This window comes from Pantoea sp. MBLJ3, from assembly GCF_000816655.1.
GTDB lineage: Bacteria > Pseudomonadota > Gammaproteobacteria > Enterobacterales > Enterobacteriaceae > Pantoea > Pantoea eucalypti.
Map to the genome: position 1 here is coordinate 1,318,324 of NZ_JSUT01000005.1, position 115,343 is coordinate 1,433,666.

At 55.4% G+C, this 115,343-nt stretch carries 108 protein-coding genes, 3 tRNA genes, 1 other RNA gene, 1 pseudogene and 1 other annotated feature (2 of these 114 only partly in view); of the genes and pseudogenes, 52 read left to right on the forward strand and 61 right to left on the reverse strand.

Annotated elements, in window-relative coordinates; genetic code table 11:
- A protein-coding gene (locus NP77_RS12495; protein WP_003850261.1) for a hypothetical protein crosses the window boundary here: on the reverse strand, positions 1-124 show its 5' portion. The gene continues 110 nt to the left of window position 1, outside the view; the window shows 124 of its 234 coding nt (coding positions 1-124); the start codon lies at positions 122-124; its stop codon lies off the left edge, out of view.
- Between the two features lie 288 nt (positions 125-412).
- On the opposite strand from NP77_RS12495, the gene NP77_RS12500 reads away from it, so the two are divergent.
- The 3 genes from NP77_RS12500 to NP77_RS12510 all read left to right on the forward strand — a co-directional run bounded on the left by NP77_RS12500 (position 413) and on the right by NP77_RS12510 (position 2,709).
- Positions 413-937 (forward strand): GNAT family N-acetyltransferase, encoded by a 525-nt coding sequence (locus NP77_RS12500; RefSeq protein WP_039660336.1) that lies wholly within the window; start codon positions 413-415, stop codon positions 935-937.
- Between the two features lie 98 nt (positions 938-1,035).
- The gene (locus tag NP77_RS12505) at positions 1,036-2,247 is read left to right on the forward strand and encodes a diguanylate phosphodiesterase (RefSeq protein WP_039660337.1); all 1,212 of its coding nucleotides are present in this window, start codon (positions 1,036-1,038) and stop codon (positions 2,245-2,247) included.
- 228 nt (positions 2,248-2,475) lie between these two features.
- On the forward strand, positions 2,476-2,709 hold the full coding sequence (locus NP77_RS12510; protein ID WP_003850264.1) for a DUF4060 family protein: 234 nt from the start codon (positions 2,476-2,478) through the stop codon (positions 2,707-2,709).
- Positions 2,710-2,756: 47 nt separating this feature from the next.
- Here NP77_RS12510 and anmK read toward each other — a convergent pair whose 3' ends face one another.
- The gene (gene anmK / locus NP77_RS12515) at positions 2,757-3,878 is read right to left on the reverse strand and encodes an anhydro-N-acetylmuramic acid kinase (RefSeq protein WP_003850265.1); all 1,122 of its coding nucleotides are present in this window, start codon (positions 3,876-3,878) and stop codon (positions 2,757-2,759) included.
- Positions 3,879-4,160: 282 nt separating this feature from the next.
- Here anmK and slyB point away from each other — a divergent pair, with 282 nt between their 5' ends.
- Positions 4,161-4,628 (forward strand): outer membrane lipoprotein SlyB, encoded by a 468-nt coding sequence (slyB, locus tag NP77_RS12520; protein ID WP_003850267.1) that lies wholly within the window; start codon positions 4,161-4,163, stop codon positions 4,626-4,628.
- Between the two features lie 40 nt (positions 4,629-4,668).
- Here the strand turns inward: slyB and slyA are convergent, their stop codons facing one another.
- Positions 4,669-5,106: a transcriptional regulator SlyA gene (slyA, locus tag NP77_RS12525; protein WP_003850268.1), complete on the reverse strand. Its 438-nt coding sequence runs from the start codon at positions 5,104-5,106 to the stop codon at positions 4,669-4,671.
- Between the two features lie 150 nt (positions 5,107-5,256).
- On the opposite strand from slyA, the gene NP77_RS12530 reads away from it, so the two are divergent.
- Genes NP77_RS12530 through NP77_RS12540 form a run of 3 tightly spaced genes read left to right on the forward strand, consistent with a single transcriptional unit; the run spans position 5,257 to position 8,353 of the window.
- Positions 5,257-5,493, forward strand: a complete 237-nt coding sequence (locus NP77_RS12530; protein ID WP_003850269.1) for a DUF1656 domain-containing protein — start codon at positions 5,257-5,259, stop codon at positions 5,491-5,493.
- Between the two features lie 5 nt (positions 5,494-5,498).
- Complete coding sequence (locus tag NP77_RS12535; protein ID WP_039660339.1) at positions 5,499-6,356, forward strand: HlyD family secretion protein; 858 nt, start codon at positions 5,499-5,501, stop codon at positions 6,354-6,356.
- Positions 6,353-8,353: an FUSC family protein gene (locus NP77_RS12540; RefSeq protein WP_039660341.1), complete on the forward strand. Its 2,001-nt coding sequence runs from the start codon at positions 6,353-6,355 to the stop codon at positions 8,351-8,353. Before NP77_RS12535 ends, NP77_RS12540 begins: the two co-directional genes overlap by 4 nt.
- On the opposite strand, the gene NP77_RS12545 is transcribed toward NP77_RS12540, so the two are convergent.
- The 4 genes from NP77_RS12545 to NP77_RS12560 all read right to left on the reverse strand — a co-directional run bounded on the left by NP77_RS12545 (position 8,354) and on the right by NP77_RS12560 (position 10,759).
- On the reverse strand, positions 8,354-8,821 hold the full coding sequence (locus NP77_RS12545) for a hypothetical protein (RefSeq protein WP_003850272.1): 468 nt from the start codon (positions 8,819-8,821) through the stop codon (positions 8,354-8,356). It abuts the gene before it with no gap.
- A 130-nt stretch (positions 8,822-8,951) separates the two neighbouring features.
- On the reverse strand, positions 8,952-9,470 hold the full coding sequence (sodC, locus tag NP77_RS12550) for a superoxide dismutase family protein (RefSeq protein ID WP_003850273.1): 519 nt from the start codon (positions 9,468-9,470) through the stop codon (positions 8,952-8,954).
- Positions 9,471-9,554: 84 nt separating this feature from the next.
- Positions 9,555-10,451: an aldo/keto reductase family oxidoreductase gene (locus tag NP77_RS12555; protein ID WP_003850274.1), complete on the reverse strand. Its 897-nt coding sequence runs from the start codon at positions 10,449-10,451 to the stop codon at positions 9,555-9,557.
- A 68-nt stretch (positions 10,452-10,519) separates the two neighbouring features.
- Positions 10,520-10,759, reverse strand: a complete 240-nt coding sequence (locus NP77_RS12560; RefSeq protein ID WP_003850275.1) for a DUF1289 domain-containing protein — start codon at positions 10,757-10,759, stop codon at positions 10,520-10,522.
- Positions 10,760-10,942: 183 nt separating this feature from the next.
- On the opposite strand from NP77_RS12560, the gene NP77_RS12565 reads away from it, so the two are divergent.
- The 4 genes from NP77_RS12565 to rnt all read left to right on the forward strand — a co-directional run bounded on the left by NP77_RS12565 (position 10,943) and on the right by rnt (position 14,000).
- Positions 10,943-11,539: a TetR/AcrR family transcriptional regulator gene (locus NP77_RS12565; protein WP_008926201.1), complete on the forward strand. Its 597-nt coding sequence runs from the start codon at positions 10,943-10,945 to the stop codon at positions 11,537-11,539.
- Positions 11,540-11,589: 50 nt separating this feature from the next.
- Entirely contained in the window at positions 11,590-12,687 is a 1,098-nt protein-coding gene (locus tag NP77_RS12570) for an alkene reductase (RefSeq protein WP_003850277.1), read from the forward strand.
- Between the two features lie 116 nt (positions 12,688-12,803).
- On the forward strand, positions 12,804-13,211 hold the full coding sequence (gene gloA / locus NP77_RS12575; protein WP_008926200.1) for a lactoylglutathione lyase: 408 nt from the start codon (positions 12,804-12,806) through the stop codon (positions 13,209-13,211).
- Positions 13,212-13,331: 120 nt separating this feature from the next.
- A complete protein-coding gene (rnt, locus tag NP77_RS12580; protein ID WP_003850282.1) occupies positions 13,332-14,000 on the forward strand; it encodes a ribonuclease T in 669 nt (222 codons plus the stop codon).
- A 43-nt stretch (positions 14,001-14,043) separates the two neighbouring features.
- Here rnt and NP77_RS12585 read toward each other — a convergent pair whose 3' ends face one another.
- On the reverse strand, positions 14,044-14,379 hold the full coding sequence (locus NP77_RS12585) for a Grx4 family monothiol glutaredoxin (protein WP_170933470.1): 336 nt from the start codon (positions 14,377-14,379) through the stop codon (positions 14,044-14,046).
- Positions 14,380-14,743: 364 nt separating this feature from the next.
- Between NP77_RS12585 and NP77_RS12590 the strand changes: the two genes are divergently transcribed.
- A complete protein-coding gene (locus NP77_RS12590) occupies positions 14,744-15,553 on the forward strand; it encodes a C40 family peptidase (RefSeq protein WP_039660497.1) in 810 nt (269 codons plus the stop codon).
- Positions 15,554-15,596: 43 nt separating this feature from the next.
- Here NP77_RS12590 and NP77_RS23450 read toward each other — a convergent pair whose 3' ends face one another.
- Positions 15,597-15,686 carry a YnhF family membrane protein gene (locus NP77_RS23450; RefSeq protein ID WP_010245592.1) on the reverse strand — a complete coding sequence of 30 codons (90 nt, stop codon included), beginning with the start codon at positions 15,684-15,686 and terminating at the stop codon, positions 15,597-15,599.
- Positions 15,687-15,967: 281 nt separating this feature from the next.
- Here NP77_RS23450 and purR point away from each other — a divergent pair, with 281 nt between their 5' ends.
- A complete protein-coding gene (gene purR, locus NP77_RS12595; protein ID WP_003850290.1) occupies positions 15,968-16,993 on the forward strand; it encodes an HTH-type transcriptional repressor PurR in 1,026 nt (341 codons plus the stop codon).
- Here the strand turns inward: purR and punR are convergent.
- Positions 16,990-17,895 carry a DNA-binding transcriptional activator PunR gene (gene punR / locus NP77_RS12600; RefSeq protein WP_039660343.1) on the reverse strand — a complete coding sequence of 302 codons (906 nt, stop codon included), beginning with the start codon at positions 17,893-17,895 and terminating at the stop codon, positions 16,990-16,992. The two genes, purR and punR, sit on opposite strands and share 4 nt — an antisense overlap.
- 107 nt (positions 17,896-18,002) lie before the next feature.
- Between punR and punC the strand changes: the two genes are divergently transcribed.
- Positions 18,003-19,205: a purine nucleoside transporter PunC gene (gene punC, locus NP77_RS12605; protein WP_039660344.1), complete on the forward strand. Its 1,203-nt coding sequence runs from the start codon at positions 18,003-18,005 to the stop codon at positions 19,203-19,205.
- Between the two features lie 309 nt (positions 19,206-19,514).
- Positions 19,515-20,663: a cyclopropane fatty acyl phospholipid synthase gene (gene cfa, locus NP77_RS12610; RefSeq protein WP_003850297.1), complete on the forward strand. Its 1,149-nt coding sequence runs from the start codon at positions 19,515-19,517 to the stop codon at positions 20,661-20,663.
- Between the two features lie 220 nt (positions 20,664-20,883).
- Here cfa and NP77_RS12615 read toward each other — a convergent pair whose 3' ends face one another.
- Positions 20,884-21,543 (reverse strand): riboflavin synthase, encoded by a 660-nt coding sequence (locus tag NP77_RS12615; RefSeq protein WP_039660346.1) that lies wholly within the window; start codon positions 21,541-21,543, stop codon positions 20,884-20,886.
- Between the two features lie 203 nt (positions 21,544-21,746).
- On the opposite strand from NP77_RS12615, the gene NP77_RS12620 reads away from it, so the two are divergent.
- From NP77_RS12620 to NP77_RS12645, 6 genes are all read left to right on the forward strand, one after another.
- The gene (locus tag NP77_RS12620; RefSeq protein WP_039660347.1) at positions 21,747-23,120 is read left to right on the forward strand and encodes an MATE family efflux transporter; all 1,374 of its coding nucleotides are present in this window, start codon (positions 21,747-21,749) and stop codon (positions 23,118-23,120) included.
- Positions 23,121-23,272: 152 nt separating this feature from the next.
- Positions 23,273-23,349 (forward strand) — tRNA-Val (locus NP77_RS12625).
- 3 nt (positions 23,350-23,352) lie between these two features.
- A tRNA-Val gene (locus NP77_RS12630) sits at positions 23,353-23,429 on the forward strand.
- 11 nt (positions 23,430-23,440) lie between these two features.
- Positions 23,441-23,517, forward strand: a tRNA-Val gene (locus NP77_RS12635).
- Positions 23,518-23,862: 345 nt separating this feature from the next.
- Positions 23,863-25,275, forward strand: coding sequence for a pyruvate kinase PykF (gene pykF / locus NP77_RS12640; RefSeq protein WP_039660349.1), 1,413 nt, complete (start codon positions 23,863-23,865; stop codon positions 25,273-25,275).
- Between the two features lie 303 nt (positions 25,276-25,578).
- The gene (locus NP77_RS12645) at positions 25,579-25,815 is read left to right on the forward strand and encodes a major outer membrane lipoprotein (protein WP_003853216.1); all 237 of its coding nucleotides are present in this window, start codon (positions 25,579-25,581) and stop codon (positions 25,813-25,815) included.
- Between the two features lie 79 nt (positions 25,816-25,894).
- On the opposite strand, the gene NP77_RS12650 is transcribed toward NP77_RS12645, so the two are convergent.
- From NP77_RS12650 to sufA, 7 genes are read right to left on the reverse strand one after another with little or no spacing between them, the layout of a single operon-like run.
- Positions 25,895-26,920, reverse strand: a complete 1,026-nt coding sequence (locus NP77_RS12650) for a L,D-transpeptidase family protein (RefSeq protein WP_039660350.1) — start codon at positions 26,918-26,920, stop codon at positions 25,895-25,897.
- 55 nt (positions 26,921-26,975) lie between these two features.
- On the reverse strand, positions 26,976-27,392 hold the full coding sequence (sufE, locus tag NP77_RS12655; protein WP_003853221.1) for a cysteine desulfuration protein SufE: 417 nt from the start codon (positions 27,390-27,392) through the stop codon (positions 26,976-26,978).
- A gap of 21 nt (positions 27,393-27,413) precedes the next feature.
- A complete protein-coding gene (sufS, locus tag NP77_RS12660; protein WP_039660498.1) occupies positions 27,414-28,637 on the reverse strand; it encodes a cysteine desulfurase SufS in 1,224 nt (407 codons plus the stop codon).
- Positions 28,637-29,917 carry a Fe-S cluster assembly protein SufD gene (gene sufD, locus NP77_RS12665; RefSeq protein WP_039660351.1) on the reverse strand — a complete coding sequence of 427 codons (1,281 nt, stop codon included), beginning with the start codon at positions 29,915-29,917 and terminating at the stop codon, positions 28,637-28,639. Before sufD ends, sufS begins: the two co-directional genes overlap by 1 nt.
- Entirely contained in the window at positions 29,892-30,638 is a 747-nt protein-coding gene (sufC, locus tag NP77_RS12670) for a Fe-S cluster assembly ATPase SufC (protein ID WP_003853225.1), read from the reverse strand. The genes sufD and sufC overlap by 26 nt, the downstream gene beginning before the upstream one ends.
- A 42-nt stretch (positions 30,639-30,680) precedes the next feature.
- Complete coding sequence (gene sufB, locus NP77_RS12675) at positions 30,681-32,174, reverse strand: Fe-S cluster assembly protein SufB (RefSeq protein ID WP_003853227.1); 1,494 nt, start codon at positions 32,172-32,174, stop codon at positions 30,681-30,683.
- 7 nt (positions 32,175-32,181) lie between these two features.
- Positions 32,182-32,556: a Fe-S cluster assembly scaffold SufA gene (sufA, locus tag NP77_RS12680; RefSeq protein ID WP_003853229.1), complete on the reverse strand. Its 375-nt coding sequence runs from the start codon at positions 32,554-32,556 to the stop codon at positions 32,182-32,184.
- Between the two features lie 388 nt (positions 32,557-32,944).
- On the opposite strand from sufA, the gene NP77_RS12685 reads away from it, so the two are divergent.
- The gene (locus NP77_RS12685) at positions 32,945-33,349 is read left to right on the forward strand and encodes a hypothetical protein (protein WP_033743294.1); all 405 of its coding nucleotides are present in this window, start codon (positions 32,945-32,947) and stop codon (positions 33,347-33,349) included.
- Positions 33,350-33,382: 33 nt separating this feature from the next.
- On the opposite strand, the gene NP77_RS12690 is transcribed toward NP77_RS12685, so the two are convergent.
- The gene (locus NP77_RS12690) at positions 33,383-36,436 is read right to left on the reverse strand and encodes an FAD-binding and (Fe-S)-binding domain-containing protein (protein WP_039660353.1); all 3,054 of its coding nucleotides are present in this window, start codon (positions 36,434-36,436) and stop codon (positions 33,383-33,385) included.
- A 205-nt stretch (positions 36,437-36,641) separates the two neighbouring features.
- On the opposite strand from NP77_RS12690, the gene ydiK reads away from it, so the two are divergent.
- Both ydiK and rprA read left to right on the forward strand, forming a co-directional pair.
- Positions 36,642-37,760, forward strand: coding sequence for an AI-2E family transporter YdiK (gene ydiK / locus NP77_RS12695; RefSeq protein ID WP_003853236.1), 1,119 nt, complete (start codon positions 36,642-36,644; stop codon positions 37,758-37,760).
- A gap of 292 nt (positions 37,761-38,052) precedes the next feature.
- Positions 38,053-38,160, forward strand: an RNA gene (gene rprA / locus NP77_RS22990) — antisense sRNA RprA.
- 68 nt (positions 38,161-38,228) lie between these two features.
- Here rprA and ppsA read toward each other — a convergent pair.
- Complete coding sequence (ppsA, locus tag NP77_RS12700; RefSeq protein ID WP_039660356.1) at positions 38,229-40,613, reverse strand: phosphoenolpyruvate synthase; 2,385 nt, start codon at positions 40,611-40,613, stop codon at positions 38,229-38,231.
- A gap of 436 nt (positions 40,614-41,049) precedes the next feature.
- Between ppsA and NP77_RS12705 the strand changes: the two genes are divergently transcribed.
- Together NP77_RS12705 and NP77_RS12710 are read left to right on the forward strand one after the other, a co-directional pair.
- Positions 41,050-41,877: a pyruvate, water dikinase regulatory protein gene (locus NP77_RS12705; protein WP_003853242.1), complete on the forward strand. Its 828-nt coding sequence runs from the start codon at positions 41,050-41,052 to the stop codon at positions 41,875-41,877.
- 152 nt (positions 41,878-42,029) lie between these two features.
- Positions 42,030-43,076, forward strand: a complete 1,047-nt coding sequence (locus NP77_RS12710) for a 3-deoxy-7-phosphoheptulonate synthase (RefSeq protein WP_039660358.1) — start codon at positions 42,030-42,032, stop codon at positions 43,074-43,076.
- A gap of 7 nt (positions 43,077-43,083) precedes the next feature.
- Here the strand turns inward: NP77_RS12710 and NP77_RS12715 are convergent, their stop codons facing one another.
- The 15 genes from NP77_RS12715 to NP77_RS12780 form a co-directional block, all read right to left on the reverse strand.
- A complete protein-coding gene (locus NP77_RS12715) occupies positions 43,084-44,535 on the reverse strand; it encodes a protein adenylyltransferase SelO (protein WP_039660360.1) in 1,452 nt (483 codons plus the stop codon).
- A 79-nt stretch (positions 44,536-44,614) separates the two neighbouring features.
- Positions 44,615-45,361, reverse strand: a complete 747-nt coding sequence (locus NP77_RS12720; RefSeq protein WP_003853250.1) for an EAL domain-containing protein — start codon at positions 45,359-45,361, stop codon at positions 44,615-44,617.
- A 294-nt stretch (positions 45,362-45,655) separates the two neighbouring features.
- Positions 45,656-46,114: a C40 family peptidase gene (locus NP77_RS12725; RefSeq protein ID WP_003853251.1), complete on the reverse strand. Its 459-nt coding sequence runs from the start codon at positions 46,112-46,114 to the stop codon at positions 45,656-45,658.
- A 68-nt stretch (positions 46,115-46,182) separates the two neighbouring features.
- A complete protein-coding gene (gene btuD / locus NP77_RS12730; RefSeq protein ID WP_039660363.1) occupies positions 46,183-46,932 on the reverse strand; it encodes a vitamin B12 ABC transporter ATP-binding protein BtuD in 750 nt (249 codons plus the stop codon).
- Entirely contained in the window at positions 46,933-47,478 is a 546-nt protein-coding gene (locus NP77_RS12735; protein ID WP_039660366.1) for a glutathione peroxidase, read from the reverse strand. It lies immediately after the preceding gene.
- Between the two features lie 49 nt (positions 47,479-47,527).
- Positions 47,528-48,511, reverse strand: a complete 984-nt coding sequence (btuC, locus tag NP77_RS12740) for a vitamin B12 ABC transporter permease BtuC (protein ID WP_039660368.1) — start codon at positions 48,509-48,511, stop codon at positions 47,528-47,530.
- Between the two features lie 178 nt (positions 48,512-48,689).
- On the reverse strand, positions 48,690-48,992 hold the full coding sequence (gene ihfA / locus NP77_RS12745) for an integration host factor subunit alpha (protein WP_003853259.1): 303 nt from the start codon (positions 48,990-48,992) through the stop codon (positions 48,690-48,692).
- A 4-nt stretch (positions 48,993-48,996) separates the two neighbouring features.
- On the reverse strand, positions 48,997-51,384 hold the full coding sequence (pheT, locus tag NP77_RS12750; protein WP_039660371.1) for a phenylalanine--tRNA ligase subunit beta: 2,388 nt from the start codon (positions 51,382-51,384) through the stop codon (positions 48,997-48,999).
- Between the two features lie 14 nt (positions 51,385-51,398).
- The gene (gene pheS / locus NP77_RS12755) at positions 51,399-52,382 is read right to left on the reverse strand and encodes a phenylalanine--tRNA ligase subunit alpha (RefSeq protein ID WP_039660373.1); all 984 of its coding nucleotides are present in this window, start codon (positions 52,380-52,382) and stop codon (positions 51,399-51,401) included.
- A gap of 71 nt (positions 52,383-52,453) precedes the next feature.
- Positions 52,454-52,579: a sequence feature (Phe leader region), on the reverse strand.
- Complete coding sequence (pheM, locus tag NP77_RS23455; protein WP_106120997.1) at positions 52,530-52,574, reverse strand: pheST operon leader peptide PheM; 45 nt, start codon at positions 52,572-52,574, stop codon at positions 52,530-52,532. (Overlaps the previous feature by 45 nt.)
- Positions 52,580-52,696: 117 nt before the next feature.
- The gene (gene rplT / locus NP77_RS12760; RefSeq protein ID WP_003853267.1) at positions 52,697-53,053 is read right to left on the reverse strand and encodes a 50S ribosomal protein L20; all 357 of its coding nucleotides are present in this window, start codon (positions 53,051-53,053) and stop codon (positions 52,697-52,699) included.
- Between the two features lie 44 nt (positions 53,054-53,097).
- Entirely contained in the window at positions 53,098-53,295 is a 198-nt protein-coding gene (gene rpmI, locus NP77_RS12765; RefSeq protein ID WP_004157374.1) for a 50S ribosomal protein L35, read from the reverse strand.
- Between the two features lie 99 nt (positions 53,296-53,394).
- Entirely contained in the window at positions 53,395-53,946 is a 552-nt protein-coding gene (gene infC / locus NP77_RS12770; protein WP_033732471.1) for a translation initiation factor IF-3, read from the reverse strand.
- A 3-nt stretch (positions 53,947-53,949) separates the two neighbouring features.
- Entirely contained in the window at positions 53,950-55,878 is a 1,929-nt protein-coding gene (gene thrS / locus NP77_RS12775) for a threonine--tRNA ligase (protein WP_039660375.1), read from the reverse strand.
- 247 nt (positions 55,879-56,125) lie between these two features.
- Entirely contained in the window at positions 56,126-56,887 is a 762-nt protein-coding gene (locus NP77_RS12780; protein ID WP_003848331.1) for a YdiY family protein, read from the reverse strand.
- A gap of 351 nt (positions 56,888-57,238) precedes the next feature.
- Between NP77_RS12780 and ghoS the strand changes: the two genes are divergently transcribed.
- Complete coding sequence (gene ghoS / locus NP77_RS12785; protein WP_003848334.1) at positions 57,239-57,559, forward strand: type V toxin-antitoxin system endoribonuclease antitoxin GhoS; 321 nt, start codon at positions 57,239-57,241, stop codon at positions 57,557-57,559.
- A gap of 78 nt (positions 57,560-57,637) precedes the next feature.
- Positions 57,638-58,531, forward strand: coding sequence for a fructosamine kinase family protein (locus NP77_RS12790; RefSeq protein WP_008926180.1), 894 nt, complete (start codon positions 57,638-57,640; stop codon positions 58,529-58,531).
- Between the two features lie 12 nt (positions 58,532-58,543).
- Here NP77_RS12790 and NP77_RS12795 read toward each other — a convergent pair whose 3' ends face one another.
- Positions 58,544-59,080, reverse strand: coding sequence for a YniB family protein (locus NP77_RS12795; protein WP_003848337.1), 537 nt, complete (start codon positions 59,078-59,080; stop codon positions 58,544-58,546).
- Between the two features lie 145 nt (positions 59,081-59,225).
- Between NP77_RS12795 and hxpB the strand changes: the two genes are divergently transcribed.
- From hxpB to NP77_RS12825, 6 genes are all read left to right on the forward strand, one after another.
- Positions 59,226-59,894: a hexitol phosphatase HxpB gene (hxpB, locus tag NP77_RS12800; RefSeq protein ID WP_003848339.1), complete on the forward strand. Its 669-nt coding sequence runs from the start codon at positions 59,226-59,228 to the stop codon at positions 59,892-59,894.
- A gap of 174 nt (positions 59,895-60,068) precedes the next feature.
- A complete protein-coding gene (gene kduI / locus NP77_RS12805) occupies positions 60,069-60,905 on the forward strand; it encodes a 5-dehydro-4-deoxy-D-glucuronate isomerase (protein WP_008926179.1) in 837 nt (278 codons plus the stop codon).
- A gap of 16 nt (positions 60,906-60,921) precedes the next feature.
- Complete coding sequence (gene kduD, locus NP77_RS12810) at positions 60,922-61,683, forward strand: 2-dehydro-3-deoxy-D-gluconate 5-dehydrogenase KduD (protein ID WP_003848343.1); 762 nt, start codon at positions 60,922-60,924, stop codon at positions 61,681-61,683.
- A 140-nt stretch (positions 61,684-61,823) separates the two neighbouring features.
- Complete coding sequence (locus NP77_RS12815; RefSeq protein WP_003848345.1) at positions 61,824-62,414, forward strand: metal-dependent hydrolase; 591 nt, start codon at positions 61,824-61,826, stop codon at positions 62,412-62,414.
- 151 nt (positions 62,415-62,565) lie between these two features.
- Positions 62,566-63,957 (forward strand): L-cystine transporter, encoded by a 1,392-nt coding sequence (locus tag NP77_RS12820; RefSeq protein ID WP_003848346.1) that lies wholly within the window; start codon positions 62,566-62,568, stop codon positions 63,955-63,957.
- A 188-nt stretch (positions 63,958-64,145) separates the two neighbouring features.
- Entirely contained in the window at positions 64,146-64,553 is a 408-nt protein-coding gene (locus NP77_RS12825) for a DUF6515 family protein (protein WP_039660377.1), read from the forward strand.
- A gap of 65 nt (positions 64,554-64,618) precedes the next feature.
- Here the strand turns inward: NP77_RS12825 and osmE are convergent, their stop codons facing one another.
- On the reverse strand, positions 64,619-64,954 hold the full coding sequence (gene osmE, locus NP77_RS12830; RefSeq protein WP_003848350.1) for an osmotically-inducible lipoprotein OsmE: 336 nt from the start codon (positions 64,952-64,954) through the stop codon (positions 64,619-64,621).
- A gap of 49 nt (positions 64,955-65,003) precedes the next feature.
- Here osmE and NP77_RS23460 point away from each other — a divergent pair, with 49 nt between their 5' ends.
- The 5 genes from NP77_RS23460 (at position 65,004) to cho (ending at position 69,276) form a co-directional block, all read left to right on the forward strand.
- The gene (locus tag NP77_RS23460) at positions 65,004-65,177 is read left to right on the forward strand and encodes a hypothetical protein (protein ID WP_008926177.1); all 174 of its coding nucleotides are present in this window, start codon (positions 65,004-65,006) and stop codon (positions 65,175-65,177) included.
- Positions 65,178-65,252: 75 nt separating this feature from the next.
- Complete coding sequence (locus tag NP77_RS12835) at positions 65,253-66,440, forward strand: multidrug effflux MFS transporter (RefSeq protein ID WP_003848351.1); 1,188 nt, start codon at positions 65,253-65,255, stop codon at positions 66,438-66,440.
- A 133-nt stretch (positions 66,441-66,573) separates the two neighbouring features.
- Positions 66,574-67,398, forward strand: a complete 825-nt coding sequence (nadE, locus tag NP77_RS12840; protein WP_008926176.1) for an ammonia-dependent NAD(+) synthetase — start codon at positions 66,574-66,576, stop codon at positions 67,396-67,398.
- Between the two features lie 60 nt (positions 67,399-67,458).
- Positions 67,459-68,349 (forward strand): aromatic amino acid DMT transporter YddG, encoded by an 891-nt coding sequence (yddG, locus tag NP77_RS12845; RefSeq protein ID WP_039660378.1) that lies wholly within the window; start codon positions 67,459-67,461, stop codon positions 68,347-68,349.
- 66 nt (positions 68,350-68,415) lie between these two features.
- Complete coding sequence (gene cho, locus NP77_RS12850) at positions 68,416-69,276, forward strand: excinuclease Cho (RefSeq protein ID WP_039660501.1); 861 nt, start codon at positions 68,416-68,418, stop codon at positions 69,274-69,276.
- A 74-nt stretch (positions 69,277-69,350) separates the two neighbouring features.
- On the opposite strand, the gene spy is transcribed toward cho, so the two are convergent.
- The 6 genes from spy to NP77_RS12880 all read right to left on the reverse strand — a co-directional run bounded on the left by spy (position 69,351) and on the right by NP77_RS12880 (position 76,239).
- Entirely contained in the window at positions 69,351-69,845 is a 495-nt protein-coding gene (gene spy, locus NP77_RS12855) for an ATP-independent periplasmic protein-refolding chaperone Spy (protein ID WP_003848356.1), read from the reverse strand.
- Positions 69,846-70,153: 308 nt separating this feature from the next.
- The gene (gene astE / locus NP77_RS12860) at positions 70,154-71,149 is read right to left on the reverse strand and encodes a succinylglutamate desuccinylase (protein ID WP_003848357.1); all 996 of its coding nucleotides are present in this window, start codon (positions 71,147-71,149) and stop codon (positions 70,154-70,156) included.
- 50 nt (positions 71,150-71,199) lie between these two features.
- The gene (gene astB / locus NP77_RS12865) at positions 71,200-72,528 is read right to left on the reverse strand and encodes an N-succinylarginine dihydrolase (RefSeq protein ID WP_003848358.1); all 1,329 of its coding nucleotides are present in this window, start codon (positions 72,526-72,528) and stop codon (positions 71,200-71,202) included.
- Positions 72,525-73,994 carry a succinylglutamate-semialdehyde dehydrogenase gene (astD, locus tag NP77_RS12870; RefSeq protein ID WP_039660379.1) on the reverse strand — a complete coding sequence of 490 codons (1,470 nt, stop codon included), beginning with the start codon at positions 73,992-73,994 and terminating at the stop codon, positions 72,525-72,527. Before astD ends, astB begins: the two co-directional genes overlap by 4 nt.
- Positions 73,991-75,022 carry an arginine N-succinyltransferase gene (astA, locus tag NP77_RS12875; protein WP_008926171.1) on the reverse strand — a complete coding sequence of 344 codons (1,032 nt, stop codon included), beginning with the start codon at positions 75,020-75,022 and terminating at the stop codon, positions 73,991-73,993. The genes astD and astA overlap by 4 nt, the downstream gene beginning before the upstream one ends.
- Positions 75,019-76,239, reverse strand: a complete 1,221-nt coding sequence (locus NP77_RS12880) for an aspartate aminotransferase family protein (protein ID WP_003848361.1) — start codon at positions 76,237-76,239, stop codon at positions 75,019-75,021. Before NP77_RS12880 ends, astA begins: the two co-directional genes overlap by 4 nt.
- Before the next feature lie 926 nt (positions 76,240-77,165).
- On the opposite strand from NP77_RS12880, the gene NP77_RS12885 reads away from it, so the two are divergent.
- On the forward strand, positions 77,166-78,239 hold the full coding sequence (locus tag NP77_RS12885) for a porin (protein ID WP_008926170.1): 1,074 nt from the start codon (positions 77,166-77,168) through the stop codon (positions 78,237-78,239).
- Positions 78,240-78,315: 76 nt separating this feature from the next.
- Here the strand turns inward: NP77_RS12885 and NP77_RS12890 are convergent, their stop codons facing one another.
- Complete coding sequence (locus NP77_RS12890) at positions 78,316-79,872, reverse strand: bifunctional diguanylate cyclase/phosphodiesterase (RefSeq protein WP_039660381.1); 1,557 nt, start codon at positions 79,870-79,872, stop codon at positions 78,316-78,318.
- An 890-nt stretch (positions 79,873-80,762) separates the two neighbouring features.
- On the opposite strand from NP77_RS12890, the gene NP77_RS12895 reads away from it, so the two are divergent.
- Both NP77_RS12895 and NP77_RS12900 read left to right on the forward strand, forming a co-directional pair.
- Positions 80,763-81,257, forward strand: coding sequence for a MarR family winged helix-turn-helix transcriptional regulator (locus tag NP77_RS12895; protein WP_033743259.1), 495 nt, complete (start codon positions 80,763-80,765; stop codon positions 81,255-81,257).
- A 91-nt stretch (positions 81,258-81,348) separates the two neighbouring features.
- A complete protein-coding gene (locus NP77_RS12900; protein ID WP_223296454.1) occupies positions 81,349-81,549 on the forward strand; it encodes a hypothetical protein in 201 nt (66 codons plus the stop codon).
- 69 nt (positions 81,550-81,618) lie between these two features.
- Here the strand turns inward: NP77_RS12900 and NP77_RS12905 are convergent, their stop codons facing one another.
- The 7 genes and pseudogenes from NP77_RS12905 to NP77_RS12935 all read right to left on the reverse strand — a co-directional run bounded on the left by NP77_RS12905 (position 81,619) and on the right by NP77_RS12935 (position 89,244).
- Positions 81,619-83,052: a YchO/YchP family invasin gene (locus NP77_RS12905; protein WP_181405298.1), complete on the reverse strand. Its 1,434-nt coding sequence runs from the start codon at positions 83,050-83,052 to the stop codon at positions 81,619-81,621.
- 174 nt (positions 83,053-83,226) lie between these two features.
- Positions 83,227-84,024 carry an SDR family oxidoreductase gene (locus NP77_RS12910; protein ID WP_003848368.1) on the reverse strand — a complete coding sequence of 266 codons (798 nt, stop codon included), beginning with the start codon at positions 84,022-84,024 and terminating at the stop codon, positions 83,227-83,229.
- 11 nt (positions 84,025-84,035) lie between these two features.
- Positions 84,036-85,103 (reverse strand): ABC transporter permease, encoded by a 1,068-nt coding sequence (locus NP77_RS12915; protein WP_039660383.1) that lies wholly within the window; start codon positions 85,101-85,103, stop codon positions 84,036-84,038.
- A 152-nt stretch (positions 85,104-85,255) separates the two neighbouring features.
- Positions 85,256-86,788 (reverse strand): annotated as a pseudogene (locus NP77_RS12920) (sugar ABC transporter ATP-binding protein).
- Positions 86,789-86,798: 10 nt separating this feature from the next.
- Entirely contained in the window at positions 86,799-87,410 is a 612-nt protein-coding gene (locus tag NP77_RS12925) for a DUF2291 family protein (protein WP_003848375.1), read from the reverse strand.
- A gap of 45 nt (positions 87,411-87,455) precedes the next feature.
- Positions 87,456-88,391: a D-ribose ABC transporter substrate-binding protein gene (locus tag NP77_RS12930; protein WP_003848377.1), complete on the reverse strand. Its 936-nt coding sequence runs from the start codon at positions 88,389-88,391 to the stop codon at positions 87,456-87,458.
- Between the two features lie 55 nt (positions 88,392-88,446).
- Positions 88,447-89,244 carry a GolD/DthD family dehydrogenase gene (locus tag NP77_RS12935; protein WP_039660385.1) on the reverse strand — a complete coding sequence of 266 codons (798 nt, stop codon included), beginning with the start codon at positions 89,242-89,244 and terminating at the stop codon, positions 88,447-88,449.
- Between the two features lie 352 nt (positions 89,245-89,596).
- On the opposite strand from NP77_RS12935, the gene NP77_RS12940 reads away from it, so the two are divergent.
- Positions 89,597-90,409, forward strand: coding sequence for a DeoR/GlpR family DNA-binding transcription regulator (locus NP77_RS12940; RefSeq protein ID WP_039660387.1), 813 nt, complete (start codon positions 89,597-89,599; stop codon positions 90,407-90,409).
- A 697-nt stretch (positions 90,410-91,106) separates the two neighbouring features.
- Here the strand turns inward: NP77_RS12940 and cobA are convergent.
- The 7 genes from cobA to NP77_RS12980 form a co-directional block, all read right to left on the reverse strand.
- A complete protein-coding gene (cobA, locus tag NP77_RS12950; RefSeq protein WP_008926166.1) occupies positions 91,107-91,946 on the reverse strand; it encodes a uroporphyrinogen-III C-methyltransferase in 840 nt (279 codons plus the stop codon).
- Positions 91,946-94,564, reverse strand: coding sequence for a nitrate reductase (locus tag NP77_RS12955; RefSeq protein WP_039660390.1), 2,619 nt, complete (start codon positions 94,562-94,564; stop codon positions 91,946-91,948). The genes cobA and NP77_RS12955 overlap by 1 nt, the downstream gene beginning before the upstream one ends.
- Positions 94,561-98,625, reverse strand: a complete 4,065-nt coding sequence (nirB, locus tag NP77_RS12960) for a nitrite reductase large subunit NirB (protein WP_008926164.1) — start codon at positions 98,623-98,625, stop codon at positions 94,561-94,563. Before nirB ends, NP77_RS12955 begins: the two co-directional genes overlap by 4 nt.
- 10 nt (positions 98,626-98,635) lie before the next feature.
- Positions 98,636-99,427: an ABC transporter ATP-binding protein gene (locus NP77_RS12965; protein ID WP_003853115.1), complete on the reverse strand. Its 792-nt coding sequence runs from the start codon at positions 99,425-99,427 to the stop codon at positions 98,636-98,638.
- A 10-nt stretch (positions 99,428-99,437) separates the two neighbouring features.
- Positions 99,438-100,310: a nitrate ABC transporter permease gene (ntrB, locus tag NP77_RS12970; protein ID WP_003853116.1), complete on the reverse strand. Its 873-nt coding sequence runs from the start codon at positions 100,308-100,310 to the stop codon at positions 99,438-99,440.
- A gap of 11 nt (positions 100,311-100,321) precedes the next feature.
- On the reverse strand, positions 100,322-101,572 hold the full coding sequence (locus NP77_RS12975) for a CmpA/NrtA family ABC transporter substrate-binding protein (RefSeq protein ID WP_039660392.1): 1,251 nt from the start codon (positions 101,570-101,572) through the stop codon (positions 100,322-100,324).
- A gap of 262 nt (positions 101,573-101,834) precedes the next feature.
- A complete protein-coding gene (locus NP77_RS12980; RefSeq protein WP_039660394.1) occupies positions 101,835-103,049 on the reverse strand; it encodes a nitrate regulatory protein in 1,215 nt (404 codons plus the stop codon).
- 487 nt (positions 103,050-103,536) lie between these two features.
- On the opposite strand from NP77_RS12980, the gene NP77_RS12985 reads away from it, so the two are divergent.
- The 8 genes from NP77_RS12985 to NP77_RS13020 all read left to right on the forward strand — a co-directional run bounded on the left by NP77_RS12985 (position 103,537) and on the right by NP77_RS13020 (position 112,546).
- Positions 103,537-104,028, forward strand: coding sequence for an SH3 domain-containing protein (locus tag NP77_RS12985; protein WP_181162208.1), 492 nt, complete (start codon positions 103,537-103,539; stop codon positions 104,026-104,028).
- Between the two features lie 85 nt (positions 104,029-104,113).
- Entirely contained in the window at positions 104,114-105,331 is a 1,218-nt protein-coding gene (gene icmH, locus NP77_RS12990) for a type IVB secretion system protein IcmH/DotU (protein ID WP_003853120.1), read from the forward strand.
- Positions 105,331-107,445, forward strand: a complete 2,115-nt coding sequence (tssM, locus tag NP77_RS12995; RefSeq protein WP_039660396.1) for a type VI secretion system membrane subunit TssM — start codon at positions 105,331-105,333, stop codon at positions 107,443-107,445. The genes icmH and tssM overlap by 1 nt, the downstream gene beginning before the upstream one ends.
- Positions 107,446-107,458: 13 nt before the next feature.
- Positions 107,459-108,157, forward strand: coding sequence for a type VI secretion system-associated protein TagF (gene tagF, locus NP77_RS13000; protein WP_003853123.1), 699 nt, complete (start codon positions 107,459-107,461; stop codon positions 108,155-108,157).
- A gap of 36 nt (positions 108,158-108,193) precedes the next feature.
- On the forward strand, positions 108,194-109,330 hold the full coding sequence (tagH, locus tag NP77_RS13005; RefSeq protein ID WP_003853124.1) for a type VI secretion system-associated FHA domain protein TagH: 1,137 nt from the start codon (positions 108,194-108,196) through the stop codon (positions 109,328-109,330).
- A complete protein-coding gene (locus NP77_RS13010; RefSeq protein ID WP_003853125.1) occupies positions 109,327-110,103 on the forward strand; it encodes a PP2C family serine/threonine-protein phosphatase in 777 nt (258 codons plus the stop codon). Before tagH ends, NP77_RS13010 begins: the two co-directional genes overlap by 4 nt.
- 14 nt (positions 110,104-110,117) lie before the next feature.
- Positions 110,118-111,071 carry a hypothetical protein gene (locus NP77_RS13015; protein WP_003853126.1) on the forward strand — a complete coding sequence of 318 codons (954 nt, stop codon included), beginning with the start codon at positions 110,118-110,120 and terminating at the stop codon, positions 111,069-111,071.
- A 44-nt stretch (positions 111,072-111,115) separates the two neighbouring features.
- Positions 111,116-112,546 (forward strand): serine/threonine-protein kinase, encoded by a 1,431-nt coding sequence (locus tag NP77_RS13020; protein ID WP_003853128.1) that lies wholly within the window; start codon positions 111,116-111,118, stop codon positions 112,544-112,546.
- Between the two features lie 85 nt (positions 112,547-112,631).
- On the opposite strand, the gene NP77_RS13025 is transcribed toward NP77_RS13020, so the two are convergent.
- Entirely contained in the window at positions 112,632-113,306 is a 675-nt protein-coding gene (locus NP77_RS13025; protein ID WP_003850848.1) for a gamma-glutamylcyclotransferase, read from the reverse strand.
- A 226-nt stretch (positions 113,307-113,532) separates the two neighbouring features.
- Positions 113,533-113,763, reverse strand: a complete 231-nt coding sequence (chaB, locus tag NP77_RS13030; RefSeq protein WP_003850845.1) for a putative cation transport regulator ChaB — start codon at positions 113,761-113,763, stop codon at positions 113,533-113,535.
- Between the two features lie 386 nt (positions 113,764-114,149).
- Between chaB and chaA the strand changes: the two genes are divergently transcribed.
- Positions 114,150-115,241, forward strand: a complete 1,092-nt coding sequence (chaA, locus tag NP77_RS13035; protein WP_003850842.1) for a sodium-potassium/proton antiporter ChaA — start codon at positions 114,150-114,152, stop codon at positions 115,239-115,241.
- A 61-nt stretch (positions 115,242-115,302) separates the two neighbouring features.
- Here chaA and kdsA read toward each other — a convergent pair whose 3' ends face one another.
- On the reverse strand, positions 115,303-115,343 hold the 3' portion of the coding sequence (gene kdsA, locus NP77_RS13040; RefSeq protein ID WP_003850840.1) for a 3-deoxy-8-phosphooctulonate synthase. Its footprint extends 814 nt past the window's final position; only the last 41 of its 855 coding nucleotides appear in the window; the start codon falls outside the window, past its right edge; the stop codon is at positions 115,303-115,305.

Sequence of the window (115,343 nt, forward strand, 5' to 3'; positions counted from 1 at the left end):
TAATCTGATTGTCGTGCAGAAATAGCGCCGTGAAATGGCCCAGCACCACGCCATTTAATTCAAAGCAGTGATTTCTGGCTGCATGCAGCCCCTGCTTACTATTCAGAAAATCCACAAATCGCATCACGCCACGCCTCCAGATAAATAATCGCCCCTGCCCTGATTGCAAAGATAATAACGTTAACTCTGGCCCGGATCATCTGACGAACACCGTTTTCAGAATAGGCTTAACCGCCATTGAGTCGTGGCACTAAATCCACCTGTTTTATTTAACTATACCTGCCAGGACTTTTCCTGGAGAACGGCGCTATAAAAAATCATTGAAAGGCGAAATATTTATATTGCGACCTCTTACCTCTCGCTATACCGTTGTTTTTTCACCAGGTGCAGATTTTTGGGGTAAAACCAGATAATGGAATTTTTTGAGGCTGATGAGCGCCACATCACAGCGATTCAGCAAATCTACGCCTGGCATGTCATTAACGGAACCGGCTCCTTTGAGACCGTGCCGCCCGACGCTGACGCGATTGGCGAGCGGATAGGTAAAGTTCAGCAGGCGGGCCTGCCGTGGTTCGTCGCTGTCAGTGAGGGTGACGTCCGTGGGTTTTGCTATCTGGCCCCCTATCGTCCACGGCACGCCTACAGGCATACGCTGGAAGACTCTATTTATATCGATCCCGGATTTCAAAAGCGTGGAGCCGGTTCACATCTGTTAGCACATGCCATCAGGTGGGCTGAGCAGGCAGGATATCGCCAGTTGATCGCTAACATTGGTGACAGCGAGAATCAGGGTTCGATTGCCCTGCATCGCGCCGCGGGCTTTGAAATGACCGGCATTCTGCGATCGGTGGGTTTTAAACAGGGCCGCTGGCTGGATACCGTTTTTATGCAGCGTACTCTGGGACTGGGCGATTCAGCGTTACCGAGTAAAGACTAAATATTGCGCTGGCGAGAAAGGCACACGGCCCCACGTTCTCCCGTAGAGAACCTTCTGGTAAAGTGTGTTAACAAAAATTAAAAATTCCGGAAAACTTTATGTTGTCGACAATCATTTATCGCAGCCACATTACAGAGAATGTGCCGCTGAAAACCCTGAATGATCTGGCGTTAAAAGCGAATAAAATCAATAAATCATCCAATGTCACCGGAATTTTGCTGTTCAATGGCACGCACTTTTTCCAACTGCTCGAAGGTCCAGAGGCGGCGGTTAAGGCGGTCTACAGCCGGATTTGCCAGGACCCGCGCCATCATAATCTGGTCGAACTGCTGCGTGACTACGCCCCAGCGCGTCGTTTTGGTCACGTCGGAATGGAGCTGTTCGATCTGCGGCTGCATGATAAAGAGACGGTGCTGGAAGCGGTGCTGGCAAAATGCACCACGAAATATCAACTGACCTACGCTGATCGTGCCCTGCAGTTCCTGCGAACTTTTGTCGAAGCGCGGGAAAAAGAGAACTATTTTGAAATTCCAGCCACCAGCGGCTGGACGTTTATCCGTAACGAATCAGAACAGCGCGAAGGCGACGCGGCACTGTTGGCTGAGAATGCCGTCAGCTTTGCTTTTCAGCCTATCGTCGATCCTTTTGCCTGCGAAATTGTCTCGCTGGAGGCCCTGCTGCGTGGCCCACAGGGTGAATCCCCGCTGGCCTATTTTTCCCGATTGTCTCGGGAGCAGCTCTATCAGGTTGATCTGACCTCTAAAAAGGTCGCGTTTGCCCAGGCAAAGCAGTTGGGGATCGAGGGGATGACCTTGTCGATCAATCTGCTGCCGATGACTCTGGTGGAAATGCCCGACGCGGTGCCGTTTTTGCTGGCTGAGATTGCTGCCCAGGGGCTGGTACCGGAGCAGATTATGGTGGAATTCACCGAGAATGAAATCATCTCGCAACCTGAGGCATTTGAAGCCGCTATCAGGCAGCTGAAAGCCGCCGGCATCAGCCTGGCGCTGGATGATTTTGGTGCCGGCTTTGCCGGGCTTTCGCTGCTGACCCGCATTCAGCCCGACAAGATTAAGATTGATCGTGCCATCATTTCGGATGTGCATAAAAGCGGGCCCAAGCAGGCGATCATTCATGCCATTCTGAAATGCTGCTCCTCGCTGGAGATCGGCGTTATCGCCGAGGGCATTGAAAAGCCAGAAGAGTGGATGTGGCTTGAAGCGGCAGGCGTGACTCAGTTCCAGGGTTTCCTGTTCTCACAACCGCAACTTAATGGCCTTGCAGCCGTCGCCTGGCCCGAGCTGGTTTAATTCCACTGCGATTTGGATGAATTTTCAATCCCCTGCCTTGCTGGATTTCCCGGCGGCTGCTAAATAATTAACAGCGCCGGGGGATCATCTTTCTGTCATCTTCCCGCGTCACAGTCAGACCTTACCCAGTCAGTGATTAAATGTTTAGCAGTCAGATGTTCAGTGTTTAGGCCAGCGCTACGCGCCATGCGTGCGACGTGACTCCAGGGACAGCATTTGAGGAACTGAATGAAGCAAATCATCCGCGGTGATAAAGAGCCCTCCCATATCCTGGCAGCGACCCGTGCGCTTGAAGCGCACTACTCACGCTACGGAGAAGGTAATAAGTACCATCCCATTATCTATTCTATCGCCTACCGCAGCCGGTTTTACCAGGTTGAGGTGATTACCCGACGCGAAACCATGGTTGCTACGGTCATTACCGGAGTCCGCAATCTGACGCACCTCTCCGGCGCCGCCTGACGGCCGCTTGTCATAGCGCGGGGGCAAAGTGCCCCCGCCATCCCCGCTTAACGGCGATAGAGAGAATTGGCCGGATAGATTGCGCCAATCACACTCTTTTCCCGTGCGCCCGTTACCGCAGGCAGATTGCCCGGCAGGCCGGAGAGTGTGCGAAACGCCAGCCACGCAAATGCCAGCGCTTCCATGTCATCGCCACTGATTCCCGCCGCATCAGTAGGGGTGACTTCCGTTCCAGGAAGATGCGCCGCCAGGCGCGCCATCAGCTGGGGATTACGACTCCCGCCGCCACACACCAGCAGACGGTCGCAGCCATCATTGAGTAACACCTGCTGCGTGATAGTGATGGCGCTCAGCTCAACCAGTGTGGCCTGCACATCCTGTGGGGCCAGCCCCGGGAAATAGCGCAGATGCTGTTCAAGCCAGCCAAGATTGAAGTGTTCGCGCCCGGTGCTTTTCGGCGGCGGCAACGCAAACCATGGCTCACGCAACAGCGCCTCCAGCAGTGGCTGAATCACGGTTCCGCTGCGCGCCCACTGTGCATCTTTGTCATACGGCTGCCCCTGATTGCGCCAGATCCAGGCATCCAGCAGCATATTCCCAGGGCCGGTATCAAAGCCGCGCACTGGCTGACCCGGGATGAGCAGCGAGAGATTGGCAATGCCACCAATATTCAGCACCATGCGGCGTTCAGTGGCATCCATCAGCAGCGCCTGATGAAAGGCAGGCACCAGCGGCGCACCCTGCCCACCCAGCGCCATGTCACGGCGGCGGAAGTCACCCACCACCGTCACGCCGGTCGCCGCGACAATCTGATTATTGTCACCTATCTGCAGCGTATTAGGTGCGTCACTCTGGGGCTCATGCCAGACGGTCTGACCATGACAGCCAATCGCCGTGATGTCACTGGCCTCCAGCGCTTCACGCTTCATCAATGTCACCACGGCTTCAGCAAAGAGCTGGCCGAGGCGGGTATCAAGCTGGCCAAGCTGCGACAGCGTCAGAGTTTGCCCCTGACACACTCCCAGAATCGCCTGACGCAGCGCGGCTGGCATCGGATGGCAGTAGCTTGCCTGCTGTGCCACCATATTTTCATCAATGGCAGCCAGCACCACATCCACCCCATCCAGGCTGGTGCCTGACATCACACCGATATAGCGTCCTGATTTCATAGCTATTCCTTACTTCCGGCAGGAAGTGCAATTCGTCTGCGGCTAGCCTGACAAATAATGATCGCTAATTCTATGATTAAATTGTTTTTATCCAATCGTGCTCACTGATAACGTTATGGGACTATTTTTAGACCACGATTGAATTATTGTTAATCCTGCATAGTCTATGCTTCGTTCAACCGTGTTTTATTCGGACAGGGATTAATTTGCCAGGTTTGTGTCTTATACTGTGTGCAGGATACAGCGGTAAACGTGGCGCCTTCTCGACTAAAGGAGTTTCAAATGATTAAGCGTGTAATTGTGGTCGCTCTGACCGGTGCTATGCTCGCAGGTTGTAGCAATACCAGTACGCTGTCGGGTGATACCTACAGTGCCAGTGAAGCAAAGCAAATCCAGAGCGTTTCGTACGGTACCTTAGTCTCCGTTCGTCCTGTGAAGATCCAGGGCGGCGATGAGAGCAACGTCATCGGTGCCATTGGTGGTGCGGTGTTAGGTGGCTTCCTGGGTAATACCATTGGTGGCGGCACCGGACGTAGCCTGGCGACAGCCGGTGGTGCCGTTCTGGGTGGCGTTGCGGGTCAGGGCGTTCAGGGCGCAGTGAATAAAACGGATGGCGTAGAGCTGGAAATCCGTAAGGATGATGGCAACACCATCATGGTGGTTCAGAAGCAGGCCGCCTCGCGCTATTCTGTTGGCCAGCGTGTTGCAATGGCATCCAACGGCAGCCAGGTGACGGTTTCACCTCGCTGATGTTGTGAAACAAAAAACCGACGCCTGTGCGTCGGTTTTTTTATTTCTCTTTGTTCTGAAGTTCGAGAATATTTTTCTCAAGCCGGGCGATCAGCGTCACCATCTGACGGATCTCTTCCTGGCTGATGCCGGAAAGAATGTCATCCCGCGTCTCATCAATTACCGTCTCAACCTGTTCGATAATCGGCTCAGCCTGCTGCGTCAGCTTAATTCGCTTGGCACGACGATCGTTAGCGCAGGTCGAACGGGTTATAAGTCCTTTCTCTTCCAGTTGATCCAGCGTGCGCACCAGCGAAGGTTGTTCAATCCCAATTGCTTTGGCTAACTGAATCTGCGACTGTTCTGGCGGCAGTTGATGAATATTGTGCAACGTCACCCAGTGTGTCTGAGTCAGCTCAAGCGGTTTCAGCCGCTGATCAATCAACGCGCGCCAGATGCGCACCAGGCGAGATAAATCCGTTCCGAGGGGCGTATCCATTTCATCTCCTTATAATTAGCTTGCTAGCTATCAAGCCAGATTTTACACTATTCTGCGAGTTTACAGGACAAATTACAAATCCCGGGCCAGGCCACGATAACGCGGCAGCGCATCCCGTCTGCTGTTTGGGTTAACGAAGGATGTTATCACGTGCTCACTCCTGCTTTTTCAGGTGAGAACCCGCTGACCGATCTGGTGGTTGGCGCCTCACTCTTTTTCCCGCCGATGTTCAAGGCGGTGATCCTCGGTTTCTTTTTCTGGCTGCTGATTCACCCGCTGGTGCGCGGCTGGATCTACTCCGGTGATATCTGGCATCCCACCCTGTTTGATCTCTCGCTGTTTGTGCTGTGCGTAACCGCCGCTCTCTGGCTCATCGGTCATGGATAATCGATATGAAATTTAACGCGGTAAAATATTTTTCAACGCTCATTGTCTTTGCACTGGCGTTACTGGCCGGCGGCTGGCTGTGGAACTACTACATGCAGTCGCCCTGGACCCGTGACGGGAAAGTGCGGGCAGAGCTGGTGGATATCACGCCTCAGGTCTCGGGCCGGGTTACGGAACTGAAGGTCAAAGACAATCAATTTGTGCACAAGGGCGAGCTGCTGGTCACGCTGGACACGGTGCCGTGGCAGATTGCGCTCGACAACGCCGCCGCTCAGCTCAGCAAAGCGCAAGCGGACCTGGCGAAAGCGCAGCACGAGTTTAACCGGCGCAGCAGCCTGCCGCGCAACATCATCTCTGCCGAGGATCTCGATGCGGCACGCTTAAGCGCCGGAGCTGCGGCTGCCAGCACTAAAGCCGCGCAGGCGGAGTGGGAACGGGCGCGCTGGAATCTGCAACAGACAACGCTGACCGCACCGGCGGATGGCTGGATCACTAATCTCACGCTTCGGCCCGGCAGCTATGCCACTGCGGGTTCGCCTCTGTTTGCCCTGGTCGACAGCCACTCTTACTACGTCATGGGCTATTTCGAAGAGACCAAGCTGCGCCATATTCATCCAGGCGCAACGGCACAGGTGGTGCTCTTCAGCAGTAGCATGCGGCTGCAGGGCAAGGTAGACAGCATTGGCCGCGCCATCTATGACCAGAGCATTGAGACTGACAGCGGCCTGGTGCCCGATATCAAGCCAAACGTGCCCTGGGTGCGGCTGGCGCAGCGGGTACCGGTACGCATTCGTCTCGATTCGCTTCCGGCCAATGCTGATCTGGTGGCCGGCACCAGCTGCACCATCACTATCCAGCCATGAATGTTCAGTGGCTGGCCTGGGATCAACTGCCCTGGATTAAAGCGAACAGAGGCCAGTGGCGCTATGCGTTACGTAACGCGATCGCCATGTGTCTGGCACTGAGCATCGCCTATGGACTGGATCTCGATGAACCCTACTGGGCGATGACCTCTGCCGCCGTGATCAGCTTTCCCACCGTTGGCGGCGCGATCAGCAAAAGTCTTGGCCGCATTGTCGGCAGCCTGCTGGGGGCCACCGCCGCACTGCTGATCGCCGGCCACACCCTGAACGAGCCCTGGCTGTTTACCTTTGCCATTGCCGGCTGGCTGGCGCTCTGCACCGGCATTTCGAACCACTACCAGAACAACGTCGCTTACGCGTTTTCACTGGCGGGTTACACCGCTGCCATCATCGCTTTCAGCAGCGTGAATATCACCGATATCACCACGCTGTGGACGATTGCGCAGGCACGCGTCTGCGAGGTGATCTCCGGCATTCTCTGCGCCGGATTGATGATGATGGTGCTGCCGAGTACCTCGGATGGCGAGGCGCTGATTACCTCACTGAAGCAGATGCATGCCCGTTTGCTGGAGCATGCGGTGTTACTGCTGCAGCCCTCGGCCAGTGATACCATTCGTGTCGCGCATGAAAACGTCATCAGCCAGATCCTGACCATGAATCTGCTGCGGATTCAGGCGTTCTGGAGCCACTACCGCTTTCGCCGACAGAACAACGTCCTGAACTATGTGCTGCATCAGCAGCTGCGACTCACCAGCGTGCTTTCGAGCCTGCGGCGCATGTTGCTGAACTGGCCCGATGCGCCAGAGCCGCTGTTTGAAGCCTTGCAGCGCCTGCTGGCTGAGCTGGCGAAACCGGCGTGTGATAAATATCGTCTTGCGCAAATCCTGCGCAGCGTGACGCCTGGCGCAGACGGCGACTACCGGCAGCGCGCGTTTTGTCAGCGGCTGCGCTACTTCTGCTGGATGTACCTCAACGTACTGCGCTGGATTCGTCTGCTGGATCGTGCCGATGCCGATACCCGCTTTCAACCCCCGCCGGTTCCGGCGCTGGCGCGCGACAGTGACAGTGCCGAAGCGGGCTGGAGCGCCCTGCGCACCTTCTGCGTGATCGTGCTGGGCTGCGCCTTCTGGATCAATACACAATGGTCTTCCGGCGCTTCCGCGCTCACCCTGACCGCTATTGCCTGCGTGCTTTACGCCTCCGTGCCCTCACCCGGCGGCAGCGTCACGTTGCTGCTGAAAACCCTGCTGTGGCTGTTTGCGTTCAGTTTTGTGATGAAGTTTGGCCTGATGGTGCAGATCAGTCAGCTGTGGCCGTTTTTACTGTTTCTCTTTCCGCTGCTGGTGACGTTACAACTCTTCAAGCTGCAGCAGAAACAGCGCGCCGGGATGTGGGGACAGTTCATCGTCTTTATGGGCTCGTTTATCGCAGTGACAAACCCACCGACCTGGGATTATCAGGACTTTTTCAACGATAACATTGCCAAAGTCTGCGGGGTGCTGCTCGCCTGGCTAGCGTTCCAGATTCTGCGGCCCAGCTCTGATGCGCGGCGCAGCCGACGCCATATCCGCGCGCTGCGGCTGGCATTTCTCGATCAGCTGCGGCAGCGGCCCCGACTCAGTGAGAGTCGCTTCGAATCGCAGATTTACCACCGCATCAGCCAGCTCAGCCATAGCCGGGATGAGCAGGCGCGCACCTGGCTACTTCGCTGGGGCGTAGTGCTACTCAACTGCTCACATATTGTCTGGCAACTGCGTGAATGGCGCGCCGGTTCGGCGGCCCTGACAGGGTTTCGTGATAGCAGTCTGCACAATCTGCAGCAGATCATCAGCAGCCGTGGCGTGCGCCACACCTCGCTGGATCAGATGCTAAGGGAACTGGAGGAGAGTATCACCGCATTACTGGCGCTGGAAAACAACGAAGCCAGCGAACTGGCTGGCATTATCTGGCGTCTGCGCTGTTCGCTCGCACAACTGAAACAGGCGGTGCCGGCGTGATTACTGGCAATATTGCTGTTGCTGCCGGTTAAAATCTTCCTGCAACTGCTGCAGCGTTTTATGACCTTCAAAGCGGGTTTTATCCATCTCGGTCATCGGTTCAATGACCAGCGCTTTCTCGTCGGGTGAAAAGATGAACCGGCGTGTCAGTTCAGTGCCGGTAAAACTTTGACCGTGGATGCCACCACACACCATCGTCATGGTGCGACGATAGATGGTGGTATCCGTGAAATTGGTTTCGGTTGCGCTACGAAAAACCTGATCACAACCCTGTGCCTCCAGCTTACGCACCCTGCTGCGACTCAGCCATTCACGACCCTGAGCAATCTTTTCACAGGTGGCACGCATCGGGCTGGTATCAATGGTGCGCTGAAGTTCCCGACCGGTTTCGGTCACCAGCTGCGTATCATTGGGTTTATCGCATCCCACCAGCAGCAGACATAGCAGTAATGCGCCCTTGAATTTCATTATCCTGCTCCTTTCCCCATCACGCTTTCTTACCTGAATCAACATCATAGGGGGGAAATGTCAGGGATGGTACAACATTTCATAAACAGTCAGGAGAAAATCGGGCGGCCATTATCTGCCGCCCTGACACTCAGATTACACCGCAGGCATAACGCGCCCCGCCGCCGCCCAGCGGTTTAGGATGATCGGCGTGGTTATCCCCGCCAGCATGCACCATCAGCGCTTTTCCTTTGATCTCGTTTAAGGATTTCAGACGAGGTGCCAGCACCGGATAGGTTGCATTGCCTTTGTCATCGACATAAATCGCAGGCAAATCCCCGAGATGTCCCTCAGCGTAAGGCCCCAGATGTTTGCCACTGTTGGCAGGATCAAGGTGACCGCCCGCAGCACCGGCGGCGACCACTTTCCCTTCAGACTCGCCCGGCTCACAGCTGCCTTTAGCATGGACATGGAAACCATGAATGCCTGGCTGAAGGCCTTTCAGATCGGGCGTGAACTGCAGACCATACTGTGTCTCGTCAATTTTTACCGTGCCAACCGATTTTCCGATGCCTTCAGCGGTAACCTGATGGACCGTAACCTGCTCGCTGGCAGCCTGTGCTGCACCGCAGGCGATCAGGGCGAATAGCGCAACAGCTTTCATTTTCATGATGACTCCTTTTTCATCCCAGGGATTGAGGTAAGTCTGGTCGCTGTTGCGCTATTTTGCTGAAGATTGACGCACTTTTACGCTTCAGGGCACATCAAAACCCAGCGCCGCCTTACGAATGCGGAACCACTGCTGACGTGTCAGCATGACATTCAGTGCACCAGCGGCTTCGCTGACCCGGGATGTTTTACCTGAACCGATAATGGGCAGTGGGCGCGACGGCAGCATCAGTATCCAGGCATAAACGACCTGATCCAGGCTGGTGGCGCCGGTTTCCTGCCGCACAGCTTCCAGTTCGTTACGCAGTGGCTGATAGTGCGGATCGTTAAACAGGCGGCCTCCTCCCAGACAGGACCAGGCCATCGGACGAATGCGCAGTTGCTGGCATTGATCCAGCGATCCATCCAGCAGCACGCTTTGCTGAACCGGTGAAATCTCCAGCTGATTGGTGACCAGCGAGAACGGCAAGCGGGATTGCAGCAGGGAGAACTGAGAGGGTGTGAAGTTTGAGACGCCAAAATGCAGAACCTTGCCGCTCTGATGCAATGCCATAAAGGCTTCAGCCACGTCGTCAGCCGCCATCAGCGGATCGGGGCGATGGATCAGGAGCAAATCAAGGCGATCGGTGTGGAGATGGCGCAGCGAGTTTTCAGCGCTCTGCAGGATATGGTTTTTATCGGTGATGTAGTGGCCAATCTGATGCTCAGGCCGGGCGCGGGTAGCAATACCGCATTTGGTCACAATCTGCAGCTGGTCGCGCAGTCCGGGTGCCAGTTTCAGCGCCTCGCCAAATGCCGCTTCACACTGGTAGTCACCGTAGATGTCGGCATGGTCAACGGTGGTAATGCCAAGCCGCAGATGGTGCTCAATAAACGCGACGCGCTCCTGAGGTGACATGCCCCACTCCATCAGGCGCCAGTACCCCATAACCAGCGGTGAAAATTCTGGCCCCTGTGAAGCGATGGCTTGCGGTTCTAACATGACGTTCTCCCTGTTGCGCGTGGGCTGTAATTAATGTGTCAGAGAGTATAACGGAAAGCGCAAAGTCGTCAGAATAACTCTGGCTGTTGTGGCTCGGGTGGCTCGTCGCCTTTCTGTTGACGCTGCAGACGCTGTCGACGCTGCTGACAAAGGCGTATCACCTCACGCTTTTGCGCATCACTAAAGCGCAGCCAGTTGAACCGCTCATCGCGGCTGCGTAAACATCCCAGGCAGTAACCGCGTGCATCCGTCTGGCAGATGCCGCGACAGGGGCTGGGAACCGGAAAAAACTCAAGCTGCTCGGCCACCACGACTCCAGATTCATTAAATAAAAAGCAAAATCAGTCCACTCAAAAGCGTAGCCTGGTTGCGCAGGAAGAAAATCCTGACCGGTCAGAATTATCCTTTTCTTTCTCTCTGGGGTGAACACTCTGTGCCAAATGCAACAGACTGAGTTGCGTTAGACCGACTGGTCTACTAATCTCAGAGCCATGAATAAGACGCTGCAACGTAATGAAACCCGTGAACACCTGCTCCAGACAGGGGAGACACTCTGTCTTCAGCGCGGCTTTGCCGGAATGGGCCTCAGTGAGCTGCTGACGCAGGCGGCGGTGCCGAAAGGCTCCTTCTACTACTATTTCCGCTCTAAAGAAGCGTTTGGCGTGGCGTTACTGGAACGTTACTTTGCGCGTTTCCTGCAGGATGTCGAGCTGCAGCTCAACCAGACCAGCGGCACCCCGCGTGAGCGTCTGCTGAACCACTTTCGTGCGGCCGTTGAGCTGTTTGTGCAGCAGGGTCACATTATGGGTTGTCTGGGCGTTAAGATCTCCGCTGAGGTATGCGATCTTTCTGAGCCAATGCGTGACGCACTGCAGCAGGGCGCAGCGAAAATCACGGCCCTCTACGCCCGGACGCTGATCGCTGCAGAACAGCAGGAGTCGATGAACCTGCCACAGCCTCCCGCGCAGATGGCGGAATTACTGTCGTTGCTGTGGCTTGGCGCCAGCCTGCAGAGCAAAATTTCCCGCGAGGCGCAGCCACTGCGCCTGGCATTGAGTACCATCGAACAGTGGCTTAAGAGCCACTGATTTTTAAAAAACGCATTTGTAGACGACTGGTCTACTAATCAGGAGCTATTATGGCGAGTACCCAGCTGTTTAATCCGCTGAAAGTCGGCGCAATTACCGTCCCAAACCGCGTATTCATGGCACCGCTGACCCGTCTGCGCAGCATCGAGCCTGGCGACATCCCTACCCCGATGATGGCGGAATATTACCGTCAGCGCGCCAGCGCCGGTCTGATCATCACTGAAGCAACCCAGATCTCTTTCCAGGCGAAAGGCTATGCTGGTGCACCAGGCTTACATACGCAGCCACAGATTGCAGCGTGGAAAGCGATTAACGAAGGCGTGCATCAGGCTGGCGGCCACACCGCCGTGCAGCTTTGGCATACCGGTCGTATCTCTCATAACAGCGTGCAGCCGGAAGGTAAAGCACCGGTGGCTCCCTCGGCGATTGCTGCAGGCACCCGTACTTCACTGCGTGCGGAAGATGGCAGCGTTTATCGCGAAGATACCTCAACACCGCGTGAACTGACCGTGCCGGAGATCAAGCAGATCGTGGCCGATTTCGGTCAGGCTGCGGCCAACGCACGTGAAGCGGACTTTGATCTGCTTGAGCTGCACTCGGCGCACGGTTATCTGATTCACCAGTTCCTGGCACCAGACTCCAACCAGCGTACCGATGAATACGGTGGCAGCATTGAAAAACGCGGTCGCTTTGCGCTTGAAGTAGTTGATGCGGTCATTGCTAACTGGTCTGCCGATCGCATTGGTATTCGCGTATCACCTATCGGTAGCTTCCAGAATCTGGATAACGGTCCGGACGAAGAAGAAGCGGCGTTGTGGTACATCGGCGAGCTGGCAAAACGCAATATCGCCTATCTGCACCTCTCTGAGCCAGACTGGGCCGGTGGTCAGCCTTACACCGACGCTTTCCGCCAGAAAGTGCGTGATCTCTTCCCGGGTGCCATCATCGGTGCGGGTGCCTACACCGTTGAGAAAGCCGATGACCTGATTGGTCGTGGTCTGATCGATGCCGTTGCCTTTGGTCGCGATTACATAGCTAACCCGGACCTGGTTGAGCGTCTGCAGCAGGATGCGCCGCTCAATCCACAGCGCCCGGAAAGCTTCTACGGCGGCGGCGCTGAAGGGTATATCGACTACCCGACGCTGTAATCGTTTTGGGCTGCCGTCCGGGACGATGACGGCAGCCATTATTCAATGGCGATTTTCATCGCTATACTTATCGCCTGGGTCATCCGGCGATGGCGTTTTATTTAAAAGAGGATGTTATGCGTTTACTTCATACCATGCTGCGCGTTGGCGATCTGCAACGTTCAATCGATTTCTACACTCGTGTGCTCGGCATGCGCGTGCTGCGTCAGAGCGAAAACACCGAATATAAATATACCCTGGCCTTTGTGGGCTACACCGACGAGAGCGAAGGTGCGGTAATCGAACTGACCTATAACTGGGGCGTCGATAAGTATGACCTCGGTAATGCGTATGGTCACATTGCACTGGGCGTGGATGACGCGGCAGCTGCCTGCGAACGCATCCGTAAAGATGGCGGCAACGTGACGCGTGAGGCTGGCCCGGTCAAAGGCGGCTCTACCATTATTGCCTTTGTTGAAGATCCCGATGGTTACAAAATCGAGCTGATCGAAAACAAAGATGCCGGCAACGGCCTGGGCAACTAAACCTGCCCCTCAGCCTGCCCGTTCGGGTGGGCTGAATCCCCTTCTCTGCGCTTCATCTGCTGCACCCGGCCCCGTTTTTTGCCATAATACGCGCTGCCCTTTTTCTGCAACGAGATCCTGATGTCTGAATCGAATTCCCCTAATGCACTCAATCAACGTTTCCGTGGCTTCTATCCGGTGGTGATCGACGTTGAAACCGCAGGTTTCAACGCGCAAACCGATGCGTTACTGGAGATTGCTGCCATCACGCTGAAAATGGATGAAGAGGGCTGGATTCAGATTGACCAGACGCTGCATTTCAACGTCGAACCTTTTGTCGGTTCGCTGCTGCATCCTGAAGCGCTGGCGTTTACCGGTATCGATCCCAGCAATCCGCTGCGCGGAGCAGTCAGTGAATATGAAGCGCTGCATGCCATTTTCAAAATGGTGCGCAAGGGGATTAAGGACAGTGGCTGCAATCGCGCCATTATGGTGGCGCACAATGCCACTTTTGACCTGAACTTTATGTCAGCAGCGGCAGAGCGTGCCAGCCTGAAGCGCAATCCGTTTCACCCCTTTGCCACCTTTGACACCGCGGCACTCAGCGGACTGGTGCTGGGTCAGACGGTTCTGGCGAAAGCCTGTATTGCGGCGGGAATGGAGTTTGACAGTACCCAGGCGCATTCGGCGCTTTATGACACGCAGCAGACAGCAACACTGTTCTGCGAGCTGGTGAACCGCTGGAAACGCTTAGGCGGCTGGCCACTGCCTTTCGCGGAAGGCGATGCAGAAGCCAGTGCATCCGCATAAGGGATGCTGCAATGGAAAAGGCCGACGTGATGTCGGCCTTTTTTTATTCTGCTTCTTTAAATTTTTCTGCAGTCTCTTTGATCAGCGTCTGCAGTTCACCACGCTGCAACATCTCAACGATGATGTCGCAGCCACCGACCAGCTCGCCATCAACCCACAGCTGCGGGAAGGTTGGCCAGTTAGCGAATTTCGGCATCTCGGCACGAATGTCCGGGTTCTGCAGAATATCCACGTAAGCAAAACGCTCACCACAGGCTGACAGCGCCTGTACCGCCTGTGCAGAGAAACCGCAGCTAGGCAGTTTCGGGGAACCTTTCATGTACAGCAGGATCGGATTTTCTGCGATCTGGCGCTGAATTTTTTCTACAGTACTCATAATTGCCTTCCTTAAATCGTGACTTCGTGTTTGTTTATTGTAGCGACTTCGCAGCGTGACTGAAAACGAGATTTTGTCCGCTACCGATTATACCGCCATCATTGTTAAGTCCTGCAGCGGGATGCACGACCCTCTGATTATTAACAGCGGGTAACAGTTTAATAATTCGTAATAATTTCGCTGATATAAGACGCTGAAAATGTTCATTTTCAGCGCGATTACGTGGGTTGCACAGATTAATATTAAAAGGCATTACAGTTTTTAAACGAACTGGACTAGAATGGCCTGGGCCCTGATCCTGGATCAGATTAATCTCAACTTTGTCGCGGTGCGTAGTGGCCCTGACAACTTAACTAATCAACGGACTATGCGTTTAATCATTACGCTTTTCATGCTGGCCATTGCGCAACTGTTTTTCAACGTCGCTGCTGCTTCGCCGCACACGCCGGTGAACGTCAGTACGCATAAAGCAGAAAAAAAGAGTGCGCGCGACGATGAACGCCGCAAACGTCGCCAGGTAAAAACGGTGACGAAAAAGACTCGCCTCAGCCCTGTTCAAAAACTTAAAACGAAAAAACAGAAAAAAGTCGAACTCACTGCCAAACAGACGCCTGCTAAGAAGACCTCGCTTAAAACCGCCCGTATAAGCAAAAGCCAGCAAAAGAACAAAGAGAAGAAACGCTATGGCCATCAGCGCCTGCTAAAAACCGCTGAGGTCACCACCAGCGAGCCGGGCACGATTAAAATGAGCAAATCCCACCGTCAGCGTTATCAGAAGGCTCGCGAAACCGCGATGACCAAACTGATGGGCCAGCTGGGTAAACCCTACCAGTGGGGCGGCACTTCGCCGCATACCGGCTTCGATTGCAGCGGCCTGGTCTGGTACGCCTATAAAGATCTGGTGAAGTTTAAGATTCCGCGTACCGCTAATGAGATGTATCACCTGCGTGACGCCGCACCCATCAAGCGTGAGTCGCTGGAGAAAGGCGATCTGGTCTTCTTCCGTATTAATAGTCGCGGTACAGCGGATCACGTTGGCGTGTACCTGGGAGATGGCAAGTTTATCCAGTCACCGCGTACCGGAAAAGACATTCAGATTAGCGCATTAGGGGAAGATTACTGGCAGCGTCATTACATTGGTGCCCGTCGTGTGATGACGCCGAAAACCATACGCTAACCAGAAAACAGTCGTAAAAAGCCGGGAGATTCCCGGCTTTTTTTTAGTGCAGAATGGCGGTAAAACTAAAGGCTACAATCATCAGCAGACAGCCCGCAGTCGTCATTAAAGCCAGTTTAAGATCGGTACTCATTGTTTGCTCCTTAGTCACACAATTTGTGGGGATATCGCATTTTCCCACAGGGCCCGGTAAAAATCTCGTTTTATCCGTTCAGCCTTGTTAGAATCCCGCCTTTGTTGCGCAACGCGCGCAATCCTGATTCCGTTTGCGCCGGTTTTCAGGCGTTTTATTTCCGCCAGCGGCCTGTAAACCGGCCAAAAACGCGGCATTTTTGCGGAAAAAACCCTGAGCAGACGCAAACGTTTAACACTACGCTTATCATAGAGTTAGATAAGCACTGGAGTCCGATTTTCATGGCAACAATTAAAGATGTGGCGAAACGCGCTGGCGTCTCAACGACGACGGTTTCGCACGTCATCAATAAAACCCGCTTTGTCGCAGAAGAGACGCGTAACGCGGTCTGGCAGGCGATAAAAGAACTGCACTATTCGCCAAGCGCCGTGGCGCGCAGCCTGAAAGTGAATCACACCAGAACGCTGGGCCTGCTGGCGACATCCAGCGAAGCCCCCTATTTCGCAGAGATTATTGAAGCGATTGAGAATCACTGTTTTGACAAAGGCTATACGCTGATTCTGGGGAATTCGCATAACGATCTGCAAAAACAGCGCGCCTATCTCAGCATGATGGCGCAGAAGCGTGTCGATGGTCTGCTGGTGATGTGCTCAGAATATCCAGACGACCTGCTGCAGATGCTGGAAGAGAACCGTAACATCCCGATGGTGGTAATGGACTGGGGCGAATCGCGCGCCGACTTCACCGACACGGTTCTGGATAACGCGTTCCAGGGCGGCTATCTGGCAGGACGCTATCTGATTGAACGCGGTCACCGCGACATTGGTGCTATCCCCGGTCAGATGGAGCGTAATACCGGTGGCGGACGTCATGCCGGTTTCCTGAAGGCGCTGGAAGAAGCCAGCATTCAGCCGCGCGCCGAGTGGATTGTCCAGGGTGACTTTGAGCCGGAGTCGGGCTATCAGGCGATGCAGCAGATCCTGTCACAGAAACAGCGCCCGACGGCGGTGTTCTGCGGTGGTGATATCATGGCAATGGGTGCAATTTGCGCCGCCGACGAAATGGGTTTGCGCGTACCGCAGGATATTTCGGTGATCGGTTATGATAATGTGCGCAACGCCCGCTATTTCGCACCGGCCCTGACCACCGTGCATCAGCCTAAAGCTCAGTTAGGTGAAAAAGCGCTGGATATGCTGCTGGACCGCATCACCAGTAAGCGTGAAGTGTCACAGACGATTGAAGTACACCCTACGCTGATTGAGCGCCGCTCGGTGGCCGACGGTCCATTCCGCGACTATCGCCGTTAATCCTCGCTTAACCACTCCTGATTAAGCGTTTGCGCATCACCCAGGTAGCTGAGCAACCAGCCAGTCGCCGGTGATGCGCGATCCTCAGCCCAGCTGACACAGCAGGGACTGTCCCGAAACGCCACCGGCAGAGTCAGTTCAACCAGATCGCCGCTGTCGAGCAGTGGCCTGGCAAGATGACCGGGCACCATCGCCACACACAATCCCGCCTGCACGCACTCCAGCCCGGTTTGCCATTCCGGCACCACCAGCCTGCGCTGGTTATCCAGCGTCCATGTCATTCGGCGCGGCAGTGCGCGTGAAGTATCTTCCAGCACCAGTGACGGCCAGCTACGCAGCGTGTCGTCATCGATCTGGCTCGCCTGCGTCAGGGGATGATCGGGCGCGACCACGCAGCGCCAGTTGAGTGTGCCCATATCGCGAAACGCAAAACGTCCGCCCACCGGAATCGCCTGGGTGGCCCCAATGGCCACTTCTACCCGGCCATCGGCCAGCGCATCCCAGACGCCGTTAAAAACTTCATAACTGATGATCAGCTCCATGTCGGGGAAATGGCGATAGAAATCTTTAACCAGTTGCCGGGTGCGCTGAGGTTTAGCGATACGGTCAACAGCGATGCTGAGCTGACCGCGCCAGCCGTTGGCCAGCTGCTGACACTGTCGTCGTGTGGCTAGCATTTTTTTGATGACGCTGCGCCCTTCACGGACAAAATGCTCGCCTGCCGGAGTCAGTACCACTTCACGGTGCTGACGCTCAAACAGCGGCACCGCCAGCCAGCTCTCCAGCTGCCGCACCGTGTAACTGATGGCAGAGGGCACCCGATGTAACTCCTGCGCAGCAGCGCTAAAGCTGCCGCCACGGGCGACTGCGTCAACCACTTCTAATGCATATTCTGACCACATAATCTGCCTTCAAAATTTTTAACAGCAAGCGGCAAATATTACCGTTTCACAGCAGCAAACGCACCTTTTACACTCTGCCGCGTTTATCCTGCAAAAATGAGAATGAGATGTTGTCGAATAAAGGATTTATGCCTTACCTTGCCCTGCTGAGCATGCTCGGCTTTTTAGCCACCGATATGTACCTGCCCGCCTTCGGCGCGATGCAGCAAACGTTTAACACCTCACCCGGCCTGATCAGCGCCAGTATGAGTCTCTTTCTGGGAGGCTTCGCTGTGGGTCAGCTCTTCTGGGGACCCCTCTCCGATCGCATCGGCCGTAAACCTGTGCTGCTGACCGGGCTGGCCATGTTTGGGGTCGGTTGTGCAGGCATGCTGTGGGTCAATGATATCTATCTGATGCTGGCGCTGCGTTTTGTTCAGGCGATTGGCGTCTGTGCTGCTGCTGTTAGCTGGCAGGCACTGGTCGTGGATCGCTACCCTGCCGCACGTGCAAACAAAGTCTTTGCCACCATTATGCCGCTGGTTGCACTCTCTCCGGCACTGGCCCCGTTGCTGGGCGCCTGGCTGATTGGTCATTTCCACTGGCGTTCAATCTTCCTGGTGCTGACCCTGATTGCGGTAGCGCTGATTCTGACCACGTTGCGTCTGCCCACTGTTCGCAAAGTCGCAGGTGAAAAAAAGGCACAGCCGGGTTTCTTTACTCTGCTCAAATCGCGGGTTTATAGCGGCAACGTGCTGATTTACTCTGCCTGTTCTGCCAGCTTCTTTGCCTGGCTGACGGGTTCGCCGTTTATTCTGGCAGATTTGGGTCTCTCGCCTGCCGACATCGGCCTGAGTTATGTGCCACAGACCCTCGCCTTTTTAATAGGTGGCTTCGGCTGTCGCGCCCTGCTCAACCGCTTTAACGGTTCACAGTTGCTGCCCTGGTTACTGGGTATCTACAGCCTGAGCATTCTGGCGCTGTTTGCTGTTGCGCTTGCCGGCAACAGCACGCTGGTTAGCCTGATGGTTCCATTCTGCGGCATGGCGCTGGCGAACGGCGCGATCTATCCGATTGTGGTCTCCAGTGCATTAATGCCCTTCCCGAATGCTACCGGCAAAGCGGCCGCATTGCAGAACACACTGCAGTTAGGTCTGTGCTTCGCCGCAAGCCTGGCAGTATCAGCCGGATTAACTCAGGCGCTGTTTACCACCACACTCACGATGACGGCGACCATTGTGCTCGCGCTGTTCGGCTTCGCCATGCAGCGTGCCGCCAGCGCACAAAGTGTTGTTGCCTCAGCGCAACCTGCCTGCCAGGATAATCACTGACACACTGACTTCTTAGTTAGCATCCTAACAATAAGTCATTGAATATTGACCCGCGTGAGAATATACTCATTCGGGTCAACAAATCTGTAATAAATCAACAATATAATAACGTAATAATCTGATTGGCACCCTGTTGCCGGGACGGTATTCGCGCGCGTTATTCTCATCTTGCCCGTCCAGCTGCAGGCTATTCCAGTCCTCTGTATCACACAATAACCGGTGTGCGGAGTCATCCGTAACGTTTCTCAATGCCTGACGAAATTGGCTACTCTTTGTTCAGGTTCAGATTGGACAGGTGGTGGAAAAGCTATGAGTTCATCTTATGCTGAAGTAGTGAGCCCGGAAGAGAACCATTGGTATCGCATCGTTCATGAACTGCTGGAATCAGCGGATGTCGAAATCAATGGTTCACGTCCATGGGATATTCATGTTACGCATCCAGGTTTTTTTAAACGTGTTCTGCAGGAGGGTTCACTTGGGCTCGGTGAGAGCTATATGGATGGATGGTGGGAGTGTGACCGGCTGGATATGTTCTTTCACCACGTACTTAAACATAAACTCGATCAGCAATTGCCTCACCACTTTAAAGATACGTTGCGCATTGCCGCCGCTCGCTTAACGAATCTGCAATCAAAAAAACGGGCCTGGATTGTCGGTAAAGAACATTACGATCTCGGCAACGATCTTTTTTCACTGATGCTTGATCCTTATATGCAATATTCCTGTGGCTACTGGAAAGAGGCCACGACGCTGGCGACAGCACAGGAAGCCAAGCTGGATATGATCTGCCGGAAATTAGCGCTGGAACCCGGGATGTCGCTGCTGGATATTGGCTGTGGCTGGGGCGGACTCGCGGAATTTGCTGCACGTCATTACGGCGTCAAAGTGCATGGCGTGACGATTTCCGCCGAACAGCAAAAACTGGCGCAGCAGCGCTGTAACGGATTAGACGTCACAATTCTGTTGCAGGATTATCGCGATCTGAATGAGCAGTTTGATCGTATTGTTTCAGTGGGAATGTTCGAACATGTCGGGCCAAAAAATTACGCCACCTATTTTGATGTGGTCGATCGTAATTTAAAACCTGACGGTATTTTCCTGCTTCACACTATTGGTGCAATTAAGACCGATATGAGCGTCGATCCCTGGATCGATAAATATATCTTCCCCAATGGTTGTCTGCCGTCAGTGCGTCATGTAGCGGATGCCAGCGAGCCCCACTTTATTCTGGAAGACTGGCATAACTTTGGTGCTGATTACGACAAAACATTGATGGCCTGGCATGAACGCTTTGTGCAGGCCTGGCCAGAACTGGCTGATAAATATGGTGAACGCTTTAAGCGGATGTTCTCTTATTATCTCAATGCCTGTGCCGGTGCCTTCCGGGCGCGTGATATTCAGCTGTGGCAGATTGTGTTCAGTCGCGGTGTTGAGGGCGGATTACGGGTGGCGCGGTAGGGTCATGTTAAGAAGATGCTGCCGCGCTAAAGGCTTTAAAAAGGGGCCTGTTCAGTTTTGAGCGTGTAACAGCACAGGAACACAGAAAGATTTGAAAGAGACAAACCCGTTATCCGTGGCGGGGGACGCTTTCCTCTTCTGACTGTGTTCCCTGTGCTTCAGGCTATTATATCGCTGCCAGATTCACCCGGATGGGCTCCCCAGCAATCTTTGACGCTTATTAGCTCTCGGCGTCAGTCTGGCCGGTCAGCATGCTCATCGCTGCCGCGGCATCGCGCTGTGCTAATACCCGCTCAACGGTCTCTACGATTGCCTGCGTGTGTGGATCGATCTCAATATTAACCCGATCGCCAAACGTCTTCGCGCCCAGCGTGGTGCGCTCCAGCGTTTCCGGGATCAGATAGACGCAGAATTTGGTCTTCGTCACATCGCCGACTGTCAGGCTGATACCGTCGATGCCGACAAAACCTTTATGCAGAATATATTTCATCTGCGTCGGGTCCTGGATTTTAAACCAGACTTCGCGGTTATGTTCTGACTGGATAATCTTGCAGATCTCAGCGGTGGTCATAATATGACCTGACATCAGATGACCGCCTATTTCATCGCTGAATCGGGCTGCACGCTCAATATTGACCACATCACCCTGACGTAAATCACCCAGGTTAGTTACCCGCAAGGTCTCTTTAATTAAATCAAAACTGACCCAGTCGCCGTCAATTGCCGTCACGGTTAAACAGCAACCGTTGTGCGCGACAGATGCGCCCAGCGCCAGACCCGGTAAAAGCGCTTCCGGCAGTCGGACAGTGTGGGTACGAAACAGTTCTTTCTCTTCAATGGACACGATTTCTGCGGTGCCCTGCACAATACCGGTAAACATAGTCTTTGCCTCTGCGAAGTTTGCGCTAGTTTATCACAGCTCAGGTCAGGTGTTAGATTTCAGCCGACGCCCTCTATTTAATGACGGCGTAAAACGCATTGTGTGACAAAGATTGGCGAATGCTATTGCGCCAGTTACACTAGCCCGCGCAATTTCCTGGGCTTTTCTGCCCTTTTAATTCTTTCAACAAGTCAGGTGTTAACGTGCAGAAGTATTTAACAGAAGCGCGTCAATTGCTGGCCCTTGCGATTCCAGTCATCCTTGCTCAGGTGGCGCAAACCGCAATGGGATTTGTGGATACCATTATGGCCGGTGCAGTCAGCGCCACGGATATGGCCGCCGTTGCTGTCGGCACCTCTGTCTGGCTTCCGGCCATCCTGTTTGGTCATGGTCTTCTGCTTGCATTGACGCCCACCGTTGCGCAACTCAACGGTTCAGGTCGCCGCGAACGCATCGGCGAACAGATTCGCCAGGGATACTGGCTCGCTTTCTTCGTCTCGCTGCTGATTATGTTGCTGTTATGGCATGCAGGCTATCTCATCCGGGCGATGCATGACATCGATCCTGCGCTGGCGCTGAAAGCAGAAGGCTATCTTCATGCCCTGCTGTTTGGCGCGCCTGGCTACCTCTTCTTCCAGGTGCTGCGCAACCAGTGCGAGGGGCTGTCGAAAACCAAACCCGGCATGGTGCTGGGCTTTCTGGGCTTGATGTTCAACATCCCGCTCAACTATGTCTTTATTTATGGGCACTTCGGCATGCCTGCCCTGGGTGGTGTCGGCTGTGGTGTAGCGACCGCCTCTGTTTACTGGGTGATGTTTATCTGTATGCGCTTCTGGGTGCGCCGGATGGGCAGCATGCGTGATATCCGGCTTGAGAGCCGCTGGTCGCCTCCTTCGCGTCCGATTCTGAGCCGCCTGATGACGCTGGGATTGCCAGTGGCATTGGCACTCTTTTTTGAGGTCACCTTGTTTGCCGTTGTTGCTCTGCTGGTCTCGCCACTGGGTATCGTCAATGTGGCGGGTCACCAGATTGCGCTGAACTTCAGTTCACTGATGTTTGTGTTGCCGCTGTCGCTGGGTGTCGCGACCACCATTCGCGTCGGTTATCGTCTGGGTCAGGGGTCCACCGAGCAGGCACGGGTCGCGGCCTGGACCGCTCAGGGTGTGGGCATCAGCATGGCCGCGCTGACCGCGATTTTTACCGTCACGTTTCGTCATCAGATCGCCCTGCTCTATAACGATAATCCCGAGGTGGTGACACTGGCGGCACAGCTGATGCTGCTGGCGGCCATTTATCAGTTTTCGGACTCGATTCAGGTGATTGGCAGCGGGATCCTGCGCGGCTATAAAGATACGCGGTCGATTTTCTTTATTACCTTTATTGCTTACTGGCTGCTGGGACTGCCCGCTGGCTACCTGCTGGCACTGACCGACTGGATTGTGCCGCGGATGGGTCCGGCGGGTTTCTGGTGCGGTTTTATTATCGGTCTGACTTCAGCGGCGCTGATGATGCTCTGGCGTATCAGACGGTTACAGCAGTTACCGGCGGACATCATCCTGACACGTGCAGCACGATAGCTTTAAACGCGGGTCATTCGTGGCCCGCAATGTCGAAAAAAACGACGGTTAGCACAGTTGCTGCTCAGTCATGGCGAAAAAACTATTTTCCCCTTGCCAGGCTTACACACTGCCGTTAATATTCGTCCCCGCTGTCGCCCTGACAGCATGTTGCGCTCTTAGCTCAGTTGGTTAGAGCACCACCTTGACATGGTGGGGGTCGATGGTTCGAGTCCATTAGAGCGCACCAAGTGCGTCCGTAGCTCAGTTGGTTAGAGCACCACCTTGACATGGTGGGGGTCGGTGGTTCGAGTCCACTCGGACGCACCAATATTTAGTATGCGCTCTTAGCTCAGTTGGTTAGAGCACCACCTTGACATGGTGGGGGTCGATGGTTCGAGTCCATTAGAGCGCACCACTTTCAGAATTCCTTCAGTTTGCGCAACGCCTCCTTTTATTGATCTGCATCGCTTCTCCCCTCTGCTTTTTGATTGGTTTTCGCATACTTAGCGTCTATACTGTCCCGCGTTGCTTACTTGAAAGGTTTCAGCGATCACGTGCTTACTGCGATAACTCAAATGATTTGCGCAACAACAGCGTGGTGGTTACCAACCGTAACCGCACAACTTCCCTGCACGCCTGGCCTTCGTCACCTATTCTTACTCAGTACTGCCCTTTTCAGTCTCAATCAGAAATTTCACTTCGATGCGCTGCCATCGAATTCCGCCCTTATTCATCCATCACAACTTACAGAAAATCCGTCATGAAAAAGACTAAAATCGTTTGTACAATCGGCCCGAAAACCGAATCCGAAGAGATGCTGACTCAGCTCCTCGAAGCTGGCATGAATGTCATGCGTCTTAACTTCTCGCACGGCGACTATGCCGAACATGGTCAGCGCATCACCAATATGCGTGCCGTTATGCAAAAAACCGGTCGTCAGGCCGCGATCCTGCTGGATACCAAAGGCCCTGAAATCCGCACCATGAAGCTGGAAGGCGGTAACGATGCAGCGTTGAAAGCCGGCCAGACATTTACCTTTACGACTGATCAGAGCGTGATCGGTAACAGCGAACGCGTTGCAATTACCTATCCAGGCTTCACGGCTGACCTGAAAATCGGCAACACAGTGCTGGTCGATGATGGCCTGATCGGCATGGAAGTCACCGAAGTCACTGAAAATACCGTGGTGTGTAAAGTCCTGAACAATGGCGATCTGGGCGAGAACAAAGGCGTTAACCTGCCAGGTGTTTCTATCCAGCTGCCCGCTCTGGCTGAAAAAGATAAGCGCGATCTGATTTTTGGTTGTGAGCAGGGCGTTGACTTTGTCGCTGCCTCTTTCATCCGTAAACGTTCAGACGTGCTGGAAATTCGTGAGCACCTGAAACAGAACGGTGGCGAACACATCCAGATCATCTCCAAAATTGAAAACCAGGAAGGCCTGAATAACTTCGACGAAATCCTCGAAGCGTCAGACGGCATCATGGTTGCACGTGGCGACCTGGGCGTTGAGATCCCGGTTGAAGAAGTGATCTTCGCGCAGAAGATGATGATCAAAAAATGTAATAAAGCACGCAAAGTGGTTATCACAGCCACCCAGATGCTTGATTCCATGATCAAGAACCCGCGCCCTACCCGCGCAGAAGCCGGTGACGTCGCCAACGCCATCCTTGATGGGACTGATGCTGTCATGCTGTCAGGTGAGAGCGCCAAAGGCCGTTATCCGCTGGAGTCAGTCACCATTATGGCGACCATCTGCGAACGTACCGACCGTGTGATGAAGTCACGCATCGACAGCCAGAGTGATAACCGCAAAATGCGTATCACAGAAGCCGTCTGCCGTGGTGCTGTTGAGACCGCTGAGAAGCTGGAAGCGCCTCTGATTGTGGTGGCTACCGAAGGCGGTAAGTCGGCGAAATCTGTACGTAAATATTTCCCGAACGCAACTATCCTGGCGCTGACTACCAATCCGACCACTGCACGTCAGCTGATCCTGAGTAAAGGCATTGAGACGCGTCTGGTGACTGAGATCGCATCAACCGACGATTTCTATCGTCTGGGTAAAGAAGCGGCGCTGGAAAGTGGCTTTGGCCAGAAAGGTGATGTCGTGGTTCTGGTGTCCGGTGCATTAGTACCAAGCGGAACTACCAACACCGCTTCCGTTCACGTCCTGTAAAACTTTCTTAAGCCATTATTTTGAAGCGCCTGAGTCAGGCGCTTTTTTTATTTCTACCTAAACCAAATACCAGAAAATTCCAATCGAAAATAACTATTCAAATACTCTTAATATTAAGGTTAATCCGATTAAATCTCTCTGTTTTCCCTTAATTTTTTTATCATATTCTGTGATCCGCTGCTTCTTTGAGCGAACGATCAAATTTAAGCATCTTCTCATCAAAAATTTATTCTCAACTTAAAAAGCTTTGTGTAATACTTGTAACGCTACATGGAGATTAACTCAATCTAGAGGGTATAAATAATGAATCGTACTAAACTGGTACTGGGCGCGGTAGTTCTGGCTTCAACTATGCTGGCTGGTTGCTCAAGCAACGCTAAAATCGACCAGCTGTCTTCAGACGTTCAGACTCTGAACGCTAAAGTTGACCAGCTGAGCAACGACGTGAACGCAGTGCGTTCAGACGTTCAGGCTGCTAAAGATGACGCAGCTCGCGCTAACCAGCGTCTGGACAACCAGGCTCACTCTTACCGTAAGTAAGAGTTCTGGTTTAAAAATGGCGCCTTTATGGCGCCATTTTTTTTGCCTGAATTCAGCACCCTTTCGGGTACGTGTTGCTTCAGGGTTGAACCGCTTTACCTTCAGTCTGTGAAACCGGATTCTCCGCGCTCGCAGAGGCACTCTCCAGCCCCGCAGGCAGCACGGTGTCACTCTGTACCGGCTCTCCACTGCTCACCAGCACAGGCATGCCTGAGCGGCGCGTTAAGCTGGCTTTAATCAGCGCGCTATCACTCTTCTCACTTTTCATAAACTTCTTCAGGTCACCGGTGATCGCAATCGGCATGGTCTGGGGATCGTCTTTGTCGCTATGGGATAGCGGCTGGTGTACTTCCACGTAGCGTTTCCCATCCGGCTCCACGGCGTACTTCACCGGCTGATTGATGATCTGAACACGCGTGCCTTTTGGCGCCGCGTTAAACAGCGCTTCAATATCCTCTGAGCGCAGGCGGATGCAGCCTGAACTGACGCGCATGCCGATGCCAAACTTCGCATTGGTGCCGTGGATCAGGTACTGGCCAGTGCCGCGCGCCAGACGCATGGCAAACTGTCCCATCGGGTTATCCGGTCCGGCCGGGACCACGCCGGGTAGCGTAATGCCCTCTTTGGCGTAACGCTTGCGGATGTTCGGAGTGGGCGTCCAGGTAGGATTCGGGATTTTCTGGCTGATTTGCGTCACCATGACGGGTGTTGCTGCGCCCAGCTGGCCAATGCCGATGGGATAGACGATGACTTTATCTTCCCCTTTGGGATAGTAGTAGAGGCGAAGCTCGGCGAGATTCACCACAATCCCTTCGCGCGGCGTATCGGGCAGGATCATCTGCAGCGGCACCGTCAGCTGGGTGCCCGCTTTGGGCAGCCAGGGATCGGTTCCGGGATTTGCCTCCAGCAGACCCAGCAGGCCGACCTGGTAACGGGACGCGATCGATTCCAGGGGTTGTTTATCATCGGGAACCTGTGTCAGGACGTTCTCGCCAATCAGGCGACTGTCAGGCGGTGGCAGCGGATATTCGGTGGCGAACGCGGGTGCAGAGAGCCCAAAACAGGTCAGCAGCAATGCACCGGCTAAACGTAAAGCAGGTTTCATGCAATTTTCTCGTCAGATAAAAAACAGACGCCGGATGGCGTCTGTGGAGTGTAACTTAGCTGAGGTTCTGAGCGGTATGGCGAATAGACCGAATCATCGCCTCCAGCCCCTGCGACCGGGTGGGCGTCAGGTGCTGCATCAGGGCCAGTTCGCCAAACCAGTGGCGCACATCCAGCGCCAGAATGTCGGCGGGCTGAAGGTTCTGATAAAGACTAAATACGATAGCAATCAGTCCTTTAACGATAGCGGCATCGCTGTCGCCTTCAAACGCAATCGAACCATCTTCCTGCGGGGTCATTCTGATCCACACCTGACTCTGACAACCCGAAATCACGTTTTCCGGCTGGTGTAAGGTTTCAGAAGATTCCGGAAGCTTTGAACCCAGTTCGATAATGTAGAGGTACTTCTCTTCCCAGTTGGCGCAACGATTAAAGTTGCGAACCAGTTTCTCTTTTTCAGGCAAAGTCGCCATCACTCACTCCGTTAAAACTGTTCAGCCGCCCAGCAGACGATGAATGCGCGTCAGACCGGCAGCCAGACGATCCACTTCCTCTTCACTGTTATAGAAGGTGAAGGAGGCACGGCACATCGCCGGAACATTGTAGTGCTGCATCAGCGGCATCGCACAGTGATGTCCGGTGCGAATCGCAATACCATATTGATCCAGGAAGCTGCCGACGTCGTAGGCGTGATGTTTACCCAGATTAAAGGCAATCACACCGGCACGTGACTGCGGGCCGTAAATCTGAATATCGGGTACGGTGCCCAGCTTATCGAGCGCGTAGTTCATCAGTGCAGTTTCACGCTGATGAATGGTGTCCAGCCCCAGCGCCTGTACATAGTCCAGTGCCGCACCAAAGCCGATGATACCGCCGGTATTCGGCGTACCCGCTTCAAAACGCCACGGCGCACTGTTCCAGGTGGTGCCGGTGGGCAGCATGACCTGACCAATCATCGAACCGCCGCCTTCCCACGGTGGCATCTCATCCAGCAGCGCTTTGCGGCCGTAAAGAATACCCACGCCGTTCGGGCCATAGAGTTTATGGCTGGAGAATACATAGAAGTCGCAGCCGATATCCTGCATGTCGACCTTGTCATGCATCACCGCCTGTGCGCCATCCACCAGTGTGACGACGCCAGCGGCTTTGGCCTGGGCAACAATCGCTTTAACCGGGTTAACGGTGCCGAGTACGTTTGAAACGTGCGTGACGGCCAGTAACCGGGTGCGGCTGTCAATCAGACCCGCCAGATGCTCCAGCGCCAGCTCACCATTGTCATTTAATGGCAGCACGCGCACTTCTGCACCCGTACGCTGTGCCAGCATTTGCCAGGGAACGATATTGGCGTGATGCTCCATCTCGGTGATGATCAGGTTGTCGCCCGCCTGGAGGTTACTGCTACCCCAGGTGTTCGCCACCAGATTGATACCTTCGGTGGTGCCTTTGACAAAGACGATCTCTTCCTGCGACTGCGCATTGATGAAACGGGCAGCCTGTTCGCGCACATTCTCCATGTCGCTGGTTGCCTGCTGGCTCAGCGTATGAATGCCGCGATGCACGGCCGCATAGCCATGCTGGTAGAAATGACTCTCGGCGTTAATCACCGAGAGTGGACGCTGTGCGCTGGCTGCACTGTCAAGATAGGCCAGCGGATGACCGTTGACCTCACGCTTCAGGATAGGAAAATCAGCCCTGATGCGTTCGAGATCGAAGTTCATCATACGTCGCCTCCGGGAAAGCGTTCAGCAATACGCTGCAGCACGGCCTGACGCATCACACTGTTTTCCAGCGTTTCTGTCAGTTCTGCGGCAAATGCATGAATGATCATGGTCTGCGCCGCATCCTGTTCAATACCGCGCGAACGCAGGTAGAACATCTGCTCATCATCGATGCGACCAATGGTGGCACCGTGACTGCATTTCACGTCATCCGCATAAATTTCCAGCTGCGGTTTGGTATCGACTTCAGAGAGTTTGCCCAGCAACAGGTTGTTGTTGGTCATCTGCCCGTCAGTTTTCAGCGCATGCTGAGCCACTTTGATGTGACCATTAAACACCGCGCGGCCTTTATCACGCACGATGGTTTTATGCATCTGGCGGCTCATACAGTGGCCTTTATTGTGCTCCAGGTAGGTGCGGGTGTCCGCCACTTCCTGTTTCACCGGCAGCACCAGGCTGTTAATCGCCAGCGTGGTATTTTCGCCGTTCAGCTGCGTACTGGTGTTGTGACGCGACAGGCCGGCACCCAGCAGGAAGCTGGTGCTGCTGACCTGGCCATCGTTACCAATAACCAGATCGTTGTGCGCGAAGTGGTAGCTGGCACTGCTTTCAAAGGCCAGCTTAGTGTGGGTCAGCTTTGCATTGTCGCCGACCGCAAAGGTAAAGCGCGTGCCAGTGAAATGGGCGCGCTCATCCAGGGAAACGTAGTGCTCAATGACTTCCGCTTCTGCACTCTCTTCAAGCTGCAGATGATGACGATAGTGAACCGTATTCATGCCCGTCTGCTGGCCGCTGGTGATATGCAGCAGGTAGATCGGACGCGCAGCGGATTTACCGCGTGCCAGACGCAGGGTCGTCACCTCTTCCGCCAGACTTTCTGTCAGATGCAGGAAAATTTCCGGCTGAACCGCAGCGGGGAGCGGAGGACGCTCAGCGGCCATGCTGTGCTGAACCTCGAACAGTTCGACGTCGCGGCTGCTGAATTCAGGCTGAAACTGACCGTCAACATACACCAGACGGATCGCATCCAGCGGCAGTGCCAGCGCATCAACCTGTTCAGCGCTCAGGGTCTGAGGCGCATCGGGCAGCACAAATTGCTGAGACAGCAGCGTATCCAGCGGCGTGTACTTCCAGTTTTCATGCTTGCGGGTTGGCAGGCCAACGCGCATCAGTTGCTGCCAGTGCTGCTGAGCCTGCAGAGAACGCACGTCGCCGCGTGATTCAAACAGGTGATGCCACTGTTGCAGCACAGAATCACTCTTCGTCGGTAAGCCAGCCATAACCTTGCTCCTCCAGCTGTTTCACCAGCGAGAAGTCGCCAGATTTCACGATTTTGCCCTGATACAGCACATGAACGAAGTCTGGCTTGATGTAGTCCAGAATACGCTGGTAGTGCGTCACGATGATAAAGGCGCGCTTCTCGTCGCGCAGGCTGTTCACGCCATTCGCAACAATTTTCAGGGCATCAATATCCAGACCGGAGTCGGTCTCATCCAGGATGCAGAGTTCCGGCTCCAGCGCCGCCATCTGCAGAATATCGTTACGCTTCTTCTCACCACCGGAGAAGCCGACGTTAACTGAACGGGTCAGCAAATCTTCCGGCATCTTCAGCAGCTGAATTTTCTCTTCAATGAAGTCCTGGAAATCGAAGCGATCCAGCTCTTCCTGCTGACGATATTTGCGCACCGCGTTGACCGAGGTTTGCAGGAAAAACTGGTTGCTGACGCCCGGAATCTCTACCGGATACTGGAAGGCCATAAAGATACCTTCACCGGCACGCTCTTCAGGCGCCAGTTCCAGCAAATCTTTGCCTTTGAAGGTCACCGAACCGCCCGTGACTTCATAATCTTCGCGGCCTGCCAGCGTAGCCGACAGCGTACTTTTACCTGAGCCGTTCGGGCCCATGATGGCATGCACTTCGCCTGGTTTAATTTCGAGATTCAGGCCACGCAGAATGGCTTTATCTTCAACACTGACCTGCAAATCTTTAATGCTTAACATTCTTATTCCTTCACATTGCTTCCGGCAAGGCGTGTGACGGCATCAGCCCACACTGTGCTCAAGGCTGATGGCTAACAATTTCTGGGCTTCCACGGCAAATTCCAGTGGCAGCTCCGAGAATACGTCTTTACAGAAGCCGTTCACGATCATTGAGATGGCATCTTCTTCACTGATACCGCGTTGCAGACAGTAGAACATCTGATCTTCGCCGATACGTGAGGTAGTAGCTTCATGCTCCAGCTGGGCGGTATTGTTGCGGGTTTCGACATACGGGAAAGTATGCGCACCGCAATCCGGACCGATCAGCATCGAGTCACACTGCGTAAAGTTACGGGCATTGGTGGCGGTTGGCATGATCTTCACCAGCCCGCGATAGGTGTTCTGACTTTTACCGGCCGAGATCCCCTTAGAGATAATGGTCGATTTTGTGTTTTTACCAATGTGGATCATCTTGGTGCCGGTGTCGGCCTGCTGACGACCGCTGGTCAATGCCACTGAATAGAATTCGCCTACCGAGTAGTCCCCGCGCAGAATGCAGCTCGGATACTTCCAGGTGATAGCAGAACCGGTTTCAGACTGCGTCCAGGACATTTTGCTGTGGTCACCTTCACACAGCGCACGCTTGGTCACGAAGTTAAGGATACCGCCCTCACCTTCGCCGCCAGGGAACCAGTTCTGAACAGTCGAATATTTCACTTCAGCATTTTTATGGATAATCACTTCCACCACGGCCGCGTGCAGCTGGTAAGTATCACGTACTGGCGCGGAACAGCCTTCAATGTAGCTGACGTAGCTGTCTTCATCGGCAATGAGGATGGTGCGCTCGAACTGACCGGTTTTCGCCGCGTTAATACGGAAATAGGTCGACAGCTCCATCGGGCAACGCACCCCTTTCGGGATGTAGACGAAGGTGCCGTCTGAGGCGACCGCTGAGTTCAGCGCAGCAAAGAAGTTATCATTCGCCGGAACCACCGTGCCGAGGTACTGCTTCACCAGCTCAGGATGTTCCTGAATGGCTTCGCCGAATGAACAGAAGATAATCCCCTGCTCCGCCAGCTTGCCACGATAGGTGGTCGCGACCGACACGGAGTCGAAAATGGCGTCAACCGCCACTTCACGGCCTTCACGTACCGGTACACCCAGCTGATTAAACGCATTTTCCACTTCCTGCGTCAGATAGTCGCTGGCTGGCGCGCTGCCTGAAGCCTGCATGGCACCCGGCTCGGAAGCACAGCTGTCATCGCAGTTGCCGCAGGAGGGCGCGGAGTAGTAGCTGTAATCCTGGTAGTCGAGTTTTTCGTAGTGGGCTTTCAGCCAGTGTGGCTCTTCCATTTCAAGCCAGGCACGAAAAGCCTTTAGACGAAACTCCAGCATCCACTCTGGCTCGTTACGCTTGGCCGAGATCGCCCTCACCACATCTTCATTGATGCCGTTGGCAAATTCTTCGGTCTGCAGTTGGGTAAAGAAGCCCTCTTTATAGTTGAGCTTGCCTTCCCAGATTTGTACATCGTCAGATGTTTCGCTGTGTCGTGACATATTTCACTTACTCGACGCCAAAGCTTTCACCGCACCCGCAGGCGTGCTGAGCTTTAGGGTTATTGAATTTAAAAATCTGATTCAGGCCTTCGCGAACGTAATCCAGCTCGGTGCCATCAACGAATGGCATCGCCTGAAGCGGCACAAACAGCGTTGCGCCGTGGAATGAGAACTGCAAATCGTCTTCGACAGGCTCTTTAACCAGATCCATGACGTAGCCAAACCCGGCGCAACCGGATTGTTTCACGCCAAGCCGCAGACCCTTGACTTCAGGATCCTGAGCCGCCAGATTGAGAATTTGTTGTGCTGCGGTTTCAGTCAGCGTCAACCCTTTCCAGACAAAATCGTCGGGTGAGAAAGAGTCTGTATTAACGGATGCCATGTTGATACCTCTTGAGTCCGGACCTTTTCAGGCTATCCCCCTATGGTAGTGATCTGTACAATCACTTCAACCTCTTGTTTTGCAGGGATAATCATCTAGTGCTGTTTTATCTGCTTATTTATTAAGCATAGCTGCTCCCGCTCACCCTGCGGTAAGAGAATCAGCGTCAATAAGCGGGTGATAACCTATTAATAAATCACTCTTTTTAAAAAAACCATTTTTGATCAAAGTGCTTATTGATAGGTTACGCCTTTCTTTGATGTAAACAGATTGTTATTTCCGATTATACCGACAGGCAGGATAAATCGATAAATTTTTCTGCCCACCCGTTGCAATCACGGCCGGGATGAATATGATAATTATTATCATTAACATTCAGGGCGACGCGATGACCCTTTCTGTCTCAGCCTGGCTGCAGCATAAAATCGACGAATACCAGTTTTCGATGCGGGATATCACCGTCGACTTTTATATGGCACAGGCAAAACTTGACCGGGCCGACTGCACGATCCATCAGCTACGTCAGTTCAATGATGCCTGTCAGGATATGGCAGAAATCTGCCAGATGAACGGTGACGATCAGAGTTACCTGCACGCCATGGGTAAACTGCATCACCGACTGCTGCAGGAGATGGGAAACAACGATCGCGATCGCCTGTTTCGCCTTCAGGCTTATCAACTGGCGCGATTGTCCCTGACCCGACTCTGCCATCAACTGGCCATGGTCGGAGAATGGAACAAAGCCACCGTGCTGCAAAGTGACTTTATGCGTCACGCAGGCTGGATATTCTAATCCAGCCACGGCGTGACGTCGCGCACAATTTTTTTACATTATCTCTAACAATGCCTGAAGCGGATGGCGCATGCCATTGCCTTCTACACGCTTGACCTGACTACGGCATGAATAACCCGTGGCCAGGCAGCGCTGACGAGGCAGTCGCTGAAGCTGTGGATGCCAGGAGAGTGCATAGATTCCCAGCGAATTTTCGAGGTTTTTACTTTCGTGGCCGTAGGTGCCCGCCATGCCGCAGCAGCCGACATTGATGTTTTCAAGCTTTGCACCAAACCGGGCAAAGATCCCCTGCCACTCATTCGGTGTGGAGGGCTGCGCGGTCACCTCAGTGCAGTGCGCGAAGAGATACCAGGATTCCCCGCCTGTTGCCTGCACGTCACGTTCTGACAGCGCACGCGCTAACCACTCATGCACCAGCAATACGCTGAAGTCGCCGCGCGACTCACCCAGCGTCTGACGATACTCATCGCGATAGCAGAGCACGGTAGCGGGATCCACACCCACCATAGGCAGTTCCAGTTTTGCTACCCGATTAAGAAAATCGGCGGTGCGAGCTGCCGTGCGTGCAAAACGCTGCAGGAAACCTTTCACATGCTGCGCTTTGCCGTTAGGCAAGAATGGCAGCAGTACCGGACGGTAGCCCAGCTTCTCAATCAGCCTGACAAAATCATTTACCAACTGGGCTTCATAAAAGCTGGTAAACGGATCCTGCACCACCAGCACACAGTTTGCGCGATCGGCAGCTGGCAACGCTTCCAGCTGTTCCAGCGTCATGTTCATGGCGGGATGACCGCTGAGCTGCTGTTTCAGATTTGGCGCCGAGAGCAGAGGCAGATCGACCATGCCGATATGCGTTTTACTTAACTCTTTCACCCAGGGCTGACGCAGGAAGAAATTGAACACCTTCGGCGCTTTCGCCATCAGTGGTGCATAGCTTTCAACCGCCGCCACCAGATGATCGCTGACCGGCCGCAGATAGCGGGTGTGGTAAAGCTGGAGGAAGCGCGAACGGAACGCGGGTACGTCAATTTTGATCGGACACTGGGTCGAGCAGGCCTTACAGGCCAGACAGCCCGACATCGCCTCCTTTACCTCGTGAGAGAAGTCATACTCCCCTTTGCTGGCGTGCCAGCTGTTGCGTGTGCGGGTAATCAAGCCGCGCAGCGACAGCGTGTTTTCCGGCAGCTGCTTTTCCAGTACAAGGGGATCGACACCCTGTTCAGCCAGCAGCCGCAGCCATTCCCGCGTCAGCGTCGCCCGTCCCTTAGGAGAGTGAATGCGGTTGCGGGTAATCTTCATGGAAGGACACATCGGGCTGCGGGCATCAAAGTTAAAACACAACCCGTTGCCGTTACACTCCATCGCCCCACGCCATTCATCCCGCACCGTGACCGGAATCTGCCGATCAAAGGTGCCGCGCTTCACTGCATCCACCTGCATCATCTCGTCGTTGCGGTTAAAGGGCGTGCAGATTTTACCTGGGTTAAGACGGTTTAACGGGTCAAAGGCGGCTTTGATGCGGCGCAGTTCGTTAAACAATGTTTCGCCAAAGAATGCCGGACTATACTGGGCGCGGAAACCTTTGCCATGTTCGCCCCACAGCAGGCCGCCGTAGCGCGCAGTCAGCGCCACCACATCGTCGGAGATCTGCTTCATCATCATCTCCTGCTGCGGATCGCACATATCCAGCGCCGGACGCACGTGCAGGACGCCTGCATCGACGTGACCAAACATGCCGTAACTCAAACCGTGGCTATCCAGCAGGGCGCGAAATTCGACAATATAGTCCGCCAGTTTTTCCGGCGGAACGGCAGTGTCTTCCACAAACGGAATCGGCTTAGCGCGGCCTTTGGCATTCCCCAGCAGACCCACCGCTTTTTTACGCATGTTATAAATGCGCTCAATGCCATCCAGATCGTTACAGAACTGATAGCCAATGACGCCTCCCTGCTGCTGCGCCATCAGCGCGTCAAGGCGGTCGCAAAGTTGTTCAATCTGCTGATCGATCAGCGCTGCGTTGTCACCGGCGAATTCAACAATATTGAGACCCAGCATCGCTTTGTCGGGTACGTCAGTAATTAATTCACTCACCGAGTGCCAGACGATATCTTCACGTGCCAGATTCAGTACTTTAGAGTCAACAGTCTCGACTGAGAGCGCCTGCGCTTCCACCATCAATGGCGCGTTGCGCAGGGCCGAGTCAAAAGAGTCATATTTAATGTTCACCAGCCGCCGCACTTTTGGCAGCGGGGTGATATCGAGTCGCGCTTCGGTGATAAAGGCCAGCGTTCCTTCAGCGCCGCACAACAGGCGTGTCAGGTCAAAGGTCTGCATATCGTCACTGAAAACGTGGCGCAGATCATAGCCGGTCAGGAACCGATTCAGCTTTGGAAACTTTTCCAGAATCAGCGCACGATGCTCGCGGCAACGCGTCAGCACCTGCTGATAGATCCGCCCTTCCGGGGTGGCCGTCTGTGCCAGTGTTTCTGCCAGCGCCGTCGCCATGGGCCGCGTATCAAGCATATCGCCGCCCAGCAACACAGCCCGCAAGCCCAGAACGTGATCCGACGTTTTGCCGTAAACCAGCGAGCCCTGACCAGACGCATCGGTATTGATCATTCCGCCCAGTGTCGCACGGTTACTGGTCGATAATTCTGGCGAGAAGAAAAAGCCAAATGGTTTCAGCCAGGCATTCAGCTGATCTTTAATCACCCCGGCTTCAACCCGAACCCAGCCCTCATCCGTATTAATCTCCAGGATGCGGTTCATGTAGCGCGACATATCCACCACGATCCCCTGATTCAGCGACTGCCCGTTGGTGCCAGTGCCGCCGCCACGTGGGGTAAAGACCAGACTGGCAAAGCGCGCTTCGCCGGCCACGCGGGCGAGCAGTGCAACATCGGCGGTTGAACGTGGAAAGAGCGCCGCGTCGGGCAGCAACTGATAGATGCTGTTATCGGTAGAGAGTGAAAGACGATCGGCATAGCTGGTTGCCATGTCACCGGTAAAACCCTGCTCTTTCAGTGACTCAAGGAACGTCAGCACCAGTTGAACGAGGCCCGGCGCCTGCGAAATCTGTGGGATCATGATTGTCTGACCGAAGGTGTTGTAAACGTTTGCGTTTATACGTTAGCGATTTCTCGTTTTATCATATTTTTCCTGCGTCTGCCCTTTTTTCAGAAAAGGCAAAAACCTTTCACCACGACGCTGTTTAATCCCTGGCAAATAGATCATGATAAAAACGGGCATCCGAATGCCCGAAAATGAAGGATTAAGACGAGGTTATGAGTCAATGATGAAAAGCCAGTACCGGGATATGGATTTACCGCAAATACTCTTCACCCTGATGTTCATTCTGCTGCTGATCGTCGCCTGTTTATGGGTGGTGCAGCCGTTTATTCTGGGCTTTGCCTGGGCCAGCATGGTAGTGATTGCCACCTGGCCATTGATGCTGAAATTCCAGCGACTGTTATGGGGACGCCGTTCACTCGCGGTGATCGTCATGACACTGCTGCTGCTCTTGCTGTTTATTATTCCTATTGCCCTGCTGGTCAGCAGCCTGATCGATAACAGTGCGCCTGTGATTGCCTGGGTGACCCAGGGCCACACGATGCCGAAACTGACGTGGCTCAGGGAAATCCCGATGGTGGGTAAAAAGCTGTATGTCAGTTATGACACGCTGGTGGCGAGTGGCGGTGCCGGCGTGATGGCGAAAATACAGCCTTACATCGGCCGCACCACAGGCTTTTTTGTGGCTCAGGCCGGTCATTTCGGGCGCTTTATGATCCATCTGGGCGTGATGTTACTGTTCAGCGTGCTGCTTTACTGGCGTGGCGAACAGGCTGCCCAGGGCATCCGTCACTTCGCGTTTCGTATGGCGGGACGACGCGGTGATGCTGCGGTGCTGCTGGCGGCACAGTCCATTCGTGCCGTAGCGCTGGGTGTGGTGGTGACGGCGCTGGTGCAGGGTGTGCTGGGCGGCATCGGTCTGGCGATTTCCGGTATTCCTTATGCCACGCTGTTAACGGTACTGATGATCCTCTGCTGCCTGGTACAGCTCGGTCCACTGCTGGTGCTGGTTCCTGCCATCATCTATCTCTACTGGAGCGGCGATACCACCTGGGGCACCGTGCTGCTGGTCTGGAGCTGTGTGGTCGGCACGATGGATAACGTTCTGCGCCCGATGTTAATCCGTATGGGTGCAGACCTGCCGATGATTCTGATCCTCTCAGGCGTGATTGGTGGCCTGTTCGCGTTCGGCATGATTGGTCTGTTTATCGGCCCGGTGGTTCTGGCGGTTTCCTACCGTCTGGTTTCGGTCTGGGTACATGAAGCGCCCGCCCCGGATAAAGACCCGATGGCCTCGGCTGATGCACTGGCCGATCACGAGGGTACCCCACCAGCTGTATAATGCGGTGCAATGGCACTTTGCGCCAATCCCCCTGATGTACATTGATTAGTGCGGTTAATGATGATTAACCGCACCTCTCTTCATCATTCAGATAAATTCTGTTTTTCATTAGCGATTTTTAATAAAAAAGCCATCTTTGACCTAAAAACGACCATTCAGGGCTAAAAAAGATTACTTTCTGCACTGTTTCTTAAGCCAAATGACCAGGTAAAGATGACAAAAGATTATCGGCTTTAAACTAATAAGAGGATTCTTAAAGACGACAGCCAGCCGTATGAATAACATGTTTCCTATGTTCGAAATCAACCTGATGATTTTCAGACAAACTTATTCCCCTGAGTAGAGTAAAGAATTGCTGTGTGTAGTCTTTGCCCATCCCCTGTGATGGGCTTTTTTTTGCCTGAAATAAGCCAGCTATAAATAGAAAAGGCCCGCAATGCGGGCCTTTATGCTTGCTACAACCGGGGATCAGGCGGTTTTATTTAACTGCGCCAGACTCACCCAGGTTTCCACTACGGTATCCGGGTTCAGCGACAGGCTGTCGATGCCCTCTTCCATCAGCCATGCGGCAAAATCCTGATGGTCGGACGGTCCCTGCCCACAGATTCCGACATATTTACCCTGTTTTTTGGCCGCTTTGATCGCCATGGAAAGCAGCGCTTTCACGGCTTCATTACGCTCGTCAAACAGTGCAGAGACAACGCCGGAGTCGCGGTCCAGCCCCAGCGTCAGCTGGGTCATGTCGTTAGATCCAATTGAGAAGCCATCAAAGTGCTGCAGGAACTGATCCGCCAGTAGCGCATTGGACGGAATCTCGCACATCATAATGATTTTCAGTCCGTTTTCGCCGCGCTTCAGTCCCTGACGTGCCAGCTCTTCCACCACCGCCTGCGCCTGATCCACGGTACGGACAAACGGAACCATGATCTCAACGTTCGTAAGGCCCATCTCATTGCGAACACGCTTCACCGCTTCACACTCAAGCGCAAAACAGTCCCGGAAGCTGTCCGCTACGTAGCGGCCGGCCCCACGGAATCCCAGCATCGGGTTTTCTTCTTCAGGCTCGTAGCGCTCACCGCCCACGAGATTGGCATATTCGTTCGTTTTGAAGTCGGAAAGTCGGACAATTACACGTTTCGGTGCAAATGCCGCGCCAAGTGTGGCAATTCCTTCAGTCAGGCGGCCAATGTAAAACTCGACCGGATTATCAAATCCTTTCATCATTTTACGGATCTGCTGCTGCAGTTCCGGTGTCTGTTGATCGAATTCCAGTAGCGCTTTAGGGTGGACGCCAATCATACGGTTAATGATAAATTCCAGACGCGCCAGACCGACACCTTCGTTAGGCAGACAGGCGAAATCAAAGGCACGATCGGGGTTGCCCACATTCATCATAATTTTCAGCGGCAGTTCAGGCAGCGAATCGACCTGAGAACTGGTGACATCAAAATCAAGCAGCTGATCGTAGACGTAGCCGGTGTCGCCCTCAGCACAGGAAACCGTGACCTGATGACCCTCCTTCAAACGATCGGTTGCATCGCCACAGCCAACGACAGCAGGGATACCCAGTTCACGCGCGATGATTGCCGCATGACAGGTTCGTCCGCCACGGTTAGTGACAATCGCTGACGCCTTTTTCATGATCGGTTCCCAGTCCGGATCGGTCATATCCGTCACCAGCACATCACCTTTTTCAATGCGGTGCATTTCGCTGATATCGTGGATGACCTTCACCACGCCTGCGCCAATACGATGACCGATAGCACGGCCTTCCACCACCACGCTGCCCTGACCCTGCAGCGTATAACGTTCCATGACCTGACCATTTGAGCGCACAGTTTCAGGACGCGCCTGAACGATGAACAACTTACCGGTGTGCCCATCTTTGGCCCACTCAATATCCATCGGACGCTGATAATGCTGTTCAATTAAGACAGCCTGTTTAGCCAGGGCCTGCACTTCCTCATCACTTAAGCAAAAACGATCGCGTTCGGCTTCAGGCACATCTTCGATCTGAACCTGCTCGCCATGCGCCTGAGAATCGGCATAGACCATGCGAACCTTTTTCGACCCCATATTGCGGCGCACGATAGCGGGACGATCCGCTGCCAGCGTGGGCTTGTGGACGTAGAATTCGTCCGGGTTAACGGCACCCTGCACCACCATTTCACCCAGTCCCAGCGCAGCAGTAATAAAGACCACCTGATCAAAGCCAGACTCCGTATCAATGGTGAACATCACACCTGAAGAGGCCAGGTCAGAGCGCACCATACGCTGAATACCCGCAGAGAGCGCCACGCCACGGTGATCATAGCCCTGGTGCACGCGGTAAGAGATAGCGCGGTCATTAAACAGCGAAGCAAAGACATGCTTCACCGCCACCATCACGGCGTCGATACCCTGCACATTCAGGAAGGTTTCCTGCTGACCAGCAAAGGAGGCATCGGGCATATCTTCCGCGGTGGCCGAGGAGCGGACAGCAAACGACGCGGCCTCATCATCGGCAGAAAGTTGCTGATAGGCATCCAGAATGGCGGACTCCAGTTCCGGCAGAAAAGGGGTCTCCACCACCCACTGACGAATCTGCTTACCCGCTGATGCCAGCGCATTCACATCATCAATATCGGTCTTGTCCAGCAGCGCGTAAATTCGCTGATTGAGCCCGCTTTGATCAAGAAACAGGTTAAAGGCATAGGATGTCGTCGCGAATCCATTGGGTACAGATACACCCAGCGAAGAGAGATTAGTAATCATTTCACCCAGAGAGGCATTCTTACCGCCTACCCGATCAACATCATGCATACCAAGCTGGTTATACCAGAGCACGAGTGGCTGTTCGCCATTAATGGACATTGCGCTTATCCTTTATCAATTAACAATGAATGGACACAGGGAGTTATCTCTTTTCAGCCTGGCATATCACCCCCTCAATAACGATGTGTTGAATCGTTAAAGCAGAATTTCAGCAACAGTTTCGGAATTGTGAGCGAAATTTTTTGCTGTTGCGCAATGACACTATTTTTCGCTAACTGATTGATGCGGCAGGAAATGACAGATTTTCAGCCATTTAATCCCTCTGTTTTGTTGCGCAACAGTTGCGTGGCTATTTGCAGCGTAATAAGGGTTTAAAGCATCCCGGTGAAGTGAAACCGCGGTTAGTTTTTAATTATCCTGATGAAACAGCAGACAAAAAATCCGGACAGGCATTACAGAAACTAAAATCAGAGATGAATTATTTAAGCGCATGGCTCATGCTAACGGCTCACTCTTGTCTGAGGCTGATTACGTTATGACAACTGACAGAAGCGTTTTTTATATCTCCGATGGTACGGCCATTACGGCTGAAGTACTGGGTCATGCGGTGCTGTCACAATTTCCGGTTAATATCACCAGTCTGACGCTGCCCTTCGTAGAAAATGTCCAGCGTGCGCTGGCGGTTAAAGCCCAGATTAACGCCCTTTATCAGCAGAGCGGTGTGCGGCCACTGGTGTTTTTCTCGATCGTCACCCCGGAAGTGCGCGACATCATCGTGCAGAGCGACGGCTTTTGTCAGGATATCGTGCAGGCGCTGGTGGCACCGCTGCAGCAGGAGCTGGGTTTGTCCCCCGCACCGGTTGCTCACCGTACTCACGGACTGGATGCCAGTAATCTGGGTAAATATGATGCGCGTATTGCGGCGATCGATTATGCACTGGCGCATGATGACGGTATCTCGCTGCGCGGACTCGAGGATGCGCAGGTTATTCTGTTGGGTGTCTCGCGCTGTGGTAAAACCCCCACCAGCCTCTATCTGGCGATGCAATTTGGTGTGCGCGCCGCCAACTACCCGTTCATCGCAGATGACATGGATAACCTCAAACTGCCGCCCGCGCTGCGCGCGCATCAGAATAAACTGTTCGGGCTGACTATCGATCCGGAACGCCTTGCAGCGATACGTCAGGAGCGGGCGGAAAATACCCGTTACGCCTCAATGCGTCAGTGCCGACTGGAAGTGGGCGAAGTAGAAGCGTTGTTTCGCACCCATCAGATCCGCTATCTCAACAGCACCAACTACTCGGTGGAAGAAATTGCCACCAAAATTCTCGACATCATGGGTCTGACGCGCCGCATGTACTGAGAGTGTTATCGATGCTGAGTTGTAAAGCGATGCTGCCGTCGCTTTTGATTTCATTATCAAATCCCGGGTTGAATTCGCAGGCTAATGGTTTATTGTGACCACCATCACTTCCCGGTATTTCACCGCTGCGAAGAACCGTTTTCGAGAAACTCATGAACAAAACCGACGAACTGCGTACCGCACGCATTGGTAGTCTGATTACTCCCGCCAGCCTGGCGGCTGACCATCCCGTTTCCCCGGCCATTGCCGACAATGTCACGGCTGCCCGTAAACGTATAGCCCGTATTCTGACCGGTGAAGATCCCCGCCTGCTGGTGGTGATTGGCCCCTGCTCACTGCACGACCCGAAAGCGGCTCTGGAGTATGCAGAGCGTCTTAACGCATTGCGCAGCCGCTATGACGATCGGCTGGAAATTGTGATGCGCGCCTACTTCGAGAAGCCGCGCACCGTGGTGGGCTGGAAAGGCTTAATCTCTGATCCGAACCTGGATGGCAGCTACGATGTAAACCGGGGCATTGGTATCGCCCGCAAACTGCTGATTGATATCAACGCGCTGGGATTGCCTACCGCCACAGAGTTCCTGGATATGGTGATCGGCCAGTTTATTGCCGACCTGATCAGCTGGGGAGCGATTGGCGCACGCACCACCGAAAGCCAGATCCACCGAGAAATGGCGTCGGCCCTCTCCTGCCCGGTCGGCTTTAAAAACGGCACCGACGGTAACGTTCAGATTGCCGTGGATGCGATTCGCGCCGCACGCGCCAGCCATATGTTCCTGTCGCCGGACAAGCTGGGACAGATGACGATCTATCAGACCAGCGGCAACCCGCATGGACATGTGATCCTGCGTGGTGGCAAGCAGCCTAACTATCATGCCAGTGATGTCGCTGCCGCGGCGGAGAGTCTGTCTGCCTTTAATCTGCCAGAGCAGCTGGTAATCGACTTCAGTCACGGCAACTGCCTGAAGCAGCATCGTCGTCAGATGGATGTGGCGGCAGAGGTAGCGGAGCAGATTAAAGCAGGATCGCGGGCTGTTGCCGGTGTGATGATTGAGAGCTTCCTGGAAGAGGGTAATCAGAAAGTGGTGAGCGGCGAACCGCTGGTTTACGGCAAGTCGATTACCGATCCCTGCCTCGGCTGGCAGGAGAGCGAAAAAGTGCTCGCCCTGCTGGCCGAGGCGGTTTCTCATCGCCTCTGATTTTCAGTTAGCTGGAGCAGCTCACCTCTAACGTTTTGCCCCAGTCTGGCGGCCGCTGACGATATTCAGCGGCCGTCTTATCGCTAAAGGGCTGCTGTAACGCCTGATGCAGGCGTGCCAGCGCACCCTGCTCGCCCCGCTCCGCCTCTTCAATCGCCTGCTGTGCCAGATAGTTGCGCAGAATCACCGCCGGATTAGCGGCCTTCATCACTGCCTGACGTTCCGTATCACTGACCTGCTCGTCCATCAGACGGCTGCGATAGCGCTGATACCAGCCATCAAACGCCTCACGATCGATAAACTCATCGCGCAACGGTGAGCGGCTTTCAGCCTGTTGAGTCTCACTTAGCAGCCGGAACGTCAGCGTGTAATCGCTGTGCTCCTGGGTCATCAGGGCCAGCAGATCGGTCAGAATCTCATTATCGTTGCTCTGCTGTGTCAACAGACCGAGCTTCGCACGCATCCGCTCGCCCCAGACCCGCATCAGTTCAGGTTCATAGGCGCTCAGTGCCGTCCGCAACTGCTCCGTGGTCAGCAGACCCGAAAGCGCGTGCGCCAGCCGGTTAAGATTCCACAGGCCAATCATCGGCTGATTTTCAAAGCTGTAGCGACCCTGATAGTCGCTGTGATTGCAGATGAAGTCAGGCTGATAATCATCCAGAAAACCAAAGGGGCCATAGTCGATGGTCAGGCCAAGAATCGACATGTTGTCGGTGTTCATCACCCCATGCGCAAAGCCCACGCTCTGCCACAGGGCAATCAGCCGCGCGGTACGTAACACAATGTCGGTAAACCATTGCTGATAGCGGTCCGCTTCCGCTTCCAGATGCGGCCAGTGATGACGAATCGCGTAGTCGGCCAGCTGCTGCACTTTCTCCTGCTGCTGACTATAAAAGAAATGCTCGAAATGCCCGAACCGCAGATGGCTCGGTGAGATACGCATCAGCATTGCGCCACGTTCGGTGGTTTCGCGGTAGACCGGCTCATCGCCTATCGACAGGGTCAATGCTCGCGTGGTGGGAATGCCAAGATGGTGCAGCGCCTCTGAGGCGAGGAACTCTCGCACGCTGGAACGGATGACAGCGCGACCATCCCCCATCCTTGAGTAAGGCGTCAGGCCTGCGCCCTTGAGATGCCAGTCAAGTTTACTGCCATCATCAAGGCGCTGTTCACCCAGCAGAATGCCGCGCCCGTCACCAAGCTGGCCCGCCCAGACGCCAAACTGATGGCCACTGTAGACCTGCGCCAGCGGCTGCATGCCGGGTAACAGGGCTGCGCCGTGCCAGACGTCATGACCGTTACCGGCAAAGAGTTCGGGATCCAGACCCATTGAGGTTGCAAGCGGTGCGTTGTGATACAGCAGGCGTCCGCCAGTCAGCGGTGTGGGGTTTAGCGCGGTGTAACACCCTGTCAGTTCCCGAAACCAGGTGTTGTCAAAAGTGGCCTTACCAGAAGACATTATTTCTCCCATGCGCTGCTCAGCGGTACGTAGATGAGTCCTCTAGTGTAACGCTGATAGCGGGGATTAACAGAGGGTATCAACCAGGATGCTGAGAAGATGGCATACGATCATCGGCGCAGAGCAGTGAACGCAGTGCATCCGATTTTACTACCGGGAAGAGCGCACCCTGGAAGTCGACACCGTTCAGCTGGCTGACTTTATCGAACAACACTTCATCGTCAATGCCACAAATAATGAGTCGGTCACAATGGGCGCGAAAATTATCGATAATGCTCTGAATAAACGGCACGAATGACGCGCGTTTTGCCAGCGAATGAATAAACTCTTTATCCAGACAGATACAACTGAATAAATTATCGTAGACTGCATTAGAGGGTGTCTTACCCGCGCCGAAATGTGAAAGTGCTAAATTAAATTCAGCGTGCAGGTCAGCCAGTAAGGGATTATTTTTGCCCAGTTTCAGTTGCGGAAACGTTTCAGTGATATTCAACAGAATGAACGGCAGCTGCTTTATTTTCCGCATAACTAATTCACTGGCCAGCAGTGTCCGGGCCATCCCTTCATCAATACGGATAAATGCTGACACAGAATGCGCTTCAAATAACGCGCGATTCTGCTCCAGCAATCCAATCTGACTTTGCAGAAGGCGCAGCTGCTGCGACTCATCAAGCTGCGGCAGCAACAGATCCTGCGGCAGAGTGATGGGAGCACTTTCATGCACCAACTGCGTTACCAGCTCGACAGCGGTCAACCGTCCGTGAACATCACAGACAGGATAGAACCAGATTTCCGACTGATAGTCGGCCGAGAGATGAATTTTCATTTTGATGCCAGAATAAGCGGCGATGGAGATATCGTATAGTAATGGTTGGGTACAGGCAATAGTGCCAAATCATTGAAGAGACGGACTTCTTTGCCCTTCCACCGCCGTTTGACAACAGGCAGTCACGCTTAAGCCAAATAATAGCGATAAAATACCGCTTATTAGTGGAATTAAAAAAGCATTTATTCTGGTTATTAAAACCCACAGTCAATAACTGTCATTTAAAATAAAGCTTTTACTCTCTGTTGCGGCTCTATTTAAAATTGGACTTAAGTCAGATTTGGCGAACGGCGTTTAAATACGGCGCGCCTGCCAGAACACTTTCCGCCAGTAGACATTGTCGAGCGAAGAGCGGACTACGCCCTGGCTGGTTGACGCGTGGATGAAGGCATTATCGGTGTCATAAATACCCACATGCAGGCCATTTTCGCCACGTCCGGTTTTGAAAAAGACCAGATCGCCTGGCAGCAGTTCATCTTTACTGATTCGGGTGCCGATATCGCTTTGGGCTGAGGTGGTGCGCGGCAGCTGTAGCGAAAATTTGTCGCGGAAGGTCAGATAGACAAAGCCAGAGCAGTCAACGCCATTACGACTCATGCCGCCATAGCGATAAGGCGTGCCACGCCAGTGACCGAGCTGATCGTTCAGTTCCGCTATCACAGTGATCGAATCGGAAAGACGGCCATTAATCGGCGGAGCGTGATGACTGCATCCCGTCAGCAGCAGAACTAAAATCAGCAAACCCAGGCGCATCGCCAAATGTCCTTATCAGAAGTTACAACCGGCTTAATGTAGCGGTAAAGCCCGCCATGTAGCAAGTGTCAGGGCAGGACGGTCAGTAGCGTGCGTCCTTCGAGTTGAATCTGCCGGAAAGTTATCTGGTAAAGCGGAGTCAGGCGCTGCGGCGTCAGGACCTTTGCCGGTTCGCCCTGCGCAACCACCTGTCCCCTGTTCATCAGCCAGACCCGATCGGCGTGTTGCAGGCTATGGTTGAGGTCGTGACTACTGGCGATAACGCTGATACCTGCCGCGCACAGCGCCGCAATCAGATCGTCTGCCGCTTTCTGCTGGCCGATATCCAGCGCCGTCATTGGCTCATCGAGAATTAACAATCGCCCGTGGGGATTGATGAGAGGATCAATCTGCGCGCAGACTGCCGCCAGCCTGACGCGCTGCCATTCACCGCCGGAGAGTCTGGTCAGGGAACGGGTTAATTTATCCTGCAGCTGCAGCTGTTGCAGCAGCGTACTGAGCCGGACATCGGAGTGCGACCCCGCCGGCTTCAGATGCAGACGTAAATAGTGCCAGACCGGCATCTGGCTCAGCGGCGCCTGCTGCTGGGGCAGCCAGCCCCGAACCCTGGAGAGTGCCGCGCCGTTCCAGTCACGCAGTGGCTTTTCATCCAGCAGCACCCTCCCTGAGGCGGGTTGCAGACCCGCCATCACACTCAGTAAGGTGCTTTTACCTGCGCCATTCGGGCCTGCCACGTGCAGCAGCTGACCGGCGGCAAGCTCACCGTTCATTGTCAGCAGCCGCCCGGGAACAGCAGCCTGATGCAGGCGTAACAGCATCTATTTTGCCAGCGCCTGCTTAATGGTTTCCAGAATGATTGGATCTTCCGGCGTCATATCAGGTGCAAAACGCTGGATCACGCTGCCGTCACGGCCAATCAGGAATTTTTCGAAATTCCACAGAATGTCGCCCTGCGCTTTCGGCGCGCGGCCTTTACTCTCCATACGCTCGTAAAAGCCGCTGCCTTCCGGACGCACCGCATCAGGACGGGCCGCGATCATCTGCGCATAAAGTGGATGACGACCTTCGCCGTTGACCTCGGTTTTGGCAAACATCGGGAACGTGACGCCATAGGTCGTGCTGCAGAAGGTTTTGATCTCCTCACTGCTGCCCGGCTCCTGCTCCAGAAACTGATTGCAGGGGAAACCGAGTACGCTGAAGCCCTGATCCTTCCAGGCTTTCTGCAGGCTTTCCAGCTCTTCATATTGCGGCGTCAGACCACATTTAGAGGCCACATTGACCACCAGCAGAACCTTGCCCTGCCACTGTGACAGCGTGGTTTTTTCCCCATCGAGCGTAACCAGTTCAGTCTCATAAATGTTCATGCTATTTCCTTTGTGGATGCTGTTGTGGATCCAGAATAACCAGCCGAAGCTAGCGCGAAGATTTCACCAGTAAAATAATAAACAGCGGCGCGCCCAGTGTCGCGGTCACGACACCTATCGGCAATTCCGCCGAGGTCAGCGCCAGACGTGCCACGATATCGGCGGCCAGAAGCACCGCCGCGCCCGCCAGCGCCGAGGCCGGCAGCAGATAACGGTGATCGCTGATACCGCTCAGGCGCAGGAGATGCGGGATGACCAGCCCGACAAAACCAATGGCACCGGCCATCGCGACGCTGATACCCACCAGCCATCCCATCGCCAGCACCAGCAGGTTACGCCAGTAAAAGAGGGACAGTCCGAGCTGACGGGCGGATGTCTCGCCCAGCGCCAGCAGATTGAGGATTGGCCCGGTCGCTCCCAGGGCCAGCATCACCGGCAGCAGCGCCAGCATCATCCAGCCATAGCGCCAGTCAATCCCGCTGAATCCCCCCATCATCCAGTACATCAACTGACGCAGATCGAGACTGGTGCTGAAGTAGACCGCCCAGGTCATGATGGCGCTGCAAATAATCCCCAGCGCCACACCGGTCAGCAACAGCCGGGTGACCGAAAGCTGACGATGCGCAAAATGCAGCAGAATCAGCGTAATAATCAACGCACCGGCCATCGCCGCCAACCCGAGGCTCCACAGCGAGCCGCTGCCCAGCAGCACGCCGAGCACCAGGCCAATACCGGCGCCGTTCGAGACGCCAAGGAGGCCAGGCTCTGCCAGCGGATTGGTAAACAGCGCCTGCATCACCACACCGCATATCGCCAGAGACGCCCCCACCAGCACCACCGCCAGGCTGCGGGGCAACCGCAACTGCCAGACAAAGAGTCTGCCGCTCTCGGTGAACCACGCTGCGGGCGCGATCCAGCTGTCTCCGGCACAGAGGCTGAGACAGAGCAGTGCACAGAGCGTAAGAGCCAGCGCAATCAGCCATTTCTGGCCGCGCTGGTCGGACTGGCGCGCGAACGTGTCGAGCAGAGACATAAGCAGGATTAGCTGAGAAAACAGTGATTTGATTGTAGAGAGATTGCAGAAAAAAGAAAGGCTGATGAGGCGGTTTGCGCAGGCCTGACGTGGCGATTAACGGCGCGGGGAGCGGTGATGTTGTGTGCCGGAACCATGAAAAAAGGCCGCTTTCGCGGCCTTTTTGAAACGCTGAAATTCAGTCAGTCTCTTTGGGTGTAGCGTTCTCTACGCGGCTTTTCAGCTTCTGTCCTGGGCGGAACGTTACTACGCGACGCGCAGTAATCGGAATATCTTCACCCGTTTTCGGGTTTCTGCCAGGACGCTGGTTTTTGTCACGCAGGTCGAAATTACCAAACCCAGACAGTTTAACCTGTTCTCCATTTTCCAAAGCGCGGCGAACCTCTTCGAAAAACAGCTCCACTAACTCTTTGGCATCGCGTTTGCTTAACCCGAGTTTCTCAAACAGGTACTCTGACATCTCAGCTTTTGTAAGCGCCATAGGTTCAATCCCTCAAGGTTGCCTGGAATCGCTCTTTTAATGCCGCAACGCATTTGCCAACGGTCGCGGCAATCTCCTCTTCTTCGAGTGTCCGGCTGGTATCCTGCAAAATCAGGCTGATTCCGAGGCTCTTGTAGCCCTCAGAAACGCCCTTACCGCGGTACACGTCAAACAAGTTTACGCCAACTACCTGATTTACGCCAACTTTCTTACACTCTGCGATGATATCTGCTGCAGGGACGTTTTCAGCCACCACAACAGCAATATCACGACGGTTCGCCGGGAAGCGAGAAATCTCGCGCGCGTCAGGCAGGACGCGGTCTGCGACCTTATTCCAAAGCAGTTCAAAGACTAAGGTGCGGCCATTAAGATCAAGCTTACGTTCCAGCTCAGGATGAACCACGCCGATAAAACCGATATGTTCATCATGCAAATAAATCGCCGCGCTCTGTCCTGGATGCAACGCCGGATTCACTTCAGCACGGAAGCTGATGTTATCCAGTTTGCCGGTTAAATCGAGCAGCGACTCTAAATCGCCTTTCAAATCATAGAAGTCAACGGTCTGACGCGCCAGATCCCAGTGCTCTTCAACGCGGTTGCCACTGATCACGCCAGCCAGCATAAGATCCTGACGGATACCTAAATCCGCCTGGGTATCGGGTACAAAACGTAAGCCGCTCTCGAACAGGCGTACGCGACTCTGCTGACGGTTCTGGTTGTAAACCACTGCACTGAGCAGGCCAGTCCAGAGTGACAGACGCATCGTCGACATGTCGCTGGAGATCGGGCTTGGCAGTAGCAGCGCCTCTTCACCCGGATGAAGCAGCTGCTGGATTTTTGGATCAACGAAGCTGTAGGTAATCGCTTCCTGATAACCTTTATCCACCAGCATGTTTTTAGCGCGTTTCAGCGACAGGTTCGCTTCGCGGTGCTGGGTCATTACCAGCCCGGCCTGTACTGGCACATCCGGAATGTTGTTGTAGCCGTAAATACGCGCCACTTCTTCGACCAGATCTTCTTCGATCGCCATATCGAAGCGCCAGCTCGGGGCCACAGCCTGCCACTGCCCTTCACCCACAGTGACTTCACAGCCCAGGCGGGTAAGGATGTCAGTGACCTGATCATCCGCAATGACGTGACCAATCAGACGGTCCAGTTTTTCACGGCGCAGGGTGATTGTCGCCGGTACAGGCAGGGCTGTCTGATGGGTCTGATCGATGACTGGGCCCGCTTCACCGCCGCAGATTGACAGCAGCAGCTCGGTCGCACGCTCCAGCGCGGTGTGTTGCAGCGCCGGGTCAACGCCACGCTCGTAGCGATGTGACGCGTCGGTATGCAGACCGTGACGACGTGCGCGACCGGTGATAGAAAGCGGGTCAAAGTATGCGCACTCGAACAGGATGTTTTGCGTTTCGCCGTTCACACCTGAATGTTCGCCACCAAAAATACCGGCCATGGCCAGCGCTTTCTGGTGATCGGCGATCACTAAGGTATCACTTTGCAGACTGGCTTCAGTGCCATCCAGCAGTGTCAGCTTTTCGCCCTCTTTCGCCATGCGCACCACGATACCGCCGTCAATGCGGTCGAGGTCGAAGGCGTGCATCGGCTGACCCAGTTCCAGCAGAACGTAGTTAGTGATGTCTACAACCGGATCGATTGAGCGAATGCCGCAGCGACGCAGCTTCTCTTTCATCCACAGTGGCGTCGCCGCCGCAACGTTAATCCCTTTCACTACGCGGCCCAGATAGCGCGGACAGGCTTCTGTTGCGTCAACCTGGATCGGGAATGTCTCGTTGAGCGTAGCCGTGACCGGCTGCATCTGCGGCTTGTTCAGCGGTAAACCGTTCAGCACAGCGACATCACGGGCGATACCGATCAGACCCAGGCAGTCGGCGCGGTTAGGCGTGACGCTGATTTCGATGGTGTTGTCATCCAGCTGCAGGTATGTGCGGATGTCGGTGCCAATGGGCGCATCGGCAGGCAGTTCGATAATGCCGTTGTGGTCGTCGGAAATGCCCAGCTCGGAGAACGAGCAGAGCATACCTTCAGACGGCTCGCCACGCAGTTTGGCCGCTTTGATTTTGAAATCACCTGGCAGCACGGCACCCACGGTCGCGACGGCGACTTTCAGTCCCTGACGGCAGTTCGGCGCGCCACAGACGATATCCAGCAGACGCTCGCCGCCCACATTGATTTTGGTCACACGCAGCTTGTCGGCATTGGGGTGCTGACCGCACTCCACCACTTCACCGACCACGACGCCATGAAACGCACCCGCAACCGGCTCAACGCCGTCCACTTCCAGGCCAGCCATGGTGATTTGTTCAGACAACGCAGCGCTGTCCAGGGCTGGATTTACCCATTCGCGTAACCAGAGTTCACTGAATTTCATTGGATATCCTGCCCTTACTTAAATTGTTTGAGGAAACGTAAATCATTTTCGAAGAAAGCACGCAGATCGGTCACGCCGTAGCGCAACATGGTCAGACGCTCCATGCCCATACCAAAGGCGAAGCCGGAATAGACTTCCGGATCGATGCCGACATTACGCAGCACATTTGGATGTACCATGCCGCAACCCAGCACTTCGAGCCATTTACCGTTTTTACCCATCACGTCCACTTCTGCGGACGGCTCAGTAAACGGGAAATAAGAAGGACGGAAACGGATCTGCAAATCTTCTTCGAAGAAGTTATTCAGGAAATCGTGCAGCGTCCCTTTCAGATTGGTAAAGCTGATGTTTTTATCAACAATCAGCCCTTCCATCTGATGGAACATCGGCGTATGCGTCTGATCGTAATCGTTACGGTAGACGCGGCCTGGCGCGATAATGCGGATTGGCGGCTGCTGCGCCTGCATAGTACGGATCTGCACACCAGAGGTCTGGGTGCGCAGCAGGCGGGTAGCGTCGAACCAGAAGGTATCATGATCGGCACGCGCCGGATGATGGGCAGGAATATTCAGCGCATCGAAGTTATGATAATCATCTTCAATTTCTGGTCCGGTCACGACAGCAAAGCCTAACTCACCGAAGAAAGTCTCAATGCGATCCATGGTGCGGGTCACCGGATGCAGACCGCCATTCTCAATACGACGGCCCGGCAGAGAAACATCAATGGTCTCTTCCGCAAGACGGGCGTTCAGCACTGCGGATTCCAGCGCATCTTTGCGTGCATTGAGACGCTCGGTGACCTGCTGTTTCGCTTCGTTGATAACAGCGCCCGCTGCAGGACGCTCTTCGGCTGGCAGCTCGCGTAATGTGGTCATCTGCAGTGTCAGATGTCCTTTCTTACCCAGGTATTCGACGCGCACCGCGTCAAGGGCGGCGATATCCGTCGCCCCGTCGATGGCCGCCGTGGCGCTGGCCACCAGTTCTGCGAGTTGGAACATAATTTCCTCTTTTTCCAGTCAGGCTGGTCAGTTCTCGTTGGGACCTGCCGGTCCAATATGCTAGCGCCAGAAACAAAAAAGCCTCCACGAGGGAGGCTTTCAGCGCGATTTTTCGTTTCTTCTCTTATGCGCAAAAGCCCCCGAATGTCAGGCGCTAAAGTAAAAAAAGAAACGGAAAATAGCAGCATTCATGCTTGCGGTTACCTTGTGATGCTATACAGGGGTACTATTGAAATGCTCAGCGACTAAAATGTCAATCATTTGCGTAAGTTACAGGCAATAAAAAAGGGAGCAAGCTCCCTTTTCCATCTGACTTACGCCAGGGCTGATTTCGCTTTTTCGACCAGTGCAGAGAATGCCACTTTGTCGAATACAGCGATGTCGGCCAGGATCTTACGGTCAATCTCAATGGCTGCTTTCTTCAGACCATTGATGAAACGGCTGTATGACATGCCGTTCTGACGTGCCGCTGCGTTAATACGCGCGATCCACAGCTGACGGAACTGACGCTTACGCTGACGACGGTCACGGTAAGCATACTGACCAGCTTTGATAACAGCCTGGAAAGCAACACGGTAAACACGTGAACGTGCACCGTAATAGCCTTTAGCTTGTTTTAAGATTTTTTTGTGACGTGCGCGAGCAACTACACCACGTTTTACACGAGCCATTTAGCTCTCCTGTTTAATATTCTGAATTAAAGAAAAAAATTTACTTATGCGTACGGCAGGCAGGCAATAACCAGACCCAGATCGCCTTTAGACACCATGCCTTTCGGACGCAGGTGACGTTTACGCTTAGTAGATTTTTTAGTCAGAATATGACGCAGGTTTGCGTGTTTACGCTTGAAGCCGCCAGAAGCGGTCTTCTTGAAGCGCTTAGCCGCGCCACGTACAGTTTTAATCTTTGGCATTTTAAAAATATCCACTTCGCATTGTTAATAACATGACCCAGACAGGCGAACAGACAATCGCACAACGCAAGCGTTGCGCGATTACTGCTACTTGAAAGCCTACTGTTTCTTCTTAGGAGCGAGCACCATGATCATCTGGCGGCCTTCGATCTTCGAAGGGAAGGATTCGACAATGGCCAAATCCAGATCTTCACACAGGTCTTTACGGACGCGGTTAAGCACTTCCATACCGATCTGCTGGTGCGCCATCTCACGACCGCGGAAACGCAGCGTGATTTTGGCTTTATCGCCATCTTCCAGAAAGCGAATCAGGTTGCGTAGTTTGACCTGATAGTCGCCATCATCGGTTCCAGGACGGAATTTGATTTCCTTGACCTGAATAACTTTCTGCTTCTTCTTCTGTTCCTTAGAAGATTTGCTTTTTTCATAGAGGAACTTGCCGTAATCCATAATACGGCAGACCGGCGGTTCGGCATTCGGGCTGATTTCGACTAAGTCGCCGCCCGCTTCCTCAGCTTTTTCCAAAGCTTCGCGTAATGTGACAATGCCAATCGGCTCGCCATCCATGCCTGTTAAGCGCACTTCAGTTGCGCGAATTTCACTGTTAATCTTGTTCGGACGCGTAGGTAGTACTCGTTTTCCGCCTTTAATACTTTATTCCTCCAATTGTTGAAGATTTCGGCTGCGAACCTCTTGTTGCAATTTCGCAACAAACACATCGACATCCATCGACCCAAGGTCTTTACCACGGCGGGTGCGAACGGCAACTTTGCCAGCTTCCACCTCTTTATCACCGCAGACCAACATATAAGGGACGCGACGTAATGTGTGCTCGCGGATTTTAAAGCCTATCTTCTCATTTCTCAAGTCTGCTTTCACACGAATGCCAGCATTCTGCAGCTTACGCGTCAAAGACTCAACATATTCCGCTTGTCCATCGGTAATATTCATTACCACGACTTGCAGCGGTGCCAGCCAGGTTGGGAAGAAACCGGCAAATTCTTCGGTAAGAATACCGATGAAACGCTCCATTGATCCCAGAATCGCACGGTGAATCATCACTGGCGTCTGACGATCATTGTTTTCACCCACATACGTTGCTTCAAGGCGTTTTGGCAGGGAGAAGTCTAGCTGAACTGTGCCGCACTGCCAGGCGCGATCAAGGCAATCATACAACGTGAACTCAATTTTAGGACCGTAGAACGCACCTTCGCCAGGCTGGAACTCAAACTCAATATTGTTTTCGTTCAGCGCGGCAGCCAGGTCTTCCTCGGCACGATCCCACATTTCATCTGTACCGATGCGCTTCTCAGGACGGGTGGATAACTTCACCACGATCTTTTCAAAGCCGAAGGTGCTGTACATGTCATAAACCATGCGGATACAGCTGTTTACTTCGTCACGTACCTGCTCTTCAGTACAGAAGACGTGCGCATCATCCTGGGTAAAGCCACGTACACGCATCAGACCGTGCAGCGCACCTGATGGTTCATTACGGTGACAGCTACCGAACTCCGCCATACGCAATGGCAGGTCACGGTAAGATTTCAGACCCTGATTGAAGATCTGAACATGCCCAGGACAGTTCATCGGTTTGATGCAATATTCACGGTTCTCAGACGAGGTCGTGAACATCGCTTCTTTGTAGTTTTCCCAGTGCCCGGTTTTTTCCCACAGGACGCGGTCCATCATGAAGGGACCTTTCACTTCCTGGTACTGGTACTCTTTTAATTTGCTGCGGACAAACACTTCCAGTTCGCGGAAGATGGTCCAGCCGTCATTATGCCAGAAGACCATGCCTGGTGCTTCTTCCTGCATATGGTAGAGATCCAGCTGCTTACCAATCTTACGATGGTCACGCTTCGCCGCCTCTTCCAGACGCTGCAGATAGGCTGCCAGCTGCTTTTTGTCTGCCCATGCGGTGCCATAAATACGCTGCAGCATTTTGTTGTTGCTGTCGCCGCGCCAGTAGGCACCGGAGATCTTCTGCAGTTTAAAATGATGGCAGAACCGCATGTTCGGCACGTGCGGACCGCGGCACATGTCGACATATTCTTCGTGATGATACAGGCCAGGTTTATCGTCATGGCTGATGTTTTCATCAAGTATGGTGGTCTTGTAAATTTCGCCGCGCGCCGCAAAGACGTCACGTGCTTCCTGCCAGCTGACCTTTTTCTTCACCACATCGTAGTTGGTTTCAGCCAACTGATGCATGCGTTTTTCCAGCAGGTCGATATCTTCCTGAGTCAGGGTACGATCGATGTCGACATCATAATAGAAGCCGTTATCAATGACCGGACCGATCGCCATTTTGGTATCCGGCCACAGCTGTTTAATCGCATGCCCTAACAGGTGCGCACAGGAGTGACGGATGATTTCCAGGCCCGCTTCATCTTTAGCGGTAATAATCGCAACAGCAGCATCTTCGGTAATGGGATCGACAGCATCAACCAGTTCACCGTTAACGCGGCCAGCGATGCAGGCTTTTGCCAGACCCGGACCGATGTCCAGCGCAATATCCATCACACTGACGGGGCGGTCAAAGACACGCTGGCTGCCATCAGGAAGCGTAATTACAGGCATTTCATATCCTTATTTGCAGTGGTAAGCCACACGAAAGCCTACATGCAATGTAATGTAGAATGAGTGACCTGGCGTGATATCAGACCCACATTGTCGGAATGTCGCCAGGATTTTAGTGCGGGGCAGATAATAGCAGTTTTCCCCGTTGAGAAAAACCCATCCCCTTTTCCCTAAGCCATGGAGAGGACAAAAAAAAGCGGCCTGACACACTGTCAGGCCGCCGGATACACCCCAGGCAAAAATGCGCTTACATGGCGTAAGAGAGCATGATTGAGGTTTTGGTATCCGTACGATCCGGCGCAGATTCAGCCGGATGGTTGTTCCAGCTCACGTTGTAAGCCAGTTTCAGCGCGAAATGGCTGTTGATCGCTACCTGCAGACCGGTTTCGGAGTTCACCGTGGTGTCTTCTCCGAAGGTACTCAGCACGGAGACACCCTGAATGAATTTAGTGGTATCGGTCAGCTGCCACTGATAGCTGACTGCGCCATAGCCCAGCGCCTTGGTCTCATGGCCACCGGCGTGGTAATCATCATAACGTACGCCCGGACCGAATTCCGCACGCAGCGAGTGTACCGGGCCATTCAGAATCTGACGACCGTAACCGGCAGTCAGGACGTCGCGTGAATCGTAACCGTTGAAACGATCGCTTAACCAGCTCGCCTGTCCAAACAGGTAGTCATACGAGTTAAGGTTGTAACGTGAACGACCACCAATGTTGTAGGTCTCAGAAGAGCGCTCATCATTTGAAGAGGTATTAGCTGCGTTACCCCACAAGCTGTATGCCATAGATGACTGATACCAGGTCATATTGGTCTGGGCCGTTGTGGATGAGCTGGTCGTGTTACCGGTTTGCGCCAGGTATCCCGCAGCAGCAGAACCTTCAAATGGCTTTTTAGCGGTAGAAGGGTCATCCATTGATGTAAATACGGCGTTATCGGCCAGTGCCTGGTGACAAAAAGCTCCGGCGGAGAGCAAAAGAACAGCAGACAGCTTGTTATAGGCTTTCATTAAATGTGATCCGTGCGACTGTTTAAAAAACGGAGAGTCTGAAGCGTTTTGCCAGGCATTCAATGCAATTTACGGTAAGTTTTGTAAAAAATTATTAACTTACACAAAATGCCTGGAATTGCCCTGACAACCCCTGTTAATTGGGACTCATCTTATTAACGTCGCGCATTATAGTGCTGCACAAATGAAAAGCCAGACGTAACGGCAGAAGAATTTTTCATCATCCTCCTGGCTCCTTACACAGATTTACGCTGTGCGTCACGTCCGATACCCGGCATCTCCTTCATAATTCGCCTGATTTTTCGCCATGGTCTACGCTCAGTTCAGTTTCTTTTCCCCTGGAGGTACCGCATGAGCAGCAATGATTTAACCCGCTACATTGTGACCTTTCATTATCAGGAGTCGGGATTGAGTGACATCCTGGAACTGACCAGCGCAATGACCGCCGCCGGTTTTACCACCACGCTGACTGACAACGACGGTCACCCCCATGAGCTGGGAACGAACAGCTATGGCATTGTCAGTTCACTGGAGGCTGAAGATCTGCGACAACAGGTTACGGCGGCCGGTGAAAGCGCGTTGGGTCAGAAACCTGAAGTGACTGTCATGACCGTTGAAGAGTATCTGCGCAACACGGCGGATTCTCGCCCCGCCACCTCCGCGCCAGAATAAGAGGTGCAATCGTGCGCGTTTTGGTGAATATTTAGGCAATACAATCGTTCTTACGCAGCGAATAACGAGGATAGCCCAATGTGGTCAGCCATTAGTCGTCTGTTAAGCGAGCAGTTAGGCAACGCCGAAATCACTCAACGTCACGCCCTTGCGGGTGGTGATATCCATCCTGCCTGGCATATCCGCTACGGTGAACATGACGTCTTTGTTAAAAGTAACAGCCGCGATATGCTTTCGCTTTTTACCTGGGAAGCCGATCAGCTGGCCTTGCTGGCGCGCACCGGCACAGTTCGGGTGCCTAAAGTCTATGGTGTGGGTCATCACCGTGAGGAGAGCTTTCTGCTGCTGGAATATATCCGGCCACAGCCGCTGGATGAACAGAGCGCGTTTCAGTTGGGACAGCAACTGGCTCGCCTGCACCAGTGGAGCGAGCAGACCCAGTTCGGACTGGATTTCGACAATAATATTACCACCACGCCACAACCTAACAGCTGGCTGCGGCGCTGGTCGGTGTTTTTTGCCGAACAGCGCATTGGCTGGCAATTGCAGCTGGCGGCGGAAAAAGGCATTCAGTACGGCGATACGGAGTTGATTATCGCCTCCGTGCAGCGGGTGCTCGCGTCCCATCATCCGCAACCGTCGCTGCTGCATGGCGATCTCTGGCCCGCTAACTGCGCCAGCAGCGACCAGGGCCCCTGGCTGTTCGATCCCGCCTGCTACTGGGGTGACCGTGAATGTGATTTAGCGATGCTAAGCTGGTACCCCGACCTGCCCCGCCAGATTTACGACGGTTATCAGTCGGTGTGGCCGTTACCCGATGGGTTTTCACAGCGCCTGCCCGTTTATCAGCTTTACTATCTGCTGAACCGGGCTAACGTGTTTGGCGGGCACTGGCCTGGCGATGCACAGTTCGCTATTGGCGAGTTGCTGGATGAAGATGCACTCGGCAACAGTCAGGCCAGGCCGGCCTGACGAGGTTTACCGTCAGATAAAACCCAGCAGCGACAGTGCAAAATAACCGGCTATCGCAATCACCACTGGCAGCACATAAAGCGGGAAAATCTGCAGGAAGATGGTGTGGCGGGGGACGCGCACCTTCTCTTCCAGTTGCTGACGGGTGCGCCCTTCCGGGCCCTTTGCCTGTTCCAGAATCATCTGGTCCTCAATGCCCTCTTTAACGTGACGCGCCTGACGTCCCATCCGCGCGCCTGACGACTCCAGCGCCAGCCCGACAAAAATCAGAATGTAGATCAGCCAGAAGCCCAGGTTCATCTGACCGTTAAATTCGGGTACCGGCGAGTTATGCCAGAAAACGTTCAGGAACGGCGTATTGAAGCGCAGCATATCGACAATGACATGAACGAAATCAAGCATAACGGCATCAATGCCGGGCTGCTTTTCGCTGTGCTTAAACATAAAGCTCAGCACAGAAATAATGGTCGACATCAGCGCCACTAAAAAGAGCACCCAGCCCGCCACGCGCTTAAGGATGGCGATACGGCCAGCCTGTTGATAGGTCATGATATCTCCTGAACCTGGAATCCAATTTGCCGTCAGTCTACCTGCCAACGGTGAAATTTCCCAAATAAAGCGTGGTCGATCGGGCAGAGAGTGCGCCCGCAGAGAATGATGTTAAGGTAAAGCCGACTTTATAAGGAGAACTCTGATGCCGTATCACCGCCCTGTCCTCGCCGCCCTGTTTGATATGGATGGTTTACTGATCGATTCTGAGCCGCTGTGGGATCAGGCTGAGCTGGATATCTTTTCAACGCTGGATGTTGACCTGTCACGTCGCAGTGAAATGCCCGACACTCTGGGTCTGCGCATCGATCAGACTGTACGGATGTGGTACGAAACACTGCCCTGGCAGGGTCCTTCGCAGCAGGAGGTTACTGACCGTATTATTGCCCGTGCGATGACGCTGGTGGATCAGACGCGGCCCCTGCTGCCAGGCGTGGAAACGGCGCTGCAACTGTGCCGCGAACAGGGACTGAAAATCGGCCTTGCCTCAGCCTCACCGCTCAGGATGCTTGAGCAGGTGCTGGAGATGTTCAATCTGCGCCACTATTTCGATGTGCTCTCTTCCGCAGAAGCCCTGCCCTACAGTAAGCCTCATCCGCAGGTCTATCTCAACGCAGCCGACAGCCTGGCAATCGATCCGCTTAACTGTGTCACGCTGGAAGATTCCTTTAACGGCATGATCGCCACCAAAGCGGCGCGTATGCGGTCAATTGTGGTACCCGCCGCTGAACACCGTGACGACCCTCGCTGGGCGCTGGCGGATGTCCGGCTGGATGCTCTGACACAGCTCAGCCTGCAGCATCTGCAGGGATGAAGAACCGCCCGCCTGATGCGGGCTTTTTTTTGCCTGGCAATCTTCTCACTTGATCTCACTCGCAATAAAATAAAACAACGTTTCATTTTTATTGAATTCCAGTACCACTCTGCCTAAGATGCCCGAAGCGTCCCCATTCGGGGCATAAAAACCTGACCTGCAGAGAGGCCTGAGATGGACATTCGTCAAAGCATTCACAGCGATCACGCTAAACAACTCGACACCGATGCGTTGCGCCGTGAGTTCCTGATTGAAACGATTTTCACTGCCGATGACTACGCCCTGACTTACAGCCACATCGACCGCATCATCATTGGCGGCGTCATGCCGGTAAACGCGCCCGTGACGATGGGTGATGAAATGGGAAAACAGCTGGGCGTCAGCTATTTCCTCGAGCGCCGCGAGCTGGGCATGATCAATATTGGCGGACCGGGGCGTGTGGAAGTGGACGGTAAAGCGTGGGAAATCGGTCACGAAGAGGCGCTTTACATCGGCAAAGGTGCCCGCAACCTGCTGTTCCGCAGTCTGAATCCGTCTCAGCCCGCCAAATTCTATTTCAACAGTGCACCCGCACACAGCACCTTCCCGGACAGGAAAATCACGCTGCAGGAGGCGGCTACCGCCACGCTGGGCGATGCCGCGACCTCGAACCGCCGAACCATTCATAAATTCATCGTGCCGGATGTGCTGCCCACCTGTCAGCTCACCATGGGCTTGACCAAACTGGATGAAGGCAGCCTGTGGAACACCATGCCCTGCCACACCCACGAACGTCGCATGGAAGTCTATTTCTACTTCGATATGAGCGAAGAGAGCGCCGTCTTCCACATGATGGGGCAACCGCAGCAGACCCGTCATCTGCTGGTACATAACGAGCAGGCGGTGATCTCACCCAGCTGGTCAATTCACGCCGGTGTCGGTACCCAGCGTTACACCTTTATCTGGGGCATGGTGGGTGAGAATCAGGTCTTTGATGACATGGATCACGTCAAAATCAGTGAACTGCGCTAAGCAGAGGAGAAATACTATGGTACTGAATACGTTTAGCCTGGAAGGTAAAGTGGCAATGGTAACCGGCTGCAACACCGGTTTAGGTCAGGGCATGGCGCTGGGTCTGGCACAGGCGGGCTGCGATATTGTCGGCGTTAACCGTAACGGCCCGGATGACACCCAAAGCAAGGTGGAGGCGCTGGGTCGCCGCTTCTGGCCGGTGCAGGCCGATCTGTTGCAGACCAGCGTAGTAGCCTCTGTGGTTGAGCAGGCGCTGGCCGCTGCAGGTAAAATTGACATTCTGGTCAATAATGCCGGTATTATTCGCCGGGAAGACGCCCTGGACTTCAGCGAGCAGGACTGGGATGACGTGATGAATATCAATAGCAAGAGCCTGTTTTTCCTGTCTCAGCAGGTTGCCCGTCAATTTATCGCGCAGGGACACGGCGGCAAGATTATCAATATCGCGTCCATGCTCTCCTTCCAGGGCGGAATTCGGGTGCCCTCTTATACCGCCTCGAAAAGTGCCGTGATGGGCCTGACCCGTCTCATGGCAAACGAGTGGGCAAAGCATGGCATTAACGTCAATGCCATCGCACCCGGCTATATGGCGACCAACAATACCGAGCAGTTGAGAAATGACGCGTCCCGCAGCGAAGAGATCCTGGGCCGGATACCGGCCGGACGCTGGGGCGTGCCTGATGACATGATGGGCCCGATAGTCTTCATGGCTTCTGCTGCGTCTGATTATGTCAACGGCTACACCCTGGCCGTCGATGGCGGCTGGCTGGCGCGTTAATTTCCCCAACGGGCAGTGTCCTGGCACTGTCCATTTTATTAATAAAATTCACGCTTCGTTACAGCGTCACATGTTCTCATTTACTGGATAAATCCCTATACTGGATGCATCGACAGTTTTCTTTGTAACCAGGTTCTATCATGACGGGCGAAGGCCACATCATTTTTGCCATTGCCAGCGCTATTTTTGCCAAGCGTGCTGAGCTGACACCCGTGCTGGCACAGGCCGACTGGTGGCATCTTGTTCCCTCAGCCCTGCTGACCTGTCTGCTGCCCGACATCGATCATCCTAAATCTCTGCTGGGACAGCGACTCAGCTGGCTCTCTCATCCTATTGCACGGGCGTTCGGCCATCGGGGATTTACCCACAGTCTGCTGGCGATTGCCGCCGGTTTATGGCTTTTTCAGATTAACCTGCCTCAGTCGTCACCGATTCCACCGGATGTGCTGCAGGGTCTGACGCTCGGCTACCTGAGCCATATAGTGGCCGATATGCTGACGCCCGCCGGGGTTCCGCTGCTGTGGCCCTGCCGCTGGCGCTTCCGCCTGCCGATTCTGCGCAGCCAGAAGGGCAATCAGCTGGAGCGGGCATTGTGTCTGGGACTGGTAGGCTATGCGCTGTGGTTCCCGGTAGGGATGCCATCTTTTGGTGCAAACGGCTGGCCATCTCAGCTGTTCGATACGCTACAAAATGGCGTCGGGCGATTAATTTCCAGTCATACTGCGCAATAAAAACGCGCAAAACGCCATTTGGTTATAAACAATGCCATTTGGATATAAGGCACCCTCTGCACCTGCTGTTACCATTCCTGCTGTCTTAATTCGTGATTAACATTATGCGGCCTTCCCATGACGGAAGGCCGCATTACTCTGGAGTTTCAGCATGGACCTTCCTCTTACGCTTAATATCGTGGCCTTTGTGGTGCTGCTGGTATTGCTCTCCCGCTTCAGCCGTCATAACTGGAGCCTGTCGAAAAAAGTGCTGACCGGTCTGGTGATCGGCGTACTGTTCGGCCTGGTGTTGCAGTTGATCTACGGCGAAAACAGCGCAGTGGTTAAAGAGTCGATTAGCTGGTTTAACATCGTCGGTAATGGCTATGTCCAGTTGCTGCAGATGGTCGTCATGCCGCTGGTGTTCGTTTCCATTCTGAGTGCGGTCGCTCGTCTGCATAACGCCTCTTCGCTGGGAAAAATCAGCGTGCTGACCATCGGCGTTCTGCTGTTTACCACCGCCATCTCAGCACTGGTCGGCGTCTTCGTCACCGGCCTGTTTGGTCTGAGCGCAGAAGGTCTGGTACAGGGCGTGCAGGAGACCGCGCGTCTCAGTGCGATCCAGAGCAACTATGTCGGCAAAGTGGCTGACCTGACCGTGCCACAGCTGGTGCTCTCCTTTATCCCGAAAAACCCGTTTGCCGATCTGACGGGCGCCAGTCCGACCTCAATCATCAGCGTCGTGATCTTTGCCGCGTTCCTGGGTGTGGCTGCACTGCAGTTGCTTAAAGATGATGAAGTGAAAGGTCAGCGCGTGCTGGTGGCGATCGATACGCTGCAGTCGTGGGTGATGAAGCTGGTGCGTTTAGTGATGAAGCTGACGCCGTATGGTGTGCTGGCGCTGATGACTAAAGTGGTTGCCGGTTCAAACCTGCAGGACATCATCAAACTGGGCAGCTTTGTGGTCGCCTCATACCTCGGTCTGGCCATCATGTTTGGTGTCCACGCCCTGCTGCTGTCGGTTAATGGTATCAACCCAATGCGCTTCTTCCGTAAAGTGTGGCCGGTTATCACCTTCGCCTTCACCAGCCGTTCCAGCGCAGCCAGCATTCCGCTGAGCGTTGAAACCCAGACCCGTCGTCTTGGCGTGCCGGAGTCGATTGCCAGCTTCGCGGCATCCTTTGGTGCCACAATCGGCCAGAATGGCTGTGCCGGTCTTTATCCGACCATGCTGGCCGTGATGGTTGCGCCAACCGTCGGGATTAACCCGTTTGATCCACTGTGGATTGCCACGCTGGTTGGGATAGTCACGCTGAGCTCAGCCGGTGTGGCCGGCGTCGGTGGAGGTGCAACGTTTGCTGCACTGATTGTCCTGCCTGCGATGGGCCTGCCGGTGACCCTGGTGGCGCTGCTGATCTCCATTGAGCCGCTGATTGATATGGGCCGTACAGCGCTGAACGTCAACGGTTCAATGACCGCAGGTTCCCTGACCAGCCGCTGGTTAGGCATGACCGATAAACGCGTACTGGAAAGTGACGACAACGCCGAGCTGGCGCACCGTTAATCTGCCTTAAACCTGGCGCGCCCGCGCCAGGTTTTTTCCGTCTCTCTTCTCCATAATCTCTCCCATTGATGGCGACGCCGTTAAGAAAGCGTTAAGCATGGTAAACAGGCGAAAAATCCGCGCTTTAGTGCTTGTCTTTGCCCGGTAAAAGGCGAATTCTTCATCCAGTCTTATGAGGAGAACACCTGATGAAAAAGATAATCGCCTCGCTTCTGACGCTAACGCTTCTGACACCCGCTCTGGCTTTCGCCCATCCTGGCGACTGGGGCCCGGGATGGGGTCGACATGGCGGACCGGATCCACACTGGGTCGGTCCCGGACATCACTGGGGCGGACCTGGACCGATTCGCTTTCTGCCTGAAGCCGCAACGGCGGTGCTGATCGGCGGACTGACCTACTACCTGCTCAATGGCAGTTACTATCAGCGCCACGGCGATGAATATGTGGTGGTAGAGCCGCCAGCAGAGTCGCGGGTCAGCAGTGAGATGCGGGTACTCGACTTTAACGGCAAACGCTTCTATGTGCAGGCAGGTCATTTCTACCAGCGGCAGATAGACGGTGATTATGTTGAGGTGCCGCGCCCGGCAGGATTGTAGTCAGCGCCACAACGAAAAACGGCCCGTCAAATGACGGGCCGTTAACTATTCAGAGAGACGAAAACTTACTGCTGAACCTGCGGGTCGGTATCATATTCCGCACAGCTCTGGAAGCCGTAGTTCATCACACGGCCCGTGTCGTTGTAGCTCACGAAATAAGTCTGTGCTTTACCATCGCGCTGACCCAGAACATAAGTCTGGCAGGTGCCGCGCGCGTGGACCATGGTGATTTCAGTAGAAGGTGCACCCGCGATCTGACGAACCTGATCACGTGTCATACCCTTTTTAACATCCTTTACCACTGGCTTAGTCACGTAGCTTTCCGCACGATCGTAAGTCGTACAACCAGACAGTGCAGCCAGTGTCAGCGCCGCAGCGATACATCCCATCACTTTATTCATCTTGTTGTTCCTCATTTATTGTCCATGTGGAAACAAGCCTGGAACATAAATGCTGATTTATCAAGTTTATGAGGAACAATTAGTGGTGCATCAAATGTCAGGATTTCGTAAAGAAGGCTGTTTTGTTGTCAATGCGGCCGTATACTTTCCGCCAAAACAGGTTTTGGATAGCCCCGCCGATTCAGACACCCTCTGCCTTATGGGTATCCGCGCAGAGCGGTGAGATTATCGCCCTTCGGACGCTGTTCGCTTGTCATGCCCGCTTCTGTTCACCCATCGCTGACTATCCCGAGGAACAATGACCCCTGCTCACTCTGACCGCCTGGTTTATGCGATTACACTGGGCCTGCTGGCCGCACTGGGCCCGCTCTGTATCGACCTTTATCTGCCAGCCCTGCCACAAATGGCGCAGGATCTGCACACCGAAACTGCGACCGCGCAGTTGAGTCTGACCGCCGGTCTGTTGGGCCTGGGCTTTGGGCAGCTGCTGTTTGGCCCGATGAGTGACAAATTCGGTCGCCTGCGTCCGCTAACCCTGTCACTGATACTGCTGTTTATCGCCTCAATCGGCTGTGCGCTGGCGCAGGACATCCACCAACTGCTGGTGGCGCGGCTGTTTGAAGGATTAGCGGGGGCGGGCGGCGCGGTATTGTCGCGGGCGATTGCACGCGATATGTACAGTGGTCATGAGCTGACGCGCTTCTTCGCGCTGCTGATGCTGGTTAACGGTCTGGCTCCAGTCGGCGCGCCGGTACTGGGTGGTGTGCTGATGACGATAGTCGACTGGCGCGGCATCTTCATGGTACTGGGCGGCATTGCCATTCTGCTGATCCTGCTGGCGCGCTGGAAGCTGCATGAAACCCTGCCTGAAGCCCGCCGCAACCAGGGCTCGATTTTCTCCGCCTACGCGGCACTCGGTCAGGTGGTCACCCATCGACCCTTTATGGGCTTCTGTCTGACCCAGGGCTTTATGATGTCCGGCATGTTCGCCTATATCGGTGCCTCGCCGTTTGTGCTGCAACAACTCTATGGCCTGTCGCCCCAGGCCTTTAGCTTCTGCTTTGCGGCCAACGGGTTTGGCCTGATCATTGCTTCGCAGACCAGCGCTCGCCTCTGTCCGTTGTGGGGCGAATATCGGGTGCTGAAAGGCGGTCTGACACTGGCTTTTGTCGCCTCTAGCCTGCTGCTGCTGGCCGCGCTACTACACGCACCGTTAGCGCTGCTGCTGCTGGCGCTGTTCTTTACCATCGCCAGCAACGGCGTGATCGCTACCACTGCCTCGTCACTGGCGATGCAGAGTCAGGGCCACCGTGCTGGCAGCGCCTCTGCAGTCATTGGCGTCACCATGTTCACGCTGGGTGCGATTACCGTGCCGCTCACCGGCATTGGCGGCACGTCGGTACTGAGCATGTGCGCCACCATTTTTGGCTGCTTTATGATGGCGATTCTGATGTTTAACGTGCTGGCGAAAAAACCGCTGTCGTAATTAAAAACTCACTGATTTCGCAACGTTTAGCCGCAATCAGTTGCCGCTTAAGCTTGTTGTTTTCGCTTCGGCACGTTAGCTTTACTAAAACGTTCGCATCGAGCCGACTGGCCACTGACCTGAGGAGAAGTTCATGTCACTGCAGCAGGAAATTATTGAAGCACTGGGTGTCAAGCCCGTTATCGACGCCGACCAGGAAGTGCGTGTCAGCGTCGATTTTCTTAAAGCCTATCTGAAACGTCACAGCGGACTGAAAACGCTGGTGCTGGGGATTAGCGGCGGTCAGGATTCAACCCTTGCGGGCAAGCTGGCGCAAACGGCGATCAGCGAGCTGCGTCAGGAGAGCGGCGATAACGACTACACCTTTATTGCGGTGCGTCTGCCGTATGGCGTGCAGGCGGATGAGCAGGATTGTCAGGACGCGCTGGCCTTTATTCAGCCCGACCGTTCGCTGGCGGTGAACATCAAAGAGTCCGTGCTGGCCAGTGAGCGCGCGTTGAAAGATGCCGGTATCACGTTGTCTGATTTCGTGCGCGGCAATGAAAAAGCGCGCGAGCGAATGAAGGCGCAATACAGCATCGCCGGCATGACCAAAGGGGTGGTGGTCGGCACCGACCATGCCGCTGAAGCGGTCACCGGGTTCTTCACCAAATATGGCGATGGCGGTACTGACATCAATCCCCTTTTCCGCCTGAATAAGCGTCAGGGCAAACAGCTGCTGAAGCATCTTGGCTGCCCGGAACATCTTTATCTGAAGAAACCGACTGCCGATCTGGAAGATGATCGTCCAGGCCTGCAGGATGAAGTGGCGCTGGGTGTCACCTACGAGATGATTGATGACTATCTGGAAGGCAAAAGCATCGATCCTGACAACGCCCGTATTATCGAAGGCTGGTATCTGAAAACTGAGCACAAACGTCGTCCGCCGATCACTGTGTTCGACGACTTCTGGAAGTAATCCTGCGCCTCCTTTGCTCCGGCAAAGGAGGCTTCACTCATTTAATTTGTTGAACGCTGCATGCCTCCCACCGTCTCGCGCGCTACCCTCATCGGGCTTATCGCCATTTTGCTCTGGAGCACCACCGTGGGTCTGCTGCGCAGCGTCAGTGAAGCCTTCGGTGCCACTGGCGGCGCGGCGCTGATCTACACCACCACGGCGATCCTGCTTTGCCTGACCCGCGGTTTGCCCATACCTGGCGCACTGCCCGCGCTCTACCTGTGGCTGGGCGGTGCCCTCTTTGTCGGTTACGAGATCTGCCTGGCGCTGGCTATCGGGCTGGCCAGCGATCGCACCCAGTCGCTGGAGCTGGGAATGATCAATTATCTCTGGCCCTGCCTGACCATCGTGCTGGCGATTCCGTTTAATCAGCAGCGCTTCCGTGTCTGGCTCTGGCCAGGGCTGCTGCTGTCGCTGCTGGGGATCGTCTGGGTGATGAAAGGCAGTGGCAGCAGTTCGCCCGCGCTACTGTGGCAGAATATACTGCGCAACCCTGTCGCCTATGCACTCGCCTTTATCGCCGCCCTGACATGGGCGGTCTACAACAACCTTACCCGCCGTTTTGCCCGCGGCTCGAACGGCGTCACGCTGTTTTTTATACTGACCGCACTGGCGCTGTGGCTGAAATATGCCTTCAGCGATCGTCCTGTGCCGTTAACGTTCGATCTGATACCGATAATGGAGGTGCTGTTTGTCGGCCTCTCCACTGCTATCGCCTATTCCGCCTGGAATCATGGGATTCAGCAGGGCAATCTGACGCTGCTGGCCACCGCGTCCTACTTCACGCCAGTGCTGTCGGCTCTGCTGGGATCGCTGTGGCTGGGTCTGACGCCGCCGCTGGCTTTCTGGCAGGGCGTTGCGATGATTACACTGGGCTCGCTGATTTGCTGGCTGGCGACACGGCGTCTTTAACAGACAGCTGGCGATCATTTCACCTGCCTGTTATGCTGTATGGACAACCAGTAAATGGAGTCCATTTTGGTCAGACGTGCTGCCATTCTTCGCCCCGAACCCGACGCGAATACAATTTATCAATATCCCGAACACCTGCGTGAATGGCTGGAAGGCCTGCCGAATCATCCTGGCGTCTACACCTTTCATGGCGAAAGTGAGTCACTGCCGCTTTATATCGGTAAAAGTGTCAATCTGCGTTCGCGAGTGATGTCCCATTTCCGCACGCCGGACGAGGCGAAAATGCTGCGCCAGTCACGGCGCGTAAGCTGGATCCCCACAGCAGGCGATCTCGGTGCGCTGCTGCTGGAAGCGCAGATGATCAAAACCCAGCAGCCGCTGTTCAATAAGCGACTGCGCAAAAATCGCCAGCTCTGTTCGCTGCAGATTACCGACGGCAAACCGAATGTGGTTTACGCAAAAGATCTCGATTTCAGTCAGTCACCCAACCTGTTTGGACTTTATCGCAGCCGCTTTGCGGCGCTGGAACGGCTCAAGCAACTGGCGGATGAGTATCAGCTCTGTCATGGGCTGCTGGGTCTGGAAGCGCTGAGTGCGGGACGCGGCTGCTTCCGCTCGGCTCTGCGTCGTTGCGCCGGAGCCTGTTGCGGTAAAGAGCCGGTCAGCGACCATCAGGATCGGCTGCTGGAGGCACTGGAAAATGTGCGGGTTTTCTGCTGGCCGTGGCAGGGTGCCGTAGGTCTGGTGGAGGAAGGCAAAGAGATGACGCAGATCCATGTTATCGATCACTGGTTCTATCTCGGTTCGGTGAGCAGCATGGATGAGGCCAGAAAACTCCAGCGGCCCAAAGGCGGTTTTGATCACGACGGCTATAAAATCCTCTGCCGCCCGATTCTGTCGGGTGTCTACCCTATTCTTCCGCTATAAAAAAAACCGCCGACGCTGCCCACTCACGTTCAGTGGACAGCGTCGGCGGTCTCAGACCGTTCGCTTAACGAATATTATTCAGCCGGTTCTGCTGGGGGCGCCATTTTGCCGTCGTGCGGGGCTTTCTCAGTCAGACGCTTTTCAAAGTTCGCGTTGTACTGTTTCTTCTGCTCCGGCGTCAGCACGTTATAGAGCTTGTTCTGAGTTTCCAGCATCTTCAGCGCATGCTCTTTCGCGTTGGCGGACATCTTCTCTGCCTGCGCTTCGGCTTTGCTCTGGTCAAAGCTGTCAGACGCAATAATGCTGTGAGCCGCGCGACGCTCGTCCAGTGACGGACGTTTCATCTCTTTGTGGCTCTCTTTCATGATGTCGCGCATCTGGGTTTTCTGCGCGTCGGTCAGGTTCAGACCTTTAAACATCATCTCCATGCCGTGGCGCATTGGCGGTTTGTGCATCGCCTTTTCGCTGCCCGCTGGCGGTGGAGTCAGGTTATCTGCTGCTGCATGGACGGCGCTGGCTGCACCAAACGCCAGCGAAGAAGCCAGTAAAAGGGAAGTCAGTTTGCGCATAATAGTGTCCTTATAATTCATGATAATGACGACAGCACTCTGTCGCGTCTTCGGAAACAAGCATACGACGCTGAACGTCAACTACTCAGAGCCTGAGTAAAGCCGTGAAAGCATAAAAGATAAAAAACGGGCAATCATGAAGAGAATAAGAAGAAAGGCGTGAGGAATTGAAAAAGTTTATGAATTTAAAGCGAATTTGGCAGAAATCATGGAGGAGTGTAATGGTTACGACTGGAAAGCGGAAGGCGATCTCCCGCTTTCCTGTCGATTTTTTTAGCGCCGATGAACTGCAACAGTAAGAACGGTTATCACACCGGCAGCGCCTGAGTCTGTTCACCCTCTTCAATCAGCATCAGTCCGGCACGCAGCCCGGCGGCCACGTTGGGATTGGGGAACAGCACATATTCCCGCGCCTGCTGCACGTAATAGCGCGTATTACCATCTTCCGCCAGCAACGTCCCTTGAGGAAACGCGGTAAAGTTCAGCGTTTCCGGCGACATATGCAGCGTAAAGTGCTCACTCAGTCGGGTGATCTGCTGCGCAACCCGATAGTGACGCGGTTTCACCCTCGCGACAGGCATCGCTTCGCCATAGAGCAGAGAAGCCAGCGCCTGCTGCGCCGCGCTGAACTGGCTGAGATCGTTCTCGCCAAACGGCAGCGCCTTGCCCAGTTCAAGCGTGCAGCTGGCCGCACCGAAGTGCTCGCAGCTGAAATGCGTGAAGGTACCGCCTGGCGAGCGATGAAACACCAGCGCTTCCAGCCCGGCAGCGGCCAGCCAGTCCAAAAATGCAGGCGGCCAGGGACGCTCGTTATGCGGCATCACCCCGAACTGAGGGTGATAAGAGCCGCGAATGGCGGTGTGCATGTCGAGGTGCCAGCGCGTCTCATCGCACTCACCCAACTGCCAGAAGGTTTCCAGCGCCTGCTCCAGCCGCAACACGCGGCGGGCCTCATCACCATCATCAATCTGCTGCCAGCGTCCGCCAAATAGCCGGTTGATGTCATAACGCACATAGCGCTTACCGGCGCGTAGCGCTGAGGGATTACCCAGAATGACCAGCATGCGCTGCTGTAACGGCTTTTCGCCTCGCAGCAGCGGGTTAACCAGCTGGTTTACGATTTCTACCGGGGCCGTTTCATTGCCGTGGATCCCGGCAGAGAGCACCAGCGCCTGTTTAACCGGCACCGTCGGCTCCATCAACAGTATGCCGTGATACAACCACTGCCAGCGAAGATGCGCCGTTTCACCACTACGCTTACGCGGCACCTCGCCGGAAAGCGTTTGCTGTAAAAAGTCCTGCATCATTCCTCCTTTGCGCCCTGAGCAGACGGCAGACTGTGCTGCCTCCTGCTTCACTGCTGAAATGCGTAAACATTTCCTAAGTCTAGCAGCTTCGTCAGTTCATCCAGCGCGTCACGTCCCTCACGCAGCAACTGTGGGTCGACCAGATCGGCCTGGGTCAGGCGATCACGGTAATGACGGTCAACCCAGCTATTCAGTGTGCTGAAGAGGTTATCGTTCATCAGCACCGCCGGATTTACTGCCTGCTGCTCCTCTGGCGTCAGCACGACCCGCAAACGCAGGCAGGCTGGCCCCCCTCCGTTATACATGCTTTCGCGTAGATCAAACACCTTCAGTGATTTCAGTGGTGTATCCGCCTCGACCTGTTCACACAGATAGCGCCACACACCCGGATGCTGGCGTGACTCTTCCGGCAATACCAGCATCATCGTGCCGTCGGGACGGCTCAGCAGCTGGCTGTTAAACAGATAAGTCTCTACCGCATCTTTCACCGAGACACGGTCTGCCGGCACTTCCAGAGCGACAAAGCCGGGGATGCGCGCCCGAAGCTGCGCGAGCAGTTCAGGCTGATCAACAAAGGCGTGCTGATGACAGAACAGCATCTGCTGGTTACTGACCGCAATCACATCATTATGAAATACGCCCTGATCGATCACCGCAGGATTCTGTTGGGCGAACAGTACGCTTTCGGGTGAGAGCTGATGAAGGCGGGCAATCGCCTCGCTGGCCTCACGGGTTTGCCGCGCCGGATAGCGCTGCGGCGCTTTGCCTTCGTGGCTGCTGTCGCGGCCATACACAAACAGCTGCACGCCGCGCTCGCCATAGGCACCGCCGAGACGGTTGTGGTTAGCCGCCCCTTCATCACCAAACATCGCCACCTGCGGCAGCGCATCGTGCACGGCAAAATGGCGATCGTCGCGGAAGATGGAACGCAGCAGCCAGGCGGTTTCTGGCGCTTCTATCGCCCGATGAAACTTGTTGTTCAGGTTCGCCACCGTCAGGTGAACCCGGCCATCCAGACTGTCTGCGGACGGCGAAACCGTAGCGGCATTAGCGACCCACATCGCCGACGCGGAGCTGGCGGCGGAGAGTAATCCCGGCGCGGTTTTCCCGGCTGACGCCAGCACCTGCTCATCACTGCCGCTAAAGCCGAGCTGACGCAGCACCGCAATGTTGGGTCGCTCGTGCGGCGGGATCACGCCCTGCACGTAGCCCATATCAGCCAGCGCTTTCATCTTCAGCAACCCCTGCTTTGCCGCCAGACGGGGATTCGACGGCTGCAGCTGGTTGCGGGTCGAGGCTTCGTTCCCAAAAGAGAGCCCGGCATAGTGGTGCGTTAATCCTACCAGCCCATCAAAGTTGGCTTCGGTTGCCTTCATGAGCGCTTCTCCGGCGCGGAGAAATCGAGTCCCGGCGACAATGTGGCGGGCAGCGTCAGGTCCGGCGTCTCCAGTGAGGCCATTGGCCAGGCACAGTAATCAGCCGCATACCAGGCACTGGCGCGATGGTTGCCCGAAGCGCCGATGCCACCAAATGGCGCGGTGCTGGCTGCGCCGGTCAGCGGTTTGTTCCAGTTGACGATACCGGCACGGGCTTCCAGCAGCAGCTGATCGAACTGCTGACGTGAAGGCGAGATTAAACCACACGACAGGCCGTAACGGGTCTGGTTCGCCAGTGCTATCGCCTCGTCAAAGGTGTCATAGCGGATTACGCCGAGCAGCGGGCCAAAGACCTCTTCATCCGGAATGCCCTGCACACCGGTTAAATCGATAATGCCCGGTGTAAGAATGGCACTGTGACGATCCGGCCAGCGCATCGCCAGCAGCACCTCGCCACCCGCATCAACCCGCCGTTGCCACTCACCTATAATCTTCTCTGCCGCGCCGGTAGAGATCACGCTTCCCATAAAGGGTTGCGGTTCAGCATTCCAGGCGGCCGGCTGCAGTCGCCCCGCCACCTCTGTCAGCCGCTGCAGAAAGGCATCGCCCGCATCACCACGTTTAACCAGCAGACGCCGGGCGCAGGTGCAGCGCTGACCCGCAGTAATAAAGGCTGACTGCACGGTAATATTGACGGCGGCATCCAGGTCAGCCGGATCTTCCACTATCAGGGCGTTGTTCCCGCCCATTTCCAGCGCCAGCATCTTCTCAGGCTGACCGGCAAACTGGCGATGCAGCTGATAGCCGGTATGGGCGCTGCCGGTAAACAGCAGGCCATCGATCTGGCTGCAGGTTGCCAGCGCCTGACCGGTCTCCCGACCACCCTGTAACAGCGCCAGTACACCTGCAGGCAAACCCGCAGCCAGCCAGATCTCAACCGTTTTTTCGGCGGTCAGCGGCGTCAGTTCACTGGGTTTAAAGACCACGCAGTTGCCCGCCAGCAGCGCCGGAACAATATGACCGTTTGGCAGATGGCCGGGGAAGTTGTAAGGGCCAAATACCGCCAGCACGCCGTGCGGACGATGGCGCAGCGAGCTTTCGCCCTCATGCTGCTCACCGGTGCGGCTATGGTACGCCTTCACCGAAAAGCCAATTTTGTTGATCATCGCACCGACTTCGGTCAGTGCTTCCCAGCGTGGCTTGCCGGTTTCACGGGCAATGGTTTCTGCCAGGTCTGTTTTGTGAGCCTCAAGCCCGTCCGCAAATTTCTCAATAATCGCCTGCCGTTCCGCCAGCGGGCGTCTGGCCCAGCCCGGAAAGGCAGCGCGCGCCGCGTCACAGGCTGCCGTGACCTGTGCGACTGATGCCGCCTTGCCCTGCCATAACGTCTCGCCGCTGACCGGATCCGCTTTCGTCAGGACCTCCGCGTCACCGTCTACCCATTCTCCCTTTATCAGGTGCGTCATGCTGTTTTCTCCTCTTTGCAGAGCGTCACTACGCGCAGGCTGTCGCCCGGCTGACAGTGGAGCGCCCGCATCTGTTCATCCGTCAGTTGCACGCTGTCGCTGTCGGCATGGGCCGGGATCAGCACCACACGGAACTGGCGGTAATTGTTATTGGCAACCAGACAGAGTGGCGCATCCGCCGGATTTTCACCCCGTTCAGCGCTGCGCAGACGACTTTTACGCACGGCGCGGATGTGGTCGATATCGCACTCCAGCGTCGGGCCGCCATCAAAAATGTCGACATAGTTAAGGTAGCGGAAGCCCTCCGCCTCCAGCACGGCACGGGCAGGTGCCGTTTGTGGATGCACCTGTCCGATGACCGCCTGCGCCTCTGGCGTCAGGTAATCAATATAGAGCGGATGCTTCGGCATCAGCTCAGCAATAAAGGATTTCTGGCCGGTGCCGCTGAGGAAATCGGCTTTGCTGAATTCCATTGAGAAGAAGCGGCTGCCCACGCTCTCCCAGAATGGCGAATGCCCCTGCTCATCGCTGACGCCACGCATCTCAGCTACAACCCGATTCGTGAAGTGCTCACGGAAATTAGCCATAAAGAGGAAGCGGGATTTCGACAACAGGTAGCCATTTTTGCCGTCACGGTAATCGGGATCGAGAAATAGCGTGCAGAGTTCACTGCTGCCAGTGTGATCGTTACTCAGTGACAGGGTTGGCAGCGCGGCATAGACATTCAGTTCTTTTGAGGCATGCACCTGCGTGCCGACACGAAAGTTATACCAGGGCTCCTGCAGGCCGACAGCCACTTCAATGGCACAGATGCCGACGGCGCGGTTATCTTCGCTGTCCGCCAGCACAAAGACATAGCCCTGTTCAGCGCGGGGCAGCGTACCCTCCCAGGTCTGCAGCGATCGATCAATACGCGCCTGTAACGTTGCGCTATCGACGGGCAGCGAGGTCAGCCCGCCACCGGTTTTGCCGGCCAGTGCCATCAGCTGACTTAAGTCATCGCGTTCAACGGGACGGATTACCATCATGATGCGGACCCTCGGACCAGACGCTCACACACCTCGGCAAAGCGAGCCATGCCCAGCTTCACTTCCTGCTCACTGATATTCAGTGCCGGGGCAAAACGCACCACGTTGGCACCGGCAATCAGCACCATCACGCCCATCTCAGCGGCGGCCAGGTTGATCTCTTTGGCTTTACCGGCAAAGTTGTCGCTCAGTACGGCACCAATCAGCAGCCCCAGACCGCGCACTTCTTTAAACAGATGCAGACGCTGGTTGATCTCATCCAGTGCCGCAACAATCCACGCGTGACGTTGTGTGACACCGGTCATCATCTCAGGCTGATTGATCAGCTCCATCACTTTACCGGCCACCGCACCCGCCAGCGGATTGCCGCCATAAGTGGTGCCGTGGGTGCCAACGCCCATCACCATTGCGAGATCTTCGCGGGTCAGCATCGCACCAATCGGGAAGCCGCCGCCCAGCGCTTTAGCGCTGGTGAGTACATCCGGCGTGACACCATAATGCATGTAGGCGTAAAGCGAGCCGGTGCGGCCAACGCCGCTCTGCACCTCATCAAAAATCAGCACGGCCTGATGCTTATCACAAAGTTCACGCAGTCCGCGCAGAAACGCCGGATCGGCAGGCAACACGCCGCCCTCACCCTGAATCGGTTCAACAATCACCGCGCAGGTGTGGTCATTAATCAGTTCAGCCGCAGCGGCCAGATCGTTAAATGGCGCATGCTGAATCTCTGGCGGCAGCGGTGCAAAATCTTTTGAGTAAGCGGGCTGCCCTCCGGCTGACACAGTAAACAGGGTGCGTCCGTGAAACGCATTTTTGAACGCCACGATACCACTTTTATGCGGCCCGACCCGGTCATGCGCCACTTTACGCGCCAGTTTCAGGGCTGCTTCGTTCGCTTCCGCGCCGGAGTTACAGAAGAACACACGGTCAGCAAAAGTGGCGTCAATTAACTGTTTCGCCAGCCGCAGGATCGGTTCGTTGGTGTAGCCATTCCCGGTGTGCCATAACCGTGCGGCCTGGTCCTGCAACGCCTGTTGTAAAGCCGGATGCGCATGTCCTAACGCATTGACGGCAATGCCACCAGCAAAGTCGATATAATCCTTGCCGTTTTGATCCCAGACGGTGGAGCCTTCCGCGCGAACCGGTATAAAGGTCGCAGGTGCATAAACCGGCATCATCCATTGATCGAAATCGTGACGTGAAACGTGCAGTGCCATAACCCATTCTCCTGCGTGACTTTACCGGCTGGGTAAAGCTTATGTTTTAAAATTGTTAAAAGATGTTGTAATGCTGCCCTACTGTAGAGTGCAGTTAACGTGCCAGCCAGAGAATTAATGCATAAAATGGTCTTCACAACGTAATATCAATAACTTACAACCAATCAATATTCACTTAATTTGCATATATAGTGAATAATTGTCTGATTGCAGCGGCATAGCCGGGTTTTAAACAGCGGAATTATGCATTCACGGGATGAAATATCGCTTTTGTGATCGCTGATAAATTATCTCTCCAGAAAACCCCCGCCGGCGCCCTGTTTTAGCGCGGTTTGCCTCACACTGGTGCAGCGCGGGATCGATGAGTAATCCTTCCAAAAGACGCTGATCGTTTAGATTTAACAAAATAATTTCATTTATCGCGACTGACGCAGAGATCCGTGCATCTGAACCTGATTAATTAATCAGCAACCAGACGATAATTTGATCAGTGACTGGAAAGATTATTTCTGGCGTGATTATATGGAATAAAAATATTATTCATTAAAATATGTTCAGATATTAATATGCACGCTAATGGTTAGAATAAAAACATTACAATTTTATTCTTCTACACCTGTTACTCATAATTAATGCATTGAACGCGTTGATTTAAAAATGAACAGACGGGATTTGTTAATGTCACCCTGGAACAAATCAAACCCATGATTATAAAGGATTAAGTTAAAATTACCCATAATTTTATATAAGAAGAAAATCTTATTATCTTTTCAGTTAATCTCCTTCTCTATCGCTTTCCTGCCTGCGGAATATCTAAATCACATTTTGTTACTTATATTCCACTTTGTAAATTTATCTTTTTGTGTCATTTTCTTTTCGCCCCGCATCAGGGGAATAATAATTAATGAAGACAGGATAATAATTAAATGATGAAGCGCACTTCACTGGCGGTTGTTATGCCGTTACTGATCGGTCTCTCCTCCGCACAGGCCGCAGAAGTTTATAACAAGGATGGCAATAAGCTGGATCTGGTCGGCAAGATTAACGTATCTCACCTTTTTTCAGATGATAATAATAACAACGGTGATACCTCCTCTTATGCCCGCTTTGGTTTTAAAGGTGAGACAAAGATTACTGATCAACTCACTGGCTATGGTTTCTGGCAGTATCAGTACAGCCTTCACAACTCCGAAGGCAGTGATGCGCAGGCGACCAACCGTACCCGTCTGGGTTATGCAGGCCTGAAGTTTGGCCAGGCGGGATCGCTGGATTATGGCCGCAACTATGGCCTGGTGTATGACGTGTTGAGCTATACGGATATGCTGCCATTCTTCGGCGGCGACTCCGGTTATACCGATGCCTTCCTCTCTGGCCGCTCAACCGGCGTGCTCACCTGGCGTAATAGTGATTTCTTTGGTCTGGTAGACGGATTAAACCTTGCAGCGCAGTATCAGGGCAAAAACGACCGCAGCAATAATATCGATGGCGTACGTCGCTCCAACGGTGATGGTTTCGCCCTGTCCGCGTCTTATGACTTTGATTTCGGTCTGAGCTTCGCTGGCGCGTTTGCCAGTCTTGATCGCACGACCGCGCAAAACAGAGCCGCACGTGGTGAAGGCGAGAAAGCCCAGCACTGGGCGACGTCGGTCAAATATGATGCGAACCAGGTTTATCTGGCCGCCATGTACGGTGAGACCCTGAATGCCACCCCAATTAGCGGCGGCTTCGCTAACAAAGCGCAGAATTTTGAAGCTGTGGCGCAGTACCAGTTCCTGAACGGTTTCCGTCCATCCCTGGGTTACGTCTCATCAAAGGGCAAGGACATTGAGAATATCGGCGATGCCGACATCATTAAATACACCGCAGTGGGTGCGACTTACTACTTCAACAAGAACATGTCGGTTTATGGTGAATACCGCATTAACCTGCTGAAAGATAACAATCCGCTGGGTCTGGCAACCGACGACATTACCGCGCTGGGTCTGATTTACCAGTTCTGATGTCATTATGGGCCTGGCACTTCACGCCAGGCCCGTTTATTGTCTCACGCCACACTTCAGACACCGTCACGCGGCGTTAACCCAGTGCCCTGACTAAGCTGACGGCTACCGTCGCTTCCTGCATCAGTTCTTCCACATTGGCAGACGCCAGCAGCGTGGTTGCCTGTCCGGCAGGCACCGGACGACTGAAAAGATAGCCCTGACCGTAATCACAGCCGCGTTTTCTCAGCCATCTCAGCGTGGCGACATCTTCTATCCCCTCTGCCGTGATCACCACATTCAACCCCTGACAGAGCGCCAGTAGCGTTTCAACGACTTTCCGCTGCTCCGATCCGGTCACGATGCCGGCGATAAATGACTGATCAATTTTGATTTTGGTAATACCCAGCCCCAGCAATACCGACAGGTTGGAATAGCCGGTGCCAAAATCATCCAGTACCACGCCGATACCTGTCTCTTTCAGCTGACGAATCGCCTCGCGGGCATCATCGGAAATGGCCATAACATTTTGTTCGGTGATTTCGAGTTCCAGCATTACCGGTCCGGCATGCTGCATAATGCGAGACAGACAGCTGGTGAGTGACGGTCTCAGCAGCTGTTCCGGAGTGATGTTCAGCGACAGGCAGAGCCCGGCGGGCCATGCACGGGTGGCACTGACCGCATCCTGCAGAAGCGCCACGGTCATACTGTCCATAAGCCCCAGTCGCTCCACCACCGGCAGAAACTCTGCGGGTGAAACCGTCTGGCCTGACGCAGTGATCCAGCGTGCCAGTATCTCAAAACCGGTAATGTTTCCGGTGCGCAAAGAGACCAGCGGCTGGAGAAAGGGAACGATGGCGTGACCGCTGACGGCGGCCACCACCTCCTGCTCCAGCCATTCACGCTGGCGAAAGCGCAGCTCCATGTCCGGGGAGAATCGTGCCAGATGAGAGCACTTATCCTGCTTCGCTTCATATAACGCCAGGTCGGCCGCCCGCATGACATCAGCCTGCCCCGTACAGGCGGAACTTGCAATGCCTGCTGAGAGGCTCAGAAAGGTGTGCGGCCCTGTCCGTATCGATGCTGCCTGTTCGCATAAACTTTCGGCGAAAGTCTGCGCCTGCTCAGCCTGTGAATCTTCGGCAACAATGGCGAATTCATCCCCGCCCACACGAAACACCTTGCTCGTGCTGCCTGCCGAAGCGGTCAGCAGATCAGCCAGTGCGATCAGGGTCGCGTCACCCTGACGATGGCCATTCAGATCATTGATACTCTTGAAGTGATTAACGTTCAGCAGAGTCAGAGTGTAGGCCGCGCCGCATGCTTTAAGCGAAGCAATGTGTGCATTGAAGGATCGGCGGTTCATAACACCGGTCAGCTCATCGGTTCCGGCTAGCCTGAGTGCGTTTTTTTCCGCCCTTCGGGTTTTGCGAATCAGCCCCGCGATAAGCAGCGCAGGAACAACCATCGCCAGCCCGGCAAACGAGGAGGAGGTGAGAATAAACCGCAATCGCTCGCTGATTTCAAAACTTGTATCGTAGCCCAGGCCTAGCAGGCGGCAAATCCGCGCTTCAAGCCCAAACTCCCACAGTGTGGAGAGTAAAATAATGGTCGCAATATTCAGCATTGCGAGCCAGAAAAGTTTCAGGCGCATGCGTTAGTTCCCGGTGATGGCAAGTTTCAGAGTTTTGTTTTAATGATCAGTAAAAAAACCGGGGCGTACTTCTCATACCCTGTCAGTTAAGCCGTCTGCAATAAGCCCGCCTCCGCTATGTCTGGACATAGCATTCGCCCGTTCTCAGCCTTACGGCAGCAAGACAAACGATCGGCGGAGCCCCGAACATGTCGGTTCCGTCATCAATCCTGCTGAGTGTTCTATCGGCAGCGCGGGCAAAATTAACAGGCCAGTCCAGTTATATTTGTGAACACGGACGGCTTTAACCGCTTAAGCAGTATGAACAGCCTGCGGGTATTCTGAGGAAAGCAAGCCCTGGCATCAGACGATAAAAACAGGTTTATCAATCTATTGGCCTCTTATTTCTATCCACGCTATTACAACAGGGTGAACGCATGAGACAGAGGGACGGAAAACCTCTCATTTCTCTGGACACTCGTGCGCAGTGGTCCTTAACGGAAATAATAAAATCGCCAGCAGCTGGACGCCGCGCCCTGACGCGTTAAAAGCACACCCGATTCCCGGAAATGCTGACACCGAAGGTCGATTACACGGGCAATGTGCTCCTGTCAGCCCGCCAAAGTGCTTAAATTTTGCAGTCGATTTACTCTGTATTACATCAATAAGCGCGAGGTAAGCCGGAAGGTACATCCGGTTATATTGACTTCAATTTAGTTTGACTCAATACTGTGCTTTCTTTCAGTCAGACGTGCACTGTAGCCTGCTCCCTCCGTCGCGATAGCGCCTGAACATCTGATGTCTGACACCAGCAAAGAGAGGCTGCAACAAGCCATTTCTCCTGAGACACTTAGCGAGAATTCAAGGCTGGCAAACTGCCCGTCATCGGGCTTTATCTCCCCCGACTCAGAATGAGTAAAAGTATGAATGACGAAATCGCGGGGAACTCTGAAACGCCTCCCGCCAGCGCAGCGCCTGAAACCATTGATCAGTTTCTCTGCTTTGCGCTCTATTCCGCCTCACTTGCCATGACAAAGCTCTATCAATCCCGGCTAAAACCGCTGGGACTCACTTATCCGCAATATCTTGTGCTGCTGGTGTTGTGGGAAAAAGATGGCCTGACCGTCTCTGAGATTGGTGCCCGCGTTCGGCTCGATTCCGGCACGCTTAGCCAGCTTCTGAAGCGGCTGGAAGGTGCGGGCATCCTCTGCCGCCAGCGTGACACCGGTAACGATGAGCGCCGGGTGTTCATCTCTCTGACAGAACAGGGCCACCAGCTTAAAATCGACGCGGCTGGCGTCCCGGCGGATATGGTGTCGGTAATGGATACTGACTGTAGTGAGCTCGGCCTGCTGACAACCCAGGTCGCCATGCTGCGCGAAAAATTGCTCAGGGCTCTGCCATGAAAGGGGCTTTTGATAAACGAATGAACATGTTAAATAATCAGCGTATTTCGTTATGCGCAATTCAGCCAACCAGTTACCGCTGGAGTTTCTTTTGAGTAGCGATAAACCGGGGGATATGGATGATGTCCATGCCGTTGTCGGCCATGCTGTATCAAGCCTGCTGAAGTCAGGCCAGACTGCGGGTGTACTGGAAATCATCGCATTTCTGCAATCTCAACAGGCGCGATCGTTCAACGGCCAGAGAGAAATTTACGCTAAAGCCGTTCGCGTTGTGACAAAACTGGTTAACTGATCATCAGATCACTCTGCCTGACGGCGTTCCAGACCGCCCTCCTTCCTCTCTTTTAGCAGAACTTACCCGCTAAAGTGCTGCACCAGCAGGCGCCATCAAATCATAGCGATCGTTCTGCGGAGCCGTGTCCAGGCCCATGGGCGGCTCAACTTTTAAGGTAATCCAGTTAGAGGTCACACGCTGCTGCTTGCTGTCCTCAAGGGTTACCGACAGGCGGTATTCATTGCTGGCCTCTGGTGAGGGATCCCATTGCGGTAAGATGACACTCCAGCCCTGCGGATCGGCATTATTGGCCGGTGGCGTCAGGCTCAGCGCCTGCGTATCACCCTGCCAGCTTACCGCCCTGATGTCATTGCTGGCCCGCACCTGCAGCTTCAGCGGCAGACTCTCGCCACTGCTCAGTTGCCATGGCGGCGTTGCCAGAAATACGGAGAGCGTTTTGCGCTGACGGAATGAGAGCACCGGCGTATCACTGCGGGTCACGGTATCATAACGGCTGCCGCGCAGGGAGCGCGCCTCTGCGACATTACCGGCATCAAGCTGACGGCTCAGCGCCACGCCGAAGCGATAATTGAGTTTAAGCCCCAGCTGATCCTGGCTTTCACCAGCGCTACTGGCTTTGTGAGTGGCTGAAAAGGTGACCAGCGGCACCGGCGTGTAGGAGAGGCCAAACGACATGGCGGAGGGGTTGTGATAACGGTTGCCGCTATTAAACAGATCGACATTCTCACCCAGATATTGCTGATAGCTCACCGAGACACCCAGCTGGCGATAAAAAGGCAGATAGCTCTGGCTGGTGATGTCATAGCCGCGCGCCATGCGCTGCTGCTGTGAATCATTCAGGTTTTTCCAGCCGGAAAGCGGCTGATAGTAGTTGGCAGAAAAGCGCATCGAATCGCTCCACGCCTCTGTGCCCACCGATGCACGTTGCAGGCCGCTGCTGAAGGTGCGATCAATAAAACCGTTATAGCCCAGCAGCCAGTCACCCGCGTCCCAGCGTTGTCCCAGCCCCGCGTTGCCAACCAGACCATCATCGGTATCGTGCAGGCCAAGCTGGCTGAAGGTGAGCAGGCTGTTCTCATCGGACAGGGCGCTAAAGAGATCGCCACCGGTGCCCGCGAAGTTCCCGTTCATATCGACTTTCAGGTCCAGCTGCGCGTTGCCGTATGGGGAAAGCAGTGACTGCCCTTCGCTCTCAACCCGGCCCGCCACTTCATCCCGCAGATGATTGAACGCCCAGACACCCGCCTGTTGACCAAACGTGACATTGCTGTCGCTGTTGTTACTGGCTTCACCGATACTTTTGGCCACGGCCGCCAGCTTTTTGCTCCACTCTTCATCCTGATCGCTGGCACCGCCCAGCGTCGGCAGCGATTCACTGTAGCGCGCCGGATCATCGAAGGGCGTTTCGGACACCGCTGTTTCAGTCTGGAAAGCGCGAGCACTCTGCGTCGCAGTCAGCGACAGCGCAATCAAAGAGAGAACTCCTGTTTTCCGTATCATGTCACCCGGCACATTGATCAGTTCGTTGCTGTGATTAAAGACAAATCATTAGCACTTACCTTAACATATTGTGACGGTGATGCAGGACAGCAGCGGCAAATTGTGCATATAACAGAAAAATCCGCACTCAATAAGGCCTGCATTTAACGCAGGCCCAACGCAGAAAAGCCTCTGTCAGGAGAAGATTAACCCGCCATCCACGTTAATGGTCTGCCCGGTGATATAGCGCGCATCGTCCGAGGCAAGAAAGGCCACCAGTCCCGCCACGTCTTCCGGCTGACCGGCGCGCTTCAGCGGAATGTTTTTAACCCACTCCGCCATCAGCTCACCTTTGCCGTAGGTTTTCTCCTCGCTGCTGAGGATCTCACCCCAGACACGATCGTTGTAATCCCACATCTCACTTTCGATGATGCCGGGACAGAAAGCGTTGACGGTGATATTCCACGGCGCCAGCTCCAGCGCCAGACTCTGGGTAATGCCAATCACGCCCATTTTGCTGGCGGCATAGTGCGGCGTGTAGATAAAGCCCTGCCGTCCCTGCCCGGATGACGTGTTGATCAGGCTGCCGCTGCGTTGCTGCACCATATATTTTGCCGCTTCACGACAACAGAGCCAGACGCCGGTCGTATTCACCGCCAGAATCCGTTCAAAGTCGCTCTTCGGCATGGTGTCAAAGCGGTCGATGGTGATCACACCCGCATTCTGTATTGAGACGTCAATCTGACCAAAGCGCTCAGATGCCTGCTGATAGAGCTGCTGCACCGCCGCTTCATCCGTGACATCGACCTGCAGCGCCAGAATCTCACTGCCGTATTGCTGCTGAATCTGGTCGGCGGTCGTGAAGACCCGGTCAGCATTTGACACCATCACCAGCCTGGCCCCGTCGCGGGCGAAACGCGCCGCAATCCCGGCACCAATGCCGCGACAGGCACCGGTAATCACCACTGTTTTTCCACGTTGTTCGCGGCTCATAATTGCTCCTGTTATGTGTGACGGACATCAGTGAGAGACGCTGCCTGCTGCTTTTTTTCATGGCGACGCAGCAGCACCACTTTGCTTTGCAGACGTTGCTGGAACTGGTCGATCACCACCGCAGTCACAATCACCAGGCCTTTAATGACCATCTGCCAGAAATCGCTGACGCCCATCATCACCATGCCATCCGCCAGAAAGACGATAACGAACGCGCCAATAATCGAGCCGGAAACCCGCCCACGGCCGCCTGCCAGCGCTGTGCCGCCCAGCACCGTGGCACCAATGGCGTCCATCTCAAACATATTGCCGGTCATCGGATGTGCGGTCTGTAATTGCGAGGCGACTACCAGCCCGACCAGACCGGCGCAAAGGCCAGAAAAGGCGTAGACGAAGACTTTCACTTTGATAATCGGTACGCCCGCCAGACGTGCGGCGGACTCATTGCCGCCGATGGCATAGATATAACGACCCAGCGGGGTTTTGCGCGTCAGGTAGAGGCCGAGCAGTAAAAAGCCGAGCATCAGCCAGATCGGCAGATAAACACCCAGTACAGTGCCGGAGCCAAGCAGCGCAAAACCGGTGTTGCCCAGTGCGGGCAGCCCTATCAGGTTGGCGTAAGTGCCGCCGTCGTTGAACAGCAACGCTGCACCGCGCGCCACATACATCATTCCCAGGGTGCAGATAAAGGGCGCCACGCCCAGACGGGTGATCACCGTGCCGTTAATCAGCCCCACCAGCACGCCAAAGATGGCCACCACCAGAATGACTTCAGGCACGTTGAGAAATAGCGTATTGCCGCCCCACAACGGAATGCCATTGGTCAGCAGCGCACCCGCCACCATGCCGCAAATCCCCGCGACCGCGCCCACCGAAAGGTCGATACCGCCGGTGAGGATCACCAGCGTCATACCAATCGCCAGCAGTCCGGTAATCGCCACGTGCTGCGTCATGATCAGCAGGTTGGAGGGCGTCAGAAAGTTTGGCACCATCACGCTGAAAAAGCCGACCACTATCAGCAATGCAATAAAAGTGCGCGCTTTAAGCAAATACATATAAAGCAGATATTTTTGGTTCATGACATTCTCCGGCCAGCTTAGAGCCTGTTCCAGTTCGCGTAATCGTTGCAGGCAGTCGGGACAGGGACAGCGCATAACAACCGAAACGTACACGCAGTACGTGAGGATGGTGAGCACTGCCCCGCTTCAGACTGACAAATAAAATAAGGCGCTTAATCCTGCGGGGTTGATGCCGCGATCAGATGTTCCCGCGTCGCCGCTGCGCGCGGCAGATCGGCCGTGATCCTGCCATCGGCCATCACTAAAATGCGGTCTGCCAGCGCCATGACCTCATCCAGTTCGGACGATGAAAACATCACGGCCAGCCCCTGCTGCGCCAGGTTGCCAATAAGGTGATAGACGTCGGTTTTAGCGCCCACATCAATGCCGCGCGTTGGCTCATCGAGTAACACCACCTGCGGTCCGGTCATCAGCGCTTTACCCAGCACCACCTTCTGCTGATTACCGCCGCTCAGCGCCGTCACCGGCAGGTCAGGATCGCTGACCTTGATCGCCAGATGGCCGATCATCTCATTCACCCGCTGATGCTCCCGGCCCGGATTCAGCAGCCCAAGCGCCCGGCGAAAACCACGCAGACTGAAGTCAGAAAGCGTCATGTTGGCCGTCACCGACATCAGTTCAATGACCCCTTCGCCTTTGCGATCTTCAGGCACCAGCGCGATGCCACTTTTCAGCCGCTGCTGAAAACTGCGTTTCGCCAGATCTTTACCGGCCAGCCGAACCCGGCCCGACTGACAAGGCATCAGGCCAATCAGCCCCTTGAACAACTCAGTACGTCCTGCCCCCAGCAGTCCATAAATGCCAATCACCTCGCCTTTGCGCAGGGTAAAACTGACTTCATTCAGCTTGTAGCCGCCGTTCTGATGCAGCGCGGTCAGTCCCTCGACCTCCAGCACCGTTTCCCCTTGTGGCGCAGGCTGATAGTCGAACTGTTTTTTCTTATCACCCACCATCTGAGCGATGATCTAGGGCACGCTGGCGTCGCGCACCTCACGCTCACTGATGAAGCGGCCATCGCGGAAAATGGTGATGTGGTCGCCAATCTCCATCAGCTCTTCCAGCCGGTGAGAGATGTAGATGATGGTGACGCCGCGCCGCTTCAGCTGGTCGATAACGCTGAACAGCACTTTGACTTCCGACTGGCTCAGGGCGCTGGTCGGCTCATCCATGATCAACACCCGGGTATCCTTCGACAGCGCGCGGGCGATCTCCACCAGCTGCTGATGACCAATGCCCAGCTCGCCCAGCGGCGCATAGGGATCGACATCCAGTTGCAGCCGGTCCAGCAGCGACTTCGCCAGCGCGTATTGATACTTTTCATTGATTAGACCGCGCTGGAAAAACTCATTGGCGATAAAAATGTTGTCCATCACGTTCATGTTCGGAAACAGGTTTAGCTCCTGAAAAATGATGCTGATACCCTGTTTTTCCGCCTGATGTGTGGAATTGAGTGAGACTACTTTGCCATCCAGCAGAATCTCACCCGACGACGGTGTTTCCACTCCCGCCAGCATCTTCATCATGGTGGACTTACCGGCCCCGTTCTCACCAATCAGGACATTCACTTTGTTGCGGTAAACCCGATAGCTGACCTGATCGAGCGCAGTCACACCGGGATAGAGGCGCGACACATTGCGCGTTTCGATAATCACGTCGCCGGACGGTTGCGGTTGAGGGTTTTGCATCTGCCGCTCCTTATTGCCGGGTAATCGCAGCCGGGGTGATATCCGGCAACTGCTGCGGAATATCCCAGCTACTGAACACACCGGAAACACTCACTTTATCGCCCACTTTCGGCGCGAACTGCTGCATCAGGGTGGAAGCGTGCTGGTTGATCGCCTTACCGTAGTCACCAAACAGCACCTGGTCATTAAAGTCCTGATAGCTCGCACCTTTATAGGCATCGCGCAACGCGGTCCCGCGAATAATCGGCCCGGTCTGAATAGTGACACTGTCACCTGATTCGTCTTTCACCGTCATTTTTCCGCTGCGCGACGTTGTGTTTACCGCGGTCACCTCACCGCGAACCGAGACGCTAAAGACACACGGATTCTCAGCCTGACTGCGATAGCCATAAGTCTGACAGGCGCTGTCAAAGTCTTTGGCAGACTGCAGCGACTTCATCAGCGTCGCCAGCGGTTTCGCCTCTGCCTGGACCTGCGGCACCAGTTTTTGCTGCCACAGCTGGTCGATGTTAGCCATTTTTGGATTGGGTGGATTTTTCAGGTCAGCCAGCTCCTGCTGCGACACAATTTTGCAGCCGCTTAACAGTAAGACCACCAGCGTCAGCCAGACTCTTCGGGACATCTTCTTCTCCCTGGCGCCCGCTAATGCAGGCGCGGCAGCGTTTAGTTACGACTTGTAGTTGAAGTCCTGGACGTTTTTGGCATTTTCCGGGGTAATCAGAATGCCGCGGAACATCACACGCTGTTTTTCCGGCTTCACGCCCTTCTGAATGAAATTATCGAGATCGGTGACACCTTCGGCGGCAATCGCCTGGGCCTGCAACATCACGGTGGCTTTCAGCGTGCCCGCTTTCACTGCATCGCGTTCATCGTTACTGCCATCAATGCCCACCACAATCACATCGTTGCGCCCGGCCGCCTTGAGCGCAGCGATCGCGCCCAGCGCAACCGGGCCGTTGCCGCAGATCACCCCTTTTACATCCGGATGCGCCTGCAGAATACTGTCCATAATGCGCTTGCCGTCGATCAGTGTGCCTTTCGCATCCTGACGCGCCACGCTCTGCATATCAGGATATTGATCCAGCACCTGATGAAACGATTTTGAGCGGGTGACGCAGTTATTGTCGGCCAGGTTGCAGGCCAGCTCGGCGTATTTGCCCTTTTCGCCCATCTTCTCAACAAAGACGTTGGCCACATCGGAACCTGCCTGGAAGTTGTTATGGGTAATCTGCGCCAGTGCCACGTCATCGACCGGGATTTCACGGTTAATTAAAACCACCGGAATGCCGGCATCTTTAGCCTTTTTAATTGCCGCCACGCTGGCGGTGGAGTCGGCGTTATCCAGTACGATACCCTGCACTTTCTTACCGATAGCGGCATCAATCAGTTCGCTCTGCTTCTTCACATCTTCGCCATGCGACAGCACCGTGGTCTTGTAACCCAGTTCCTGCGCTTTGAGATTGGCGCCTTTGGCTTCGGAGGCGTAGTAGGGATTATCGAGTGAGTTAACCAGAATCATAATGGTGCCTTTTTCGGCGGCAAACGCCGCCTGCGAAACCAGACAGGCAGCCACGGCAGTGCAAAGCAGGGTACGTTTTTTCATGATGTTCTCTCTTATCGTTATGGCAGGGTATGAAGTCCCGGATGTTGGGCTGGCATTACCAGATAGTGAATCCACCATCGATCATTAAATCGGCACCGGTAATCATGTCGCTGCCGTTACTGGCGAAGAACAGAACGGCGGCGGCAATTTCATCGGTATAGGCAAAGCGGCCCAGCGGAATCAGTTTTTTCATCTGCTCGCCCTTTTCGCCGCGCCAGGCTTTCTCGCCCATAGGCGTCAGCACCACGGTGGGCGACAGGGTGTTCACGTTGATGCGATGCGGCGCAAACTCTTTGGCCATCACTTTGGTCATGCCCAGCAGACCTGCTTTGGCGGAGGTGTAGGCGACATGGTTATCGATAGCGATGGACGCCGCCTGAGAGGCGATATTAATAATTTTGCCGCCCGCACCGGCACGGATCATCAGCTTTGCAGCTGCCTGCGAGCAGAGAAAAGGCCCGGTAAGATTCACCGCGATCTGCTTCTGCCACTCGGCAAAATCGGTTTCAATCACGGGTTGCAGCATCACGTAGCCCGCGCAGTTCACCAGGATATCGATGCGGCCATAATGTGAAACGACCGCGTCAAACGCCTCTTCCACCGATGCGGGATCGGTGACATCACAGCAGACAAACTGCACCCGATCGGCCGCAAAATCCGCCTGCAGACTGGCAACCTTCTCCGCTTCAAACGGCGGATAGAGCAGAGCCAGACGCGCACCCTTCTCCAGCAACATGCCATTCGTCGCCATGGCGATACCGCCCAGACCACCGGTCACCACCGCCACTTTGTCAGCCAGATTCATTGCGGTATCTACGCCGTAGCGCAGGTTTACGTCATATTCGCCACTCATCCCACTCTTCCCCTCAGATTTTTGCTGATGCGGTTGATTCATTCATTTTCGAACAAAAATATATGCTATCGAAAAGAAATGATGTGTGGGGCAGATCAAATTTCGACCATCTGCCTCTCAAAGCCGCTTATCTGATTGAAAAGACGTGATCTGGCTTCCAGTCCCAAAATAAAGCTGTAATGCTGCAATCGGGAAAGCCTGAAAGATTCAATAACATGCGGATTGATAATTTTCGTTCGAAAACCAATGGCCTATCTGGCTATCTCGCATTCATAAAAATGGCGCGTTAAACTCAGCCACAGAGACCTTGTTTGCCCGACCTCTCAGGTTATTGGAAAAGGGAGCATTTCGATTGAAAAGCAAAAGTGAGCAGTTCGCTGACATGCAGCAACGCCGCGAGAAAATTCTGGAGATGATCCGTGAGGATGGCACGGTCACGGTCAAAGCACTGACGGAGACCTTTGGCCTGACCGAAGCCACATTACGCAGCGACCTGCGCATGCTGCAGAAACAGGGCTTTGTGCAGCGCTACCACGGTGGCGCAACGCTGATGACGGGCAAGCAGAATACCGGGGCGATGCTGCTGGAGCGGCAGACCCATCTGGAAGAGAAAGAGGCAATTGGCCGGCTGGCGGCGCAGCATATCGAAAATGGCGACACGGTGATTTTCGATTCCGGTACCACGACCACCGCGATTACTGACGCCATCAGCCACATCCGCCGTCTGTCAGTGGTGACCACGGCAGTCAATATCGCCCTGAAACTGGGTGGCGAGCCGGGGATCAATATCCTGCTGACCGGCGGCACCTTTAAATTTCCGACGCTCTCCACCTCAGGCGAGAAAGCGGCCAGCTTTTTTGAAAACGTGCTGGCTGAAAAACTCTTCCTGGCGACCGCCTGCATCTCGCCGCGTCTGGGCCTGAGTTTCCCCAGTGAAACGGATATCAAAGTAAAACTGGCGATGATCAAATCCGCCAGCACAGTGTATGTGGTGGCCGACTCCAGTAAAATCGACAAGGTATCCATGTTCGCGCTCCCCTGTGACTGGAGCAACATCCACTACCTGATCACCGACAGCGGCATCAGCCCCGCGCAGGTCAAAGCGTTTGAAGCTCTGGGCGTAAAAGTGCTGGTGGCCCCACTGCCGCTGAAGCGGGCGATGTAATTTAAAATTCGTACCCCGCTAAAGTGAGTGATTCCAGAGCGGTGAGACCCGAAAATGTGAGGCACAGGTAAGCGCGGACATTTCAGTTAGCCACTAAAAACCCCGCACCATCGCCAACAATGCAGGTAAGGCCTGCCTGAAGAGCAACGTGTGCGAGCCAGGGAAGGCGAGCCCAATCCGCAGGGATGCGGGATCCCTTTGCGATCAGGCAGGCCTTTCCTGCACGACGCACCGGCTCACCCAAACAATCCAGCATACTCGCAGACCTGCTCCAGCAAAACGCCGCACCATCGCCAGCAGTGCAGGTAAGGCCTGCCTGAAGAGCAAAGTGTGCGAGCCAGGGAGGGCGAGCCCAGTCCGCAGGGATGCGGGATCCCTTTGCGATCAGGCAGGCCTTTCCTGCACGACGCACCGGCTCACCAAACCCTCCCAGCCTGTTCACCCGAACAATCCCGCACACTCTCCAGATCTGCTCCAGCAAAACGCCGCACCATCGCCAACAGTGCAGGCAAGGCCTGCCTGAAGAGCAAAGTGTGCGAGCCATGGAAGGCGAGCCCAGTCCGCAGGGATGCGGGATCCCTTTGCGATCAGGCAGGCCTTTCCTGCACGACGCACCGGCTCACCCGCTCACCCGCTCACCAAACCCTCCCAGTCTGCTCACCCGAACAAACCGCAAGGATGCAGGATCCCTTTGCGATCAGGCAGGCCTTTCCTCCGCAACGCACCTCTCCCCAACTCCCCCACCCCGAACCTGCAAATCCGCCCGATAAAACCGCACCACCTCACCCACCACCAGCAGCGACGGCGACACCGGCTGATCCCGCGCGACCGTCTCCGCCAGCCCACCCAATGTGGTAATCAGCACCCGCTGATCCGGCCGGGTTCCCTTCTCAATAATCGCCACCGGCGTCTCCGCATCCCGTCCCTGCGCCTGCAACTGCGCACTGATCGACGCACTCCAGCTCAACCCCATATAAAACACCAGTGTCTGATTCTCTGCCGACAACGCAGCCGCATCCAGCTGCGGCTCGCCACTCCGCCCATGCCCGGTAATCAACCGCAACGACTGCGCACAATCCCGGTGCGTCAACGGAATGCCGCTGGCCGCCGCACAGCCCACCGCCGCGGTAATCCCTGGCACCACCTCACAGCGAATCCCGGCCTCCTGCAGGCTCACCATCTCCTCGCCACCCCGCCCAAAAATAAACGGGTCGCCTCCCTTCAGGCGGATCACATTGCGCCCGCTACGCGCCAGATCCACCAGCAACTGATTAATCTGCGCCTGCTTCAGCCCATGCTGCCCCGGCTGCTTACCCACATCAATGCATAACGCACTCTCCGGCACCTCTGCCATCACCGCTTCACTCACCAGCCGGTCATACACCACCACCTCAGCCCGCTGCAGTAAACGCAATGCTTTCACCGTCAGCAACTCCACATCGCCAGGGCCTGCACCCACCAGCCATACTGCACCCTGCGGCTTTGTCACACCGGCCGGAGCCAGTAACTTATCCAGAGAATCAATTGCTCGCGTCATCATTCCTCCACAACCACATCGGACAGCAATAACTGCTTCAGCTCCGGAATACAGGAGCCGCACTGTGTGCCGCACTTTAGCTTCTCGCCTAACGCCTGAGTAGTGCGACACCCCTGCGCCATCGCCTGCAAAATCGTCTGCTCACCCACCGACATACAGCTACAGATAATCCGTCCCGCTGCACGCCGCTGCATAGCCTGCCCCGCCAGCACGCTGTGCCGCCCGGCTGCATCCTGCGGCGCATCCGCAAACGCCGCCGCAACAAACGCACTATCCAGCGACGGCAAGGCGCTACCGGCATAAAACGCCAGCTGCAATGCACCGTCGCGCCATGCCAGCAACCGGTAATCAGCGCCGCTGCCAGTGGCGACCTGCACGTCACAGCCTGACAGATCAATCTGCTCTGCCAGCCACGCCTGCGGCGATCCCGCACCCGCCACGGCATAGCGCTGCACCGCCGGATAAGGCGCGCGCGACCAGTAACGTAATCCCGCGAGCGGCGCAATCTCACGCTGCCAGAGCCAGCCCTGCCAGGTCACCGCCAGCGGACGAATCCGTACCGGCGTCTGCTTCAGCGCAGGCTGCCCAGAAAACGAACAGGCCTGGCCGGCGATCAGCATATCGACGTGACTCTGCTGACTGAACTGCCGGTTCCAGTGCATCGGCACAAACAACTCGCCGCGCCGCATCCCCGCATCAATACGCACCCGGGCGCTGATCCAGCCCTGCGCAGACTGCACCCGCGCCAGAACGCCCACCGTCACGCCATACTGCGCGGCGTCAGCAGGATGCAGCGCCACAAAGGGCTCATCGCAATGCTGCATCAGACGCGGCACCAGCCCGGTACGCGTCATGGTATGCCACTGATCGCGCACCCGACCGCTATTCATCAGCAGCGGGTAAGCAGAATCTCGCCGCGGCAGGAGAGGCGTGGCCGGGACAAGCAGACGGGCTTTACCGTCCGGATGGAAAAAGCGGCGATCGCCAAACAGTCGGGCGCAACCCTGCGGAAAATTACAGTTCACCGGCCACTGCACCGGACGCAATGCATCCCATTCAGCCTGACTCAACTGCGCCAGCCCGCTGATATCAAACGCGCGCTGGCCATGATTTTCAAAGCCCGACAGCGCGGCATGCTCGCGGAAAATCTCCGACGGATGCTGCCAGTTGAAGCCCTCACCAAAGCCCAGCCGCTGCGCCACCTGCGCCAGCAGCCACCAGTCAGGCCGTGCATCACCTGGCGCGGCGGCAAAAGCGCGCTGACGCGAAATACGCCGTTCTGAATTTGTCACCGTGCCGTTCTTCTCACCCCATCCCTGGGCCGGCAGCAGAATATCGGCAAAGGCGCTGGTATCGGTCTGCGCCATCACATCCGACACAATCACCAGCGGGCAGGCCGCCAGCGCCTGCGCTACGCGATTCCCCTCCGGCATCGACACCGCCGGATTAGTGCCCATAATCCACACCGCTTTCACCGCGCCTGCCGCAATTGCCCTGAAAAGGTCCAGTGCGGTCAGCCCCGGCTCGCGGGCAATCGTCGGGCTGCGCCAGAAGCGCTGCACCCGATCGCATTCTGCTGCCGTAAAACTCATGTGCGCCGCCAGCTGATTTGCCAGACCACCCACTTCACGTCCGCCCATCGCATTCGGCTGTCCGGTCAGCGAAAAAGGTCCGCAGCCCACGCGCCCTATTTTACCCGTCAGCAGATGCAGATTAAGAATCGCCTGGTTATTGTCGCTGCCGGTGACGGACTGATTAATCCCCATACACCACAGCGTAAGTACACGCTCATGCTGGCTGAACAGCTGGAAAAAATGCGCGACCTGCTGCTCCGTTAAATCACAGGTATCAGCCACCCGCACCACATCCCACTGCGCAGCAGCGGCCAGCGTTTCATTCACGCCATTAAGGTGAGGCAACATGCTGCTATCAAGGCCATCGTGCTGAGCCAGCCAGTGCAGCAGACCGGAGAACAACGCCGAATCACTGCCGGGCCGGAGCGGCAGGTGGAGATCGGCCTGGTCACAACTTGCCGTGCGGCGCGGATCAATCACCACAATTTGCATTGCAGGTCGTTGCTGCTTTGCCTGCATCAGCCGCTGCCAGACCACAGGATGCGCCCAGGCAGCATTGGAGCCAACCAGCAACACCAGATCGGTCTGCTCCAGATCCTCATAGCAGCAGGGCACCGCATCGGCTCCCAGCGCCCGCTTATAGCCGACCACCGCCGACGCCATACAGAGCCGTGAATTGGTATCGATGTTGGCGGCACCGATGTAGCCTTTCATCAGCTTATTGGCGACGTAGTAATCCTCTGTCAGCAGCTGGCCGGAGCCATAAAATGCCACTGCCTGCGGACCATATTGATCGATCACCGCACGCAATCCCGCCGCCGCCGCATCCAGCGCCGCATCAAGGCTGACCGGCTGGCCGTTAACTTCGGCGGTCAGCAGACGCCCCTGCGACGTCAGCGTCTCACCCAGCGCCGCCCCCTTAACGCACAACCGGCCCGCATTGGCCGGATGCTGCGGTTCGCCAGTCACGGTTGCCTGATGAGGTCCCTGCGGCGTGACGCAGACGCCACAGCCGACGCCGCAATAGGGACAGGTGCTGTTCATGATGCCTGCGCCAGCTGATTGAGCGGACGATTTGCCAGCCAGATCTGCCCCGCTTCGAGCTTCACCGGCCAGCAGCGCAGCTGGTGCTGCGGATTATCCAGACTCTGGCCGTCACGCAACCGTATCCGCTGCTTGTAAAGCGGAGAGATCACCACCGGCTCACCGCCGACATCGCCCAGGATCCCGCGCGACAGCACGCTGGCGTCGCTGCCAGGTTCGCGATCTTCCAGCGCAAACAGCGCGTCACCCAGACGGAACAGCGCGACACGCTCACTGCCAAGTCGTGCGCCAATCCCTGCCTCCGGCGGAATCGCCTCCAGTGCGCAGATTGCGCTCCAGGGCTCAGCGGGCAGTTGCAGCAGCGGACGCGCAGGTACGGATTCAGGCTGACGCTGACCGCGTACCCGGCTGTAGTACAGCGATTCATCAGGCTGGTCGCTGTTGATCGTCGGCGTAAACAGCGCAAGTCTCGACGGGTCCGCCAGCGTGGTCTGCCACTCACACTGGTACGCGTCAACCACCCGCTGCATCTCCTGCTCCAGCGTCGCGCCCAGCCCGAGGCTATCCTCAATCACGACCTGCCGCAGATAATCCAGACCACCTTCCAGATTGTCCATCCAGACACTGGTACGCTGCAGCCGATCGGCGGTACGGATGTAAAACATCAGCAGGCGATCGACATAGCGCAGCAGCGTCGCGTCGTCGAGATCGCTGGCGAACAGATCAGCATGGCGCGGCTTCATCCCGCCATTCCCGCAGACGTAGAGGTTCCATCCCTTTTCAGTGGCGATCACTCCGATATCTTTGCTCTGCGCTTCTGCACACTCTCGGGTACAGCCCGAAACCGCCATCTTGATCTTGTGCGGTGCGCGCAGCCCCTTGTAGCGGTTCTCCAGCGCAATGGCGAAGGCGGTCGAATCCTGCACGCCGTAGCGGCACCAGGTTGATCCCACACAGGACTTCACCGTTCGCAGCGATTTGCCGTAGGCGTGACCGGTTTCAAAACCCGCTTCCAGCAGCGTCTGCCAGATATCCGGCAACTGGTCGAGCCGCGCACCTAACAGGTCGATACGCTGACCGCCGGTGATTTTTGTGTAGAGGTCGTAACGCGCCGCCACCTCGCCAATGGCGATCAGCCCCTGCGGCGTGATCTCACCCGCCGGAACGCGCGGCACCACGGAATAGGTGCCATCTTTCTGGATGTTGGCGAAGTAGCGGTCGTTGGTGTCCTGCAGCGGCAGATGCGCCGGTTTCAGCAGATAATCATTCCAGCAGGAGGCGAGCAATGACGCCACCAGCGGCTTGCACACTTCACAGCCGTTCCCCCGACCGTGCGATGCCAGCAGCGCATCGAAGGTTTTAAACTCGCCAGCCCGCACCAGGTGATACAGCTCCTGGCGTGAATAGCCGAAGTGGTCGCAGACATCTTTTTTCACCTCAACGCCGAGATTTTCCAGCTGAAACTCCATCACCTGCTTCACCAGCGCCGCACAGCCGCCACAGCCGGTGGCCGCTTTGGTGCAGCTCCTGATGCTGCTCATCTCACCGCAGCCCCCTTTCACCGCCGCGCAGATATCGCCCTTGCTGACGTTGTGGCAGGAGCAGACCTGGGCGCTGTCCGGCAACGCCGCGACGCCTGGCGCTTTTGGCGCACCGGCAAGTGCAGGCAGAATCAGGCTTTCCGGTGCGGCAGGCAGCGGTAAGTCATTAAGCATCATCTGCAACAGCGTGGCGTAATCGCTACTGTCACCCACCAGCACGCCGCCCAGCAGCCGGGTGCCCTCCGCAGAGACCACGATTTTCTTGTAGATGCCTTTTGGCCCGTCGGTCCAGTGATAGTGCTGGCTGCCCGGCGTGCGGCCGTGAGCGTCACCAAACGAGGCGACCTCCACGCCCAGTAGTTTCAGCTTAGTGCTCATGTCTGCACCGCTGAATGCGGTGGGTTCAGCCGCCAGATGTCCGGCCAGCACCCGCGCCATCTGATAACCCGGCGCGACCAGGCCAAAGATCTGACCGTTCCACAGCGCGCATTCGCCGATGGCAAACACGTCGTCATCGCTGGTCTGGCAGCGATCGTTAATCTCAATGCCGCCGCGCGGTCCCAGCGTCAGACCCGCCTCACGCGCCAGCTCATCGCGCGGCCGGATACCGGCGGAAAACAGCACCAGATCGCCGGGTAAACTGCTGCCGTCGGCAAAGCGCAGCACCACGCTGCCGTCAGGCTGTCGCTCAATCAGTTCGGTCTGTTTCGAGGTGTGAACCGTCACGCCCAGCGCATCGATCTTCTGACGCAGCATCAGCGCACCGCCCTCATCAAGCTGCACCGCCATCAGGCGCGGCGCAAACTCCACCACGTGCGTTTCGACCCCGAGCTGCCGCAGCGCATTCGCCGCCTCCAGACCCAGCAGGCCGCCGCCAATCACGATGCCGCGCTGGCTATGGCGGGCGCAGGTGGCAATGGCATCAAGGTCGTCCAGCGTGCGATAGACAAAGCAGCGATCGCCGTCGTGGCCCGGCACCGGGGGGACAAACGCGCGTGAGCCAGTCGCCAGCACCAGCTTATCCCAGGCCAGTTCACTGCCCGTGCTGTCACGCAGGCTGCGCTGCTGGCGGTCGATCGCGACAACCGAATAGCCACTCCGCAGTTCGATACCGTGCCGGGCAAAGAAGTCCCCGTCGACCAGCGACAGGTCGTCGGCCGTTTTGCCGTTGAAATAGTCCGACAGATGCACCCGATCGTAAGCCTGCTGGCGCTCCTCGCCATAAACCACGATGTGATAGTGCTGATGCATTTCGCGGGCAACCAGCTGCTCAAGAAAATGGTGACTGACCATGCCGTGACCCACCACGGCTAAAACCGGTTTACTCATTTCAGGACTCTCTGCAGCCTGTGGCTGCGGTTCAGGTTGATCGTGATCGAACAGGGCAGCGAACGTGACAGGTTCGGCGTGCTGAAGACGCTCCATCAGCGCAGGCCCTTGCCGGGTGTCGCCAGAAAGCAGCACGCCACAGAGGCGGCCATGACGAAGAAAAAGACGGCGATAGTCGCCAGAGATCGGGTCAAAACTGCTGATAGAGGGCGCCTCACTGACGTCGCCCGCGCTGAACAGTGAAATGCCACTCACTTTGAGGCGTGTCGCCAGCGGCTGGCTGACAAAATCCGCCAGCGGCGATCCGGCCAGTTGCGCCGCCAGAATCTGTGCCTGCGCCAGGCAGGGTGCGACCAGACCAAAGGTTTCGCCCGCGATTTCACAGCACTCACCCACCGCGTAAACTCCAGGAATGGCACTGCGCAGCTGACCATCCACCAGAATGCCGCGCTGACACGGCAGACCCGCCGCCTGCGCCAGCGTTATCCCGGGCTGAACGCCGATGGCGATGACCACCTGTGTGGCGGCAACGTGGTGGCCGCTGGTCAGCGTCACGCCCGTCTCGTCAATCGCCACAAGTCCGCTGTTGAGTTCACAGCGGATGCCGCGCTGCGCTAATGCCGTCAGCAAGAGCTCGCCCGCTTTTGCATCCAGCTGGCGATCCAGCAGCCAGGGTTTGTGGTGGACCAGCGTGACATCACGGCCACGGGCGCGGAGTGCTGCTGCCGCTTCAATACCCAGAAAGCCGCCGCCCAACACCACCACCGGTCCCTGACCTGCCAGCAGTTGCCGGACGTCAGCAATGCTGCGAAAAACCCGGACGCAATCCGCATCGATGCCAGGAATCGCGGGCAGACGAGGCTGCGAACCGGTGGCAAACACCAGTTGATCCCAGCTGAGCTGGCGCCGATCGGTCTGCACAGTACGCGCGGCAAGATCGACCTGCAGGACGGTTTCACCGTTCAGGAGCGTGACGCCGTGCCGCTGATACCACGCCTGATCGTGGATCAGGGTGTCACTGAAGGATTTTTCACCGGCCAGCACCGGCGACAACAGCACGCGGTTGTAGTTGCCGTGCGGCTCGCGGCCAATGACCGTGATGGCGTAACGCTGCGGCGCACGTTGCAGCAGGCTCTCCACCATCTGCATCCCCGCCATGCCATTACCTATCACCAGCAACCGTTGCCTCATGGTCTGCTCCTTATGCCGCCGTGGTCTGTTTTTCATAAAGAAAATGCAGCACTTTCTGGCGCAGCTGGTGGTAGCGCGGCTCATCCGCCAGCGCGACCCGCGAGCGCGGACGCGGCAGATCGACAGTCAGAATTTCGCCGACCTGCGCTGCCGGCCCGTTAGTCATCATCAGTACCCGGTCGGAGAGCAGCACCGCTTCATCCACGTCATGGGTGATTAGCACGATAGTGGTATTCAGCTCCTGCTGGATACGCATCACGCTGTCCTGCAGGTGGGCGCGGGTTAACGCATCCAGCGCGCCAAACGGCTCATCCAGCAGCAACACTCGCGGCTTCATCGCCAGGGCACGCGCAATGCCAACGCGCTGCTTCATGCCACCCGAGATTTCGCCAGGCCGCTTGTGCATGGCGTGGCTCATCTGTACCCGATTGAGGTTGTGTTCGATCCAGTCGCGCATCTCCGCTTTGCTGAAGCGCCCTTTAAACACCTGCTGCACCGCCAGTTCAACGTTCTGAAATGCCGTCAGCCACGGCAGCAGCGAATGGTTCTGAAACACCACCGCACGCTCCGGACCCGGTCCGGTGATTTCGCGGTTATCACACAGCAGTACGCCGCTGCTGGGACGGGTTAATCCGGCAATCAGGTTCAGCAGCGTCGATTTGCCGCAGCCCGAATGGCCGATCAGGCTCAGGGTTTCCCCTTCGTGGATATCAAAACTGACGTTGTCCAGGGCCAGGAACTCGCCGCTGGCGGTATTGAAACGCTGGCTCACCTGCTGAACGCGAATAATGTGTTGCTGCATGATGTTCTCCTTATTTTTCCCAGCTGAAACGACGCACCAGCAGCATCAGACCCTGCTCCAGCAGCAGCCCGACGACACCGATAATCAGAATGGCGATCAGAATGTTTGCCACGTTGAGGTTGTTCCACTCGTTCCAGATCCAGAAGCCGATGCCCAGACCACCGGTCAGCATTTCGGCGGCGACGATCACCAGCCATGCGATGCCGATAGAGAGACGTACGCCGGTGAGCACCGCAGGCAGCACGGCGGGCAGCAGAATCCGGCGCATTACCGTCCATTCAGAGAGCTGTAACACCCGCGCGACGTTGAGGTAATCCTGCGGAATGCGCTGCACCCCTTCGGCGGTGTTGATAATCATTGGCCAGATTGAACAGATGAAAATGGTCCAGCTGGCGGCTGGCTCGGCGCGCTGAAACAGCAGCAGTCCAATCGGCAGCCAGGCCAGCGGGCTGACCGGGCGCAGCAGAGCGATAATCGGATTGAACATCCGCGCCATAAAGGTAAAGCGTCCCAGCAGAAAACCGGCCGGAATGCCCACCAGCGCGGCCAGGCCGAAGCCGATGGCGACGCGCTGCAGCGAGGCCATTACATTCCAGCCGATGCCCTGATCGTTGGGGCCATTGCTGTAGAACGGGTCAGCGAACAGAACCTGTGCAGCCTGCCAGGTCGCGTAAGGCGAAGGAAACGAGGGTTCAAACAAGGCGGCGATCTGCCACACCAGCAACATCAGCAGCAGGCCGCCCGCAGCCGGAATGCAGCGCTGCAAAAACGGACGCAGACGTGCCGGACGAACGGCGGCTTTCGGGGTGACCTGTAACGGAATTACGGTGGCACTGTCGGGGGTTTGCTCCGGCTGAGCCAGCGCGCGCGCGTCAGTTCTCATAACAACCTCTCTTATCGTTTGATAGCGAAACTGGCGGCGTAGGCGGCAGGATTGCTGCCATCCCAGACTTTGCCGTCGATCAGGGTGCTGCTGCGCATCTCACTGGCGGGCAGTGCAATCTGCCCGACTGCGCTGGCGGCCTGTTTATAGATATCAATGCGGTTGATCTGGCGGGCCACGGCAAGGTAGTCGGGATCGCTGGCGAGCAGACCCCAGCGTTTCATCTGCGTCAGGAACCACATGCCGTCGGAGAGCCACGGAAAACTGACGTTGCCGTTGTCGAAGAAGCGCATCGGGTGCGCGTCCTGCCAGGACTGCCCCAACCCGTTCTGATACTGGCCGAGCATTCGCCCCTGTAGCGTCTCCACGTTGGTGTTGATCCAGGCCCGCCCGGCTAACACCTGCGCGGTTTCACGGCGGTTATCGTCTGAGGCATCAATCCAGCGCGCCGCCTCCAGCACCGCGGCGGTCAGCGCGCGGGCCGTATTAGGATTCTCTTTCACCCACTGCGCGCGGGTGCCGAGCACTTTTTCCGGATGCTCCGGCCAGATCTGCTGGCTGGTGGCGGCGGTGAAACCGATGTTGTCGCTGATGGCACGCTGGTTCCACGGCTCACCGACGCAGAAGCCGCTCATGTTGCCAATCTTCATGTTCATCACCATCTGCGGCGGCGGCACGACCACGGTGCGCACATCGTTAAACGGATGAATGCCGGCATTAGCCAGCCAGTAGTAGAGCCACATAGCGTGCGTGCTGGTGGGAAAGGTATGCGCGAAAGTCAGGCTGCCTTTGGGACTGCCATCCACGGCTTTTTTCAGGCTGACCGCATCGGTGACGCCACTGGCTTTCAGCTGGTTCGAGAGGGTGATCGCCTGGCCGTTGTGATTGAGCGTCATCAGGTTCGCCATGTCGTGCTGCGGTCCCGCCACACCCAGCTGCAGTGCGTAGATCATGCCGTAGAGCACATGCGCCGCATCCAGTTCACCGGAGGTCAGCTTGTCGCGCACCGCCGCCCAGCTCGCCTCTTTGCTGACCGCCAGCGTCAGGCCATACTTCTTGTCGAAGCCTTTGACCGACGCCATGACCACGGGCGCGCAGTCGGTAAGCGGAATAAAGCCCACCCGCACCTGTGACTTTTCTGGCGCATCGGAACCTGCCGCCCAGACTGCATTTCGTAATCCCGGAACGATCCAGGCCGCACCCAGTGCAGCACCGGAGATCAGCGCCTGACGTCGTGTCAGTGAAAAAGGCGTTTTGCTCATCATGTTGCCCCTGAACAGAAATAAAAAAAGGCGTCCTCCGACAAGCCGAAGCCTGCGGATGGACGCCTTTATCCAAAGCACTGACCCCACCGCCATTGGCGGGAGCAATGCGTACTCTCTGTAAGGTTAAAGCAAAGGGTGTGCCAGATCGCCGAAGCCGCGTGAATGCCGATCTGCGGGGGTGAGCTGGTGATAAATTAACCGTTTTTGCACATTTCTGACGCAGATCACGCACAAACGCTGTGCAGCTACCTCATCCGGGTTAGGTGTTCAGGGTGTTTGCTACCGCCAGCACCGCCTGCGCGATCTCCAGTACGCGCTTATTCTGATTCATCGCACTTTTGCGCAGCGCCTGCCAGGCCGCCTCTTCGGTGAAACCCTGCTGCTGCATCAGCCAGTGCTTGGCCTGATCGATCACCCGACGTTCGTCGAGTGAGGCACGCATTGACGCCAGCTCATTCGTCTGCTGCTGCAAACGCTGCGACTGTTCTCCAATCAGCGACAGCACCGAGCGCCCGAGCTGCGGGGCAAGGCCGTCACTGTTGAGCGCAGCTGCACCATGCAGCCAGTCAGCGCCGGAGACATAAAGCGAAAAGTTGCTGTCGCCCTGTACCATCGTGAACATCGGCTGTTGGTGCGCCTGATCAATCGCTTCACGACAGCGCTGCATCAGCGTAGCTGTCAGGGCATCCTCAAGGGTTTTCATCTGATCGAGCCGCCTGGAGAGCAGAGAAAACCAGTGGAGTGCGCCGGTCTCATCACAGGGCCCTCCGGTACAGGCGATGCGCCGCAGACGTTCAATGTCCCGGCTGGCCTGAGACAGCGGCTGCCAGCGTTCGCAGGTCGCGCTGTCAGCAAATTCCTGGAAAGTGGCAAAACTCTGCTCCTGGGCCGCAATCAGGGCCACCAGCTGGCTACGCTGATCGGGTGTGAAATGACGCGCCGCAAAGCCCGCAGCTCCGATTGCCCGTTCCTGCCCGGCCAGCTCTTTGCCCTGCATAAAACTGAACAGCGCGATAAGCGCACGGGAAATCGCGGGATAGCTTGCCGTGTCGGCGGCTTCAAAGACCAGATTAAGTAAGGTGCGAATAACCTGATTAAACGCGGACATCGCTGCAGCCTGATCATGCTCTCGCTGGCTGATCTGCTCACGCAGCGCGGGTAATCCGTCCAGCGCCTGCAGGGCCGAAGCAATCAGATTGCAAAAGCGGCTAAAGCCAGGCTGCGCAACGGCGGGCGGTAGCGCCCGGTAAAAATGCTGCAGGCTGGCACTGACCTCCTGCTGACGGGCGTGACGTTCGGCGCTGAAGAGCGCGCCATTTGAGCAGATCCAGAGGTTGTTTGCGCCACGTTCCCGCTGCAGTCGATGAACCAGTTCACTGATAGCGGTTATCAACTCACCTGTCTCAAGCAACCGTTGCAGACTGGCAATATCGCTATCACGCGATGCCTGCAGCCATGTCATGGCATTACCCATTGCTCACCTCTGTGCGGTTAAAAGCTTTGAGAAGCAAAAGGCGTGCCGCTTTCGGTAAAAACGCGGACCAGAACAGGGCGTAAATTCTGATTTTGATAATATTCTTAACGCAAATCGATAAAATTTTTCGACAACAAGTTATTAGTAAAACTTAATAGTTTCCAATCGGATTAATTGCATGTCAGAATGCGCGGCACTGTTCTCAGGCAGTTTGTTGCCGCGATAATTCAGTTAGCTTTAACTATCATATCTGCTGGCGCTTTTCTGGCTTCAAAACCCGCACGTAAAGTGCCCACTATCACGCATCGGCAGTGGGTGCAATGGTTTGAATTCTCAAAAGTCTTAGGTAGACTAAAAGCGTTACTATCCCGATGTAAACTGACCTTTTTTTGAAACACAGAATTTTGGCACGATGCGGCGCGACAAACAGCGCCTCATGACATCGGGTCCGGCAACATGCAGTTACTTTGATGAGATCACGAGGAACATGGTGAAAAAGAGTCTTGCGTTAACACTGCTGGCGGTCCTTACCCTGGCAGGCTGTAAGGCCCCGCCGCCGCCCGTCACTGACGATACGCTGGTCACCAGCGAAATTAACGGCGTCAAACTGGTCCATCGACACGCTGTCGCGGCACCGACTGAATTTGAACCCGTTAACCAGACCTGGCGCGCGCTCTATGGTGCATCAGTGATGACCTCGCCTGACTACGGCGGCAAAGTCGTTCGTTATCTCGAAACGGGTAAACCCTTTGAAGTATTGGGTAATGTGGAACACAGCTGGCTGGCCATTGCCGACCAGGCTGACGGTCCACTGATCGGCTATGTGCCGCTAAAAGCAGGCGTCGCGAGCGATCGTTATGATGCGACCGTGCAGAGCGACCGTCCCCGTCCCCGCAAAACCAAGCAGGTCTGCGTAGCCGTTGGCGGTGACAGCAAAGCCTGTCGGACTAACGATACCGCGACCTGGATCTTAGACTGAATATGAAATCCGGCGCATATTGCCTGCAGCACCGTCCCGGGCTGTGGGTACAGGGATTAGCCATTGGCTGGAAGATCACTAATTAATGACTGTGGAATCCCCTGCGCGTGAGGCGCCCCCCTCAGGCAATGAGAATCTATTACTTCAGGCTGCGGCGCCACTACTGAACGCGGTAGTACAAATTCGTCAGGCAGCCACACATGACGACCCTGCGGGTCTGCGCCAGTCTCTGATCGATGAAATCCGCCAGTTTGAACAACGCTGTAAACAGGCAGGGCTGCCTTTTGAGATGATTATCGGCGCGCGTTACTGCATCTGCACTGCGCTGGATGAAGCCGCGGCGCAGACCCCATGGGGCACGCGCGGGGTCTGGTCTGGCAACGGCATGCTGGTCACCTTCCACAATGAAAGCTGGGGCGGTGAAAAATTCTTTCAGCTACTGTCACGCATTTCACAGAGCCCGCAGCAGCATCTCTGGCTGCTGGAAGTCGTGCAGTACTGCCTGCTACTGGGCTATGAGGGCCGCTATCGCGGCAGCGAAAATGGTCGCAACCAGTGCGACGGCATCCGTAATCGCCTGAAAAGCCTGATTGATGAAACGCGCGCTCAGCGCCAGACGCCGCAACCGCCACTGGTAGAAGTTCATCCGCTGGTGAGCACTCTTGCCCGTCCCATGGTACCGCTCTGGGCCTGTGCCATGCTGGTCGCGCTGATTGGCTGCCTGATCTACAGTGGACTAAACTGGCGGCTTGGCAATGCCGCCGAACCCCTGCTGCGCGCCATCTATCAGACCCCCCTGCCGCAAATTACCGCGGGCCGCCGACCCTCTTCGCCACAGGCATTGCTGGACCTCCGTCAGCGCCTGAATGATGTGATTGCGGCCGGACAGCTTGAAGTCAGTGACGGCGCCTTTGGCAGCAAAGTGATTATTCCGGCGGACAAACTGTTTGCTGAGCAAGGTACGGTGATCAATCCGGTGGGCCGGGCGCTGCTGGCGCGCGTCTCAAACGCGATGAAAGATGTCAAAGGGACCATCCTGGTCTCGGTGTTTACCGACGATCATCCGGTGGATAACAGCCGCTTTGCCTCCAGCTATGAGTTTTCCTTTGCCCGCGCCCGCACGATCACTCAGCTGTTACAGGTTCAGCTGAACGACGGTCATACCGTTCGCTCTGAAGGCCGTGGCGATAGCGATCCGCTGCTGCCTAATGACAGCAGCGAAAACCGGACCCGCAACCGTCGCGTTGAAATTACCCTGTTTGCCGCGCCTGAAACGCTCAGTAATCATCAAGGAGCACAATAATGCGCGCCTCACTTCGCCTGCTGTTAACACATCGCCTGCTGTGGAGTTTTATTGGCGTTACGGCGCTGAGCTGCCTGGTCTGGATGCTCGGCCCGTTCTGGTCATGGGGCCAGTCACGCCCCCTGGAACCGGTTCTGCCCCGCCAGCTCACCGTAGGTGCGCTCTATTTTCTCTGGATCCTGTTTCAACTCATTCCGTCGCTTTATCGTGCCTGGTTTAACAGTCGCTTACTGACCCAACTTCAGCTGTCGGATAACGACGATCCTGCCGAGCGCCAGATGACAGATGAGCGGCTCAACCAGCGCTTCAGCGAAGCCGCGTTGCAGCTGAAACGCACGCAGTTTGGACGCCGTCACAGCGGCAGTTTACTGTCTCGCTTTAACGCCAATTATCTCTACCAGCTCCCCTGGTATCTGGTGATGGGTGCGCCCGGTGCCGGTAAAACTACCGCGCTGTTTAATGCCGGTCTTGAGTTTCCGCTCACTGACACCCTGGGCCAGCAGGCGATTCGTGGCGTTGGCGGCACCCGCAACTGCGACTGGTGGTTTACTGACAGTGCAGTGCTGATCGATACCGCCGGACGGTATGCGTTGCAGGAAAGCCAGCGCGTGCGCGATGCTGCGGAGTGGCACAGCTTTATCAATCTGCTGAAACGCTATCGCACCCGTCAGCCGATCAACGGTGTCATCATGACCATTAGCGTTGCCGATCTGCTGAGTGATTCCGCCGAGGCGCGTTTCGCCCAGGCCAGCGCGCTGCGCGAGCGGATGGCGGAACTGCATCAGCAGACCGGCATTCACTTCCCGGTCTATGTGATGGTCACTAAAACCGACCTGCTGAAAGGTTTTATGAGCTACTTTGGCTCTATGGATAAAGCGCGGCGTGACGCTATCTGGGGCTTCACCTTTAACTGGGATTCGGGTAAGCCGCACAAAGATGACTGGCACCGCAATTTTGGCGAGCAGTTCCAGCGGCTGGAAGAGAATCTCCAGCAGCATCTGTCAGGACAGATGACCCAGGAGCGCGATCTGAACGCGCGTGCAGAGTGCTTCCTCTTCCCGCAGGAGTTTGCCTCACTGCGTCCACTCCTGAACGAATATCTGGATATCGTTTTTTCTGAGCATCAGGATGCGGTCGCCTGGAGCCCGCGTGGCCTGTTTTTCACCAGTGGCACGCAGGAAGGCCTGCCGTTTGACCGGGTGATGGGAGAACTGAGCCGCAAACTGCAGTTACGTCAGGCGGGCGATCACTCCATTGCGGCCTGGGACAGTGTTAACCGCAACAGTCCGATTCCCGGCAACAAAGGCCAGAGCTTCTTTATTCGTGACCTGCTCAGCGATCTGATTTTCAAAGAAAGCGGTCTGGCGGGCAGTAATCGTCGCTGGGAGTACCGTAATCAGCTGTTCCACTGGATTGGCTATGGCGTACTGGCCGGCGCACTTCTGATCGCCTCCAGCCTTTGGGGCTTCAGCTACTATCAGAATCAACATTATCTGCAACAGGTTGCCGCGCGGGTACCGGCGATACGCGAGCAGAGTCAGCAGGTGATTCATCAGCCTGCTGATAATATTTTTGATCTGCTACCCTTTCTGAACAACCTGGTAAAGCTACCGCTCTCAGAACGTTTTTCTCTCGATAATCCACCGCTTACCATGCGGGCGGGTTTATATCGCGGTAGCCAGGTCAGCGATGCCGCCTGGGTGCTTTATCAAAATGCGCTTAAGTCTTTATTGCTGCCGCGGGTAGCACAGCAGATCACTAACATTCTGCGTAACGATCCCGGTGATGATAACGCTTACAGCCGCAATGCGCTGCGCGCCTATCAGATGCTTTATCAGCCGCGAAACTACGATGGCGAATTTTTGCGGGCCTGGCTGCTGCAAAATTTACAGCGTTCACTGCCCGACACAGTAAGCGCCCGCGATCTGCAGCAACTCGACTGGCACCTGAGCCAGTTGCTGGACCAACAGATTCAGTCATCGCCTTATGCACGGGATAATGCATTAATGATGCGTAAGCTGGCGGAGAATCTGAACATTGCGGGCCAGAAAGGTGACATGCTGGCGGTTACGCCGCTGCACCAGGCCCCGCCATCACACTCGCAAAGCGAGTAACGGTGAGGTGAATATGGCTGCTTACATCGCCCCCGGCTGGTATGGCAAACTGCCATCGACCGGTGACTTTTTGCACCGTCGGCTGAGCGAGCAACAGATTAGCCCCTGGAATCACTGGTTCCAGCAGGGATTGATGCACTGGCATCAGCAGGCGTGGTCCAGTAGCGCGAACTTCCTTCACGCGCCAGTGTGGAATTTTGTCCTGCCGGTGACCGCGACCCGACCCCAGATACAGATGGGCTGTTTACTGCCCTCCTGTGACCGTGTTGGACGCGCCTGGCCGCTTCTGGCACTGCACAGCTTTTCACTGGCGCAGTGGCATCCGGCCCAACTGACCATCTCTGGTGACTGGTTTCAGGATCTGGGCGCGACGCTGTTACAGGCTGTTCAGACCCCGCTGGATGGTGAGCAGTTAGAGCAGCAGATTCAGGCATTGCCGCCGCTGCTGGTTCCCGCCAGAAAGCCTTCTGAAATTATGGATGTGCTCGGCTTTCAGGATCTGCCCTGCACGCTGAGCTGGCGTGAAGTGGCTGAACGCTTTGACCCTCAGCAGCACATGAGCTACTGGTGGAGTAATCGTAGTGATGGGTTTGTCCATGCGACCCACAAGCACAGCGGCAATCTCACTGCGCAACTGTTTTCGTTACTGTTCAACCCGGCGGCAGGTTCACTGCCGGGACGTAATGGCCTCTATCCTCCGATGTTCGAGTGAGGCCGGATGCGTTTGCTGTTTAATCTGGGATAACTCATGCAATTTACCATTGTGCAAAGCACCGCGGATTTTCCGGTCAAAAGCGTTGCGTTTCAACCGCCTGGGGGCACCATTGGCCGCAGTCAGGACAACGATCTGGTGCTGCCTGATGAGACGCGGGCTATTTCGCGTCTGCAGGCACTGGTTCACCTGTCACATGACGGAGAGTGTCGCCTGACCAATCAGGGCAGCGTGACGCCGGTAGAACATAACGGCATCGCCCTGGGGCGCGGCATGCAGGTGCTTCTGAAGCATGGCGATGCGTTGCGCATCGGTGACTATGCCCTGGAAGTGCGTGATCCCGCCTGCAATGACGCGCGAAACGATCCCCTGGCGCTGTTTGCTGGCGACAGCGCCGAGCCTGCAAACCCGCTGGGCATTCACGAACATCATGAAGTTGAGGATCGGCTGCTGGTCAACGATTCTCCTCCTTTACGCCACGAGCGCCACAACGATGCGCGTCTGGCCATCGATCCGCAGGCCAGTGAGCCGCAGAAAGCGTTCATGACACAGCCGGTGGATCAGGATCGGCTCATCGCCGCACTGCTGGACGGCATGGGGCTCAGCAATGTGCATGCCACACCGATTGACGAAGAGCAGATGCGGATTACTGGCCGGATGCTGAGCCTGTTTTCTCAGGGCACCGTGGCACTGCTCTCGTCGCGATCCATTCTCAAGCGTGGCGTAAAAGCAGACATGACGATGATCCTGAACGAAGCCAATAATCCGTTCAAGATCCTGCCCTCCGGTAAAACTGTATTGATGCAGATGTACCAGAGCCAGATGCCCGGTTTTATGCCGCCGGAACAGGCAGTACGTGATGCACTGGTCGATTTGCAGGCCCACCAGCTGGGCATGATTGCCGGTATCCGCGCCATTATTGCGGCAATGCTGCAATCCTTTAATCCACAGCGTCTGGAAGAGCAGGCGCGTGCCGATGGCGTGGTATCAAAGCTGCCATTTTCCACCGTCAAAAAGGCGGCGCTGTGGGACTACTTCATGCGTAATTACCAGCGAACTGCCGGGGAGATTGAAGATGATTTCCACACGCTGTTTGGCGAGGCCTTTCTTCATGCCTATGACATGGAGGTGAATCAGTACAAGGACTCGCAGACGCGGGTAGATGAAACATGAAAATTGTTTTTGCCAGCCGCTGCCAGCAGGGCTTACGCGATGAAAATCAGGATCGCACCGGCACAGCGCTGGATGAGCATAAAGCCTGTTTTGTGGTCTGCGATGGCGTAGCCGGTTTGCCTGGCGGGGAGATCGCGGCGCAGCTGGTGCGCGACACCCTGCTCAGCCAGATAGAGGCGCATGACGGTTTTACGCCGGAAATGACCCGTCAGGCGATTGAGCAGTGCCGCCTGGCGCTGCACGAGGCACAGGGTAAAAATCCGAAATATTCACGCATGAGTACGACGCTGGCGGCCCTGTTTATTGACCGCCATAAACAACGTGCATGGTGGGCGCATGCGGGTGACAGCCGGGTTTACCACTTCCGCCGCGGCGCGCTTCATGAGGTCACCCGCGATCACAGTCTGGCCCAGCAACTGAAAGATGCAGGCTATGAAAATACCGGCATTAACAGTAATTTACTCTATAATGCGCTCGGCGCTGAGCCGTCTCGCTTAGTGAGCTTTTCAGAAGAGATTGCGCTGGAAGATGGCGATGCTTTTCTGGTCTGTACCGACGGCTTCTGGCTGAATCTGACCAGTGATGAAATGGAACAGGCGCTGCGCATGGTGAATGCGTGTGAAGAGTGGCTGGCTTTGATGGAACAGGCGGTGAGCCGCAACGTGAAGAAAGATAATCTCAGCGCACTGGCGGTCTGGATTGGTGAGCCGGAAGAAGCAACATTGCTTTATTCACTGGCTGATTCGGCGCGCTTTCTGCCGCCTCGTTTTTGATTCCAAGGATCCTTATGAAACTGTGGTTGCCCGGCATCATCACCCTGCTGATTGCCTTTAATGCCCAGGCTGAAAATTATCGGGTGGTCTACTCCCCCAGCCTGGCGCTGGAGGTCTACATCGATAATGTGGTGAGCAAAGCGCCCGACGACTGGTGTAAAGAGACGCTGCCGCTGCGCATCGTCTCCGGTAAAAGTAAGGATTCCGCCGTGCTGACCACCTTTTTACCGCGCGTCGGCACCCTGCTCGCCAATCAGTGCGGATTACTGGATGAACTGCCCTGGCAGATGACCAACAAAGAAGGTGGCGTCATGGCCAGCGGCAGCGCAAGCAAGTTGCAGAACTGGCGCCCTATTGTGATGGCGGATGCCACCGTTAGCGCCAGTGACAGCAACGCCGCACCACTTGACCTGTCACGGCCTGCCAATAGCACGCCGCTGCAACATTTTGATCTCCCCAGCGGCTGTCACTTCCGCACCGCCTGGAATGAAAATGCTCAGACGCTGTTTATACCGGACGTCAGTAAGCAGCACTGCTCGCCGGATGGCTGGGCTGAGGGCAAGAGTGAGCTGACGCTGGTGACCCCGGAACATCCCACACCGGTCGCTGTCACCTTCTATCAGGGCTATCCCATCGCCAACCTGGCGATTCCGGACAGCAAGCTTGAGGTCATCGCCGCTAATAATCAGCGCATGATTGTGACCCGCCCGGACGCCTCAGATAGCTGGCTGGTCCTGCCCTTTGATGCACGACAACATGTCTGGCGCTTCAATGGCGCACTGTTGATTAAAATGGATAAGAATGCTGCGCAGCAGAATGCTGACGCGGTGAAATCGCGAGTCGATACCTTGCGCAGCCAGTGGGCGCCCTATTTCATGCCACAGCAAAAAGTGAATGTGTTACTTATCGACACCCTGCACGCGGATCTGGTTGATCCTGCCATTGGTGCCTGGCGTAACATCAATTAATTACCGCGCAGCCTGGCAATCAGGCCGTGTACAGAGAGTTCACTATGTCGGCAAATGATAATACGAAAACTGTTCCGAATGCCCTGCCTGACGGCTACCGTTTTAATGAGTTTGAGATCAAGGAAGTCATCGGAGGCGGTGGCTTCGGCATTGTCTATCGCGCCTGGGATCACCAGCTCGAACGCACAATTGCTATAAAAGAGTATATGCCGGTGTCGCTGGCGGTTCGTGCCGCCGATTTGTCACTGGAACTGCGCGGAGAGCGTTTTCAGAAACTGTTTAATGCCGGACTGAACAGCTTTATTCAGGAGGCGCGTCTGCTGGCCCGATTTAATCATCCGGGACTGCTGCACGTGCTGCGCTTCTGGGAGCAGAACGGCACGGCCTATATGGGCACGCTCTACTACAGTGGCATGACGCTCAAAGAGTGGCAGGTTACCAGCCCGGCGTCGATTTCTGAAGCCTGGATCCGCCGTCTGCTGCCGCCGCTGCTGGGTGCTATCAGCACGATTCATCAGGCTGGCTATCTGCATCGCGATATCTCCCTCGACAACATTCAGCTTCAGGAGAATCAGCTGCCCGTACTGCTGGACTTCGGCTCGGCGCGTAAGGAGATCGGCAACCTCTCTGACGAAACGGAGATCATGCTTAAGCCTGGCTTTGCACCCATCGAACAGTACAGCGAAGAGGGTGAAGTTGAACAGGGACCCTGGACGGATATCTACGCCCTGGGCGCGGTGCTGCATAGCCTGATTACCGGTAATCCCCCGCCGGTGAGCGTGGTGCGCTGCATTGAAGATAATTATCAGCCGCTGGTGGAACGCCAGCCGGAAGGCTACTCGCTGCCGCTGCTGCACGCCATTGACTGCGCGCTGGCCATGAAACCTGGTGATCGCCCGCAAACCATCGACGCCTTTGCCGCACTGATCGATCTGCCGGTCAGTGATGTTGAGGCCGTGGTCAACAGTTTCCCGGTGCCGGGCGAGCCGCCGGTTATGCCGATCGAAGAGGTCGTTGAGGCGGCTCCGCCGGTTGTGATGGCGATGAATCATGCAGCCGCCGCAGCGGAGCCTGTTACCCCGCGTGCGGTGCGCAAATTGTCACCTGTCTTGCTGAGCCTGGCGGCCGTGGCTATCCTGGCGGTGGTCGTCGCCATCTGGCTGGCTAATCGCCACACGGCAATGCCAGATGTGGTCAGCAACAGCTCAGCCGTGACGCATCCGGCACCTGCATCGACGCCGCCAGCCGCAGCCGTTCCTGCCGCGCTGGCGACGGTCTATCTGAAGCTGGAAAGCGGTGAAAGCGTAGTGCTCAACGGACAGCAGGTCGAGGTGAAGCCTGGCAGCAGCGGATTTGCCGCGCTGAATCTGGCGGCCGGGCAGTACAAAATAGACGTTCAAAATGGCAGTGAGACGCATACCCAATCCCTGACCATTGATAAGCCTGGAACCTGGCTTATCAATCCGGGCAAGTAATCCCCGGATCGATCGTAAAAGGGCGCGACAGTGTCGCGCCCTTTTCTATGCGGCTTCTGCGCTGCTGATTCGCCTGTGGCCTGATTCAGGCCTGTTTGAGACAGGATTGCTGCAGCGTCCGCACCTGATGCGCCAGCCGGCTCAGGCTCTCTTCCTCCATGCCACGACGGGTGAGTTCCTCTTCCAGTGCAAACAGATACTGCGCATTCGAACCCAGCGGGCCGCTGGCCGCAGCAATGAGCGGCGCAATCGCCTCCGGGCAGGAGTCCGATTCATAAAGCGGATGACGTGGATCCATAATAAAGGTCAGCGCAGTCACGCTGCGGCCATCCTCCAGCTGTAATTCGCACCAGGTCGGTAAATAGCAGCCGGTGATCATCTCACGCTTCCACAGCAGCGCCAGCTCTTCATGTAAGCGCGCTTCCGGCAGACGAAATGCCAGTCCGGTTGTGCGGCCACCCTGTTTCAGCGCCAGCATGCGCCCCGGATGCGTGGCAGTGCCACGTCCCGCGATCAGCCGCAGGCAGAAAGCACGATGCCAGCCCTCCAGCGAACCGGATGCAACTTCATCCGCCTCAAAAATCGGGTTCCACATCAGTGAGCCGTAACCAAAGATCCAGACAGGGCTGTGATCGGGACGGCAGGCCAGCGTGGCGGCCAGCGAGGCGGCGCGCTGCTCGCAACTCCAGAGTAGCGTCTCATCGATATCCCCGAATGATGTTTTACAATCCGCTTTTAATAGAAATTCCCGGGTAAGCAATGCGACCTCCTCAACGTCATCGGCGTCCTGCGAAAGTGCTCCTGTAACATGATCTCCAAAACGGCGCTGCGTTTCGTTCATTAAATTGACATTAATCTATTTACGCGCGGGGTTTCAAGCGTGATTCCGGTCGCAGGTTAAAAAAAACCAGATAAACCTGATAGCGAAGTCGAAAAAAAGGGCTGGATAATCCTGGCCCTTTGACGTGAACAGACTAGCAAGGCGATTACGCTTTAGGATGCCACTTATCGTCATTCCCTTTTTCATACTCTTTTTTCACGGCTGACCAGGCGACCTTATGCGCCACTTCTTCCCGCGAATCATCGCCGCGTCGATCTTCCGCCTCTTTATATTGATCCCACGCACTGTTAAATGCCTGCTGATAGATATCCTGCGCATGCGCAGGAAGCACGTGCTTAACGTTGTCGGGTAAGTCGGTTCGTTTATCGTAAGGCATAATTTTTCCTCTGTTTATCGTCGCGGTTTAGTGTTTCTGGTTAAGCCTGGCGCAACAGTAAAAAAACGCAAACCTGTACTTATCGTCACTTCAGTTTAAAAATATGAGCCCATCCCTGAAATTTAGATTAAAATGCCATTTTTGTGACATATATCGTCAGGATAGGTGCATAGGTCAAACTTGTTGTATCCTGATTAATATTGCAATATTCCAGATAACATCAGGTTAATATCATTTCAAAAGGTTATTGCAGTTAAGTAAAAACCAGTAAATTTCTCCTGTCAGGGCCGGTGAAAAGATAAACTGCGCACTGCCCTAAAACTGATTATATTTCTAACAGCAGCCCCCGCTGTGTCCGGATAATCATTAACCAGAGAGGATGGTGAATGCCTTCACATGAAAAAACTCGTCACAAGGAATTCTCGCTGATATTTCCCCTTATCACGCTGGGTATACTCTATTTTTTTGGTGCTAACACCGCATTTCCCGTTGTCGTCGGTATCAACTTAGTGGCATTGATTGCCATTCTGAGCAGCGCGTTTAGCGTGGTGAGACATGCAGATGTGCTGGCCCACCGGCTGGGCGAACCCTATGGCTCACTGATTCTGAGCCTCTCTGTCGTCATTCTGGAAGTGAGTCTGATCTCGGCGCTGATGGCGACAGGCGATGCCGCACCCGGCCTGATGCGCGATACGCTTTATTCGATTGTGATGATTGTGACCGGCGGGCTGGTCGGCTTTGCGCTGCTGCTGGGTGGTAATAAGTTTGCGACGCAGTACGTCAATCTGGCGGGCGTGAAACAATATCTGATCGCTATCTTTCCCCTCGCGATTCTGGTGCTGGTATTTCCTAACGCGCTGCCGGGCGGTAATTTCTCCGTCACCCAGGCCCTGCTCATCGCGGCGATCTCAGCCGCAATGTATGGCGTTTTCCTGCTGATTCAGACCAAAACCCACCAGAGCCTGTTTGTTTATGAGCATGAAGATGAGAGTGATGATGGGGATCCGCATCATGGCAAACCTTCGGCGCACAGCAGCGTCTGGCACACTATCTGGCTGATCGTGCATTTGATTGCGGTCATTGCCGTGACCAAGATGAACGCCAATACGCTGGAAAGCCTGCTGACAGACCTGAATGCACCGGCACAGTTTACCGGCTTCCTGGTGGCGTTGCTTATCCTCTCGCCGGAAGGGCTCGGCGCAATTAAGGCTGTGCTGATGAATCAGGTACAGCGCGCCATGAACCTGTTCTTTGGTTCGGTGCTGGCGACTATCTCCCTGACGGTACCGGCAGTAACCATTATCGCCACCCTGACCGGACAGGAGCTGATATTCGGTCTGGAGCCGCCACAGATGGTGATTATGATGGCGTCGCTGATTCTCTGTCAGCTCTCCTTCTCGACCGGACGCACCAATGTATTGAATGGTGCCGCCCATCTGGCGTTGTTTATCGGATATCTGATGACCATCATGCTGTAACGGCAGCGGGCTTCAGACGAAAAAAAAGAGCGAGTAATCGCTCTTTTTTTTTTCAGCAAACTTATTTGCTGGTATCGAGTTCCGGGAAGCTTTTCACCAGAT

Excerpts from the sequence above, each read along its gene's own strand:
- NP77_RS12500 (WP_039660336.1), top strand. The coding sequence starts at position 413 with ATGGAATTTTTTGAGGCTGATGAGCGCCACATCACAGCGATTCAGCAA.
- NP77_RS12505 (WP_039660337.1), top strand. The coding sequence starts at position 1,036 with ATGTTGTCGACAATCATTTATCGCAGCCACATTACAGAGAATGTGCCG.
- NP77_RS12510 (WP_003850264.1), top strand. The coding sequence starts at position 2,476 with ATGAAGCAAATCATCCGCGGTGATAAAGAGCCCTCCCATATCCTGGCA.
- anmK (WP_003850265.1), bottom strand. The coding sequence starts at position 3,878 with ATGAAATCAGGACGCTATATCGGTGTGATGTCAGGCACCAGCCTGGAT.
- slyB (WP_003850267.1), top strand. The coding sequence starts at position 4,161 with ATGATTAAGCGTGTAATTGTGGTCGCTCTGACCGGTGCTATGCTCGCA.
- slyA (WP_003850268.1), bottom strand. The coding sequence starts at position 5,106 with ATGGATACGCCCCTCGGAACGGATTTATCTCGCCTGGTGCGCATCTGG.
- NP77_RS12535 (WP_039660339.1), top strand. The coding sequence starts at position 5,499 with ATGAAATTTAACGCGGTAAAATATTTTTCAACGCTCATTGTCTTTGCA.
- NP77_RS12540 (WP_039660341.1), top strand. The coding sequence starts at position 6,353 with ATGAATGTTCAGTGGCTGGCCTGGGATCAACTGCCCTGGATTAAAGCG.
- NP77_RS12545 (WP_003850272.1), bottom strand. The coding sequence starts at position 8,821 with ATGAAATTCAAGGGCGCATTACTGCTATGTCTGCTGCTGGTGGGATGC.
- sodC (WP_003850273.1), bottom strand. The coding sequence starts at position 9,470 with ATGAAAATGAAAGCTGTTGCGCTATTCGCCCTGATCGCCTGCGGTGCA.
- NP77_RS12555 (WP_003850274.1), bottom strand. The coding sequence starts at position 10,451 with ATGTTAGAACCGCAAGCCATCGCTTCACAGGGGCCAGAATTTTCACCG.
- NP77_RS12565 (WP_008926201.1), top strand. The coding sequence starts at position 10,943 with ATGAATAAGACGCTGCAACGTAATGAAACCCGTGAACACCTGCTCCAG.
- NP77_RS12570 (WP_003850277.1), top strand. The coding sequence starts at position 11,590 with ATGGCGAGTACCCAGCTGTTTAATCCGCTGAAAGTCGGCGCAATTACC.
- gloA (WP_008926200.1), top strand. The coding sequence starts at position 12,804 with ATGCGTTTACTTCATACCATGCTGCGCGTTGGCGATCTGCAACGTTCA.
- rnt (WP_003850282.1), top strand. The coding sequence starts at position 13,332 with ATGTCTGAATCGAATTCCCCTAATGCACTCAATCAACGTTTCCGTGGC.
- NP77_RS12590 (WP_039660497.1), top strand. The coding sequence starts at position 14,744 with ATGCGTTTAATCATTACGCTTTTCATGCTGGCCATTGCGCAACTGTTT.
- NP77_RS23450 (WP_010245592.1), bottom strand. The coding sequence starts at position 15,686 with ATGAGTACCGATCTTAAACTGGCTTTAATGACGACTGCGGGCTGTCTG.
- purR (WP_003850290.1), top strand. The coding sequence starts at position 15,968 with ATGGCAACAATTAAAGATGTGGCGAAACGCGCTGGCGTCTCAACGACG.
- punR (WP_039660343.1), bottom strand. The coding sequence starts at position 17,895 with ATGTGGTCAGAATATGCATTAGAAGTGGTTGACGCAGTCGCCCGTGGC.
- punC (WP_039660344.1), top strand. The coding sequence starts at position 18,003 with ATGTTGTCGAATAAAGGATTTATGCCTTACCTTGCCCTGCTGAGCATG.
- cfa (WP_003850297.1), top strand. The coding sequence starts at position 19,515 with ATGAGTTCATCTTATGCTGAAGTAGTGAGCCCGGAAGAGAACCATTGG.
- NP77_RS12615 (WP_039660346.1), bottom strand. The coding sequence starts at position 21,543 with ATGTTTACCGGTATTGTGCAGGGCACCGCAGAAATCGTGTCCATTGAA.
- pykF (WP_039660349.1), top strand. The coding sequence starts at position 23,863 with ATGAAAAAGACTAAAATCGTTTGTACAATCGGCCCGAAAACCGAATCC.
- NP77_RS12645 (WP_003853216.1), top strand. The coding sequence starts at position 25,579 with ATGAATCGTACTAAACTGGTACTGGGCGCGGTAGTTCTGGCTTCAACT.
- NP77_RS12650 (WP_039660350.1), bottom strand. The coding sequence starts at position 26,920 with ATGAAACCTGCTTTACGTTTAGCCGGTGCATTGCTGCTGACCTGTTTT.
- sufE (WP_003853221.1), bottom strand. The coding sequence starts at position 27,392 with ATGGCGACTTTGCCTGAAAAAGAGAAACTGGTTCGCAACTTTAATCGT.
- sufS (WP_039660498.1), bottom strand. The coding sequence starts at position 28,637 with ATGAACTTCGATCTCGAACGCATCAGGGCTGATTTTCCTATCCTGAAG.
- sufD (WP_039660351.1), bottom strand. The coding sequence starts at position 29,917 with ATGGCTGGCTTACCGACGAAGAGTGATTCTGTGCTGCAACAGTGGCAT.
- sufC (WP_003853225.1), bottom strand. The coding sequence starts at position 30,638 with ATGTTAAGCATTAAAGATTTGCAGGTCAGTGTTGAAGATAAAGCCATT.
- sufB (WP_003853227.1), bottom strand. The coding sequence starts at position 32,174 with ATGTCACGACACAGCGAAACATCTGACGATGTACAAATCTGGGAAGGC.
- sufA (WP_003853229.1), bottom strand. The coding sequence starts at position 32,556 with ATGGCATCCGTTAATACAGACTCTTTCTCACCCGACGATTTTGTCTGG.
- NP77_RS12685 (WP_033743294.1), top strand. The coding sequence starts at position 32,945 with ATGACCCTTTCTGTCTCAGCCTGGCTGCAGCATAAAATCGACGAATAC.
- NP77_RS12690 (WP_039660353.1), bottom strand. The coding sequence starts at position 36,436 with ATGATCCCACAGATTTCGCAGGCGCCGGGCCTCGTTCAACTGGTGCTG.
- ydiK (WP_003853236.1), top strand. The coding sequence starts at position 36,642 with ATGATGAAAAGCCAGTACCGGGATATGGATTTACCGCAAATACTCTTC.
- ppsA (WP_039660356.1), bottom strand. The coding sequence starts at position 40,613 with ATGTCCATTAATGGCGAACAGCCACTCGTGCTCTGGTATAACCAGCTT.
- NP77_RS12705 (WP_003853242.1), top strand. The coding sequence starts at position 41,050 with ATGACAACTGACAGAAGCGTTTTTTATATCTCCGATGGTACGGCCATT.
- NP77_RS12710 (WP_039660358.1), top strand. The coding sequence starts at position 42,030 with ATGAACAAAACCGACGAACTGCGTACCGCACGCATTGGTAGTCTGATT.
- NP77_RS12715 (WP_039660360.1), bottom strand. The coding sequence starts at position 44,535 with ATGTCTTCTGGTAAGGCCACTTTTGACAACACCTGGTTTCGGGAACTG.
- NP77_RS12720 (WP_003853250.1), bottom strand. The coding sequence starts at position 45,361 with ATGAAAATTCATCTCTCGGCCGACTATCAGTCGGAAATCTGGTTCTAT.
- NP77_RS12725 (WP_003853251.1), bottom strand. The coding sequence starts at position 46,114 with ATGCGCCTGGGTTTGCTGATTTTAGTTCTGCTGCTGACGGGATGCAGT.
- btuD (WP_039660363.1), bottom strand. The coding sequence starts at position 46,932 with ATGCTGTTACGCCTGCATCAGGCTGCTGTTCCCGGGCGGCTGCTGACA.
- NP77_RS12735 (WP_039660366.1), bottom strand. The coding sequence starts at position 47,478 with ATGAACATTTATGAGACTGAACTGGTTACGCTCGATGGGGAAAAAACC.
- btuC (WP_039660368.1), bottom strand. The coding sequence starts at position 48,511 with ATGTCTCTGCTCGACACGTTCGCGCGCCAGTCCGACCAGCGCGGCCAG.
- ihfA (WP_003853259.1), bottom strand. The coding sequence starts at position 48,992 with ATGGCGCTTACAAAAGCTGAGATGTCAGAGTACCTGTTTGAGAAACTC.
- pheT (WP_039660371.1), bottom strand. The coding sequence starts at position 51,384 with ATGAAATTCAGTGAACTCTGGTTACGCGAATGGGTAAATCCAGCCCTG.
- pheS (WP_039660373.1), bottom strand. The coding sequence starts at position 52,382 with ATGTTCCAACTCGCAGAACTGGTGGCCAGCGCCACGGCGGCCATCGAC.
- rplT (WP_003853267.1), bottom strand. The coding sequence starts at position 53,053 with ATGGCTCGTGTAAAACGTGGTGTAGTTGCTCGCGCACGTCACAAAAAA.
- rpmI (WP_004157374.1), bottom strand. The coding sequence starts at position 53,295 with ATGCCAAAGATTAAAACTGTACGTGGCGCGGCTAAGCGCTTCAAGAAG.
- thrS (WP_039660375.1), bottom strand. The coding sequence starts at position 55,878 with ATGCCTGTAATTACGCTTCCTGATGGCAGCCAGCGTGTCTTTGACCGC.
- NP77_RS12780 (WP_003848331.1), bottom strand. The coding sequence starts at position 56,887 with ATGAAAGCCTATAACAAGCTGTCTGCTGTTCTTTTGCTCTCCGCCGGA.
- ghoS (WP_003848334.1), top strand. The coding sequence starts at position 57,239 with ATGAGCAGCAATGATTTAACCCGCTACATTGTGACCTTTCATTATCAG.
- NP77_RS12790 (WP_008926180.1), top strand. The coding sequence starts at position 57,638 with ATGTGGTCAGCCATTAGTCGTCTGTTAAGCGAGCAGTTAGGCAACGCC.
- NP77_RS12795 (WP_003848337.1), bottom strand. The coding sequence starts at position 59,080 with ATGACCTATCAACAGGCTGGCCGTATCGCCATCCTTAAGCGCGTGGCG.
- hxpB (WP_003848339.1), top strand. The coding sequence starts at position 59,226 with ATGCCGTATCACCGCCCTGTCCTCGCCGCCCTGTTTGATATGGATGGT.
- kduI (WP_008926179.1), top strand. The coding sequence starts at position 60,069 with ATGGACATTCGTCAAAGCATTCACAGCGATCACGCTAAACAACTCGAC.
- kduD (WP_003848343.1), top strand. The coding sequence starts at position 60,922 with ATGGTACTGAATACGTTTAGCCTGGAAGGTAAAGTGGCAATGGTAACC.
- NP77_RS12815 (WP_003848345.1), top strand. The coding sequence starts at position 61,824 with ATGACGGGCGAAGGCCACATCATTTTTGCCATTGCCAGCGCTATTTTT.
- NP77_RS12820 (WP_003848346.1), top strand. The coding sequence starts at position 62,566 with ATGGACCTTCCTCTTACGCTTAATATCGTGGCCTTTGTGGTGCTGCTG.
- NP77_RS12825 (WP_039660377.1), top strand. The coding sequence starts at position 64,146 with ATGAAAAAGATAATCGCCTCGCTTCTGACGCTAACGCTTCTGACACCC.
- osmE (WP_003848350.1), bottom strand. The coding sequence starts at position 64,954 with ATGAATAAAGTGATGGGATGTATCGCTGCGGCGCTGACACTGGCTGCA.
- NP77_RS23460 (WP_008926177.1), top strand. The coding sequence starts at position 65,004 with ATGCTGATTTATCAAGTTTATGAGGAACAATTAGTGGTGCATCAAATG.
- NP77_RS12835 (WP_003848351.1), top strand. The coding sequence starts at position 65,253 with ATGACCCCTGCTCACTCTGACCGCCTGGTTTATGCGATTACACTGGGC.
- nadE (WP_008926176.1), top strand. The coding sequence starts at position 66,574 with ATGTCACTGCAGCAGGAAATTATTGAAGCACTGGGTGTCAAGCCCGTT.
- yddG (WP_039660378.1), top strand. The coding sequence starts at position 67,459 with ATGCCTCCCACCGTCTCGCGCGCTACCCTCATCGGGCTTATCGCCATT.
- spy (WP_003848356.1), bottom strand. The coding sequence starts at position 69,845 with ATGCGCAAACTGACTTCCCTTTTACTGGCTTCTTCGCTGGCGTTTGGT.
- astE (WP_003848357.1), bottom strand. The coding sequence starts at position 71,149 with ATGCAGGACTTTTTACAGCAAACGCTTTCCGGCGAGGTGCCGCGTAAG.
- astB (WP_003848358.1), bottom strand. The coding sequence starts at position 72,528 with ATGAAGGCAACCGAAGCCAACTTTGATGGGCTGGTAGGATTAACGCAC.
- astD (WP_039660379.1), bottom strand. The coding sequence starts at position 73,994 with ATGACGCACCTGATAAAGGGAGAATGGGTAGACGGTGACGCGGAGGTC.
- astA (WP_008926171.1), bottom strand. The coding sequence starts at position 75,022 with ATGATGGTAATCCGTCCCGTTGAACGCGATGACTTAAGTCAGCTGATG.
- NP77_RS12880 (WP_003848361.1), bottom strand. The coding sequence starts at position 76,239 with ATGGCACTGCACGTTTCACGTCACGATTTCGATCAATGGATGATGCCG.
- NP77_RS12885 (WP_008926170.1), top strand. The coding sequence starts at position 77,166 with ATGATGAAGCGCACTTCACTGGCGGTTGTTATGCCGTTACTGATCGGT.
- NP77_RS12890 (WP_039660381.1), bottom strand. The coding sequence starts at position 79,872 with ATGCGCCTGAAACTTTTCTGGCTCGCAATGCTGAATATTGCGACCATT.
- NP77_RS12895 (WP_033743259.1), top strand. The coding sequence starts at position 80,763 with ATGAGTAAAAGTATGAATGACGAAATCGCGGGGAACTCTGAAACGCCT.
- NP77_RS12905 (WP_181405298.1), bottom strand. The coding sequence starts at position 83,052 with ATGATACGGAAAACAGGAGTTCTCTCTTTGATTGCGCTGTCGCTGACT.
- NP77_RS12910 (WP_003848368.1), bottom strand. The coding sequence starts at position 84,024 with ATGAGCCGCGAACAACGTGGAAAAACAGTGGTGATTACCGGTGCCTGT.
- NP77_RS12915 (WP_039660383.1), bottom strand. The coding sequence starts at position 85,103 with ATGAACCAAAAATATCTGCTTTATATGTATTTGCTTAAAGCGCGCACT.
- NP77_RS12925 (WP_003848375.1), bottom strand. The coding sequence starts at position 87,410 with ATGTCCCGAAGAGTCTGGCTGACGCTGGTGGTCTTACTGTTAAGCGGC.
- NP77_RS12930 (WP_003848377.1), bottom strand. The coding sequence starts at position 88,391 with ATGAAAAAACGTACCCTGCTTTGCACTGCCGTGGCTGCCTGTCTGGTT.
- NP77_RS12935 (WP_039660385.1), bottom strand. The coding sequence starts at position 89,244 with ATGAGTGGCGAATATGACGTAAACCTGCGCTACGGCGTAGATACCGCA.
- cobA (WP_008926166.1), bottom strand. The coding sequence starts at position 91,946 with ATGACGCGAGCAATTGATTCTCTGGATAAGTTACTGGCTCCGGCCGGT.
- NP77_RS12955 (WP_039660390.1), bottom strand. The coding sequence starts at position 94,564 with ATGAACAGCACCTGTCCCTATTGCGGCGTCGGCTGTGGCGTCTGCGTC.
- nirB (WP_008926164.1), bottom strand. The coding sequence starts at position 98,625 with ATGAGGCAACGGTTGCTGGTGATAGGTAATGGCATGGCGGGGATGCAG.
- NP77_RS12965 (WP_003853115.1), bottom strand. The coding sequence starts at position 99,427 with ATGCAGCAACACATTATTCGCGTTCAGCAGGTGAGCCAGCGTTTCAAT.
- ntrB (WP_003853116.1), bottom strand. The coding sequence starts at position 100,310 with ATGAGAACTGACGCGCGCGCGCTGGCTCAGCCGGAGCAAACCCCCGAC.
- NP77_RS12975 (WP_039660392.1), bottom strand. The coding sequence starts at position 101,572 with ATGAGCAAAACGCCTTTTTCACTGACACGACGTCAGGCGCTGATCTCC.
- NP77_RS12980 (WP_039660394.1), bottom strand. The coding sequence starts at position 103,049 with ATGGGTAATGCCATGACATGGCTGCAGGCATCGCGTGATAGCGATATT.
- NP77_RS12985 (WP_181162208.1), top strand. The coding sequence starts at position 103,537 with ATGGTGAAAAAGAGTCTTGCGTTAACACTGCTGGCGGTCCTTACCCTG.
- icmH (WP_003853120.1), top strand. The coding sequence starts at position 104,114 with ATGACTGTGGAATCCCCTGCGCGTGAGGCGCCCCCCTCAGGCAATGAG.
- tssM (WP_039660396.1), top strand. The coding sequence starts at position 105,331 with ATGCGCGCCTCACTTCGCCTGCTGTTAACACATCGCCTGCTGTGGAGT.
- tagF (WP_003853123.1), top strand. The coding sequence starts at position 107,459 with ATGGCTGCTTACATCGCCCCCGGCTGGTATGGCAAACTGCCATCGACC.
- tagH (WP_003853124.1), top strand. The coding sequence starts at position 108,194 with ATGCAATTTACCATTGTGCAAAGCACCGCGGATTTTCCGGTCAAAAGC.
- NP77_RS13010 (WP_003853125.1), top strand. The coding sequence starts at position 109,327 with ATGAAAATTGTTTTTGCCAGCCGCTGCCAGCAGGGCTTACGCGATGAA.
- NP77_RS13015 (WP_003853126.1), top strand. The coding sequence starts at position 110,118 with ATGAAACTGTGGTTGCCCGGCATCATCACCCTGCTGATTGCCTTTAAT.
- NP77_RS13020 (WP_003853128.1), top strand. The coding sequence starts at position 111,116 with ATGTCGGCAAATGATAATACGAAAACTGTTCCGAATGCCCTGCCTGAC.
- chaB (WP_003850845.1), bottom strand. The coding sequence starts at position 113,763 with ATGCCTTACGATAAACGAACCGACTTACCCGACAACGTTAAGCACGTG.
- chaA (WP_003850842.1), top strand. The coding sequence starts at position 114,150 with ATGCCTTCACATGAAAAAACTCGTCACAAGGAATTCTCGCTGATATTT.